Raw genomic sequence first — 114353 nt, forward strand, 5'->3', positions numbered from 1 at the left:
AGCTGATCGGAACCGGGCGGGCCGAGTAATTGCACGCCGATCGGTATGTCATCCGAATCGAAGCCGCCTGGAATCGAAATACTCGGCCAACCGAGTACGCTCCACGGCCACGTATATTGAAATGCGGTGATTACCGCCGTTCGCGTTGCGGGGTCGTCCAGCATATCGATGCAGTCGGCCGGAAGTGCGGGAATCGGAACGGTCGGGGCCAGCACGATATCGCAGGTCTCGAAGACCGCGCCGATCTTCCGCGCGGATCGCGATTCGGTTCGCCCGGCGAGTGCGGCCAGCGGACCGATGATCGAACCGAATCGGGTGTATGCCCGCGTGCGCTCGTCCAGTTCCGCTTCGGCGAGCGCACTGGCGACCCGGCCCGCCTGGTTGGCCGCCCTTGTGAAGAAGTTCAGGCCGACCAGCCAATCCTGCGGCGACTCGGCGTCGGATACCTCGTGCCCCAGCCCGCGCAGCGCCGCCGCGGTGCGCAGCAGACCGGCCTCGATGTCGGCGTGCAGCGGTGCCGGACCCGGCGGGAAAATCGCTCGGCGAGCCACGGCGATTCGGCAGGGCCGCACCGCGATTTCCGCCGCCCGTTCCGGATGAATGATGTCGAGCAGTAGCGCCGCATCCGATACCGTCCTGGCCAATGGGCCGACGATATTCAGCTCGCTGGGAAATGCGGCGGACAGCATTTCCGGCCGGGCGGGCCTGGTGGGCCTGATACCGACCAAATTCGTCCAGGCCGCGGGGATTCGAATCGACCCGCCGACATCGGAACCGAGCGCGGCGGGCACCAGCCGGGCCGCCACCGCCGCCGCGCTGCCACCGGAGGATCCGCCGGGCGTGCGGTCGAGATTCCATGGATTCCTGGTGACCCCGAATGCCGGACCGCTGGTGAACGGCCAGCGCCCGAGCTCGCACATATTCGTTTTGCCGACCACGATGGCGCCCGCGTCCCGCAGTCGCCGCACGACCGCCGAATCCGCCGATTGCTTCGGGAACGTACCGGCACATCCGTAGGCCGTCGGCTCGCCGGCAATGTGCAGATTGTCCTTGACCGCGATCGGGACGCCGAGCAGCGGCGGCCGCTCGCCCGCGGACACCAGCGCATCCGCCTCGGCGGCCTCCGTCAGCGCCCGCTCCCGGACAATGCGGAAGGCATTCAGATCGCGCTGGCTCTCCTGTATCCGTTCGAGCGAACGAGATACCGCGTCACGCGAACTCAATTCGCGTCGCGCTATCGCGGCTGCCATTTCCCGCAGCCCGAGACACGCCGCATCTCCGGTATCGTCGGCCACGAATACTCCTTCAACGTCCGTCGGTCATATTTATTCGGACGCGTCGCGGTCCGGCGATCGTCTTTGATGGATTTCGCACATTTTCCGGATGCAGCCGTTCGACTTGTCGATGAATAAATTCGAACAGGTCCCCACCGCACAGGTCTTCACCCGGCGCCAGCCATCGGCGTGCACCAGATATGCGAGCCAGAACAGACCCTCCGCCAGCGTGGGTTCGGTCCCGTCGGCGACAAGCGTCCACTGCGATCCGGGATCGACGCGCTGAATGCGAACGGTCACACCGGTGTCCCGCAGCGCCGAATTCAGTCGCTCGGATGCCTCGTCCACCTTCCCGGCGCGCAAAGCGGCGCTCAGATCCCGGATCCTCGGATCGGAGTTCAGCATGGACTCCACCGCGGGCAGGTTGGGCAGATACATCAATCCGGCGTGCAGGGGTATCTTTTTCATTGCCGAAACCGAAATTCATCGACCATCGCGTCCCACATACCCCCGGGTATGAAATTCCGTTCAATACCTCTATTAATAGCAAGACACTAACAGCATGATCTGCATGACGCAAGGGTCGACACAAATTCCGGACCACCGTCCAGCGGAAGATCGGAACGATACAGCGAAAACCCTTCCTTCAAGATCGAGCCGGTGGCAGAAAATATTGGGTATTGACAGTTCGGAATAAATCGATAAAACGCGCTACCGGAGTGACATTGACGTTGCGTCAATGTCACTCCGGCAATTCATTTACGCCAATACACCCCGCATTGATCGATGGTGACCAACTCCGGCTCCTGCTCGCCCGCGCTCTTCAGGTAGTCGTGCACCGCGAGCCGGCATTCGTCCAGGAAGTGATAGTCGTCCACCACCACATATCCACCCGGCGAGACCTTCGGATACAGGTGTTCCAGGGTGGCCCTGGTCGATTCGTAAAGGTCGTTGTCCACCCGCAGGATCGCCAGCCGCTCGACCGGTGCGCTCGGCAGCGTATCCGCCAGCCAACCGGGTAGGAAACGCACCTGTTCGTCGAGCAGGTCGTATGCCCGGAAATTATCCCGTACATCCGCTTCCGAACCACCGTTCAGAAATTCGTCTTTCATCCGCGCGGCCGCCTGCTCGTACTGTTCGGCGGTTAATTTCGCGTCGCCGTAAACATCGCTCATCCGATATCCGGTATCGGATGGCGGCTCCGGGAAACCCTGGAACGAATCGGCAAGCCATACCGTTCGGTCCGTGACGCCGTAAGCCCGGAGCACGCCGCGCAGGAAGATCATCGCGCCGCCACGGCCGACCCCGGCCTCCAGGAAATCGCCGGGCACGCCATCGCGCAGCACCGATTCCGTCAGCTCCCGGAGGTTGTCGAGCCGGGCGAAGCCGACCATCGTATGCGCCCGGCTCGGGCAGTCCAGGCCCGCCATCCGCGCGGCCGCGTCGAACGGCACGGCGGGCCCCCATGCCGGGCTGATCGGCGGGTCGCGGTAGATCATGCCGGTCACCGCGCGTTTCAACAGGTCCAGGTACAGGTCCTGGTGCGCCATTGGGTACGTCCTTCCTCAGGCCGCGCGGGTGAGCCCGTGCGGGGCCTTCCAGTGCTCGCCCTCGGTCTTGATGAACCAGTCGATCGTCTCGGCGAGCCCGTCGGCCAACCCGCGCAGCGAGTCGGGTTCGATGCCGACCTCACGCAGCGTCCGGGTGTCCGCGGAGACCGGGGTGGTCGGATCCTCGCCGGGGCGCATCGGCAGGTCGACGATCGGCACCCTGGCGAAGCCGCGTTCCACGATGAGATCGATGGCCAGTTCGGCCATATGCCGGATGGTGGTCGATTCGACCGGCCCGACCTCGACCACGTCGAGCACCCGCCCGGCCGCGGCCGTCTCCAGCGCCGATACCAGCGCCCGCGCGACATCGCCGACGTACACCATGTCCGACACCTGACGCCCGCCGCCGTACAACTCGACCGGCATGCCGGACAACCCGCGGCACACCACCGCCGGGGTGATCTTGCGGACCTTGCTGGACCCGAACGGCGCGGCCGCCAATTGCCTTGGGCCGTAGGCATTTACCACCCGCACACAGTTGACCTTGGTACCCCGGTCCCGGTTGTACATCCGGACGAATCGCTCGACGGTCGTCTTGGAGATCGAGTAGGCGTTGTTCATCCAGTGGTTGCCCACGCAGATGTACACGCCGGGCAGGTCGTACTGCGCGATCGACTCGAGGAAGTTCAACCCGCCGAAGAGGTTGGTCTCCGCCGCCGGGCGCGGATTGTTCAGCGTCTCCTGCGTGCCGAGCACCGCGGCCAGATGGATGACGGCGTCGCAGTGCGCGGCGAACTCCACCATCGCGCTCGCGTCGCGGATATCGCCGAGCATCACCTCCCAGCGCGCGTGCGGGCGGCGCTGATGGTCGAACACCACGGGCTCGTGCCCGCGCTGTGTCAGTTCCTCGCACACATATGTGCCGATGAACCCGTTTCCTCCGGTTACTCCAACCCTCATGGCTCCTCCGTTGCCTCAGGTAACTGCACGTCACTTGCCGATGACCGGCGCCGCCCCGGCGACGAGCGCGCGCAGGTCGTCGGGCATCCGGTCCATGCGCGGCAACAGGCCCATCCGCTGCCGCAGCCGTGCGGCGCGGTCGCGGAAGCCCGGATCGTCGAGCACCCGGCCGATCGCCGCGCGCATCGCATCCGCGGTCGCCGCCGCCGGATCGACGACGGTGGCCACGCCGAGCTCGCCGAGCCGGCGCGCGCTGGCCGGGTGGTCGCCGAAAAGCGGTACCGCGACCATCGGGACGCCCGCGCCGAATGCCTCACGGACACCGTTGAATCCGGCGTGCGTGATGAACAGGCCGCAGTGCCGCAGCAGCGCGCGCTGCGGCACGAACGACTCCAGCCGGACGTTGCCCGGGCGCGCGCCCGCCCAACCGTCCGGATCCATCCCGAGCGCGACGACACCGGTCACCGGCAGCTCGCCGAGCGCGGTGATGATCGCGTTCAGCAGCGCGGTCGCCCGTTGATCGAAGACGGGTGCGTTCATCCCCAGGCTGGCCAATACCAGCGGCCCGTCGCCCGCCGGCAGCGGGCACGGCTCGGCATCCGCCGCTTCGTCCGCGACGGACGGTTGGTAGTAGTTCGCATCCGGCCACCGCAGCTCGGGCGGGTAGTAGTCGGCGGGTACCAGCCCGATCCGGAACGAGCGCACCGGATGCCACGGATCGTCCACCGCGGGCAGGCCGAACGCCGCGCGCAACTGATTGAGCTCGGCCAACGCGCCGGGTGCCGCGCACGGCGAAAGCGGTGCGATATCGACGGTTCCGTGCGGCACGCCGAGGCATTGCGCGGCGATATACCCGCCGAGTTCGGTGGAATCGCGCAGTACGCAATCCGGCGCCAGCGGCCGCAGCGCATCGGTGATATCGGTGGCCTGCCGGTGGGTCCATGGCGTGATGAACGGATGCGCGGGCGGCCGGTCCGGCGGACCGGATCGCGGCCACGGCGTGCCATTCGTGAGCGCGGCGATGATTTCGTCGGTGGACATCAGGCTCGGCACCGGCACCATCGGGAAACCCGCGCGCTCGATCTGCTCGGCCACGCTCGGACCCGATACGACGACGACATCGTGACCGGCGGCCCGGATCGCGCGGGCCGCGGCGAGCACACCGACCAGGTGACTCGGATTCGCATGACTGGACAGTGCGACGCGCATCAGAAACCCACCATCTGCTCCGGCGCACCACTGCCGGAATAGAGCTTCGAATATTTCTCCCGCTGGCTTGCGGCATAGGCCCGCCAGGCATCCGGCGCCATCGTCACGCCGAGCGCCCGGTGCGGGCCGAGCGGCACGGTGTCGCCGGTGGCCAGCGCGGCCCGGTCGGCGACCGCCGCGGCGACCTGCTCGACGGTCACGCCGCCGGGATCCCAGGTGGCGTAGAACTTGCCCTTCGTGAACGCCAGCGGCAGCAGCCGTCCGGTCAGATACTCCGACCAGAATGCCATGGCGACACCCGGAATATGTGCGCTGGACCAGTCGTCGACGGCCAGCACCCCGCCGGGGCCGAGCAGCCGCCGAGCGGTCTGGATATCGGCATGCGCGACATCGTAGGTGTGCCCGCCGTCCACGTGCACCAGACGACACGACCCGGCGGCCACCAGCGTGCCGAGTTCGGCAGACGGCCGCGCGTGCACGATCGGCAGCCGCGGATGGAAACGCAGATAGTTCCGCTCGAAGTCGGCCTGCCGCAATCCGGGATAGAACGCCGCGTTCTCACTCTGGTTGTCCGCGTCCTGTGCCGCGGAATCGAACAGGTCGCAGACGATCAGCGATTCGCCCCGTCGCGCGAAGTAGCCGAGCAGAATCGCGCTTTTGCCGTGGTAGGCACCGATTTCCAGGATGTCGCCGGTAATTCCGGCGCGCGCCTGGATATCGTCGATGGCGCCGAGCAGTTCCGCGTCGGTCGGGTAGAGCCATCCCGCCACGTCGTCATCGGCCGGTGCGGCGATCAGCTCGAGATATTCGGTCACACTCATATCAGTCGTCCTGTCGTGGTGAATGGGAGCGATCGCACCGATTGGGAGAACCCGTCGTCATCGATCCGCACCGCGGCGGGATCCACCATCGGGTCCAGCTCCAGCAGGCCGCGCAAGGCCGCGGCGACCTGGATCCGCGCGCTGGTGGCGCCGAGGCAGTAGTGCGTGCCCTTGCCGAACGTGATGTTGTCCGCACGGCCGCGCGCCGGGCAGAAATCCAGCGGCCGCTCGACCCGGGCGGGATCGGTGTTCACAGCCGGAATATCAACCAGCACAGGCGTTCTCGGATCCAGATGGACACCGAGGCAGTCGCAGGGCTCGGTCACCCAACCGGCGACGACGAGGAACGGCGGCACCAGGCGCATCGCCTCCTCGGCGACCTGCTCGATATCGAATTCACCGGCCCGCACCCGAGCGAGCAATTCCCGGTCGCCGAACAGCGCACGCACCGAAACGCCTATGCCGGTGCCGATTTGGGGCACACCCGCCGCGAGCAGTTGGGCGATCGTCGCGACATCGGCCCAGGCCGAGGTGTCGTGCGTCTCGGCATAGCGGCGCAGCGCTGCCATCAGCGGAGTCGGTCGCGATTCGGCCAGCGCGTCACGCAGGCACCGCAGGGCCGCCGCGAAGGCCGCCAGATGCTTCTCGGGCAGCTCCAATACTCCCCGAAACCGTTGCCGCAGAATGAACATCAGCACGTGGTAGGCCTTGGTCAGCGCGGGCCAACTCGGCTCGGTGAACCCCATCAGGTCGAAGGTGCTGTGCAGGCCGTACGGCGTGATGAACGCGGGCACCAGATCGCCGAAGGCGGGCAGCCCGCGACGCAGGTCGGCGGCGATGGCATCGAAGCGGGATGCGAAGGGGCGCAGGGCCGTCGCGGTGTAGGCGCGGCGCAGCTCCGGCCCGAATTCCGGATGATTGGCGCCGCGCCGGTACCACAGCTCGAAGAACTGCTCGACGGTCGGAATGTCGTTGACGCCGGGCAGCGGCACGGAACTCCGATCCGGATCGAGCGACATGCCGATATGCGGATCGCGCAGCGCGATATCGGCGAGCTCGTGGGTGCGCACCACCCACTGGCCGGTATCCGGCCGCCACTCCAATCCGGCTGGCAGCGTTGTCTTTTCGGTCATATCCCACTCCTGAACGGCAAGGTCAGGTAGCCCCGGGTCATGAATTCGCCGTATGGCCGCGCACCGGCGAGCGACGCCGGAGCCGCGACATGTTCGACGAGCGCGCCGAGCAGATGGCCGAGCGCCCGCCGGGAGATCAACGCACCCAGACACGAGGTGGCGCCGACACCGAAGCCGAGATGGCGGGCGGCCGCTCGCGGATCTCGGTGGATGTCGAACCGCCCCGCGTCCGCCCACTGCCGCTCGTCCCGATTGGCCGATCCGGTCAGGCACACCACGAGCGCGCCCGCCGGAATCGTCACCCCGCCGATCTCGGCGTCGGTCCTGGCCAGCCTCCCGAGTGCCTGGGTCGAGGTGTCGTAGCGCAGCCCCTCCTCGACCGCACCGGCGATCAACGAGCGGTCCGCGCGCACCGCACGATACGAATCCGGTTCGCGCAGCAGGGCATTCATCAGCGTGCCGAAGCTGAACACCAGACCCTGATGGGTGACCAGCGAGATCATCAATCCCGTGCCGAGCACGAATTCGAGGTGCGCGCCGACACCGCCGCGGCCCGGAATTTCGCCGGGGTGCGCGGCGAGGTATCCGACGAAATCGTCGGCCGGCGAGGTCATCCGGTCCACCGCCTGTCGCGCGAACAGGCGGCGGATCTCGCGCGCCAGGCGCACCTGCCCGTCCTGCTCGCCGGTCGCGTATCCGGATTCCGTCCACGCCTGGAACAGCGGAAAGTCGGCGGCCGATACGGCGAGCAGACCGGCGAGCAGCCGAGTCGTCAACGGCGCCGCATAATCTCGGATGAGATCCACCGGGTCGGCCGTCTTTCCGAGTTCCGCTGCGGCGGCGGCACATTCGCGTTCGAAATCCGGCCAAAGCGTATCGACGAAGCCGGAGGCCAGCGCCCGTCCGGTGGTACGGCGACCCGCCGAACGCCGCGCCGCGTCCGCCGGATTCACCTGCGGCGCATGCGGAACCCGCCACGACACCGCGCCGCCGCGCACCGCCGCCTGCAGCATACGCAGGAACGGCTGCCCGACCGCATCGAAAGTCGCTGTGTTGTTGAATATTTCGAGGCACAGGTCATATCTGCTGACGAACCAGCAGTCCCATCGCCGCGAATAATGCACCCCGCCATCGGCGCGCAGCCGGGCGTATTCGGGATACGGATCGGCGATGAGCGCGGGCCCGGTGAGCTCCAGCGGCTCGCTGCTGGTGGAAATCTGCGGCGCGACCACGTCAAGACCTGCGAATCATCCGGTACCACATGGGTCCGGCGTCCGGTGTGCGCCGAATGCTGCCGGGTGTCGCCGACACCAGCTCCCAGAACGGCGCGAAACCGGTGTCTATTTCCTCCGGACGCACGCTGAGCGGCCCCTTGGTGAACGCGTACAGGTACAGCGTCGCGCCGGGCTCGGCGAATCGCGCGATGCCCTCGGCGTAACGCGGTTTCGCCTCGTCGCGCAGGCTGTGCGAACAGCCGAAATCGAGTAGGAAGTCGTATCGGCCGCGCAGCGCGTCCGGCGGAATGTCCACCAGGTCGCACTGGACGAATTCGATATCCACACCGTTGTCCGCCGCTTTGCGCCGAGCCTGTTTGAGCGCCTCCTCCGCGATATCCACACCGGTCACCGACCAGCCGTGCTGGGCGAGATAGACCGATTTCGATCCGGCGCCACATCCGAGATCCAGCGCCCGGCCGGGCCGCAGCGCATCCGGCCCCTCGATCAAATCGACCAGTTCGGGCATGGGCGGACCGAGATCCCACGGCGAAAAGCCGACCTTGTACGCGAAGTTGTAGGCGCGGTTCACCAACTTCGATGATTTCGCTGGCGGGTTCATCGGTCGATCCGAACCGGCTGATCGCCCGCGGCGACCTGATCCTTGAGCTCGGCCCAGCTGCGGGCCCTGTCGGCAACAGTGGTGAGCACGACGATATATCCGTCCGGATCGGTTGCCTCGACATCGACGGTATTCCAGGGCGTCAATAGCGGGCCGTTCACGGTGCCCTGCGGCAGTTTCGCCAATCGCTCGGCGATTTCCCGCATCGACTGCTCGGTCTCGGCATTCACCGTGAAGCTGAGCCGCATGCCGCGGCCGAGTGGGCCCGACAGCGGTTCACGCGCCGGGCGCAGCAGCATATCCCGGTATTGCGCGCGCCGCAGATGCAAAACGGCGAGTTGGCCGTCCGGACCAGTCAATTGCTTCTCCACCCAGAAGCCGAGCCCGTCCACATACCATTCCAGTGATTTATCGATATCGCTCACCAGCAGAATTCCGAAATTCGGCATATCGGGGATGTCGTCGAAACCGACACCCTCCGGCGCCCGCTCGTGGCTGGCGTGGTTCACATAATTCATAATGATTCCTATCCGCCGCTACGGCTGCGAGGTGTAGGGCAGGGCCCGGACTTCCTTGAGATTGTTGAATGTGTCTATCCGCGCCGCCGCCGGGTCGACGCATAATTCCGGTCGCCGCGTGAGCAGTTCGCGAAGTCCGGTACTTATCTGCAACCGCGCGCTATTCGCGCCGAGGCAGTAATGCATGCCCTTGCCGAAGGTCAGCACGGCATTCGGGCGCACCGGACACCCGCGGACCGGCTGCGCCGCCGGTTGCTGCGCGAGGTGCACGGCCGAAATGTCGATCGCCACTACGGTGCCCGGCTCCAGCACCATACCGAGGCATTCGCAGCGCTCGACGACGAAGCGGAATATATTGCCGAAAGGCGGCTGCACCCGCATCGCCTCCTCGGCGATCTCGCCGATATCGAATATATCGGAACGCGCATTCGCCAGCAATTGCTTATCGGACCATATTTCACGACAGGTTATGCTCGCACCGACGATCATCGGTTCTATACCGGCCATCAGCAATTGCCCGATCAACGCCGCGATCGGCCAGGTGCCCGCCGAGTCTTCGGCCAAGGCGCGCGCCGCATCGAGAAAAGGGCTGGACCGATCGCCGCGGAGCAAGCGGTCGGTCAACGACTTCAAATAGCGCATCACCGTTTCGTGCGCGCGAACTATTTCCGGTGAATGCTCGGTCTCCCCCAGCAGCTGCTGTTTGAACAGGTGGATGACCAGCTTGGACACCTTGCTCAGATTCGGCCAGTCCGATTCGGGCACACCGATCATGGCGAACGTACTGTGCATCAGATACGGGGACAGGAATTCGGTCACCAGATCGCCCTCCGCGGGCATCTTCGCGGCTTGGGCGGCCGCGAGCTCTGTGAACATATCCGCGAACTCCGCCGTGGTCCGCACGGTGAACACCTTGCGCAACTCCGTGTTGAACCGCGTGTAGTTCGAATTGACGGTGTACCAGAGCTGGAAGAATCCGGAGATCGATGGCACCTCGTCCTCGCCCGGATACCGGGTCGGCGAGGTGGCTCCCTCGCGTTCGATACCGGCGACGATATGCCGATCGCGCAATACCGCGTCGGCCAGATCCGGTCGCAATACCTTCAGCCGGTTTCGCGTGCTGTCCCACCGCAGGCCGTCAATTGTCGCCGTGACTTCCACGGTCGCCTCCAAATATCATCAGTTGCTCAATCGACTCGCTCGGTGCTCGCGCACCGCCCGCAGCAATTCCGGTTCCGCGGTCACGCCGGCCACCTCGCTCAGCACGTGATGACCGAGGAATCCGAGGAAGGATTCGTGTTCGGGAATCAGTCCGAGCCGGTTGTTGTGGGTGTGCAGAAAGGCCGCGAGCAGAACCTGCTCGCGCCTGGCGCGGGTAGCCGCCGGACCGGCCAGCTCGATCGCCGCGCGGATATCGTCGTCGAGCCCGCGCCACGCGGTGCCGATGGCGCGGTGGAACGGATCGTCGTCCAGGCGTTCCGGCGCGGCCAGCACCGCGGCCACATGGGTCGCCAACGCGCAGCGGCGCTGCTGCAACAGCTGCGGCCAGACGCCGAGGAATTGTTCGAAGGTGTACGGCGACCAGAGCAGGCAGTAGTGCCTGAAGAATTCCGCCATCTCGGCGGTGCTCAGCCCGGCCGCGCACATGCCGCGCAGCATTGTCGAGAATCCGATGCCGAGCCGCTTGGCCGAATCACCGGAAATCGTTGCCAGCGCGGCCAATACGATATCGCTGCTGCTGGTGAAGTACTCCTCCGCCAAGGCGACGCCGCGACGGCCGCCGTATTTCTCGTACTCCGGCGTGTATTCGGCGTACCGGACGGTGTCGGGTGGCTGCACCTCCGCGACATCCTCGTTCTCGAGTGCCGCCATCGTCGGCTGTGCGGCGCGGAACTCGTCCACATCGAAGCTCGTGCTGTCCGGAAACTCCGCGAGATACGCCGCCAGCTTCGTCGCCGCCTCCGCCGTCACCGCGTCCGCATCCGCCGCGGCGACCCGGAAACGCACCCGGACATGGTGGCCGCCCTGCCAGTAGCGCAGAAAGAAGGATTGCGAAATCCCACCGGACGAGCGCAGACCGGCGAGCACCGGAGCCAGGCCGTCGACCAGAAATTCGTCCTGCCCGCTGTATCGGTGCACGTGCAGGCTGCGCCACACCTGATCAGTTGTCATTGCCGCCTCCGGATAGGGTGAACTCGACGAAGAATTCCTCGGCGCTGTCGGGATTCCCGGATTCGGCATACCGTTCGGCGCCGGGCAGACATTCCTGGAACAGCACCGTGCCGCCATCGTTCGCGCGGGCCTGCTTGGCCAGCACGTACATCAGGAATGGGTTGTGCGTATCCAGGTAGTGCGGCTTGTGCAGCCGCGCGCTGCGCGCCTCGATCGCCCACTGCCGGGTTTCCTCGAGCAGGTTGCGTTCCGAATCGGGTGTCCGGCGGGGCGCGAGCACGCGGAAAAAGGTCGTTCGCGGCAGCCCGGCCGCCTGCCGCCACGCGTCGAATTCCACCAGCGCCGACAGATCCTGCCGCTCCAGCCCGGCGAGTGCGGGCAATTCGCTTACCGGGAAACGCCAGGACCGTCGATCGAGCACCAGATCACCCAGCATCAAGCGCGGCCTGAACGGCTGACCCACCGACTGGTGACGGTCGATCTGATCCCACAGCCCACCCCGATAGGTCCGGGTCGGCGCGAATACGCACAGGAACCGGTACAGCATCGGCGCGGCGGCCGGATACAGAAAGTTCAACGGGGCCAGGTCGATTCGAGCGCCATCCACGGCGGATATCAATTCGAGCCTGCGCGTACGCGGGTCGGCGCGCACCAGGAGATCGGCGATGGTCAACGGCCGCGGCCCATCCGGGTCGGCCACCGAACCCGGATACACCAGCTCCAGCGGGCAAAGCCGCGGATGCATATTGAAATTGAGGCCGAGCACCGCGGTGATATCGGTCTGCCGCGGTGTCGTCGCGGCGATGTGCGTACGGAGTTCGTCGGCCAGATTCCATTGCTCCGCACCGGATTCGAGCAGACCGCAGTACCGCGAGAAGAACACTCCGTGTCCGGTGGTGACACCGTTCACCACCAGCAGGTCGTCGTCCAGCTGTATCCGGTAGGCCGTCGAACGCCAGGCGGGCACCGTATCGGGCAGCGCGCGCACGAATTCACGCAGCCGCTCCGGGTCCAGGCGCACCGCATCGGCGGCGCCCGCCTCCGCGACCCGATCTCGCAGCAGCGCGAAGAATTCCGAACGCAATTCGATGACCCGCGCTGCGGCCGGGTCGCCGAGTCCGCACATCACCGCGCTCGCCTCCTGCGGCGACAGTTCGTCGAATGCCCGGAAAAGCTCCGCGACCGGAACGGGTGGGCCGTCCTCGCCATAACGTCGCACATAGAACGCGTACAGCCCCATTTTCTCGATCGTCGCGTCGTCGAGGACCGGAACCAGCCGCTGGTACAACTCCAGATAATCGGCGTTCGCGCCGACCAGTTCGCCCCGCCAGCCCGCGGCCGTCGCACGGGTGCCGACATCCTCGTATACCGCCGCGCGCATCGCCTCCTTGGCGGGCGGACTGCACTGGCAGATATCGACGAATCGCCCCACGCAAGCCCGCAGCCCGCCGAGCAGTTCGGTGCGGGCCTGCGGCGAGGATTGCGCGAATCGGTCCTCGATTCCCTGTAGTTCCTCGAATATTTCGGCGCACGCGACGGCCTGTGCGGTACCGGCCTCGCGCAGCCGCGCGGCGAGCTGTTCCGCGGTTCGAGTGGCCTGATCAGGCAATCCGATACCGCGGTAGCAGAGGCCGACTTTCACCAATCCGTCGATGGTCTGCCGGGCCTGTTCCGCCGACAATCCGCCCTCGACCAACGTCTCGCGCAATTCGCGTTCCGGCACTTGACCGTCACCGAGCACCTTGCGCAGCAGCGTAATCAGATCGGTGTTCCGCGCGCTGATCACCTTGTCCGGCGTGAAACCGTCATCGGCGCCCTCCAGCGGACGCCTGATGAATACGGCCCGGTCGCCCGCGCAGGACAGCGAGTTGTTGAGCCGCACCCGCAGCACCCGGTCCGCACCGTCGATCAGGCGCAGCTGATGCGCCATCCAGGCCAGCAGGCCGACGCTGAGCCGGACTTGCGAGAGACGTTGTCCCGACGCCGATTTCGCCGTCCAATCGTGCGCCCCGATTTCGGTGAACGAGCCGAACGGGGACGGTTTGAACACCACCCGGTAGGCGAAGCTGGTGATGGTGCTTTCCATGCGCCGCGTCCGGCTCGGTTTGCGTCCGGTATCGAACGGGTCGGCGGCGAAGGCCATCACCTCGCGATACACATCCTCACCCGACAGCTGCAGACCGCGCTGGAAGTCCTCGTGCAGCGCCACTTTCGCCAACGTCGTGCGTGCCTGCTCCAGCTCCGATCGGTAGGTGGCATCGGCCTGCGCCAGCAGTGCCCGCCGTTGTTCCGCCGCGCGATTCCACTCGATCAGCAGATCCCGGCAGGCGGTGGGCAGCGGCTCGAGCGGCGCGGCCGCCGATATAGGCCTGCCGTTGTGCACATCGCGGCGCAGCTTCAGCACCGCGCGCCGGTGTTCCGGCGAAAGTGTCGGAATCGCTTGGTGCAACTCATCTTCCAGCTGTGCGGTACTGGCGTCGATATCGATTTCATCCGCCCGCCGGAGCAGGTCCCATGCGCGCGCCGGAACCAGATCCGCGAGTTCGGACAGGCCGAGCGTGCCGCGCCGGAACAGCACATACGGGCTGAATCGTGGGTCTGGCGTTGTCATTCGAGCATCACCGCTATCTCCCAGTTCGGGTCGACACCGACAGCGCCGACCGATACCTGCGCATGCGTTCCGAAAGCCGTGCCGGACAGGCCATATGTCCGATCGACCAGGTCCGCGTCGAACCCGAGCACCGGATGACTGCCGTTCCCGACCGCGGCCGCCGCGACCGTGAGCGCCTCCACCGCCGCCCCGATACCGAACTGCTGCTCCCGATATCCGCACATGCCACGGCCCGCGGCTCGAAAGTCGGTGGGCGCGACGGGATGTACGGTGAACGCCGCCAATTCGATATTGACCGTGTCGGCGAACAGCGCCCGCTGCAGGTCGGCGGCCGTAGCGCCGCCGTCTCCGACAGCGACCAGGCGGCCGTCCTCGTAGCGGTACCACCCCGCGGGCACCTCGGCGACCCGATGTACCGCGCAGAACAGGTGAATATCCGTGCCGAGCACACCATCCGCGCAGGCCCGCAGTTGACCCACCGCGCCGGCCGCCGACGCGAGCACGGTGGCCAGATCCACGGCGGTGACGGTGGCGCCGGTGAAGAGCCGTCCATTGGATCGCCTGTGGCGCAATACATCCGGATCCAGCAGATCGACGGGCATCGGTTCCGGTAGCGCGATTTCCCGACCCGAAATCGCAGACATCATCGGGCCGGGTATATACCGTCCACCGGATACCGTCGGCTTGGCGGCCGCGTTCCAGGCATCGAACAGCGCCGATCGTTTCATCACCCGGGAGCGTTCGATAACTGTTGGTACACACGCTGATTCGGATGGCGCATGCGAATCGCCAACGGAACCAGGGCGTCCCAGACCGAGCACCGCGACGCACAACTCCTCGGCCGGGTCCAGCCCCAGCATCGCGCCGACCAGGTCCGCGGAAAAGTCCGCCCGCACCTCGACCCGCCCGAAGACGGCGCTCGCCGATCGCACCAGGCGACCGAGCACGATACCGGTATCGACCGAACCCAGGCGGGCGGCGAAGTTGCCGTACTTGTAGAAGTTCTTCCAGAACCTGTTGCACAGCAACAACATCAGGGGTGGCAGGTCCGTGGGTTCGCCGATGGCCTTGCGGATTCCGTCGGCCCGCCCCAGGTGCACGAGCTCGTTCCGATACGCGTCGTAGTGGCTCACCTGACTCGCACCCGGCCACAGCACATACAGCTCCGTCGGATACATCGCCCCGCCGGAGGGTATCGATCGCCGCATCAGGTATCGAGATCCGTGATATTCCAAGGCCGCTCGGCCCGGTGCGGATGGCAACCCGCCCGTGGCGTCCACGCGGATCCGATTCACCGCGAGGCTGCCCGCGAGCACCCTCGCCAGCCCGGACGCCGGATCCAGCCGAATGCGCCGGGCGCCCGAGTAAACCTTGACCGGCCACGGTCCGTCGGCCCAATCCACTTGCCAGTCAGCCGGATTCGCCGATTGCGGATCGGTTCGCAGCCGCGAGACATAGTCGAACAATTCGTCCTGCCCGGTCACGGGAATGGATGGGGAACGCACCCGATCTCCTCTCCCTCGCCGCACTGACCGCGATAGGGAATGGCGGTCTCACCGGTGAGCCGGGGCAGCCCGCACACCCGGCGATTCAGGTAACCGAATGTCATCGGCACGGTCCCGGGGACGAGCACCCGCACACAGGACAACCCGTTGCGCCGCAACTCCGGCATGGTCTGATCCACCGCGAGCACGTCCAACCCGGCGGCCAGCATGCCCGAGAGCGCGGTATCCAGATCCGCGCACAGATCGGATTCGCCGGTCTGCAGCGTGCTCGCGATATCGCCGAGCGCGACCCGTTCCGCATCGCGGTCGAGCAGGAAGCCGTAGCGCGGGCGCGCCTCGGGCAGCGCGCCGACCAGCGGATGGTCGGCCATGGTGCGAATCAGCGTCGGATCGGCCAACATTCGAAGTCCATCGGCGCGCCGCCGCGGATAGCTGTGCGTCGTGGCCTGCACGCTGCCGATCAGCTCGTGTAAACCGCCGATGATCGCTTGAATCGGATCCGGATGCGCGCCCGAACCCGCGAGCACACGCGGACCATCCTGGTGGCTGTTCTCGGCAACCAGCCAGAAGCTCGGCATCCCGTACTCCATGGTGGATTGGAATGCGCGGAACCGGAATCCGGTGAACAGCTTGGCCTTTCGCAACAATTGCCCGAGCGTCCCGCCGACACCGTCGAGGTCGACTTCGGGCAGCGCCAGCCTGCGGTACCAGGTGAGCAGGAACGAATCCCGTTCCGCCACCTCACGCAGCCCGTGCAGGATCGCCTCCTCCGGTGAATTGCCGAGGGCACAGCCGTTGGAGGTGTCGTACATGAAGGAGATTTCCCCGTCATGCCGCGGACCCCAGAATGCCGCCCGCTCCGGAATCAGCACCGCCTGCTGTTTGCGGAACGAATAAGCCCAGACCCAGTCGACAACGGTGTCCGGACTGAATTCCTGGTAGCGAAACCCTTGTGCGGCATAGCTTTCCGCGGGGTGGGTGCCGAGTTCGGGCGGGTAGATCGCCTCGTCCGCGATATCGGCGTACGCGGCGCGCACCGGCGCCGTTCTGCCGCCGCGGAACATCCCGGCATAGCGCTCCAGCCCCTCCAGCACGGCGATCGTGCGGCTCGACCCGAAGGAATCGCCCCGGCCGATGGCGGGCTCACGGCGGCCCCATCGAGTAACCAATTCGACCGAACACGCGCCGATCGGGCTCTGCAGATCCTGCCGGAGTTCCTTGAACAAACCCAGTCCGCCGAACAGATATTCGCGCTCGATTACCCGCGCATCCAACTCCCTGGTGCGCAGCGCGCCCGGCGCGAGCTTCGGCAGCGGTGCGCCATGGAATTCCGGAATGGTGCCGGTGCCCGATTCACCGCAATTGGCACAGGTCGAATCGGGCAGCAGCAATTGCCGCTCCACCGTGCCCGTCAGACCGTCGATGACGATTACCTGGCCATCGACGAGATCCGGGTCGGCCAGGCACGCCCGCACCTGGAGTTCGACTATCCGCAGCAGGCCGGGCCCGAGCGTGCTCACGGTGAGGTCGCGCGCCGCGACCTCGGCGAAGGTGTCGCCGAGCAGATCCGGCCCGAACGACGAATTCGCCGTCCGCGTGACCAGACAGTGCGGGCATCCGGTATGGCCCGCCCGCCACACCGGTCCGACGTAAACGAATGAGCGCCAGGTCCCGACGAACAGCAGCGAGTGTTGCGCGGCAACGCATTCGAGAATGATGTCCTGATAGTCACCGATCCGGTTCAATTCGGCGACCAGCACTACGGATGAGCCGACCGACTCTTCGGAAAGCAGTTCGGCGAGGAATTCCGCGACGAAACCCTCCCCCACCACGGTCATCGTCCGGGCGGCGGTCACGGGGTCACCCCCGACACCGGAGCGGCGAACAGGTATCCATCGGCGCCGAGGAAGGGCAGTAGTTCCGACACATCCAGCACACCGGGATGACCGGTCAGCATGACGGCCGCTTCCTGCCAGTCGGCGACCGGTGGAGCGAGATGGGCGACCGTAGCACCGTTTTCCGCCACCGCGCGCAGTAAAGCGTTGTGCAGGGCGTGATCCGGATCCATCCCGACCCCCGCGGTGGCCTCGGAATCCGTGCCGCGCACCCACGCGCGCACCAGCCCATTCGAAACCTGCTCGTACGCGGCCGAATTCGGCGGCGTGCCGATATCGGCGAGGGTTTCGAGCAGATAGTCACGCACCGGGTGCTGCTCACCGGAAACCGGTTGCCAATCGAGCGAGCCGGGTGGCTCGGCATAGGCGGACGCGACACCCATCCGGTACCACGCCTCGGCCGCGGACCAACCGGCCCCGAAGACCCACCCCCGCGCCGGATGATCGGTGAGCTCGGCGATCCGGGATGCCTGCCATTCCAATGCGTACAGCACGGCCTGATTTCGCGCCTCACGCGCCGAAATAGCCTGGCAGTGAATCTCTTTCGTACGCGGATAGGCGGCCGTGGAGTCCGGATCGGCGACCGTGCAGCTGCTCGCCGAAAGCGGCAACTGACCCGCGTCCGCCTCGCCGACCGAATACAGCGGCCCGGTGATCGAATCGGTCCACCGGGTGGTGACCTCGACGATCCGGTCCGAAACCCCGATCAGCTCCACCGGATCGTCGGCCGCCGGAATGTCGAGGCGCACCGGTTCACCGCGCAGCGCGGCGACGTTCACCGGCCGCGCTGCCGTCATCCGGATATGGCGGCCGCACAGCGGATGCCTGCGGCCGGTATGCGTACGCACTACGGGCGCAAAGGGTTCCGCCGTGACAACGCTCCCGGCGCCGGTCGCGAGTTCGGCCAATTCCGCGAACAGCTGCTGAACCAGATGGAGTGCGCCGATGGTCGCGGGCGCGGGTGCGAGTGCGGCCGGACCGGAATCACCGACCGCCCGCGCGGCGATATTGCGGTGCAAGCATTCCCAACACCAGGAGTCGTCCGGGCTCGCGGGTGTGGCCGCCACGAAATCACCGCACCCCCCGAGCACGCCGACAGACTTTCCCGCGGCCCGCAGACCGGCCTGTAATGCCGCGATCTCCGCCGCATCGCCACGGTCCGTCGCCAGCAGCACCCACCGCGCGTCGCGAAATTTCGTCACCCGACTCAGCTCATCGAGTTGGAACGCGGATTCGATGGTCTCCCACTGGAATTGCGGATCCCTGGCAACCGCGTCACGCACGGTCTGCGCTATCTCCCGATCCGGCGTGAGGACGGCCACCTTCGCGATCCCGAAATCGGCCAGCGCACCGACCACACCGCGCAGCGCGACACCATCGCCCGCCACCGCGACGAGCTGTGATCGCACGCGCAACAAACGGCTCACCGGACGATCGCCGTGATGTTCGAGAAATGCGAGATGGGTGGCGTATCGCGTGCGCATCCAACCGGGTACCAGCTCCGGCTCGGCCTCGACCGCGCGGACGAAACCATTGCCCGCCAAGGTTTCCACCAGCTTCGTCACCGAACCGGCCGCACCATCGGAAAGTCCCGCACACAGATCGCCGACCGTGCAGGTGCCGTCCAGCCTGGCGAAAACCGCGGCCACCAGGTCATAGGCACCGCCGCCGCGAATCGTGAACGACCCGATGTTATTTCGCAGCCATACGCCGTCTTCGTGTCGTACGTAGAACGCGTCGGCCTTCACCTTGAACCGACGAGTATCGGTATTGATCATCAAAGTTTCCCGTTGTCGCTGTAGGCAGCACCGGCCGCGATCTCATCGATGCATTCGATCCGGGTCGGCCGCTGCGCCTCGGCCAATGCCGCACAATGCGCGTACACGTCTTCGTCGCTCACTCGACCGACCACCTTGGCGACCAAGCGTTCCAATCCGGCCGGGGTCCGCTCGACCAGCACCCTGGCGTCCACCACCCCGCGCAGCTCGAGCAGATGCCGTTCGATATCCCGCGGATACACCAGGACGCCCATGAATTTCTCGCCGCCATCGGCCCGCCCCTGTAAGCAGAGGTTTCCGTCACCGTCGAAGTGGCCGTAGTCGGTACCGCCGTTACCGGCGGTGAATTCCGCACCCGGGCGCCAGATGTATTCGCAGCAGTCCGGTCCGGCGACCCGGATCATGCCGATGCCATTCGGATCCGGATCGCTGATCCACACCGCCTTACCGGCGAGCGGCCGACCGACATGTTTGTTGTGGCCGGGTGCCCGATCCACCGAGATCGCGCCGGTTTCCGCCGTACCGTAGATATTGGCCACCGCGACACCGGAAAAGCGCTCGCGAATCAGCTCGACCCGCGACTCGCTGAGGTGTCCGCCGCCCAGGAACAGCGTCACGCCGCGCATATCGACCTTTTCGCGCAGGCCCAGACAGGCCGCGGCGGCCAGTGACGGAACGGCCAGGACGAACGCCTCGCCCGCTCGCCGGACCGCGGACCAATCATGCGACGGAAATACGATCAAGTCCCGGCGGCGCATCAGACTCGGCAGCACCGTCATGAAGAATGCGGCGGAGAACTGCAGCGGCAGGCAGGTGGCCAGGCTGGCGGGCAGTTCGCCGCCGAATATCGCCTGTTCGTAGTGCAGCGCGATCAGCTCCCACATATCGGCGTGCCCGATCGCGATTTTGGGAACACCGGAGCTGCCCGAGGTCGCCACACCCCACAGCGGCCGGTCGACCGATTCGAGAAATGGTTGTTCCAACTCGGACAGCGCGGGGGCCAGCTCGCGCACCCCGACACCGATTGTCGCGGGCGAGGTCCACAGCAGCACGGTGTCCGGCACGGTCGCCACCGCGAAAAGCGAACAGAAAGCCTCGAGACCCCCGGCCGGATCGACCACGTAGGTGCGCCCCGGTGCGATAACGCCCGACCGCTCGATGCCGCGGCCGAGCAGCGAGTCCCAGCCGGCGAAATCGGCGCCGAAGTGCACGCCCGTCTCGGCGGCCTTTTCGGGCGCGGTCAGGAAACCAGTAAACGCTGGACGGCCCATGCGCCCCATCCTTCGATAGTTTGCGGACGCTCCTCCGGAACGTCCCCGCAAACCCCGTTGTCTCGCAGATACGCCAGCACGGCCACCGTCTCCAGCGAGTCGAGTCGACGCGTTGATTCGTTCTCCTGCAACAAATTCCGCAATTCGCCGCACAGCCAGAACTCCTCCAGCGCCGCGGTGAAGTCCGCGGGTTTGTCGTGGCTGGGAATATGTCCCGCTCCGTCGATCACCCGGCCGAACACCCGGGGACCCAACTGCCGCGCGTTCATCGCGGCGGTGTGCTCGACCGACTTCACCGTGCCATTCGCCAGCAGCACATCGGCGGAAAGGTTTTCGACGTGCAGATATTCGAAAACCCGCCCGGCATCCGCACTGAAGGCTCGCAGGGTGGCGCGCCACCGATCGCCGTGCAGGCGGGTATAGGTGGCGGCGAGTTCGGGATTGTCCTCGGCCAATTGCCAGAAGCCGCCGAGCTGGGCGAGCAGCGCATCGCGATGGATACCCGGCGCGAAACCCGAGAGGGCAAGGGAATTCACCAGATCCGGTCGCTCCACAGCGCACCGGACCGCGATCGGTCCCCCCGCATAGGATGCCGCGACAACCCGCGCCGGACCGAAACGTTCCAGCAGGGACACCACATATCCGAATGCGTGATCCATGTAATTCTCGGCGGCATCCATCGGGCACCGGCCATGGCCGGGCAGATCGACGGGTACTACGTCGTAACGCCCGCGCCAGGCCTCGATCTGCGAACCGAAATGCCCATATGCCGTGCCGAGCAGTCCGTGCAACAAGAGCACTCGCGGTCGGCCGCTGCCAGTCATGCGGCTACTCCTCTATCTCGGACAATTGCCGGTCAGCCGACCGCGATACGCGCTTTTCCCTTCGCCGGATCGACGAAGTGACCGACCTCGGTGCCCCGTGCCTCGATCCGGCCGAGAATGTGGCGCGGCCGACGCAGGTCCGCGACCAGGAATTGGGAGGTCTTCTCGTCGTTGCGGGCCGCGGAATCCGCGCGGTACGGCGCGACATCCGGGCTGCCGGGGCTGATCACGCCGGCCAAGCCGATGGCCTGGTCCTGGAATTCCTCCGGCTCCCTGGTGGTCAGCACCAATCGCTGATCCGGGCAGGTGAACGCGAGCACCGCCATCATCCGCAGATAATCCTTGTCGTTGATGCGGGTGGTATCGCGCGAGCTCATCGCGGGACGCATCCGCGGCACGGACAAATCCACCACCGCGCCGCGCTCGCGCAAATGCGCGGCATGCGCTACCAGGTGCACCAATTCGACGGTGACATCCTCGTGCAACCCGACGAGCACGCCCGGATTGACATAGCGGAAACCGGCGTCCAGCCAACGGTCGAACGAAACGACCCGCCGGTCGAAATCGGCCTTCGGCACGCCCATGGACGTTTTCCCCATGAACTTCCGGTAGGAATCGCGATCGTAGGTCTCCTGGAAGACGCACATGGTGACCGCTTCCTCATGGCCGACCCAATCGGCGAGTACGTCGATCTCGTCCGGCTCCATGCTGCCGATATTGAAGTAGATCCGCTCGAATCCCATATCGAGCGCGGTGCGCATGGCCCAGCCGATCCGGAAGGCGGTGCTGAGGCGCACATATTTGTCCTCGTACTCACCGGTCAGGAAACCGATGCCCCGGACGCCCTCGTGCTGGTACAGGATCTCGAGCTGCTGGATGATCTCGTTCCGCCCCGAGAAACGCCGGTCCAACCGCGCGTTGCCCTTGCGCATCGAGCACATCTTGCATTCCGAATCGCAATGATTGGTCGTATAGAGCGGCACAAAGGTGTGCAGGCGTGGGGTGCGCTGGGCGCAGCGGGCCTCGGCCGCGATGCGGAGTTCTTCGGTGGTGATCGTTTCGTCCTGCCACAGCGCCAGCGCAACGGCGGCCCTGGACGCCGGAAGTTCGGCATCCATGCCCTGCTCGAAAATTTTCCGCGTATCGACGGCATTCGCCTCTGCGCGCACCGCTTCGATATCCGGCATCACGAAGTCGGCTGCGCCGGCTGAATTGATATTCATTGCGGCCCTTTCTGACAACGGGGCCTCACCGGCATTTACGGAACTGCCGATCGCGTTCCCCGATTTCTTTTCCAGCAGAGCCGACCATAGCATCACCCGATTCACACTCCGCCGAATCAACAGCCCACCCACCTGCGGAAATGACCAATTCTGGAGATATCCGATGACACTGATTTATGCCCGCTGGAGCGCGGCTATAGCGACCGTATAGCGCAATTAAAGGCACCGGCAGCAGTATTGACACGAAACAATGCCCTACCTACGATTTCCAATTGGGGCCGGACCTTCACATATTTACGAAGAGAATTGAGGTACTCCGTCATGGAGAACAACCTGCCCGCGCTGGATATCAACGCGCTCGAGATTTCCGAATTCCTGGACGACAGCCGCATGGACGACCGCGATGTGGTCGCCAAGGTGATGTCCGCATCCTGCACCACTTGTGAGTGCAGCTGCAGCTGCTCGTCGTAAATCGTCCGCTAGGGCCGATCTCCTCGGATTCCGACTTAAAGCGGTTGAGCAGACCGAGCCTGATGCCTTGACGGCGGCTCCGCGCCCGGCCCCCTTCGACCGCGCGGGGCCGCCCTCATGGATTCCACGATGGATCGACCATCCTGGAAGTCGAAAGGAATTCCGATGACGTCCTCCCTGCCCGCGGTCGTGCCGGATCTACCGTCCAGCACCGCGGATCAGCGCATGCTGATGATCTACGTACACATTCCGTTCTGTCATTCCAAATGCACGTTCTGCGACTGGGTCCAGGCGATTCCGACAAAAGATCTGCTGCGCAAACCCGGCGATTCCGTCCGGCAGAACTACATAAAAGCGCTGTGCCGGGAGATCACCGAGCGCGGCGCCGCACTGACCGCCGCCGGGAATATCCCCTGCGTCATGTACTGGGGCGGTGGCACGGCCAGCAGCCTCGAGCCCGAGGAATCCACCGCGATCATGGACGCGATCCGATCGGCGTTCGATCTGAGTTCGGTGCTGGAGGCGACCATCGAGTGCAGTCCGGACACCGTCGACGAGGCCAAGCTGCGCTTCTACCGCGAGCTGGGATTCAATCGGGTATCCAGCGGCGTGCAATCCTTCGATAACGAACGCCTGCGCAAACTCGGCCGCAGGCACTCCGCCGAACAGGCGGACAGAATCGTCTACGCGGCTCGCGAAGCCGGCTTCGATGACGTGACGATCGATATCATGTCGGGCTTTCCCGACCAAGATATTCCGGAACTGGTCGCGACCGTCGACCGCGCGCTCGAGCTGCCGCTGAGCCACCTTTCGCTGTACTCCTTCCGGCCCACCCCGGGAACCTTCATGCGGCGCACCGTGAGCGCCGATGGCAAGCGCGATTACCTGCGCAAGCAGCAGGTGCTGTTCACCGAGGCGCGCAATCGCATCGGCGCCCGGCTGGAGGAATACGCATCGGGATACTTCGGCAAGGTTTCCCCGTTCGCCGCCATGTATTTTCAGCTCCGGGCCGATACCGTCGGCCTCGGCTCCGGTGCGATCTCGCTGGTCGATCAGCAGTTCATGATGCACCGTAAAGGGCTGATCCATCAGTACATCGCGGATCCGCTCGGCTTCGATCTGGCGGTGCCCGCCGGTCAGGACCGGGTACTGATCTCGTTCATCCAGGCCGGGCTCGCGATGTTCGACGGCATTCTGCGCCAGGAATGGCAGATTTCCACCGGCACCGAATTGGATGAGGTCCTCACCCGCCCGACCATCGCTCCGCTCATCGAACTGTTGCGCCGCCGCGGGCTGACCGAGGACGACCGGGGAATTCGGCTCGACCCGAAGGTCGCCGGGCTCACCCTGATCGAGCTCGCCTTCGAAATGGCCATGTCCCAACCGGAAATGGGTTGAGCGATGCCTGCGGCTACAGCGGGGTGGACCGAGATCTCGCTCCTTTCGGTACCGGAATCCGCGCAGTACACGGTGCTGCGCGAGGTGCTCGTACCCTTTCTCGACAGCGCCGTTGGTGATGGCCTTGCCACGCGTGCGCTCTATCTCCGTGAATCCGAAGGCCGCGCCACCACCAGATTGGTTGCGCAGCTGGATGTTTCACCGGACGCGGCGGCCGAGATCGAGGCGCGCGCACTCGCGTTGGCGCATCCCGGGGTAGCGGTCGCCCCGGCCGCGATCGTCCCGCTGGCAGACGGATCGGTCTTCGGCGGGAACGAGCTGCCCGAGATAACCCGCGGCTTCCTGGCGGACGTACGGCCGACGGTGACGGATGTGCTGCGGCTCGGCGCGGACCGGCGCGACGATCTGGTCACCGCCGCACTCGATCTCATGGTCGCGCATCTGCCCGCGGTCGCGAATTCGCATGGGCCGGGCGGAGTTCCGCTCAGCTACCTCAGCTTCCGCTCGCATGCGGAGGCCTTCATCGCGACGAGCAGGAATCCCGATGGCCTCCGTGCAACGCTCGATGACCGATACCGCCAGTCGCACAGCGAGATCGAACAGCGGGTGCTCGAGATCTTCGGACAGCTGGACGGATCCGTATCGCCGCTGGCCGCGGCCTGGAGCGCCCGCGTGCGCGCCGCGAAGCCGGATATCATCGCCCGGCTCGAGGCCGGATCCGTTGTGGTGCATACCGAATACGCACAGGCGCATCGGCGGGAGCGAACGGACTTCGCCGGCAACGCATTCCACCGGGTGGTCGGCGCATCGGACGGATTGCAGGACTACCTGAGCAACGACCCCCGCTTCCTCGCGGCCCGGATCCTCACCAGCCTGCTGTATTTGAGCCTGCACACCGTCGGCTTGACGCTGGTGGAGCGGTATTACCTGTGCTACGTGGTCAGCCGCGCCTGCGAGGCCATATATCGAGTCGATGGCGTCTCGCTCGTCTCCCGGATGACGACCAGCGATTAGCGCCGATACCTATCCCGGAAGGTTCACATGCCGTCAGATCAGCCCGTTCGCGTCGCGTTGAGCGGCGTATCGTCGACGGCGCTCTGGACACTCCGAAACCGCGCGGCGGCGTCGATGAGCGCGAACTCACCGTTCCACGACTACTGGGCGGAGAAACTGTATCGGTCCATCGATTTTCCGTTCGAGGAATTCGGCGCCGTGAGCGAATCGCATGCGGTGCGCGCCCAGGTCTTCGACGCGGCACTGCTGAAATTGCTGCGGCAGGACCGGAAAACGACGGTGGTCGCGCTGGGCGAGGGTTTGCAGACGACGTTCTGGCGTCTCGGATCGCCGGATGTGCAATGGCTGTCGGTCGACCTTCCCGAGGTGATCGAGATACGGCGGCAACTGCTTCCGGCGGATGGCCATATCACCGACGCGGCCATGTCCGCCCTCGACAGATCCTGGTTCGATTATGTCGAGGGCACCAACGTGATAATCACGGCCGAAGGACTCCTCATGTATTTGGCACCCGACGAGGTCACCGGGCTGCTCGCCGATCTGGCGACCAGATTTCCCGGCGGAAATCTCATCTTCGATACCGTGCCGCCGTGGTTCGTCGAGCTCAGCGCCAAGGGTGTGCCGATCGCCCGCAATGCATCGCACCCGATGCCCGCATACACCTTCGGTTGCGGTCCGCAGGACGCGTTCGCGATGGTGGGCCGGGTGCCGGGGCTCGCACGCCTCGAGGAGCTCACCCCCGAAGGGCCACAGCGTCTTTCGGCTTCCAAGATCATGGTCGATGTGCTGCGGCACGTACCCTTCCTGCGCAACAACGGCTATTTCACCGGGCGTTTCACGTTCACCGACTGAGCATTCAAAGATGCTACGCGGCACTATTTTTCGTTTCCTGCCGGTCCATCTACCGTCTTGCGCGCTCTGGATTCGGCGGGTAATCGCCGCATCCTCGTGTTCCGCTCAGTGAACCATGTTGGGGCGCTGGTTGTTCCACGCCCTACCATCGGACTGGCCGACCGCCCGTACCACCCGACAGGCACGGCGTGGTGATCGAGGTTGAACCGCGGTGAGCGTGGAAATCGCCTGCCGTACCGACCGTTTCGGTCCCGTCAACGGGACGAAACGGTCATGATTACTCAGAGCACGCAAGGCCGCGTGCCCGGCGCGTACGGATCGCGACCTCTCGCATGCCGCGGGCAACGCAGCCCTCGAAGCGACGACCAGCACGGAAACATGTTGGCCCAGTAGGGCTTTGACAGTCCAGAGGCGGCCAGGCATCCTGGGCGGAAGCCGGGCAGGCGGCATGATTCGGTTTGACCAAGGGGGTCAAGTATGACGAAGATCTCTACACTACTGGCGCAGGTCGATTCCGGCACGTTGGTCCTGCCAGAATTTCAGCGCGGATTCGTTTGGACTCGCGATCAGGTAAAGAGCCTTTTCCGATCGCTTTATCTGAACTATCCGGTAGGGGGTGTTCTGCTCTGGGAAGCAGATGTTTCGGTGACTCCCATCCGTAAACAAGTAGATCAGGGCGTGCGCCTACTTCTTCTCGATGGCCAACAGCGTATCACATCTCTCTACAGTGTGCTGCGCGGACATCCGCCGGAGTTCTTCGACGGTGATCCGGAAATGTTCAATCGATTATGCTTCGATGTCGCCGCCGAGGAATTCCGGTTCATCGCGCCGCGGCACAATTTGGACAAAAATCTGTTCAGCGTGAGCGAGGTCATCGAGCGGGGAGTCGGCGACCACCTGGAGCGACTGGAATGCAACCGCGAGCAGCTGACGCTGTACGTCAATCGATTGAATCGGCTGGCGCAGATACAGGAACGCGACATGCCGGAACAGCGAATCACCGACGAGCACAAGACGCTCGATGCCGTTGTGGAAATTTTCAACAAGGTGAATTCGTCGGGGACCAGACTGTCCAAGGCCGATCTCTCGCTGGCGCGGATATGTTCGCGACTGCCTCAGGCGCGGCAGGATATTCGCCGGGAAACGAAACGCTGGGCCTCGATGGGCTACAAGTTCAGCACCGATTGGTTCCTGCGCAATGTTACGGCGGTCGCCGCGGGCCGCGTCGATTTCGCCTCGCTGGAAAATATCCGGCCGGACCGGTTCGCCGATGCGTTGAACGATACTCCCGGCTATATCGACTACTTTCTTCGCATTCTGGCGGACCAACTCGGCCTCGACCACGACCGGATATTGCCGGGGCGAACCAGCATGCCGCTGATGTCCGCATTTCTGCACCAGCTCGGCGGCAGTTTTCCGAATGCCGCCGAACGCGACAAGGCGCTCTACTGGTTCATGGTCGCCGCGATAAGTGGGCGACATCGCTCCTCCACCGAAACCACCCTCAACCAGGACATCGCCACCCTGGAGCGCGACGGGATCGACCGGCTGCTGACCTCGCTGATGGGCGAGAACGAAACCTACGTGCTCACCCCGTCGGATTTCGATGAATCGAATATCAACGCGCGAACCCTGCCGCTCACCTATCTGCTCGCGGCGCGCAGCGAAGGAACGCCGATCGACACCCCGGCCGAGCACGCCGATCTGGTGATACGCCCGATATTTCCGCGATCCACACTCCGCGTCATCGGCTTCCCGGCCCGATATATCAACGCGGTGGCGAATTACGTGTGGATCGACCGAGAGTGTCCGTGGGACAACTCCGCCGACAGTATCGAGGCGAATTTGGAGTATCTAGCGGAAATGTCGCCCGGCGCGATTTCCCGGCAGTGCATCCCGGAGGATCGGCGACTGTGGCGCGTCGAGCACTATCCGGAATTCCTCGAACAGCGCCGGAAACTGCTCGCGGGCGCGTCGCAAAAGGTGTTGGAAGGACTGCGGCCCTGACTACACCTGCAGCACTTCCCTACCCAGATAGCCGAGCAGCCGCCGATGCGCCGGTTCCTCGGCGGCCACCAGGACCTCCGGGCCGAAGGCGCCCATCTTCCGGAAACGGTCGATGCCGCCCAGCGCCCGCATGCTATCGAGCACCTGCGCGCAGAGTTCCTCGTCCACCAGGTCGGTGCGGTCGATGGCGACGGCGATATCGACGCCGTGCACCAGCACCTCGGTGAGATGGATGCGGGCGGCGGCCGATCCGGGAAGCGCGGCGAAGGACAGCTGCACCGTCGCGTCGAGCGCGTCCGGCCGATGCCATGCCGCGCGGTCCACCTCGGCGGCCGCGGCGTACGCGCCCTGCGAATCCCCACCGAGCCAATCGGATTCGTGATCCGCACCGGTGTTCATCCCGCTCACCCCGGCGGCGAAGACATGCATGTTGCGCACAATGTGATTGAGCACGGCCCGCACGTCCCACTCCGCGCACAGGGTGGGCGCGGACAGGTGGTCGTTGTCGACGGCGGCGACGATCGCCGCGGTCGAATCGATGGCACGGTCGATCTGTTCGATCACATTGTCCATGTGTCTTCCTTCGGTCGAGCGGGGATTGCTGCATTGGAACACATCGGGCCGACAGATTGGGCCACTTGGGAATTGCCTGTTCAACTACCCCAAATATGTTGTCCAAGTAGCGTTTTGACGCTACAATCGCTTGCCGCGTGGACAATTACCAATCCATCTCGCTACAGTCTTCCCCGCCCCAGATGCGAAGACAACGGTCACTTCGAACTCGGTTGCGCCACAACTTCATTGCGCCCGGGCGATGGCGGCTCCCCGAACGGATCCGGCGAGGCGCCCGCCCACCCCGCCGAATCGCCGCGAAATTCACCCCAGCACAGGGAAATTCGACCGGAACACGCCCCGCGGGTCACGCGCCCGCTTGATCTCACGCAACCTGGCCAGCGTCACGTCATCGAACGCGGCGGTGGCCGACTCCTCCGAGCTGAGGAAGGTCAGCGGCTTCTTCCCACTGATATGCGCGCCGATCGCGCCGACGAGCTCCGCCCGCCGAGCGGTTACCGCGTCGGCCAGATGCGGCAGCCCCAGCCCGAGCACATACAACAGATACTGCTCGTCGATCGGACCACGCGCACCGGCCTCGGGACGGGTGGCCAACGCACCGCCGAGATGCCGGATCTGAATATTCACCAGCGGCGCGACCGGCTCGTCCAACAGCGTTTTCAACACCGCGTCACCGAGGTCGACGAGCAGTTCCGTCCGGCCGAGCGCGGGAGCGGGATCGGTCGGCTCGGCGGTGATCGCACCGATGTCGGCGGTGCTCATGATGCCGCGCTTGTCGACGACCGCCCCACCGATCCGGTCCAGTTCGGGCAGCAGCGCCTGGCCGTCCGCATCCGCGCCGAGATAGGCGATATCGAGTGCGACCATGGGCGGCGCATCCGGGAACTGCAAGCGGTGGAACCAGATCGACAGCTCGTCCGGCGCGTCCTCGGTGATCTCCCGGAACGACTCGAACACCGCCCTGGTCCGATCACCGGGCCACACGATTCGGCCGCCATACATCGAAGACGCTGGGAACAAATCGAATTCGAGTGCGGTGAGCACCGCGAAATCGCCGCCACCACCGCGCAGCGCCCAGAACAGGTCCGGATCGGAATCCGCGGTGACCCGCGCCGCCGCGCCGTCGGCATCGACGATTTCGAAGGCGCGCACCGCATCCGACGCCCAGCCGTACTTGCGGCTGAACCAGCTCATCCCGCCGCCAAGCGTGTACCCGGTGACGCCGACCGCCGGATTGCTGCCCGCCAACCCGGTGAGCCCGTGTGCGGCCGCCGCGACCTGCACCTCACCCCACCGCGCCCCGGCTCCGACGCGCGCGACCCGCCGCTCGGCGTCGATCTCGACACCGTCGAGGCCGCCGGTGCGCAACAGGATCGCATCGTCCGCACCGCCCGCCGCCCCGTGCCCGGTCGGCTGCGCGAGGACGGGAACTCCGGCCCGCCGCGCGTAATTCACCACGGCCGCAACGTCTTCCGCATTGTCGGCGAGCACGACCGCGGATACCGGCTGATCGACCGTCAAAAGCCACGGCCGGGCCGCGGCGGCGAATCCCTCGTCGCCCGGCAGCAGTACCCGGCCGGGTAGCACCGCCCGTAGGTCTTCGAATGTCATTGCTATGTCCTGATTCTCGATGGAAAACATGTTCTCTTCCATGACGAGGCAGGACGAGCAAAGGTAACCGCCCGCTGACGTGACATCGGTCACCCGTCATCTCCCCTGAACACCGCGACCCCGCGCGCGAGCACCCATAGGCTGGTTCCCATGCCAGACGCCACCGAGGAACTGCGTGAGGTGCTGCGCCGCAGCCCGTTCCGGCACCGCCTGCGCACCGTGCTACACCGCTGGTACGCCGGCTACGACGCGCCGGCCATGCCCCGGGAATACCAGGGCGAGTTGGTGACCGACGATTTCACCATCGTTCGTCCCCCGCAGTTCCCGGTGCGCACCGTCACCGGCCGCGCGGCCTACCTCGACAGCCTGACCACCGCGTACATCGGTCAACGCAACGCACACCACCTGCGCGGGCTCGAACTCGCACCGGATATGTCGCACGCGACCGTCACCCACGATTTCGAGACCATCGGCCCACAGCTGACCGGAACGATCCGGATGCGCTACGAAATCGATCTGGTTCAGGATCCGGCCGAACGACTCCCCCGCTTCCACCGGCTCACCGAGACGATCCTCGGCACCGACGACACGCCGTTCGTCGACGGGTACGGCGAAAACCGCGTCCGCTCCTTCGTCCACTACTGGTTGTCGCTGCTCGAGGAACCCGCCGCGTCCGCGGCGCCGCTGCGCGAGCTGATCGCGGACGAGCTCACACCGCGCCTCGACGAGATCGCCACGCGCACAACGGCGGAACTCGGCGCCCACCATCCGGCCGACCTGCGGATCGACCTCGCGGATCCGGAAAACTACCGCGTCACCATGGATTTCGAGTGGGTGGGCATCGATGCGAGCGACCGGCCGAGCACCGCGCGCACCCGGCACGACTGGACGCTGCGGGAATCCGGCGAGCGCTATCCGCGGCTGCACCGGTACGAGGCCGAGGTGATCGAACCGTCCACCCCGATCCCGGCCGAGGACGCACTGGCCCGCGCGCTGCGGAACTAACCCGTTCCGGCGGGGTGATCGGAGTCGGCCCCGTTCTCCGATTCGCGCCGGGCGACCCCGTGTTCGGTGCCCTCGTCGGCCTCCTGATCCGGCTCGGGATGCTCCGGCTCGAAGGTCGCGGGCAGCTTCTTGATATGCCGGTTCATCGACCGGATCAGCAGTACGGTGCCCGCGAGCAGGATCAGGATGATCACCAGCGCGATCGGCGATGCCTTGCCGAACTCCGGGCCGGTCGGGTTGGCGGGCGTCTGCGCCAGCACCACCATGATCATTTGATGTCGTCCTCTATGCCGGCGAAGAGGTCGGTCTCCGGGAGGGACGTCTCGACCCGGGATTTGGCGAGCTCGAATTCCTCGGTGGGCCACAGCCGCTGCTGCATCTCCATCGGAATCGCGAAGAACACGCCGTTCGGGTCGATTTGGGTGGCGTGCGCGCGCAGGGCGTCGTCACGCTGCGGGAAGTACTTGGCGCATTCGATCCGGGTGGTCACCCGGCTCATCCCGTCCGGGCGCCCTGAGCGGAACTGGCGCATCCGGTCCAGCCACTCCTGCAGCGGGTACGGCTCGCCGATCCGCTCGTACTCGGCGGCGAAGGTGTCGAGCCTGGCCAGCGTGAACCCGTGGTCGTAGTAGAGCTTCAGCGGCGTCCACGGCTCGCCGGCGTCGGGGAAGCGGGTGGGATCGCCCGCCGCCTCGAATGCCGCCATCGACACCTCGTGGCACCTGATGTGGTCCGGGTGCGGATAGCCGCCGTTCTCGTCGTAGGTGGTGATCACATGCGGCTTGAACTCGCGCACGACGCGGACCAGCGCCTCGGTGGCCTCCTCCAGCGGAACCAGCGCGAAGCAGCCCTCGGGTAGTGGCGGCGGCGGATCCCCCTCCGGCAGACCGGAATCGACGAAGCCGAGCCAGTGCTGGCGCACCCCGAGCGCGCGGGCCGCCTCGGCCATCTCCTCACGCCGGATCTCCTGGATGCGCTCCAGCACGCCGGGCGTGTCCATGGCCGGGTTCAGGATGCTGCCGCGCTCGCCGCCGGTCAGCGTGACAATCAGGACCTCGTGTCCCTCGTCGGCATAACGGGCGGTGGTCGCGGCACCCTTACTGGATTCGTCGTCTGGGTGGGCATGCACCGCCATGAGGCGAAGGCCACTCACGTCTCGTTCACCATCGCTCTCGGTCGCGGGTGTCTGGTCTTCGTTCCCTATAGTTCCATTCGACCTGTTTTTGTTCCGACGTACCCCCCGGGAGCGAGCCGTCATGACCGAATCCGCCGGCGGTACCGATCTGCGCGCCGACCGGTACGGGATCAAACCCCGGGCGCGGCGCCGTTGGATTCCGCTGGTACTCGGCGTAATCGTGCTCCTGGGGGGTTTCGGCGTCGCCTATGCGTACTACCAGAACTTCGGTCCGTCGGATATCGATCCGGAACAGCTCGGCTACGTCGTCGACGACGATTCGACGATCACCGTCCACCTCAAGGTGACGCGCAAGAATCCGGAGCAGCCCGTCGTGTGCTGGGTGCGCGCGATGTCTCGCGACGGTTCGGAGGTTGGCAGGCGCGAGGTGCTGATCGAGCCGTCGAGCAGTGGCACGGTCGAACTGACCACCGTCGTGAAGGCCTCGGCGCGGCCGTCGGCGGGCAATATCTACGGCTGTTCCAGCCATGTCCCGGGCTACCTCCGGGCCGGGTGATTCGCACCTTTTGCCGTAGCGAACATCGGGAAAACAAACCCCGACCTGCATGTTTCCAATTCATGCTAAAATGGCGTCACACACGGTTCCGAAGTTCGGAGCCGTGTTTGCTGCATTGACGGCCAGCGCTGTCAGTTCCGGGAGTGCGCGTCAGCCCGGAGCACAGGCCTGTCGGGGTTCGACGAACTTCCCAGGATCGCTCTAGCCGTCGACTGGTGCGTGCCTGCGCTCCTGGTGGGTACTGCAGCGGTTATCAGGGAACCCGGCACTGCCGGGAACAACTACTAGGGAGTGATCGAGATGACTGAGACGCAAGTGACCTGGCTGACCCCGGAGTCGCACGACAGGCTCAAGAGCGAACTCGACGCGCTCATCGCCAATCGTCCGGTCATCGCCGCGGAAATCAACGAGCGCCGGGAAGAGGGCGACCTCAAGGAGAACGGCGGCTACCACGCCGCGCGCGAGGAGCAGGGCCAGCAGGAGGCGCGCATTCGCCAGCTGCAGGAACTGCTGAACAACGCGAAGGTCGGCGTCGCCCCGACCAAGTCCGGTGTCGCACTCCCCGGCTCCGTCGTGAAGGTCTACTACGACGGCGACGAATCCGATACCGAAACCTTCCTCATCGCCACCCGCGAAGAGGGCCTGAGCGACTCCAAGCTGGAGACCTACTCGCCCGCCTCGCCGCTCGGTGGCGCGCTCATCGATGCCAAGGTCGGCGAGACCCGCGAATACACCCTGCCCAGCGGTAAGACCATGAAGGTCACGCTGATCAGCGCCGAGCCCTACCACAGCTGATCCCCGCGGCCGAGCGCTTCTCCTCGGCCGGCAACTCCCCGGACGATACGAGCGGCCGCGCCCAATACCCAGGTGCGGCCGCTTCGTCATGTTCTCAGCCCAGCGCCTGCTCGATATCGGCGAGCAGATCGGACCCGTCCTCGATGCCGACCGAGAGGCGCACCAGATCCACCGGCACCTCCAGCTGCGAACCCGCGGTGGACGCATGCGTCATCGCGGCCGGATGCTCGATCAGCGATTCGATGCCGCCGAGCGATTCGGCCAGCGTGAAAATCCTGGTGCGCGAGCAGAAGTCGTGCGCGGCGTCGCGGCCGCCGTGCAGGCGCACCGAGATCATCCCGCCGTAGCGACGCATCTGCTTATCCGCGAGCAGGTGCCCGGGATGTTCCGGCAGGCCCGGGTAGATCACCTGGCTGATCTTCGGATGACTGCTCAGGAATTCGGCCAGCTTCTCGGCGTTGTCGCAGTGCCGTTCCATGCGCAGGGCCAGGGTCTTCGCGCCGCGCATGGTCAGGTAGGCGTCGAACGGTCCCGGCACCGCGCCCGCGCCGTTCTGCAGGAAGGCGAATGCGGCGTCCAGATCCTTGTCGTTGGTGATCAGCGCGCCGCCGACCACATCGGAATGCCCGCCGAGGTATTTGGTGGTCGAGTGGACGACGATATCGGCGCCGAGCAGCAGCGGCTGCTGCAGGTAGGGGGTGGCGAAGGTGTTGTCGACCACCAGCTTCGCACCGCCCGCGTGCGCGATCTCGGCGAGCGCCGGAATGTCACCGATGCTGAGCAGCGGGTTGGTCGGGGTCTCGATCCAGATCAGCTTGGTGTTCGGGCGGATCGCGGCGCGCACCTCGTCGGTGTTGAAGATGTGCGCGGGCGAATGTTCGATGCCCCACTGGCTGAACACCTTGTCGATCAGCCGGAAGGTGCCGCCGTACGCGTCGTCCGGGATGACGATGTGATCGCCGGGGCGCAGGATGGCGCGCAGCGCACAGTCGGTGGCGGCCATACCGGATGCGAAAGCCCTTCCGTAGCTGCCCGATTCGAGCGCCGCGAGGTTCGCCTCCAGCGCCGCCCTCGTCGGGTTTCCGGTCCTGGCGTACTCGAATCCGCCGCGCAGCCCGCCGACTCCGTCCTGGGCGAATGTCGAGCTCGCGTAGATGGGCACGTTCACGGCGCCGGTCTGCGGATCGGGATCGAATCCGGCGTGCACGGCCCGTGTGGAGAATCCCAGCTCACTCATGTGCCCAGCGTAGTTGTAAGCCACTTCTGGGCAACCGGTCACCCGGCTGTGATTGATCCCAGCATTCGCCAGGGCCGCGGGAGAACCCCGAATAGGCTGGGCCCATGGTGACTGTGGAAGAACTGTTCGCGATCGATTCCCTGCTGTCCGACGACGAACGCGAGATCCGTGACACCGTCGCGGCCTTCGCGGCGCAGCGGTTGCGCCCGCATATCGCGGAGTGGTTCGAGGCGGGCACCTTCCCGGCCCGTGAACTCGCGCCCGAACTCGGCAGGCTCGGCCTGCTCGGCATGCACCTGGACGGTTACGGATGCGCCGGAATGTCGGCGACCATGTACGGCCTGGCCTGCCAGGAGCTCGAGGCGGTCGATTCCGGTGTGCGCAGCATGGTTTCGGTGCAGGGTTCGCTGGCCATGACCGCGATCCACAAATTCGGTTCCGAGGAGCAGAAGCAGCGGTGGCTGCCGGAGATGGCGGCCGGGCGGGCGATCGGCTGTTTCGGGCTGACCGAGCCGGATTTCGGTTCCAACCCGGGCGGCATGCGGACCAGGGCCAAGCGCGACGGTGCCGACTGGGTGCTCAACGGATCGAAGATGTGGATCACCAACGGGTCGGTGGCCGATGTCGCGGTGGTGTGGGCGCAGACCGAGGACGAGGGCAAACAGGTGATCCGCGGCTTCCTGGTGCCCGCGGGCACGCCCGGCTTCGCCGCCCGCGAGATGCATCACAAGCTGTCGCTGCGCGCCTCCATCACGGCGGAGCTGGACCTGGACGACGTCCGGCTGCCCGCCGATGCCGTGCTGCCCGAATCGCGCGGGCTCAACGCCCCGCTGTCCTGCCTGAGCGAGGCGCGGTTCGGCATCATCTTCGGCGCGCTCGGCGCGGCCCGCGACTGCCTGGCCGCCACCATCGAATACGCCCGCACCCGTGAGGTTTTCGACAAGCCGCTGGCGGCCTACCAGCTGACCCAGGCCAAGCTGGCCGATATGGCGCTGGAATTCGGCAAGGGTCAGCTGCTGGCGGTGCATCTGGGCCGGTTGAAGGACGCGCACCGGATCCGGCCGGAGCAGGTGAGCGCGGGCAAGCTGAACAGCACCAGGGAGGCCATCGCGATCGCCAGGGAATGCCGCACCATCCTGGGCGCGAACGGCATCACGCTGGACTATCCGGTGCTGCGGCACGCGAACAACCTCGAGTCGGTGCTCACCTACGAGGGCACCGCGGAGGTGCATCAACTGGTGCTCGGAAAGGCGCTCACCGATGCGAACGCCTTCCGCTGACCGGTAATTTGCCAAGAGGTGCCCGACTGGGCGCGATTAGCGGTGGCGGGGTCGGCTAAACGTCACAGTTTCATAAATTCTGTGCGATTGCTAGCATGGGCGGATGTTTTTGCTCGGCCCCGCGTTGCTCGAAGTGTCGGCGCATCGCATTTTGACCCGCCTGCACCGCACGCACGGGGTGCCCGCGCTGGCCGCCGCCGCGCAAATGCCCGCACTGCTCGCCCGGCTCGACCAGCACGCCGCCGCGGTGCGCGACATCCTCGACGTCGGCGTTCCGGATTCGGCGAAGGTTCCGGCGGGCGTGCTGCTGGCCGGTTACGTCCGCGGCCTGCTCGACGAGGCCCGCACCGGCACCGGAATGGGCCGCGCGCCAAGCGATCTCGACGAGTGGGCGGAGGCCGACTGGTTGCAGTTGCGGCTGGCGGGCGTCTGCCTGCACGCCGCCCGGCAGGCCGCCTGATATCGAAAAAGCGCCCGCCGCACCGTAATTCGCGGTGCGGCGGGCATTTTACGTATTACCTTGGCGCTCAGCGCCTTTCCTGCGGGTTACCGTACTGCTGATACCCGCCCTGCGCATACTGCTGGCCCTGGCCGTACTGCCCGCCCTGCGCGAAACCGCTGCTGGTCATCGGCTCCTGCCACTGCTGGCCGCGGGTCGCCTGCTGATCCATCCACAGCTGCTCGCGCGCGACATCCTCGCGGCCCCGCCGATACGCCTCGGCGTGCCCCTTCACCTCGGGCATCTCCTGCTCCAAGCCGCTCAGCCAGCTCTCCCAGCGCTGCTGCATCGGGCTGATCATGCCGCCGCCGATGCCGACGATCAGGATGCCGCCGATCGTCGCGAGCACCGTGATCAGGATCGGCATGGTCACCGAGGTCGCGACACCGACCTGGTTCAGCGCGGCGACGATGCCGACGCCCCAGATGAACACCGAGGCGATCCGCCCGAGCATCGCACCGTAGGACAGGCCGCCGAGCATATTGGTGACCATCTCGCGCACCGCGTGCGCGATGGCGCCCGCGATCACCACGACGACGATCGCGACCGCGGCCCGCGGCAGCCAGGCGACGATGCCGTTGAGCATCGAACTCACCGGGTTCGGCCCGAAGACGCCGAAGCCGAGCTGCAGCGCGATCAGCAGAATCGCGTAGTACGCCAGCTTCGCCAGCAGATCGGAGGCGTCGTACCGGCTGCGCGAGAGCAGCTGCCGTATCCCGCCCCGCTCCACCAACCGGTCGAAGCCGACCCGGTCGAGCACTCGGCGCACGACGGCCGCGACCACCCTGGCGATGATCCAACCGGCGAGCATGATGACCAGGAATCCGGCCAGCTTGGGGACGAACGTGGCCACCGAGCTCCACGCGTCCGACATCCCCCGCTGGAAATCGATAGCCAAACTGGAGGTGTGCATATCCCTTCCCTTCGCTATCCGATTACGCCATGGCATTTGCCGAGGCGAGCTCACGGAACCGTTCGCGGAGCGATATTGCTCATGGTTCGCTCATAAGCTCACTCACTCGGCGGTTATACCCCTATGCAAGCACTTATATGACAAAGTTGCGCAGCATTTGCCAAATTGCTGATAGTGCTCGGAAGCGAATGCGGGACGGTCAGCCGAGAATGCGGTAGCCGGTGGTCAGTCCGCGCGGGCGCGCGACCGTCAGCTCGTCCTCGGCGTAGCCGAAGGGCGGCCAGTGGTATCCGCGGGGCCAGGTTTTCTCGGAGCCGGCCAGGATCAGATCGCACAGTTCGGTGACGGCGCGCCGGGCGGGCCAGATGTGCTCGCGGTCCGGCGCGATGACGGCGTCCGCCGCGGCGGCGCGAATGTGCTCGATCAGCAGCAGCGTCGGGGCGAGCTCGGTGTCGTCGACGATGAGCAGCGCGGGCAGTTCGTAGCCCCACCGCTGCGCGAGCCATTCGACGATGCGCTCGTCCCGTCGCCGGTGCCTGCCCGAAATGTCTTGGCGCAGAATGCCGATTGCTGTTGGTGTTCCGGCCGTCCGCTCGGCGGGCGATACTGGCGCTGGTGGCACGCAGTCAAGGTTCGTCGTCATCGCGGCCGAGTGCGATGGCGTGCGGCGGGGAAAATACTGGGCAAATGGTGGTCGGACCGGTCCAGCGCAACCGGCGAGCATCTATTCTGGCGATGGGTCCAGAAGAGAGGCCCGCACTCGTGACCGAGCGCGGCGAGCGAATCATAGGCATAGCGCAACCGGTCACGGCGCGGCCGAGCCCAGCGAGGACGCGACGTGACCGAGCGCAGCGAGGGCACCAATAGGCGCAGCACCAGCGGTCACGGCGCGGCCGAGCCCAGCGAGGACGCGTCGTGACCGGTCGGAATGAGCTGCTCATCGAGGCTAGATCGCGAGTGGAGTCGCCCGGATCGCCGGGCCGTCCGATGACTCGCCGAGAATTGGCCGACGCCGTCAACGACCACGTTTTCCGGGTGACCAACAAACCTGGTGCCGTCGACGAGCGGCATGTCGGCAAATGGGAGCGAGGCGAGACGACGTGGCCGAGGAAGCACTATCGCGCCGCATTGCGTGCGGTCCTGAATGTCGCGACGGATGCCGAGCTGGGCTTCGTCCGGCACCGGCAGTCCACGGATGACGAGGACGTGAACCGCAAACAATTCATCCAGGGTGCGCTCGTGATCGGTACGGGCGCAGCGCTTTCCAACGCGGCCCCGACCGAGGCCGAGTTGATCGAAACCCTGGGCGGGCCCACGACGCACTTCCGCAGGATGGAGTCCTCGGTGGCGTCGGACCGGCTGGCGCCCGCGGTGGAGGCGCACCTGAATCTGGTGGCGGGTGTGGTCCGCGATCGGCTGCGCACCTCCAACGGCTTCCGCACCCTATCCGAAATCGCCGGTCTGGCAGCGTGGTTGGCGGCCGACCGGGGCGATGACGCGATGGCGCGCCGCCACTACATCGAGGCCATCCGCTACGCCGAGCGCACCCATCATCCGCTGCTGGTCTCCTATATGACCGCCAGCCTCGGTCACTACGCGGTGGAAACCGGTGACGGGCGCGCCGGGCTGACGCTATTGCACAGGGCCGCAGCACAACTCGGCGCCGATGCGCCGGACAGCGCGAGCGCGTGGTTGGCCTCGCTGCTCGCCGTCGCCCACGCGTCCACCGGGGATCGCAACGGCGCGCTGGCCGCGCTGCAGCGGGCCGAGCGACTCGCGGAACGCCAGCACGGCGAACCGCAGTGGCCGTGGGTATTCGCCTTCGACGGGACGAAAGCCGCACGGTATCAAGCCAGTACGCTCGCCAGGCTCGGCGACCATCGGGCCGCGAAGGTCGCGTTCGCCGCCGCGGCGCCCGCCCTGCTCGCCGAGAAACCGCGGGCGCTGGTCCAGGTGGAGCACGCCTATGTGCTGGCACGCAGCGGCGATATCGAGGCGGGCTGCGCGCTGGCCGCACAGTCGCTGACCATCGGCCTCGCCTTCCACAGCGAGCGAATCACCAGGCTGGCCAGGGATTTCCGGGCCAGCCTGCCCGGTAAGACCGCGGAGGCACGTCCGCTGGACGAGGCGCTGGCGACGCTGTACCGGCCCGACGAACCGTGAGCTCCGCGGTGACCATCGATATGGTTTCCGCCCGCGGATCGGCGGCACGGCCGTGACGCGCGTCGCCATCACCGGGCATAGAGGTCTGCCCGCGGACACCACCGCGCTGGTCGACCGCATGCTGCGCGGTGCGGTGCTGCGGCGGGCCGCCGACCTCGTCGGCGTGAGTTGTCTTGCGGACGGCCCGGATTCGCTGTTCGCCAGGGCGGTGCTCGACTACGGCGGCAGGCTGATCGCGGTGGTGCCCGCCCGGACCTACCGCGCCGCCCTACCCGTCGAGCATCATCGGGTATACGACGAATTACTCTCGGCGGCAATAAAAGTCATCGAGCTGGACCGCGACGAGTCGAATGCCGAGGCGCACCTGGCCGCCGGTCTGCGGATGCTCGACGAGGCCGATGAGCTGCTCGCGGTCTGGGACGGCGCACCGGCGCGCGGTGTCGGCGGCACGGCCGACGTGGTCGCCGCGGCCCGGCGGCGCGGGCTGCCCGTCACCGTGATCTGGCCCGGCGGCGCGACCCGCGACTGATTGGGCCTGTCTCATAAGTCACGGTGGATGCATTCGGGGTTCAGATCGTCGCCTGGCAAGGCGGAGGAGGAGCCGATACCGGGGTTGTATCGGCGACGACGACAACGCGGCCAGGCGGCGATCTGGACCCCGAAGGCGCCGCCAGGGACTTATGAGATAGGCCCTTAGTGCGCGACGAGTTCGCGCGGGCGCTCCCGGACCGCGCGCCGATCGCTCAGATAGCGGAACAGCCGCAGCAGCACCGGCAGCGCGAACACCATGAGCAGCAGCCGCAGACTCTGCACGCTGGTGATCAGCGGCAGGTTCGCGTTCATCGATTCGGCGGTCGCGAGTACGGCATTGATACCGCCCGGCGTGGTGGCCAGGTAGATATCGGACAGCTCCAGATCGACGAACAGCGCGACGGTGAAGGCCAGCGCGGCCACCGCGCCGGAGAGCGCGACGATGGTCAGCGTCATCCCCGGGATCATCCGTGCCATCTCGATGACGACACCCCTGGTGAACCGGGTGCCGACCTCGAATCCGATGATGACGAACAGCAGATCCTTCAGCAGGTTGGTCGGGGCGTAGCCGTGGGTGACGCCGAGCGCGGTCAGCAGCGCGGTGATCAGCATCGGTCCGATCAGCGCCGGGCTGGGCATATTGAGCCGACGGCCGAGCCAGATGCCCGCCACGCACAGCATCACCGCGATCGATAGACCCGCCACCTGGTCGCCGCGGCCGAAGAGCATCCAGTGCGGCAGATCGGGATTGGTGACCGATGCGGTGACCGATCGGGCGTTCGCGGCGAGACCATCGCCGTGCGAGAGCATCGATGCCAGCGCGGGCGCACTCAGCGCGACCATGGCCACGCGCAGGTACTGCATGAAGGCGACCCGCCGCGGGTCGGCGTCCATTTCGTCGGCGCAGGCCACCACCGCGGCGGAGCCGCCCGCGAGCAGGCCGAGGGTCGCGGTCGGCAGGTCGACGCCGCTCACCCGCGCGAAAACCCAAGCGACGAGCACACTTACCACCAGGGTCGCCAAGGTGACGGCCAAAACCGGGAAGACCGCCAGACCGATCGATGACAGCAGCGAGATCTCCAGGTAGCTGCCCATCAGCACGCCGAGCATCGCCTGAGCCCCCACCGAAATCTGCCGAGGCATCGGCGCGGGCAGCCGCCCGGACAGCGCGAGCACGGCGCCGACCACCATGGCCAGGATCATCTGCGGGGCCGGAAAGTGCACCCGGTCGAGCAATTCCGCGGCGGCGAGCACGCCGATCAGGAGTGCCATCCAGCCGAATATTTGCCACCGGTTCATGCTTACAAAGCTTTGCAGAGTTCAGTGAACATCCCGTAACGAGGTCGTTATCTCAGCTAACAGTAGGTGTGATTCTGCGCATTTTCCGGCCTGAGGGCGACAAACGGTGCGCGCGAGTGCGGCCTTACACACCGACAGCTAATTCCACATGGAAGGTGTTGTAGTGGTAGCCAGATTCATCTAGGACCGCATTAGTGTCAATTGTTTTCAGCGCTGGTACTGCCCGGCAAACTATGCGCGGACGGCAATATCGGATTGTTTCCGGTTCAGCCGCCGATGCCGGGACCCGGCGTCGGGACAACGTCGCGCGCGGTGATTTCCGTTGCGCAGCAATCACATTCGAGTCGCACACGCGCCTCGCCAGAGCAATCGCGATGGGCGTAGTGCACCGGCGGGCCATCCGGAGCCATATATCTGTCGCCCCAGTCCTTGATGGCCATCAGCACGGGGTAGATGTCGTGCCCCTTGCGCGTGAGCCGGTATTCCTCGTACGCGCCACCATCGATCCGCCGTTTCTCCAGGATGCCGTGCTCGACCAGCCGATCGAGCCGGTCCTGCAGGCGGCCGCGGGAAATGCCGAGCGCGGTCTGGAAGCCGTTGAACCGGCGCACACCCGCGAAAGCGAATTTCAAAATCAGCAGCGTCCAACGGTCACCGAAGATCACCAGCGGCCGGGTGATCGAGCACGGAAAGTCGGCGAGTTCCGCGTAGCGCATCCGGTCATCCTATGCCCGAAACCGGCATCGGCGTGTGGCGAACCGGACCCCTGTCGTTCATGGTCGGCGAATGACAGATATCTGTTAGTGCCCACGCGGCAAAACATCTGAGGCGGTACGCATTTCGTGCCTATATTGCGTTGATGGGGACGATGATCCATCGAGTGGCGACCGGTCTCGGCATCGCGGTTCTGCTGACGGGCTGCCAATCGGCGGATCACGCATCCGTATCGCCGAGCCCGACCACCGTCGCGAGCCACCCGGTCGACACCACCCCGGTCGGCGCGACCTGGAATGTGCCGAAAGCCTTTCTGGGCCAATGGAAGGGCGATGCCGTGAACGGTCCGGCCATCACCATGTCCATCGGCGCGGGCAAGAACTCCGAGGAGATCGCGACGACATCGACCGTCGACAGGCAGTCCGGCAATCGCTGCGAGCACGCCCAGCGGGTCATCCTGGTCACCGAAACCGAACTCACCTTCTCGGCCCGTCTACTCGGCGGCGCCGGCTGCGCCGCGGACGGCGCGACGACAATCGTCGACCTGCGCCCCGACGGCGCACTCGACTACACCGCACCGGCCGGACCGACCGGAACGATCACCGCGGTCCTGCGCCGGACCCCCTGAGTCACACCAATCAGCTTCTCGCACAGGCTATTACCTGCGCGGGAGTGGCGATTCAGGTGAGGTGGTCGAAATCGCCTCGCACCCAAGCGATGTGGCGATCGGCCGAGCGGCGGACGGCGGCGCGGGCATCGGTATCGATGGTCATGCCGAAGTTGTCGTAGAGGCGGTCGAATTCGAATTCCTCCACCGATTTCGTGATGCGGTCGACCACCGCGGCCGACAGCGGGATCCGGTTCGGATAACTGCGCAGGAAGCTGACCGTCACGCGGTCCGGATTGGCCTTGATGGTGTCGGCGCTGAACAGCACGCCGCGCCCGCCCGCCCCGGCACTCCAGTGCACGACCGCGCTGCCGGGAAAATGACCACCCACCTGACGCAGGATCACACCGGGCAGCAGATCGACCTGTCCGGACCACGGCCGGATCACCGGATCGGGCCGCGCGACCCACTCCATATCCGGCGCGGCCACCAGCACCGGAACGCCGCCGAGCGCATGACTCCACGCCACCTGCACGCCGTACATATGCGGATGACTCGCCACGATGGCGACGGCATCGCCGAGCTCGCGCACCCGGCGCACCGCCTCGTCATCGACGTAGGCGGTCGGATCCCACAGCAGATTTCCTTCGGGTGTGCGCACCAGCAGGGCCTGCTGCCCGATGCCGATATTCGGCGCGGTCGTCAACCCGAACAGATCGGGCTCCAACTCCCGCACCTCGACCCGATGTTCGGTGGCGGCCAGCTCCGCCAACGTGGTCCACTGCTGCCCCTCGGCGGGCACCCACTGCCGCTCATCCGCACAGATCCGGCAGACCTCCGCCGCCGCGTCGTGCTCCACCCCACAGGTCGTGCAGATCTTCCACATGGCTCCCCGCTTCCTCGTACACCCAAGACCCGTTCTACGCCTGAATGCCTTTGCTGGACAAGGCGCTTGCCGGTAGCCGAATTCGAGAGGCGTGACAGTTGACCTGAACCATACTCGAGGTTGCAGGATGGCGGGCATGACATCCGCAACCGCCGAACTGGACGCCATCCACGCCGTTGTCGCCGCCGTCGACAGGGCACAGCGCGCCGAGGACGCCGACGCGTTCATCGAACTGTTTCACCCCGACGCCATATGGACCACCGGCGCGGGCAAATTCCTCGACGGGCGAGACGAGATCGCCGCGTTCACCCGCACCGTCCTCCCTGGTGCGACGAAGGACGGCTACGCCACCTATGAGCCGTTCCTGGTGCGCTTCATCCGCACCGACGTGGCCGTTGTCAAAGTGCGCCAACGTTATTGGAGCAACGACGGCGAACTCCAATCGGAAGGATCCCCGCTGTACGGCATGACCAAGGAAAACGGCCGCTGGCTACTCACCTTCTGCCAGAACACCCCGGTCGCGGATCACTGATCCGGCTAGCCGATGGAGCCCGTGCTCAGGAAGCCGAGCAGATCGTGCCTGGTGATCACGCCGACCGGCTTGCCGTCCTCGACGACCATCAGCGCGTCGGTATCCGACAGCGCCTTGGTCGCGGCGGAAATCGGCTCGCCGGCGCCGATCAGCGGGAACGACGGGCTCATATGCTGGGCGACCGAATCCGTCAGGTGTGCGCGCCCCTCGAATACGGCCGAAAGCAGGTCGCGCTCGGAGACGCTGCCCGCGACCTCACCGGCCATCACCGGCGGTTCGGCGCCGACCACCGGCATCTGCGAAACGCCGTACTCGCGCAGGATTTCGATGGCGTCGCGCAGCGTCTCCTGCGGATGGGTGTGCACCAGATCCGGCAGCGCGCCCGACTTACCGCGCAGCACGTCACCGACCAGCGGTTCGGCGATGCTGCCGTCGAGGCGGGTGCGCAGGAAGCCGTACGAGCTCATCCACTGGTCGTTGAAGATCTTGGACAGGTAGCCGCGGCCGCTGTCCGGCAGCAGCACCACGATCACCGCGTCCGGCTCGCGCCGCGCCACCTCGATGGCCGCGACGACGGCCATCCCGCACGAACCGCCGACCAGCAGGCCCTCCTCGCGGGCCAGGCGGCGGGTCATATCGAAGGAATCGGCATCGGAGACCGCGATGATCTCGTCCGGGATCGACGGATCGTAGGCGGACGGCCAGAAATCCTCGCCGACACCCTCGACCAGGTAGGGGCGGCCGGTGCCGCCGGAGTACACCGAACCCTCCGGATCCGCGCCGATGATCTTCACCTTGCCGCCGGAAACCTCCTTGAGGTAGCGGCCGGTGCCGGTGATGGTGCCACCGGTGCCGACGCCCGCGACGAAATGGGTGACCTTGCCCTCGGTATCGCGCCAGATCTCCGGGCCGGTGGTCTCGTAATGCGAATCCGGGCCGTTCGGGTTCGAGTACTGGTCCGGCTTCCACGCGCCGGGAATCTCGCGGACCAGTCGATCCGAGACGCTGTAGTAGCTGTCCGGGTGGTCCGGCGGCACGGCGGTCGGGCAGACGACGACCTCGGCGCCGTACGCGCGCAGCACGTTGCGCTTGTCCTCGGAAACCTTGTCGGGGCAGACGAATACGCATTTGTAGCCGCGCCGCTGAGCGACGAGCGCCAGCCCCACACCGGTATTGCCGGAGGTGGGTTCGACGATGGTGCCGCCGGGCCGCAGCTGCCCGGATTTCTCGGCCGCGTCGACCATCTTCACCGCGATCCGGTCCTTGGACGACCCGCCCGGGTTCAGGTATTCGATCTTGGCCGCCACCAGCCCGGCCTCGGGCTCCACCACCGAATTCAACCGAACCAGGGGCGTATTACCGACAAGGTCGACGACGTGATCCGCGATGCGCATGCCCCCATCGTTGCAGAAGATATCGATGTGAGTTGGCGCACGCCACACCATCCCCTGCTATCGATCGCCGACAAACCTCGACACGCCGCTTAGGATCACCGGACATGAGGCTGCCGAATCTGGTTTGCGCCGCCACTGTCCTGGCCGGATCCGCGGTCGCCGCCGCGGTCGGCTCCGGGGCCGATGCCGCAGCGGCGACCGTCCAATTGCCCCAGGTCCCGACCCTCGCGCACGGTGGACTGTGCTGGACCACCATTCGCACCTGGGCCGACACCAGCCCCGCGTGGCCCGGCCGCGCCATCATCAACGTCCGCGCGGATCCGGTTTCCGGAATCGGGCCCGGCGACTATCCACTCGCGCCCCTCTGCGAGATTCCCACCAGGGTCTCCTGGCGCAACACCAGTACCGGCGCGACGGGCGTCTACGAAAACGACGTCGTCACCGGCATTTACGGCAGCCTCCAGTACGCGTTGTTCCAGGACACCGGTCCCGGGCACGTCGAACTCACCGTCACGACGGACGCGCCGAGCATCCCGGCGAACGGTTCCATCGAGGTACCCGGCCCGCCGCCCGCACCCCCTGCCCCGCGATAGGGGTGACCGAGTTCATAGTCCGGCCGCTCCGGTTGGTCCGCGCCGAGTAGCGGCACGCCGCAGCGGTTTTCCGTAAAATTCCTGGCCATGGGTGCACCTCGCATTGGTTGGCGCACGGCTGCGGTGACGAGTGCCGCGACCGTGCTCGCCGGATCCGGCGCAGGCACCGGTGCGTGGGCCGCCTATCGACTGCTCATGTCACAAGCCGGTGTCGCACGCGGCGTTATCGGACAGGACACGTCGAAACCACCGGAGGCCGACGGTATTTATACGGCGGGCTGCCTCGCCCCGCAGCGGTGGCGGATCGGCCTGCACGCCGATCTGCACATGATGATCTTCGGCGATTCGACTGCGGCGGGCGTCGGCTGCCTGACCGCCGAGGAGGTGCCGGGCGTGCGCCTGGCGCGCGGGCTCGCCGAGGCCACCGGGCAGCGAATTCGCTTGAGCACCAAGGCGATTTCCGGTGCCACGTCGAAGGGACTGTCCGGGCAGGTCGACGCGATGTTCGTCGCGGGCCCGCCGCCGGATGTGGCGGTGATCCTGATCGGCGCAAACGACATCACCAAGAAGCATTCCGTCCTGCAATCGGCGCGCCGGTTGCGCAGCGCGGTCGCACGACTGCGCCAGGCAGGCGCGGTGGTGGTCGTCGGCACCTGCCCGGATCTCGGTACCGTCACCGCGATTCCGCAGCCGCTGCGCACGGTGGTGCACAGCTGGAGCGTGCGGCTGGCCAGGGCGCAGACCGCGGCGACGCTCGCGGCGGGCGGACAGCCGGTGAAGATGGGGCGCCTCATCGGCCGCGAATTCCTGGCCGAACCCGATCGGCTCTTCGCCGCCGACGGCTTCCACCCGTCCGCCGCCGGCTACGAGCTCGCGGCGGCGCATCTGCTCCCGGTGCTGGTCGGCGCGCTCGCACAGTGGGATTCGCGGGCCGCCGCTGTTCCGTCGCAGCCTGCCGCGACGTAGATTCGATGGTGAGTTCAATACCCACGAGTAACTAGCATTCGCGAGTTACGGCGGCCCGCACCCGCGCGGCCACCCACCGTCGACAAAGGAGTCCTCATGCCAGAGGCCGTCATCGTTTCGACCGCGCGTTCCCCGATCGGCCGTGCCGCAAAAGGTTCCCTGGTGAGCATTCGGCCCGACGATCTCACGGTGCAGATGGTGCGCGCCGCGCTGGACAAGGTGCCCGCCCTCGACCCCACCCAGATCGATGACCTGATCCTCGGCTGCGGTTCGCCCGCGGGCGAATCCGGCTTCAATATCGGCCGCGTGGTCGCGGTCCAGTTGGGTTACGACTTCGTGCCCGGCACCACCGTGCACCGCTACTGCGCCTCCTCGCTGCAGTCCACCAGGATGGCGTTCCACGCGATCAAGGCGGGCGAGGGCGACGTATTCATCTCGGCCGGTGTGGAAACCGTGTCCCGCTACCAGTTCGGCAGCGCCGACAGCTGGCCCAACACCAAGAACCCGCTGTTCGCCGACGCCGAGGCGCGCACCGCGACCGCGGCGCAGGGCGGCGGCCCGCAGTGGCACGACCCGCGCGAGGACGGGATCGTTCCCGATATCTACATCGCCATGGGCCAGACCGCCGAGAACGTCGCCCAGTTCACCGGCATCAGCCGCAAGGAACAGGACGAGTGGGGTGTGCGCTCGCAGAACCGCGCCGAGGAGGCGATCAAGGCCGGCTTCTTCGAGCGCGAGATCACCCCGGTGACGCTGCCCGACGGCACCGTCGTCTCGACCGACGACGGCCCGCGCCCCGGCACCACCTACGAGAAGGTCGCGCAGCTCAAGCCGGTGTTCCGGCCCGACGGCACGGTCACCGCGGGCAATGCGTGTCCGCTGAACGACGGCGCCGCCGCGCTCGTCATCATGAGCGACACCAAGGCCAAGGAACTCGGCCTCACCCCGCTGGCCCGCATCATCTCCACCGGCGTCTCCGGGCTGTCCCCGGAGATCATGGGTCTCGGCCCGATCGAGGCGTCGCGGCGCGCGCTCGCGTTGGCGGGCAAGACGATCGACGATATCGACCTCTACGAGATCAACGAGGCCTTCGCGGTGCAGGTGCTCGGCTCGGCCCGTGAGCTGAAGATGGATCTGGACAAGCTGAACGTCTCGGGCGGCGCCATCGCGCTCGGCCACCCGTTCGGCATGACCGGCGCCCGCATCACCACCACCCTGATCAACAACCTGCAGACCCACGACAAGCAGTTCGGTCTGGAGACCATGTGCGTCGGCGGCGGCCAGGGCATGGCGATGGTCATCGAGCGGCTCAGCTGAGTCGTTCCGAGTCGCGTTGGCGGCACCATGGCCGCCAACGCATTTCGGCCCCGGTCAACCGAAATCCTCGGCAGTACTGAACTTTTGGTTATACGTCGGCGCGGTTGAGCATCCGGAACACGAATCCGGCCGCGGCCGCGCCCAGTAGCTCGACGATCAGGTACAGCAGCGTCGACGGGCCGAAGATCCCCATCGCCATACCGCCCAGAAGTACCGCGGGATTGAAAGCGGCCCCAGAGATTCCGCCGACGGCAATCGCGCCCGCGGCCACGGTGAAGCCGATGGCCAGCCCGTAGAACGAGTTGTTCGGGTGGGCGGCGCTGGTGGCCACATTCAGCACGACGTAGGCGAGGGCGAAGGTGAACAGGAGCTCGGCGACCAACGCGTCGGCCAGCTGTCCACCCGACGGGCTCAGCGAATGACTTTGCGCGGCACCGATGATCATGCGGACGACGGCCGCCGCGACCAGCCCGGCCACCACCTGCACGATCCAATAGCCAACTGCCACAAGGGGTCCGATCCGGCCGCGAACCAGGGCCGCCAGGGTCACCGCCGGGTTGTAGTGTGCGCCGGAGATGTGACCGCCCGCGTAGACCATCACCATCAGCACCGCGCCGATCGCCAACGGCGCCAACGAATTCCCGCTGTGCACCGCCGATCCGACGGTGAAGACGAGAAAGAACGTTCCGATCCCTTCGACGATCAGCTTGCGCGCCGTATCCCGATCGAGTGCGTCGATGGCCTTACGCGGAGCCGTCGAGGTCGAGGTAGTCATTGTTCGGTCTCCAATTTCCAACTGTTCTTCCGGAGCTGGGCGCCGGATTCGGTCCGGCGGTGCCTACGCGCAGTTCCCATTCGCGCCGGGACGCGGCGACGCCGTCGTGCCTGCGCAGCCGGGCGTCCGGATCGAGGCAGATCTCCTCGCAGTAGTCCGAAACGTCGCGGGTGAGGTTCGGCAGGGTATGCCCGCACACCCAGAACGCCCCGGAGGCGGTGTCGTACGCGATCGGGAATCGGCAAGTGCCCACCTGAGAATCGAGCGGTCGATCATTCATATGCTGACTCCTCGTTTCCCCGCCCGACCGGACCGCCGAGCGAGCTCCGGGCCGAAACACAACGAATCCCGATGCCGCATAACCGAATCAGCCAGGCATGCGGAATTCCAACCAGCCCGATAGGGGCAGGTAACACGTCGCGATGAACGCCCCGCCGGATGGGCGACCGTGTCCGCCATCATCACTGATCCATCCACCGATAATGATCCGCGCACAGGTTCGGCCGCGTAGGTCGATGAACCCCTGCTGCCATTTGAAACGTATTGCCCGCCAGCTCGGTTCAACCTGGGATCGGGCCGCGAAGGCGCAGTGACCGCCGACCGCGCATGACGCGTCCACAGCCTTCGGCCAGCATCTCGATGCGCAGGCACTTCACCGAAAATCGCTACAGCAGTGAACTTTTCGCTACCATCATGCCCGCAGAACAGTGGCCGTCACCCGGATGGCGTTACCACGCTGGAGAATTCGATCCGCTCGGCAATCGAAGCGGTCCGACGGTCGAACAGCACCAGCACGCTCGAGATATTCACTGCCCCTCGGCGTCGTTGGCGGCCAACCGCTCGCGCCATTGGTCCATGGCGTTTTGGAAGGCTTGGCTGACGAGGTCGAGGAGTTCGGCGGAGGTTTGGAAGCGGGTGCCCGCGGGGGTGGTGGCGCCGAGAATGCCTGCGGCGCGGCGGGATGCGGCGGCCAGGGCGTTGTTCATCTGCATGCCGGCGAGCAGGCTGCGCAGCCAGATCTCGTCGTCGATGACGTAGCGTTCGCGGCGTTGACCGGGGGGTCGTTCGCGGTTCAGCATTCCCTGTTGTTCGAGGAAGGCGATGGCGTTGGAGACCGAGGCGGGGCTCACGCGCAGGCGTTCGACCAGTTCGGCGGCGGTGAGCGCGCCGGAGTCGGTGAGGTAGAGGCAGGTCAGCACCCGGGCCTCCATGCGGGGCAACCCCTGTTGCACCAGTAGGTCGGTGAAGGATTCGGCGAACTCCCGCACCGCGTGCGGGTCACGACCGTAGTTGTCCTCGGCGATCGGCGGCGCGGGCGGGCGGGGTTGTTTCTGCCTGCGGGCGCGGTCGCGGGTGGCGCGGTGCGCACCGTCTGCGCCGTAGTTATCGGGTCCGCCGTTGCGGGTGACCTCCCGCATGATCGTCGAGGCCGGGCGCTCGAGGCGTCGCCCGATTTCCGCGTACCCGAGCCCCTCGGCCAACCCGGCCGCGATATCCCGGCGATCCTGCTCGGTGAGCCTGCCTCCGGGCATCGGCACCCGCCTCCTCTCCAACCAGCCCTTATGGCCGCCATCCGCAGCCAAGTATGCATTCAGCGTGAGCTCATTGCAAAGCAGAGAGCCTGCACGCACTTTGCGTTCACTGTCATGATCATTGCAAAGTCGTCGTTTCAGCATGTTCTAGCTGGCTCATTGCACAAACTCATATGTTGACGATTCTTTAAACGCAATGTACTTTCGTAGACGTTCAGCGATTGCCGAACGACCAGAGACAAGGAGAGATCAGATGAGGAATGCAGCGACTTCGAACTCGGCGGCCGCGGTGTGGACCGGCATGGTGCCGGTCGAGGACACGGCGCTCGCGGTGACCGACACCGGTGGCACGGGCCGTCCCGTCATCTACCTGAACGGTTCCTACGCCGATCAAAAACATTGGCGGCCCGTGGTCGCCGAACTCGGCCCCGAATACCGGCACATCACCTACGACGAGCGCGCCCGCGGCAAGTCGAAGCGGTCGGCGGACTACTCGTTCGCGGGCTGCCTGCGCGATATCGACGCCGTCCTCGCGGCCCGGGGCGTCGAGCGACCGATCCTGGTCGGCTGGTCGTACGGCGCGACGCTCGCGGCGCACTGGGCCCAACAGAATCCGGACCGCGCCGCGGGCGTTGTGGCCGTCGACGGCGCCATGCCCTACGGCCTGACCGGCGAGGAGGGTCAGGAGCGAATCCGGAAACTGTTCCACCGCATGCGTTTTGTGCTGCCGGTGGCGCGCCCGCTCGGCTTGGCCGCGGGGATGAGCGCCGCCGAGCACGCCGAAATCAATATCGAGATCAACGAACTCGCCGCCGCGATGACACCGATCCTCCAGCAGGTGACCTGCCCCATGCGCTACGTCCTCGCCACCGGCTCCAACCTCGGCGGCGGCGAGGAGGAGATGGAAGCGGCGCGGGCCTCACTCGATCCGGTGCTCGCGGCCAATCCGAAGCTGAAGGTCAGCGCGAAGGTCGCGAGCAACCATTCGCACATCCTGCGCAAGGACTTCCGCGCCGTCGCGGCGGCCGTGCGCGAGACAGCGGCGGCATCGAGCCGGTAAATCACCCAATCCAACTGCACTACAACAGTTTTCGAGGAGAACAGCCATGACCATCAATCTCACCGACCAGGACAAGCGCACCCTGCGCACCGCCGCATACGGCGCCATCTCACTGCTGGCCGCCGCCAGCGCCAAACCCCACCGGATCGCCACCAACGGCACCATCGCCCTGACCTCCGCCACCGGCCTGGTCGGGCGGGTACTCGCCGAGAAGTCGACGGGCGTCGACCTGAAGGGCAAGTCGGTAGCCGAACTCGCCGACCAGGTGCTACCAGCCCTGACGGCGGCGATGAGCCTGCTCGGGAAGCAGGCTCCGGCAGAGGCCGAGAACTTCCGCGGCACCGTCGCGGTCGCCATCGAGGCCGCCCAGCTACACCAGGGCGCGCCGAGTCCGACCATGGCCGAGATGGCCAGGAAGATCACCGCGGCCATCAATGCCGCGTGACCGCATGCCGACGCCCGAATACCGCAGGTTACGGGGTCCACACCGGACCCCGTAACACGGTAATGCGCTCTGCCCCAAGGGAAACCCTTCAGCTATTAAGCGTTGCTACTTACTAGTAGTCAGTGTTACATTATACCAGTAGTAAGCATCACTTACTAGCAGCGTAAATGCGAACGGGCGGAACACATGACGAAGTACAACACCTCCTCGACCAATCCGAAATGGACCGGCATGGTGCCGGTCGACGACACGGCCCTGGCCGTCACCGACGCCGGCGGTCCCGGCATCCCGGTGCTATACCTCAACGGCCACATGGCTTCTCAGCGAAACTGGCGGCGGGTCATCGCCGAGTTGGGGCCGCAGTGGCGACACATCACCTACGACATGCGGGCCCGCGGTAAGTCGAAGACTTCGGCGGACTACTCGTTCGAGACGAACGTCGCAGACGTCGACACCGTGCTGGCGGCCCGGGGTGTGCGGCGGGCACTGGTGGTCGGCTGGTCCTACGGTGCGTTCGTCGCGGCACACTGGGCCAGCCGCAATCCCGACCGCGCCATCGGCGCGGTCCTGGTCGAGGGCGCGCAGCCATACGACTGGATCGATCAGATCGATATCGAGCAGATGCGAAAGCTGTGGCGGCGGTTGAGCTTTCTCATGGTGCTGCTGCGCCCGACGGGACTGACCGCGCGGATGACCGCCGAGCAGATGGCCGAAAGCAATATCGAGGTCGGCATGATCGCCCGCGAGCGCGAGTTGGGCCCCGTACTGGACAACATCACCGTCCCGGCCCGGTACGTGAACGCTTCGAGGAGTTGGCTCGGATTCAAAGATGATGGGCGGGAAGCGATTCGCGCCAGCCTCGGCGCGGTGGCCGCCCGTAACTCGAATATCCGGATCAGCGCGACGGTCGCCAGCACCCACGGTTCGATCCTGCGCAAGGATTTCCGCGCTGTCGCCGACGCCGTACGCGAAGTCGGCGCCCTCGATCACTGAGTAACCCGCGCCGACCATGACACCTGCACTCCCCCACGACATCTCATGCAATTCAGAGGAAGTATCACCGTGTCCAGATTCGCCCCGGCCACCGCGATCGCCGCCGCCTTGATCACCGCCGCCGTCGGTTTCGGCGCGGGCACCGCACCGGCCGCATCCGCCGAACCGGCACCGGTCGGCTACACCGCGACCACCGGCGCCGAATCCACCACCATCACCGTCGATTCCGGCACGCTATCCGTCGCGGACGGCGCGTTCACCATCAAGGCGCCGGACGGCACCGTGCTGGCCGGAACCGAATTATCTTTCCGCATAGACGATTTCGTCTTCCCGATCGCGGCCGAAATATCCGGCGACACCGCCGTCCTCACTCCGCAACTCGATCCGGCGAAGGCACTGTACGAGCCGGTCGCCCTGCCGTACGAGGATCAGGCCGGATGGCGCACCCCGTACGACCGGGAGCAGGCGGCCTGGGCCCGAATGGCCGGCACCATCGGCCTCGGCGTGAGCGTCGGCGCCATCGTCGGCGGTATCGGCGGCGCGGCGGTCGGCTGCGCGCTCGGCGCGATCACGGCGGGCACCGTCGCCGCCGCCACCCTCGTCGGACTGTTCGGCCCATTCCTCCCGGCCGCGGCCGTCGGCTGCCTCGGCGGCGTCGCCGCGCTCGGCGCACTGGGCACGGTAGCGGGCCAGCTGTTCATCGCCGCGCCGATAGCCATCGCCGCCGCCGCACAGTACTTCATCACCATCAACCAGCCATTCGATCCCGCGAAGTAGCTCGATGCCGACGAACATCGTCGGCTCTCGACGGGTGTCAAGATGCCGCAAGGAACCCAGGGGTCCAGCGGTATGCCGAAGCTAAGGTGAACGTTGCGGACGTTACGTGGGGTGTAATGGCCTCGGGCGGTCCGGGACCCGCACTACTGGAAGCTTTCGGCAACGAGGGACCATCCCTAGGAGACCTGAGCGATGAGCGCGGCATATGCCGGGGTACCGAGCTACACCCACACCGCCATCTGGATCGGCAGCGGCATCTTCCTGATAGTCCTGGTGGCCCTGGTGATCTGGGTGGTGATCACCGGTCGCCGCGGGCGGTAAACCGGATTCAGCCGCGGCCGAGCTGAATCGCCTTGACCACCAACAGGATCGCGCCGATGACCAGGTAGCCGCGCAAGGCCAGCATGCCGAGTTTCGTTCCGGCCGACCAGGTCACGGGTTCCAGCAGGGTCAGCGGCGGCATTCGCCAGCGGTTCTTCTCGGCCTCGTCGACCTTCGGGGCCGGTGGCGGCGCGGGTGAACGACGTTGCAGGTAACGCAGTATCGCGACGGTCACCGCCGCGAGCGCCACCAGCGCCACCGCCAGATATTCGGCGGTGCGCACCACGTCCAGATCCGGGAAAAGCGTGGTGGCCATGAGAATTCCGGACAGCAGGAGCAGCACGCCGACGATCACCCCGGCCACCACGTTCAGCCAGGTCCGGTTCACCCACGGCCCGAGGACCTGCGGGTCGTTGCAGAGCAGCAGCAGGAAGACGCTCGCGCTCGGCAGCAGCAGCCCGGCCAGCGCCTGCACGGCCGTGGTGATCAAACCGAGTGGTGCGCCCGGAATCAGCACGATCACCGCGGCGACGATCACCATGGCGGTATAGGACAGGTAGAACTGCTTGGCGTCGCGGAAGCCGCGATGCAGCGAATGTTTGATGCCGAAGACGTCACCGAAGGCATAGCTGGTGGCCAGGGTGACGGCGGCGGCGCCGATGATCGACGCGTCCAGCAGCACGATGGCGAATATCGAGCCGAGCGCCCGGTGCGCATCGCCGAGCAGATGCGCGATATCGCCCGCGTCCACGTATTTCCCGACCGTGCCGGTGGCGTTGGCCGCGTAGTCGGCGGTCATCAGGATCGCGGCGGCGCCGATCACGACGACGAAGGCGCCCAGCGTGGTGTCGGCTCGCTCGTAGCCGATGAACCGCGGAGTGATGCGCTTGTCGACGATATTGGACTGTTGGAAGAACAGCTGCCACGGCGCGACGGTGGTGCCGACCATGGCGATGATCAGCAGCACGGCATCGGAGGTGACGTCGCCCGAAATGCCCGGCACCACGAAATCCTTTGCGGCACGGCCCCAGTCGGGATGCGACAGCAGCAGCATCGGGATCTGCAGCAGGGTGACGGCGATGAAGACGAACATCGCCCGCTCCCAGCGCCGGAAGCTGCCGGTGGCCATGATGACGACCAGAACCACCGCGGCGATAGGCACCACGACGTACCGTGAAATACCGAAATACGCTGCGGCCAGGCTGATTCCGATGAATTCGGTGACGATGGTGAGGAAGTTCAGCACGAACAGATCGCCCACGGAGAACCAGCCCCAACCGCGCCCGAAGCGTTCGTTGATGAGCCGGGCATGTCCGACGCCGGTGACCGCGCCGAGCCGCACCACCATTTCCTGATTCACGATCAGCACCGGAATCAGCAACAGCAGCACCCACAGCAGGCTGTAACCGTAGTTCTGCCCGGCTTGGGCGTAGATGGCGACGCCACCGGCGTCGTTGTCGCCGACCATGACGATGAGGCCCGGGCCCACGATGGCCAGCAATGTGAGCAGCCGGGTGCGGAAGGTGCGCGGATGATCGGTGTCGGTGAGCCTGATCTTGCCGAGAGCGCCTTCGATATCGCCCAGATGCGCCGAATCCAACACCGCGGAACCATGTTTCGCCAAGGTCACGCGAATCGGCCGCTCGCCGTGACCTTCCGGCCGCTTCTGAGCCGATGGCGCGGACCCGGCGGACTTCTCGGCGACCCGCGGTCCGATCGCCGATTCCATTGCCGCGGAGCGGTTTCCGGCTTTCCGCAGGTCGATAGCGGATTCCGGTGCCGTGGAACGACTTTCGGGTGTGTTCGTCACGGTTGGGTCACGCCGTCCTGCTCGGGCCCTTCGCGCACCGGCCGAGGCGCGGGCTCACGCCGCCGCCAGTCCTCGGGAATGACCTCCTCCAGCACGTCGTCGACGGTGACGACGCCGAGCACCAGATCCGCCTCGTCGACGACGGGCACCAGGTAGAGGTTGTAATCGGCCATCAGCAGCGCGATATCGGTGATATCGGCCTCCGCCGCGACGCGCACCGGATCGCGATCCATGATGTCGGCGACCCGGCCCGCCGGGTCCGCCTGCAAGAGCGTGATCGCCGAGACCACACCCGCCAACCGGCCCCCGTCGAGCACATGCATCTTCAGCAACGCCTCCGGTTGCAGGCCACGCGCCGCCGAGATCACCGATAAAGCCTGTGCCACAGTGGAATCCAATGGGCACGAGACGAAATCGACGTTCATCAGCCCACCGGCGCTCTCGGGGTTGAAACCCATCAGCGTGATGACCTTGGTCCGCTGCCCGGCCGGCATCAGCTCCAGCACCCGGCGGCGGCGCGACTGCCGCAGCTCCATGATCGAATCGGCCGCATCGTCGGCGCGCATGCGCCCGAGCAGGGCCGCGACCTCGTCATCGGGCATATCGTTCAGCAACCGGCTCGACTCGTCGGAATCCAGTTCCTCGAAGACATCGGCCTCCAGTTCCGGATCGCCGTGCACCTGATCGAGAATTTCGCCGCGCTCATGCTTGTCGGCATCCTCCAGCAGATCGGCGATTTGGGCGGGTTTGAGCCCACGCAACCGGGCGCTGATACCGCGCGCGGTCAGCGATTGGCTGTGGCCGATGAGCGGTTCGAACGACTTCCAATCCCGGGACGCATGCCCGCCCGCGGATTTGAGCAGCCCGAACAGGCGGGCCGGACGGCGGGTGTCCAGGCGGGCCACCACCCAGCCGCCGGCGGTCTCGTCGAGCTCGACATCGTAGGCGCGCACCAGTTCCGCGGCCGCGACATCGATGAGCCGGTGGCCGAGGATATCCGCCTTCAGCAGCACCTCACCCTCCCGGCGTTCGAACGAACGTAGGTCGATCTTGTTGACCGACAACACGATTCGATCGACGCAGAACTCGCCGATATGCTTTGCCGAGACGAAGACGTCGCGCCCGCCGACGCCGACGACCACACCGGTGATCGGCGGATAGGCGCCGCCGCCGGACAGTCGCACGATCAAATCGTCGACGCGCCCGATGGATTCCCCGGAACCGGCCACCACCGGAGTCTTGAGCACCTGCGAAAGATGAATTGTCGCAGCCGATTCCGGCAACAACCGCGATGCCGACTCACTCATGCGCGCTCCTGTCTCGGCGTCACCGGCAAACGGCGGCAACGGCCACCATGCACCCTGACCAGTGCTATCACACGAACGATGTCTCAACAGCGGATTTCGGACAGGAGAACGGGAACCGCGAGCCGTCAACCGGATCGCGTCGACACCCGGCGGGCGATGCCGCTGATCGCGCACACCACGACTCGATAGACGAGTACCGCGGGCACGATCACCAGCACCACCATCCGCAACGTCACCAGCACGACGGTGACGGTCAGGTAGGCGAAACCCAGACCGTCCGGCGAACCGAACCCGTGCCGCTCCGACAACACCGTCAAGGCCGGATGCAGGGCGAGGTACAACGCGACCGGGATCAGCGGGACGCGGACGAGCCGCCATCCGGCGAGCAGCCACGGTTTCATCGCGCCAGCTCCGGTCCCGAGGTGAGGAATGCGAGCAGTAGCGCATTGCCGATCGCTCCCCCGGTCGCGAAGCGCAGGCGGGTCCCGCTCCGCAGTGGCAGACCGGCGAGGTCGACGGTGCGAAACAGGCGGGTGAACACGTCGCGGTGACCGAAGGCGCGGGCCGGCGCGAGCGCGAAACCGGTTGCCGAGACCGATATTCCGAGTATCACGGGACCGCTGTCGATATCCCCCGCACCATCGGAACCTGGCCCGTACTCGTGTATCGCGCTGAAGCCGAGGATATTTCGCTCCTGACCGAACAGCCCGTTCGCCAACTCCTCGGCGAGCGCCCGATCCGCGAAACCGGCGAAGTAGGCCGCCAGCCCGGTGCCGGAGGCGCGCGGGGCGTCGTGCGTCCGCCCGTCGACACCCATGCGCTGCAACACCAGCCCGGTGTCCCGATCGATCTGTACCGCACGCACCTGCCGTGCCCAGTGCGCGAGCACCGCGGTGTGGTCGACGCCGGTCGCGCGGCCGTGCACCGCGATCGCGGCGGCCACGGCCGCCACATCGGTGGGATAGGCCTCGCCGGGGAAGGTGTCGATCAGCGCGGTCGGCGAGGCGAGCAGCCGCCGCTGAAAGGCGGCGATCAGCGCATCGTGCCGGACCGCGAGATCGGGCGGGAACGCCGGATCGACCAGGCGCGCCATCCCGAGCGCGAGCGCGGGATAGGAGAGGTAGGCGTGTCCGTGCGGACTGTCCGGATCCGCCAACCCGTCCTCGCCGTGCCAGGCCGCCGTGAACTCGGCACGCATTTGCGGCAGCAGACTCTTGGCCGCCGCGCGAGTCACCATGGGGGCGTAGCGTTCTCGCCATTCGGGGTGGGCGAGACACACTTGGGCCAGTCCGAGCGCCGTCATCTGGTGTGCGAGCAGGCCCCACATGCCCGCGACCGCATCGCCCGAGCCGCTGGCACGCCGATCGTCGTCGGCGGCCTCGAAGGCCACCAACTCCTCGGCGAGCCCGTGCACCCGCGCCGGATCCCCGCGAAACCACGCGTCCGCGTCGCGACCGCACCACCAGCTCGGCAGTAATGCCGCGACCGACGCCGCGACCACGATGCCGAGCACGACCGCGAGACGAAACCTGCGACGCACCGGACCGGTCGAACTCCCCATGATCCGAACGTACCGTTCGCGGCGGTACGGCGAGTTCCGTGGCGGCGCAACACGCTTCAACAGAGACCGAGCGGTCCGGATATCCCTTGCGTCGCCATCGACTCACGACAAGGCTGGGACCATGTCATCCTATGAATCCATCCGTCGGGTCGTCACCGGCCACGACAGCACCGGTAAAGCCGTCGTGGTCGCCGACGAGCGGGTGCCATCCGTCGCACCACCGGAATTCGGTGGGCGATGGGCGGTTTGGGCGGCCGACGCCCTCGTGTCCCTGCCGAACAACGGCGCCGCACCGAAGGTGAGCGAGGCACAGGTCCCGCCGCCGGGCGGCATCAAAGTGCTGAAGCTGGCCTTCCCGCCGAAATACAATCCGGACGCATTGCTCGAAACGACCGACCTCCTCGAACCGGAAACCCTGACCCGGGCCGGCTTCCTCGCCGACCCCAACCCGCCCGGCAGCTACGGCTCACTGCCCGGCGTCGCGGGCATGCATGCCACCGCGACCGTCGACTGTGTGCTGCAGCTATCCGGCGAATCCGTATTCATATTGGAAGACAACGAGATTCGGCTGAAGCCTGGCGACTGGCTGGTGATCAACGGCGTTGTGCACAGCTGGCGCAACGACGGCGACGAACCCGCGGTGCTCATGGGCATCATGATCGGTGCGGAGCACAGCGGTATCCCTGAGCGTTAGCTTGGACCGAACCCGTTGGCGGACAAGGAATTCAGCCGACGGTGCCGCCATACCAGGTGGGCAGCGGGCGCGCCCCGATGGCGACCTGGTGGGCGGCCGCGGCGAGCAGGCGAGTGGAATCCAGTGTGGGCAAAGGCGATACGTCCGGCGTCACCAACAGCGGGATCTCGGTACAGACCAGCGCGACGGCGTCGCAGCCGATACCGCGCAGGCGGTTGATGATATCGAGGTAGCGCTGCCGGGATTCGTCCGTGAACACCCCCTCGCACAGTTCGCCGAAGATGATGTCGTCGATGATGCGGCGCTCGTCGGCGTCCGGGATCTCGGCATCGATTCCCTTGGCCGCCAAGACCCGCGGGTAGATCGGACCGGTCATCGTGTACTTCGTCCCCAACACCCCGACTCGCCGATATCCTTGCGCCGCAGCCTTTTCCGCGACGATCTCGGCGATGTGCAGACCCGGCAGGGCAAGGTCTTCGCCATCGGATTCCAGCGCCATATGCGCGGTATTGTCGGGGCAGACGAAGAATTCGGCGCCCGCGTGGGCGAGGCGATCCGCACTGGTGGCCAAGATCTTTCGGATCACGCCGTACTCGCCCTCCTCCCATGCGGGCATGCTGCGGCCCATCGCGATGCAATCCAAGGTCACATCGGCGTGCTCGTGGGCGCCGAGATCGCGGGCGCCCTCCTGCGCCAGCGTCCGCAGGCAGAGCGACGCGCCTTCGACACTGTGCGCCAAAATCCCGACATGCCTCATCGTCTGATGTCGATCCATGCCGTCCATTTTCGGTGAAGACGATCCATCCCGAATCATTTCGACGAGACCGGTCCGTATCTTCGCTCAGACCGGATCCGGCAGGTGGATCGCGGCCAGTTCGGCCGGGTCGATAACGATGCGGATGGCGGTGATCCGGCTTTCGGCGACGGTGAATGCGATGACGGAGCGGGGAGTTCCGTCGGGACGCCACGACATGTAGCCGGGCAGACCGTTGACCAGCACCGGCCGGTAGCTGGCGACCTCGCCGGAGAATGTCCGAGCGCCCGCGGCGACCTCGGTGGCGCCGAGCACGACCACCACGCCGTCGGGCGTGTCGACGGTCAGCTTCACATTCGGGTCGAGGACGCGCAGCAGCGCTTCGAAATCGCCGCCGAGGGCGGCGGTGTGGAAGGCCCGCACCACCTCTCGGCGCGCACGGCCCACCGGCCGGTCCGTGGCTCGGACCTTGCCGCGCGCCCGGCTGGCGATCATCTTGGCGGCATCGGCGGATTTGCCCAGGATCTGGCCGATTTCCCGGAACGACACCGCGAATATGTCGTGCAGGACGAACGCCAGGCGCTCGCTCGGAGTGAGCGAATCGAGCACGACGAGCAGGGCGATGCCGACCGAATCGGCCAGCCCCACTTGCTCTTCCGGCGTCGGATCGTCATCGGGTACCACCGAAAGCCCTTGCTCGTGTGGCGTTTCGGGGTGGGCCTGGCGGGATCGCAACAGGTCCAGGCTGATTCGGCCGACCACGGTGGTCAGCCAGCCCGTCAGGTTGTCGATGGCCGCCGTGTCCTGACCGATCAGGCGCATCCATGCCTCCTGAACCACGTCCTCGGCGTCGGCGTGCGAGCCCAGCACGCGGTACGCGACGGCGCACAGCCGGGCGCGCTGGGCTTCGAACGCCGCGGTGACGCGGTCCGATGGGTCGGCGGTCAGCATTCCGTATCTCCAATCGTCGGCGCGACGATGCACTCGGTCGCCACACCTATGACGAATGCCGACGGAGAAAGGTAACAAGACCACCGCGGCCGATCCCGGAAAACCGGCCCGCCGAACCACTTCCGGCTGCCACCATCTGGAATCGACCGCCTACCATCGGGAGCTCACCATGCCTGTAGACCCCACCGATCCGGACACCTTCGAAGACGAACCGGAACTCGACATCGAGACGCCCGAAGCCGATGCCGCCGAACAACACGCGGACCTCGCACCGCACGGGGACGACGCACTGACGTCGGCCGATCCCGAGGCCGCCGACGAGGCGGATCTTGCGGAGCAGGCACGGGTCGTCGACATCGACGAGGACGACTACCGCTGACCCGCTTGTCGAGTTCGCCCCTCCCACGGCCTATTCCGCCTTCAGCCTTGACGTCTGATTCCGAGGTTGAGGCTGGAGTTCGACTCAGGAGGGGTTGAAGATCCCGAAACCGCTGATGGTGTCACCGAACCAGCAAGTCTCGCTTTGCGTGTAGATGGTTCCGGGCCCCGATCCCGAGGCGATTGGGGTAGTGCCACCGCCGCCGCGTGGGCAGTCGATCTCAACCTGGTACTTGACGTACTCGCCGGCGGCTGCGGTGCACCAGCCCCAGTAGGTGCTGCCGCTGCCGCCATTCGAATAGCCGGCATTGACTCCCTCGTTGCAGAACACCCTTGTCTCCGCGTGGGCCACACTGGCGGGGATTACCGCCGTCCCCGCCGCCAGAGCCGCGGAAAGGGCTGCGATCAGGACGGGACGTGTCAGGAAACTGTGCATCGAAGTAATCCTCCGATCGATATGAAGATATCCGGACCACAACTGGCCGGTTACCCATTGTCTATTACATAGTCAGTTATCACTTGTGATGGGCAATCGAATGCGTTGGTATAGACGGCTCCGTTACCGCTTCCGCTGGCCCAGTTGCTCCACCAGCCCTGATCGCCGTATGCGCAGTCCATGGAAATCCGGTAATTGACATAGCCGCCGTTGGGATGGCACCAGCCCCAGAACCACTCTCCGCTGCCGCCGTTGGAGAACCCGGCATTCTGACCCTTTACACATTGGGTGTTGGCGTACGCGGGGGGTGCGGGAACCGCGATGATCCCGGCCGCCGCCAGGAGTGCGAATACTACCGCATTCGCTTTACGTCGGTGCATTCGCATTACTTCGCTACTTCGGTGTATTTGCATTATTTTCTCCAGGCGCTGGATTATCGGGAACATGTCCCTGGTCAACCGGGCCGGGCTGCCGCGGGTTTGTCGGCAGCGCCCGCCGGTGGCGGCGACGTCGTCACAGCCGGGGCAGGCCTATTTGTGTTGCGATTGGACAGTGCGCTGCCAGGAATTGATCTGCAAGCCGGTGCGCGGCAATCCGACCAACCCCACGGATACGAAAGGTGACATTGCAGCCCACGCGACTGTCATCCAATTGATCAGCATTTGATCGATGACGCCACCGATCAATTGGACAAAAGGGGGATTTACAAGACTATTATGGGTGAACCCGTGGGAGGTATCGCCTTATGGGCGCCGTGGGGCGACCGGAACGACCTCTTGATCCATCCGAAGGGCCAAGAGAGAACTTTGCCTACCAGCTTCGCCAGTTACGAAAATCGGCAGGCGAGCCAAAATATCGTGCAATGGCCCAGCTCGGTCATTATTCGGCAAACACTCTCTCGGAGGCCGCAGGTGGCAAAAAGTTCCCATCTTGGGAAGTAACCAGAGCATTCGTCGTCGCTTGCCACGGCGATGAACGGGAATGGCGCGAACGTTGGAATGCGTGCAGGCAAGCACTCCAGCAGCGCGGTGCGGGTCCGCGCAGTGACGCACGACCAGCAATGTCACGCGGCGAGCAAGTGTCCGGCGCCGGGCGCTGGTCATGGCTACGGTGGCCGGCATTCGGATTTGCCGCGATCGCGATGGCAATCCTCCTCGTGTACGACCACAGACCGAGCGCCGTGTCGCACTCGACCTTCATCGGTCAGGCGGATTTCGGCGCCTACTGTCAGGCGCAGAGCTACACGACAGCATCCCTGACCGGGCACACCGCGTACGACTGGAAATGCACCGGACCGCAAGAGCGCAGTGAGCCGATCAGCGCGGTGCGCGCCTGTCGCTGGCAGTACCACAGCGCTACCGCCACCGGCCGGTACGACGACATCAACATCCCCAGTTCGTGGCAGTGCTGGGATCACGTCGATATCCTCGGCCGGGTTGACCTGGATGCGTATTGCCGCGCGCAAGGCTTCGTCCGAGCCACCCTGGATGGGCAGACTGTGGACACCTGGAGTTGCTTGGCCCCGGACAGCTCGCACAGCCGGATCGACCCCGACTCAGCCTGTCGTTGGCGATACGGCGCCAAAGTGCTGATTGCGAATCCGGGGGTATACGACGAACCCTGGGATCGCTGGGATTGCTGGGCCTGACGAGTTCCGAATTATAATTGATAAGATGTAGTTTCAATTATGAATGGTCGACGTATCGTTTCGATCATGACGAAACAGAGTTCGGTAATCCGGGCGATGATGCGGACTTCTACGGCAGTCCATCGGTTCGTCTTCTCGGCGAGCAAGGGCAAATTCCTGGGCCCGAATCGCTTCGGCGGTATGCCGGTGCTGATGCTGACCACGACCGGGCGAAAAAGCGGTAAGCAACGAACGACGATGCTCACCTCACCCGTTCACGAAAACGGAACGTTCGTCGTCGTCGCCTCCGGAGGCGGCAGCGACAGCGCCCCCGCCTGGTTGCTGAACCTGCGAGACAACCCGATGGTCGAGGTCAGCGAGGGCGGCGACGCCCGGCCCATGCGAGCTCGCATCGTCTCCGCGCAGGAGCGAACGGAGCTGTGGCCCAAGGTGGTTGCCGGCTATCAGGGATACGAGGAATACCAGAAGAAGACCAACCGCGAAATCCCGCTGGTACTCCTCGAACCCGTGTGACACCCGCCTAGGATTATCGCGTGGGGCAGGGTGATCTCAGTTCGTCGTTCGGCACCGCGGCCGCCGCGTATGCCGAGAACCGCCCGGACTACGCGCGTTCCGCGGTGTCGTGGGCACTGGAGCACGCACCCGGTCCGCGAGTGCTCGACCTCGGCGCTGGAACCGGCAAGCTGACCGCGACACTGCTCGCGTTGGGCGCGAATGCCATTGCGGTCGAACCTGATTCGGCAATGCTGAGCGAGCTGCGCCGCGCACTGCCCGAGGTGCGTGCCACGCGGGGTAGCGCCGAGGCGATCCCCCTACCGGACGCATCGGTCGATGCCGTGCTGGCGGGCAACGCCATGCACTGGTTCGACATGGATGTGGCCGGACCCGAAATCGCCAGAGTCCTCACACCCGGCGGCATCCTCGCCGGCCTGTGGAACGTCATGGACGACAGCGTCGACTGGGTCGCCGAGCTCGCGCGGGTCGGCGGAACCGCGGCCATCGGCCCACGCGACCTGCCCGCCGGCTGGCGCATCGCAACCGCCGACATGCACCTCCCGAGCACCGGCACACCACCCCGATTCCACTCCCCGGAGCAGGCCGAATTCCCACACGGCCAGCGCCGCACCGCCGATTCCCTCGTCGCAACCCTCGCGACAAGAGCCGGAATCCTGGTCATGCCCCCACCCGAACAACAAGCAACCCTGACCCGAATCCGCACCTTCCTCACCAGCCGCCCAGAAACCGCCACCGGCGAATTCACCCTCCCCATGCTGACGGCCGTGCTACGCGTCCGGCGATTACCGGACGCGTAAATCCGTTTGCGCGCAATAGGATACGAACAGTATCCGAAATCCTGGGTTAGGGCCCGATAACCTCTCCCCGGTCAGATCGGTAGTGCGCCACGGCGTGGGCGGTGTCGTAGGTGGGCCGGTATGGCCAGCGCTCCTGCGCCATGCACGCGGGTGTGCGGGCCCAGCGTTTCCAGATTCACCGACAAGCGCCGCGCCGCCGCCCGCGTACCGAATACCTTGTCCTGCAAGGGGCTTGCCGAGTCGAGGTCGACGCCATCGTCACCGCTCGGCAGGTAATGCTCGTCGAAGTGCTCCCGCAGCATGGTCAGATAGGCTTCGACATGGTCGGGTTCCGCTCTCGACGGGCTGGGCTCGCGTCGATTGTCGTTGGCTTCCAACCAGGCATACAACCGATCCGGCGGCGCGGTCGGATCGACCTCGTCGGACCGGCGGATCCGCACCTCTCCCGAGGATACGCAATGCATGCGTATCGCACCGTCCTGAGCGATGCACCATTGGCTCCAGCACCCCGACGCGTAATCATCGGGGAATTGCTCGTACCAGTGCGCGGTTCCGAACTGCACGCTCAATTCCTGTATGCGCCGGTACATTTCGAAATGCTTCTCGTCGGCGGATGCTTCCGGTTTCGCTACCAACGTATCGTCCTTGCAGAACACCAGGGTCCAGCCGTCCAGCGCCGGAGTGACGAACACCTCAGGGTAGAGATCCCAGAAACCGTTGATGCCCAACGCCTTCCAGTAATCCGGGTACATGGTCATCGGCCGTATCCCCTGCCATGGCGCGAATCCTATCCGCATTGTCGCGGGAACCGGGTCGCGGAGATCGAACGCGTCCAGGACCGCGGCTTGATCGGTGGTCGGCAACGCATACCACGATCCGGCCAACCGCTCGAAATCCAACGGTTCGGGTGTCTCTACCCGCTGTTTCATCCCGATCAACCGCTGCAGCACTGCCAGATGGCCCGGCGGGAGGTGGTTCCACCCGAACTGGGCAAGCATTGTCATCGCCCCGTGTCGCGCCAGCCGGTCCAACCCCGACACCGACCGCAACGCGGCCACCACACCTGTTCCGTATACGCATAGAGCCGAAACTGCTTGCTCCCGAACGTTTTCGAGCGCGCTGCCCAGTAGCGCCAAGACGATGGGCAGATGTCTGCATTCGTGCGTTGCGACGAGATCACTGTCCTCGGAAAGGCAATCCCAAGAGAACTGACAGGACACGAGAGCGGCAGGGGAATGCTCGGGCAGAAAATCGGGCACGCGAGTCTCGCCCGGAAGTCCAAGCGTAACCCAAAGCCGCTCGCCCACACCATCTTTCGGCGCCTGCGCCAGCGCATCGACCAAAGCGTCGAAATTCATCTGCCGACGTAACACGCGGATACAGTCCGGCCAGGCATGGTCGAAACGGTTGTCGGCCAGCAGATCCAACATCATCGTGACGAAGGCTTCTTCCCGAAGCCCGCGGGTATCCAGCCACCGCGCTCGACTTCGGACCCGCGGATCGGTGTCGGTCAGCAGCCTCCGGAGTTGCTCGATGTCGAGACCACCGACCAGCAGAGCGAAGAAGTTGTCGCGATTCCCATCGTCGACAACGCGATCCAGCACCTCCCAGATCTGACGCCGGATCCCCGGGTCCGCATTGCCGATCAGCTGCCGCACATCATTCAGCAGCGATCCCGTCTCCCCGTCCCTGAGCAGCCACCAGCGATCGGGCTTCACAGAGTGTTCGGCCAACAACACCCGCAACCGATTCGGGTCGATCCTCACCACATCCAGAACGTACCCAACACATCCGACACCGTGTTTCCAGCGCCGAACCCGGCAACAGACGAGAGCACGCGTCGGCCGAGCCCACAGATACTCATCACCCGGAGACGACCGAACCTGCCGCCGAACCCCGGCAAGCATCCGCCCGTCGGAATTACCGTGCGATGTAATGTCATGTCACCCAACCATTTTGGACTGTTGGTCAACGCGTGATATGCGGCATGTGCGGATGTTGGCGGACCGGCGTTCGCTCTATGTGCCGGTCTGGCCGTCGATCCGTTCCCGGATGAGGTCGGCGTGCCCGTTGTGACGGGCGTATTCCTGGATCATGTGCGTGAGGATCCACCGCAGGCTGTAGCGGTTGCCGGTCCGCTGGTATACACCGACGGTGTCGAGCGAGTCGCAGGCAGCGACGATCTCGCGGGATCGAGCACATGCGCTGTGCCACAAGCGGAGTGATTCGTCTACGTCAGCGTCGTCGACGTCGACGTCGCTGCCGTCCGGGGTGTCGGCCTGCCAATACGCGAACGGGGTATCCGCGCCGGACATGATGCGTGCGAACCAGCCTAGTTCGACATCGGTCAGATGGCGGACGAGCCCGAGCAGTGACAACGCCGACGGCTCCACGGCCCGCAGGCGAAGCTGGTCGGCGGTGAGTCCGGAACACTTCCGGGCCAGTGTTTCTCGATGGAATTCCAGGACGCCGGTGAGCGTCTCGCGTTCTCCGGCAAGGTGTTGCGATACCGACTGAGACCACAGGCATTTGTGCGTGCTGGAAGACCATGCCACCCAACCAATCTGAACGATCGACCGACGCGCGCCATGCGGCAAAAGAGTGTGTTGTCAGCCGTGGCAATAGACCCGGACGAGCACTTGTCAACTCCGACCCAAGGGTGACCCGTCCTTTCCGGCTCGATCCTAACCCAAGTGCTTGATAGCCGCTTGAACCCGCACCGAACGCAGCGCATGGATCAACATGCACGGTTGTTGCAGGTGTTGTAATGAGGAAGGCTGGGTCCGGCGAGTAGACCCTCTGTTCCACTTGATGAGCAGCAGCCGATGGACAAGAGCATTGGTGGACATGTCCTGCGGCATCTGTACGCAGATGAGAGCCACGCCGAATTGTCGATAACAATGCAGGACAGGCGGATTCAGTATGGCCTGACCTCCGAGGCTCAGTCGCTCGTCATCCCGGACGAGGAGCTTGTCCAAGCAATCTGCGATCTGGTCGGACTGCACGAACGGTTCGAGTCCGGGCTCTGCGCGGCGACATACCGGTTCAGCAAGGACTCGAACGGGAAGTGGAAGATGGTGGGCCACTTCTCCTACGCGGAGGACGAGGGTCACGACTGAGACCAGAGAACGCCTTGTCGAGCCGCAGACCGGGTGCGTCGGATCAGCCGTTCGTCTTGGCGGCGGGGACGCGCCCGAGGTCGCGGTCCTCGAGTCGACAGCTGTCTCCTTTGAGGGAGATGACTTCGGCGTGGTGGCCGAATGAGCCTCGGCCAGCCGCGCCACCCATTCCGCGGCGGTCGCGAACGCGACTCGATGCCCGGCCTGGCAAGCCCGGATCGACAGCCCGATCGACAGATGTGCCTTGCCGGTCCCGGGCGGGCCCAGGAAGACGACGTTCTCCTTGGCGGTGATGAAGTCCAGGGTTCCCAGATGGGTGATGGTGTCGCGTTTCAACGAGCGTTGATGGTCGAAATCGAACTCCTCCAACGACTTCCGCGACGGGAGCCGCGCGGCGCGGATGCGACCCTCGCCGCCGTGAGCCTCGCGGGCGGCAACCTCGCGCTGCAGGCAGGCGGCCAGGAATTCTTCGTGACTCCAGTTCTCGGAGCGGGCGCGTTCGGCGAGCCGGTCGACCGGGCCGGCCAGCGTCGGGGCCTTCAGAGCCCTTGCCAGATAGGCGATTTCGGAGCCGATGTTGCGGGCACCGTTGGTGGAAGCCTTGGTAGCCATCAGGCGATCCCTTCGCTATCGAGGTCGAACATCCGGTCGTAATCGGCGAGATCGCGGTGCTCGACGGAGGTGTCAAGCACGGGCACCACAGCCAGGCGGCGAGAGCGCCGCATCTCGGCGGCGGGCCGGCACCGTCGAGGCAGCGGACCCGGCAACCCAAGTCCGCCACATGCTGGTACTGGAGCTGATCGAGGAACTGGAAACCATCGACCGCAAAACCAAGACCGTGGACAAACAGCTGCGAAACAGAGTCCTCGACCACGGATCCACCCTGATGGACCTCAACGGTCTCGGGCCTTCCAGCGCCGCCCGGCTGCTCGCCGATACCGGCGATATCCATCGCTTCGCCACCCGCGACCGCTTCGCCTCCTGGAACGGCACCGCCCCCTTGGACGCCTCCTCCGGCGAGCAGAAACGGCACCGGCTCTCCCGCGCCGCCAACCGCAAGATCAACCGGGTACTGCACATTATGGCCGTGGTCCAGCTCCGTCATCCGACCGCGGGCCGGGTCTATTACGACGGCCGCAAGGCCAGCGGGAAGACCTCGATGGAAGCGATGCGCGCATTGAAACGGCACCTGTCGAACGTCGTCTACCAACAGATGCTCGCCGACCAGCGACGACGAGGAAGGTAAGTCCGGGAGGGCATTCGGGAACGACTACTGACTCCAACGTGACCGGCTTCAACCCGCACGCCGATCCTTCGGACAAGCCACAACCCGGACCTACCATCATCGAGCCTAGTCCCGAACTGCGCCTTGACTAAAGGGGCGCCATGTGGGGGTGATCGGCCGTGGACCGAGTTGCATTGTCGGACAGTCGATCAGATGCACCCGGCCGGACACCCGGAACGCCGCTACATAGAGCGGTCGCAGTCGGCTCGATCGGGGTGTTCGAGTCGTTCGGTCCGGTCGTGGTGACTCGTAGCGATAGATGACCAGTTTCGGAGATAGTTCAACACACGGTGCGCCGTCGAACTCGGCAGGCCGTGCGGTGCACAGTCCGGGTGGATTCGGAACTCATCGACCGTTTATCACCCCCAACAAAGTATTTTATGGCCCCCAACAAAGCGTGAACTCGGCGTGGCAGTCGACGAATAGGTGCACCATTACTGCCGCCGATATCCGGCCGACCTGAGAAACGCCGAGCATCAGCGGCATTTCCGTAATGAAAGGATCCTTCATGTTCCACCCCAGTATGCGCGAGCCCACACAGTCACCGCGGCGGGTCGGTGTGCTCGCGGCAGCAGGTTTGCTCTGTGCCCTCCCGCTCGCGCTGGCCGCCAACGGTACAGCTCTGGCCTCCAACACCGCCAGCCTCACCGTTGGGCCGACCTCGGTGCCGGGTGTGACGGTTCAGGTGTGCGTCAACGCCATCTGCGTCGCCACCCCGGTCGTGACCAGCGTGACCCTCACCGTGACCGCGACGGCTGACACGCCCGCCGACCAGGTGACGCTCAACCGCTCAACCTGCCCGGACGGGCGGGCCGGTGATGCCGTCGACGTCGAGACCAGCATCACCGACACGGTGGTCATCACCGGCACAGTCGATGCCACGACAGCGAACGGACAGACGATCACCGTGCCCATCTCCCAGACGGTGACCGTCAACCCCGGTCCCCACGGCGCCACGGTTTCGGCCTGCGCCTCCTAACAGCCCCGACGACATGCCCTGGCCAGTGCTGCCCAGTGCATCTCGACCGCACGTCGGCATTTCAGGATGTTCGCAAATTCGCGTGCGGAGTAGTTCGCCAGTGGTCGATCGGCCTGACCGGTGGTCGTGATCGAGCGCCGGTCCACGATCAAATCCGTTGCGGTGGCGAGTATTTCATAGCACTGGCGGACCTTGACCTCAACCGCAGTTGAGGCCGGACTCTGATGGCATGATCTACACAGAGTCCGAGTATCGGTATCTGATCGACCAGGCGTTGGGCCGGTTGGCGACAATTGGCCCTGTAGGGGCACCCCAAGTACACCCGGTCGCATTCTGGGTGGACAAGCACAACGGAACGATCGACATCGGCGGTCCTGACCTCGCCAATTCCCAGAAGTATCGCGACATCCAGGCCGATGCCAGGGTATCTCTGGTCGTCGACGACGCCGCGCCACATCCGGTCGGGCCCGGAGGCCAACGGGGACGCGGCCTCGAGATCCGCGCGGTATCGTCGAAATCCTGTGGAGCGATAGACCGTTGCTGGAAGAATTCAGCAACGACGTCCTTCGGCTACATCCTTGTCGAGTTGTGGCCTGGAACATCGACTGGCCAGGGCGTAACAACCGAAATGTCTCCTCTCTCAGCCGCGCTTGACGCTCGCTCATCGGCGTGATGTCCACTGCCGGGGCTGTCCGGCTGCCCGAGATGATCTCGGCCCGTTGATCTTCCGGCGAGCATTGCGGCCGCGTCGAACCGCGCGCCATGCGGCTACTTACCGGACCTTCGCAATGATCGACCCGGGGTCGTGCCAGTGCGAGTCGACGTCATCGAGTCCGCGCTGGCCCACAGGCGGCGGAAGCGCTCGCTGCCCATCGCCAAATCGCCGACAAGCGAGGCCAGCCGGGAGTCCTCGGGTATTTGCCGGCCGCGAGACGCACTTCCTCCGGCGCGTCGTTTTAGTTCAGCTCGATGATTTCGCGGACTGCGGCGGTTGTGATCTCACCGCGTGCCGAGTTGCCGAATCAGGCGGGTGCGTCGGTGGCGGGCGTACCCGATGCCGAGGCCTTTACCGACCAAGCCGCCCGACAGGACTGCTGTGACACCGCCGACGATAATGCCGAGGATGGAGCCGGATCCGGGCGGGTGGAGCCCGGCCAGCAGCGTGAGCGGATAACCCAGGCCCGCGAGCGCGGCTACGACAGTGCCGGTGCCGCAACCGCATTCGCGTCCCAGCCGATCGATCTCGGCGTGCATGTCCTTGTTCGGCGTGGCCTCACTCAATGGGAGAGTCCGTCGACTCGGCGCCCAGGCAGTCGGGCGGGAAGTTGGCGACGATGTAGTCCCAGGCGGCCTTGGCCTCGTCGAAGACGAAGCTGGGTTCGCCGGTGAGATAGATATCCGGGACCAGCCACCAGCTCCACCAACTGTTCTGCCTGGAGGAGTACATGATTCGGTTGACGCCGTCGGTATGGCAGAGCCCGAAGTAATGGCCGAGTTCGTGGATCGGCACGTACTTCCAGATCTGGTTGGGCCGGTTGTCGATGAATGTCGCACCGGAGGTGATGCTTCCCGGCAGTCCGCAAGCCGTGCGCTCCAGCGTGGCCGTCAAACCGCGCAGGCCATCGGTGTAGCGGAAGATGCCGACCACCACCGGATGACACAGTTGATGATCCGCCCCGGGGCGATCCACCGTCTTATCGATGCGCCCGATTTTATCGATCAGGAATCTGGCCAGCGCGCTGTTGGCGTCCGCGGTGTCGAAGCCGTGCTGGACGATGTGGCCCGCCGAGGTGACCGGTACCCGGTCGGTGTTGAAGCTCATCATCAATCCGAGTTCACGGCCCTTCTCCTCGGCGGTGCTCACCCGTTCATCGAGGGCGCCGTCACGCATCGGCAGCACGATGAACGGCGGTCCCTGCTGTCCACGCGAGGAAAGGTAGGTGTCGAGTTCATCTTCGGAGATCGGATTATCGAATTCCCCTCCGCCACCGCCACCGACGACGACTTCTTTCTTCAACGTTTTGTAGCTCTTGCGATTCCAGAAGCCTTCGTCGAATTCGAAGCCGCACAGTGCACGCAGATTGATGGCGCCGGTTTCATGCAGCACAACCAGATTTGGCGCCGCGGGATCTGTTGGCGAGGGCGCCTCGGAGTCGAGCACCGTGCGGTATGCCGTTGCGTCCATGCGCAGGCCGAACGCGCCGTGGTCGAGCCGAATGGCTTCCTCGATCTGCTCGAGCGTCGTGCCCGAGTACTTCTTCTCCAGCAGTCCGCGGACATAGTTCCGCAGTCGCCAGCGGTTGATCTCCTCGATGATGTAGGCGATGGTGTCGCCGAGGAATATGATGCGGCCCAACCCGATCGCTCCGAGAACGATCCCGATCCCGATTTGGAGCAGCCCGTCGAGGATGCGCCGCCAGTCGAGGGTGAATATCCCCGCGACGACGTCCCACAGACCGCTCGCGAGGTCTGTGATGATGCCCCAGACGACCGTGACCAGCTTGCATACGGTCCGGGTGACCCACTTGCCGACCTTCACGATCACCCACCGGATCACCTTCACGAAATACGTGACGAACCAGCATACCCAGCCGCGCGGGTCATACCACGGATAGTCCTTACATTTCTTTTCCTGTCTTTCTTCCCATTCCTCGACGGGCTTGGAAACCTTTTCCTCGATCCACTCGGTGATCTCGGTACAGACGAGAGCCATGACTACACCTCTACCCACCCGCGAGCCGGGGAGCACTCGCGCCATTGCGAGCGGACGACTCCCGGCCCGCGGAAAACCGTGGGTATGGCTATATACGGTCGGCACTGTTTCCGCGTTACTCCGAAAAAAGAAACAGTCCTGATTCGTAATGTTCGGAAAGTGACGCGCTGATCCTCGAACCATCGAGGGCACGGATTTGTCGCGCTGATCGGCCGGGTGCCCGAGGATGCGGGCCTGACCCTGGCGCATCTCCCGGGCCACCACCTTCACCGCGTGCCCGGACCGCCATCGCCGCCATACCTCGTCGACTTCGTTCTCCGACAACCGTGCTGCTGTCGCACCTGCGTCCCCTCGTGGAAGACGACATTATTACGTTCGTGTCCCCGGACGTGTGGTGGGAATAATGCGACAAGATAGTTTCCCCCTTCGAGCAAGGCGAGTTTTCTGAGCTGGATTTCGCTGAGTTGCGGGCTTTGACTCCCGACTCGCCCGACCCGCTCGCGGCCTTGAACCGACTGCTCTCCGAGCTGGAGCGGCTGCACCTGCTGTCGGGCGGTGCTGATCTCGACTTCGTGCAGCGGTCCGATCAACAATTATTGGCCTGGTTATGCTTGCCCAAGCACAGAGATCTCCTGGACTGCAGGAGTCGCCATATTGTCAACCCGACGCAGATCGCAGTCGACGAGGCTTCGGTTGCCCGCACACTGCTGGATCTGGCGCTTCCTGGCCTGTCAAGGCTGGAAGCGTGCGACCTCGTTGCGATACGCCACGGCGATGAGTTCGAGCGCTGGCGTTATGCGCTGAAATACGGCGTGGCAACTGCCCACGCGATACCGTCACTGCTGAATCCAAGTCAAGGAACGCTACGAAACATCCGGCAAGCAGTAGAGCACGAAGCCCACCTGTTGCGTCACGACTTCGGCCGCTCCAAATTCCTATCGGACCGCAAAGCGAGCATGCGCAACCTTGGCGTGAACGCCGCCTTGGGCACAGTCTCGGGAATCCAATATCAGCACTCGGCATCTCGGCGTTCAACAGCGCAACTGATATCGGCCTGTCTGCGATCCGGAACCGCTCGACAGCCGGACAGACGGCCTTTGACAGACACGTTGATGCCCTCTTAACCGATGAACCTGGAATGTAGAGTTCCCAGGGCGCTGCAACGCTCGCACGTGTCATGGCCAGAAGCATGATCAGCTGCCCGCCTTGCGCTTAAGACCAACCAGACTACGGGCGTGGCACACAGTTCGTCGGATCGGCAAGCAGCCAGGCGTCCGCTCGTCGGCTACTTTCCGTGCATTGCTGATGCCGAGATGATCTCGGTGCGTGGATCTTTCGGGTGTACCGCGTGACCGCCCGGCGCCGACGGTCGGGTGTAAGGTCACCCCGGCGTGCGGCTTCGCGAACGCAGCCGTACCGATCCGCTCTGTCGGCGCTGGCGCGTCACCGTTGTCGTCGGTGATCCGCGCGGCCGCGTACATGCCGTGCCGTGACAGGTCGCGCGTGGCGAACGCACCGTTCGCGTAGCCGATGTCGTGCTGTGGGGGAATGGTTAGCCTGGAGCGAGTGGTATTGGCATATTTCGGGGAGTCGGCCGGGCAGGGGCCGGTGCAGGTGGTGGAGTTGGGGTTGGCGCTGGTGTTGTCCTCGGCGATCGGGTTCGAGCGGGAGGTGCGCCAGAAGAGCGCCGGGGGTTGCGGACGCATACGTTGGTCGGGGTCGCCGCGGCGTTGATCATGCTGGTGTCCAAGTACGGGTTCACCGACACCCTTGGTGAGCATGTGACCCTCGATCCCTCACGCGTGGCCGCGCAGATCGTGTCCGGGATCGGATTCATCGGTGGTGGTTTGATTTTCGTGCGGCGTGATGCGGTGCGCGGACTCACCACCGCGGCCACGATCTGGCTGACCGCGGCGGTCGGGATGGCGGCGGGGGCGGGGCTGTGGCTGCTGGCGGTCCTGGTCACCGCGGCGCATTTCCTGGTGGTGTTCGCCTTCACTCCGCTCGCGGCGCGCCTGCCGCGCTCGAAATACGCGCCGGCCCGGCTGCGGCTGTGCTATCTCGACGGGCGCGGGGTGCTGCGCCGAGCACTGGCCGAATGCAGTGCGCGCGATTTCACCGTCGGCGAGGTGTCGATCGAACATCCCGACGCCGATCGCGAGGTGTCGGTGCGGCTTTCGGTGCACGGCGGCGGATCGGTGAGCGAACTCGCCGCGTCGCTGGCCGATATCGACGGCGTCGTCGAGGTCATCGGCGGCGAGCCGGACGCCGCCGCGGCGTGAACCCGCGCGGCGGTTCGGATCGGATCGAGCGCGATACTCGCCGAATCCGGCCGCGGTTCCTACCGTGCGAAGTCACTTCGCCCACCCCCTTTCCGACTGGAGGGAATCGCTGCCGGGCTACCGTGGCGGTCGTGCACACCGACGACGACTGGTTGACCGACACTCGAACCTCTTACGACACAGTCGCGGTCGACTATGCCGACCGAGTACGCGATGCCATCACCAGACATCGGTACCTGTGCGGGGCGCTTGCGCTGTTCGCCGAGAGCGTGCATGCTGCGGGCCGAGGTCCGGTTGCCGATATCGGTTGCGGCCCAGGGCAAGTCACCGCCCACCTGCACAAGCTGGGTGTCGATGCCTTCGGCGTCGACCTGTCTCCCGGGATGATCACGACGGCGCGGCGTGACCACCCCGGCCCGCGGTTCGAAGTGGGCTCCATGACCGAACTCGATCTCCCGGCCGCCTCGCTGGCCGGCCTGCTCTGCTGGCAGTCGTTGATCCATATCCCCGACGACGCGGTGCCGAAGGTGTTCGGTCACTTTCATCGAGTACTGCGTCCGGGCGGACCGTTGCAGCTCCTGTTCCATGTCGGCACCGGATCAGAATTGAAGAAACAGGGCTACGGCGGTCACCCGATGAAGGTCCATGTACACCGCCGCCAGCCGGACCAAGTGACCACCTGGCTACATGACGCCGGATTCGAGGTCGAGGCCCAAATGCTGCTGGATCCGGGTGAAAAATCCTCGCAGGCATTCCTTTTCGCACACCGCGAGCCATCCCTATAGGTCGGGCGACCTACATCCGCCGCCATGACAGGGCGTTCGATTCCTTCCCAAAATCGGCATTACCAGATATCCCGAGCCCCAACACATTTCGGCTCGTCATCCGCACGCAGTGCCATCGCACACGTCTGATCAACCGGGTGCCGGTTCTGTATCGGTCTTCGGATTCGCAGCGATTCATGCCTATCCGATATCGGTTCGGCTGATACTCGGCGAGGCGTCTGCGGGAAGCGGATGGTGGTGGTCGGCGGGCGGGCCGTCGAGGGAGATGCGCGGCAGTCGGCGCCACATGTGCGGGCGGCGCTCGTCAGTGATCTGGGCGGAACATCCGAGCACGACGCTTCTCGAAATCGATTGTCGTGGGCCGCGAACGGAGTGCAAGTCAGTTGGCGCGCAAGAGGACTCGGGTAGCGGTACCGGTCACCGGGGAGGTGCTTGTCACAACCTCCGGCACCCGTAATGCCGGGTCGTCGAATGCGGCCCGGATCTGGTCCACCGCGACGTCGACCGGGCTCAGGAGGGCGGCGAGCGCGTCGAGTTTCGGGGTGAGTTCGTCGGTGGTGGGCTCGTTGAGCAGGCCCCACTCGTCCCAGAGGATCATTTCGTGCTTGTTCAAGGCCGCGAGGTCCTGTAGCAGGTTGTATCTCAGCTGCGGCCAGCTTCGGGTGGACGGCTCCGCCAAATCCGATGCCACCACGAATCTTTCGGGGTCGAGTGCGCCGGAACGGCACTGCGTCCATGCCAGCGGGCCGGTGAGGAACCTGTCCCTCGGCACGTCCATCCTGTCGAATTCGTCGTGCTCGTCGAGTTCGGGATCGACCAGCCGCCAACGAGATTCGCCATGATCCCAGATCTCGGCGATCGCGTGGTCCACCGCCCAATCCGGCGTGAAGTACGTCGCGAACCCGACCCGGGACCGAGCCGGTATCCCGTGGTGGCGAGCGATGGCGACGAACAGGAGCGCGAAGTCGCGGCAGCAGCCGACGACGCGATCGGTTGTCGCGCGAGCACGGGCCGGCGGTGCGGGATCCAATTCGTGTAGCCGCGTGAGGATTTCATCGGCGTAGCGCAGATCAATCTCGTGCACACGCTCGGCGGGGAAGCCGTGCCCGGTGATGTCACCATTGGCCCGGTAGTGGAACACCAGCCCATGCGCCGCCGCATGAATGTCGGGTAGCGCCGAACCGACACCGTCCAGCCACCACGACATCGCACCGGGATCGGTGAACGGGCTCTGGGATGCGTAGAACATTTGTTCGTTCACCCTGTCGTTCTACAAAATTGAATTCCGAATGTCCAGATATCCGCGCCGTCCAATGAACGTCTCAGCCGTCACCAACCCGAATCCAACCGTGCCGGAAGATAATTGGCAAATATCCCGTTGCCGTACCGGCAATCCTGGGCCGAGACGCAGGCCGACGGCGGAACCATCTCGGCCACAGTAGTTTCCGTCGACATCTGCGCATCGTTGTCAGCTTTCCGCGTCGGTTTAGATGATGCTGAACCAGTTTCGAAGCGGGAGCCCGCGCGACAGTGTGTCTGCACGGTGGCACTGGTGACACCCCATATAGACATGCTTGTGTGGTGGCCTTCCACATCGGCATCCTTCTACCGTGGACATATGCCGATGATGTTGCGTGTCAGTGCGGGCATGCGGCGGTTGTTCGGGATCACGAACCGGCAGGCCGCGTCCGCGGGTGTCGGCGCACTGATCCAGACCGGGGTGATGATGGTTCTGATCCTGCCGTGGCGATGGATTCCGACCGCACTGCCGCCGGTGACAATCGTCCTGATGACCGGACCGGTCGCGGCGGTGGTACTCGCTACGCCACTGCTGACCATCTTGCAGCGCAACCGATTCCGCCTGGCTGACAACGAAATTCCCGCATCCCGTGACGAACGGGTCCTCTGGTCGGCAACCCGGGCGCGGCAACTGGTGTATCACCTGATCGTCGGACCGCTGCAGCTCTGCTTCGGCATCGTGCTGGCGCTGTCGTGGCTCGTCATGGCGGTGGCGGGCACGGTGCTGATATGGATGTGGCTGACGCCGAGTGGCTGGCGACCCGTCATCACCCACGCCGTGGCCTGGACGATCGCGGCGGCCGTCATGGCTTTCGCCCTGGCGCGGGCGACCCCCGCCCTGCTGCGCGTCGACCGGTGGACCGCCCGAAAACTGTTGGGCCCGAGCCGCGAAGAACTCCTCGCGCGCCGGGTCGACGACCTGACCGAGAGCCGGGCGGGCGCGGTGAATGCGGCCGATGCCGAACGCCGCCGCATCGAACGCGACCTCCATGACGGTGTCCAGCAACGGCTGGTATCGCTCGCGGTCAACCTCGGCATCGCCCGGGCCACGCTCACCGATCTCCCCGACGCCGCGCGCAAGGTGCTCGAGGACGCGCACGACCAGGCCAAACAGACCATCACCGAACTCCGTCACCTGATCCGCGGCCTGCACCCTCCGGTGCTGGAGGATCGCGGCCTGGACGCGGCGCTGTCCGGAATCGCCGGCGAGGTCCCGGTGCCGGTGCGGCTCGTGGTGCGGCTGCCGGTACGCCCGCCCGCTACCGTCGAGGCCATCGCCTACTTCGTCGTCTCGGAGGCGCTCACGAACGTGATCAAACATGCCCGCGCGACCGAGGCCGAGGTGACCGTCGACGGCACGGGCGATCGACTTCGGATAACGGTGTCCGACAACGGTATCGGCGGTGCCGACGCGGACGTCGGCACCGGGCTGACGGGGTTGGCCCGCCGCGTCGCCTCGGTCGACGGTCGTTTCGAGGTGACCAGCCCGCCCGGCGGTCCGACCCGGCTCGCGGCGGAGATGCCATGCGGGCAGTGATCGCCGAGGATTCGGTGCTGCTGCGGGTCGGCGTGGTACAGGTGTTGCGGCTCGCCGGATTCGAGGTCGTGGCCGAGGTGGCCGACGCGCAGGCGTTACTCGCCGCCGTCGACCAGCATCGGCCCGACTTGGCCGTCATCGATGTCCGGATGCCACCGGATTTCCGGGACGAAGGGGTGCGTGCCGCGCTCACCATCCGGCGCGACCAGCCGGGCACGGCCGTGATGCTGCTCTCGCAGTACGTCGAAGAACGTTATGCCGCAGAGCTTCTCGCGACACAGACCAGCGGCGTCGGCTACCTGCTCAAGCAACGCGTCGCCGATGTCGAGGAGTTCGGCGAGGCGCTGCGCCGCGTCGCCACCGGCGGCACGGCCCTCGATCCCGAGGTGGTGGCGCAGCTACTGGTGCGCCGCGACCGCGGCCCGCTCGACCGGCTCACCCCGCGCGAACGCCAGGTGCTGGAACTGATGGCCAACGGTCGCTCCAACGCCGGTATCGCCGCCCATCTCGTCGTGAGCGAGCGCGCGGTGGCCAAGCACATCAACAGCATCCTCACCAAACTCGATCTGCCGCAAGATGGTTCCGACCACCGTCGGGTACTCGCGGTGCTCCGCTACCTCGGCGCGCGGTGAGTGCGCACCGACCAGGAACCGGTCGATGCGCAAGAAGCGCACGGTTCACGCGCTGGCGATCGGCCGATCGGGTGCGAAAGACGACAGGCCGACGCTCTGATAGGTGGAGATCAGGCGACGATAGCGGCGACGGTTGCGCGCCAAGGGCGTATCCGTCGCCCACGCGGGCAGGCCGCGGTACGCCACCCGGAAAAGGGTTGTGAGAGCGACGAATTCGAGGTCGTGGCGGCGGGTCCAGCGGATGGGGAGCACCCTGCGGGCACCGGGATGCATTGTGCCGTAACCGAGTACGGCGGCTACATGTCCGGCCGCCGGGCGGGCCAGCCGCCACAGTGGTTCGGTCGCGGCGGGAAGGAAGGGTGGGCGTGGGGCGCGGCGCACGGTTTCCATAGCGGCGATGAGAGTCGGTGTGACCGTTAGCTTTTCGGCGGCCATCTGGTCGTAGTAGGCGCACAGCTCGGCATAGTCCTCGATCAGGCGGGAACGGCCGGGTAGTTGCAGCGGCTCGGTCTTGGTCCGGACATGATCCCAGAGCGCCTGATTGTCTGCGGCACTGAGCTTTTCGCCGGTCAGGGCGGCGAACGCGCCGCGGTACATGAAGAAGGTGCTGATCAGGATCCAGTTCCAGTTCTCCGGGTTGAGCGCACTGTAGCGGGTGCCGTCGGGGGCAACGCCCTTGACGTCGCGGTGCAACAGTTTGAGGCGTTCCATTTCGGCGGTGCTGTCGGCGTCTTCGCCGAGGAACACGATCTGATCGGAGGCCGCGGAGCGCGTCGCCCGCTCCCACGGAGTGTTGCGGATGCGGCCGGTGCGCTCGAGTGCGGCCGATATCGCGGGCAACATCGTCTGATCGAACAGCGCGGCGGCGAACAGCCCGACGAAGACCGAACCGGCCACCTCCTCGAATCGCTCGACGACGCCGGTGGCCGTGCCACTCGCGGGCAGGGTCATGACATTGCTATGTACAGGGCACGTCATGGGGACTCCTTCGTCCGAGCACTACCGATCATTCTGGTGCAGAATGGCACCAAATTCATCTGGTGCCAGAGTGCACCAGAACTGACCGGAGAGTCAAGGGCATGCGCGATAATCCCTGGATGGCAGCCACACGCAGTTACGGCGGCGAATCCGCGGCCGAGCGCCGCGCCCGGCGCCGCGCCGCGCTCATCGAGGCCGCACTCGACCTGATGGCGGAGGGCGGGCCGAACGCGGTCACCAAACGGGCCGTCTGCGGGCGTGCCCGGCTCAACGACCGCTACTTCTACGAACATTTCGCCGACCGCGACGCCATTCTCGAGGCACTCGCGCAGGAGGTGACGGGGCAGGGACTGGAGGCCGTCGTCACCGCGGCGCTCGCGCCCGCGCCCGATACCCGCGCCCAGGTGCACGCCTCCGTCGTGGCGGCCGTCGATTTCATGCTGGCGGATCCGCGACGCGGAAAGCTACTGCTGCAAGCCAACTCGTCCGAGGTCTTGCAGCGATCCCGGGTGACCAACACACGCACCATCGCCAATGTGATGGCCGCGATGACGCGCGATCTGCTCGACGACCGGGCCCCGAGCCAACTCGATACCGATATGGCCGCCTTCGCCGCCGTCAGCGGCGTCATGGAGCTGTTCGCCGCCTGGCTGCGCGGTGAATATCCCACCGGCCGTGCGCATCTCGTCGAGCTGATCACCGCGATGCTGCTCGCGGGCATCGACCTGTCCGCCCAGCTCCCTGCCGAGAGCTGAAATACGAACGGGCGGCCGCCGAAATTCGGCGACCGCCCGCTCTATGCTCGAAAGCCGTTCGCTACTAGTCGTTCTGGAAGTAGCTCAGCAGACGCAGGATCTCGACGTACAGCCACACCAGCGTGACGGTGAGGCCGAGCGCGACGCCCCAGGCCGCCTTCTCCGGCGCCTGCGCCCGGATCAGCTGATCGGCGGCGTCGAAGTCGAGCAGGAAGCTGAACGCCGCGATACCGATCACGACCAGGCTGAAGATGATGGCCAGCGGGCCACCGTCGCGCAGGCCGAGACCGCCGGAGATGAAGAAGCCGGCGATCAGGTTGCCCAGCGCGAGCACCAGGACACCGATCATGGCGCCGACGATGATCCGAGTGAATCGCGGTGTGACCCGGACCGCACCGGTCTTGTATACGACGAGCATGCCCGCGAATACGCCGAAGGTGCCGAGCACCGCCTGCACGATGAGCGCGCTACCGCCGACACCACCGAACTTGATGTTGGTGAACATGAACGAGAGCGCACCGAGGAAAAGACCTTCGAACACCGCGTAGGACAGCACGATCGCCGGGCTGTTCTGCTTGTTCGCGAAGCTCGCGACCAGCACGAGCACCAGGCCGATCAGGCCGCCGCCGACCACGAACAGTGGCGCGAGCGCGGTATTGGCGTGGGTGAGGGTGTAGGAGATGATCGCCGACAGCGCCAACACGCCCAGCGTGATGCCGGTCTTGATGACGACGTCGTCGATCGTCATCGCCCGGGTGGCCGGGACCGGCTGATACGGCTGGGTGTACTGGTCGTATTGCTGCTGGCCGTAGGGGTTGCCGTACTGGCCGAACTGGCCGGCATTCGGCATACCCGTTCCGAAGTTGGCGTAGCCACCGCCCTGCTGCCTCGGCAAGTTTCTGAAGACCGGGTTGCTCGTGGTACGCACCTGCGTCCCTTTCTGGTGTCGTTTGCTGCTGTCCGTCGAGCCTTCGCTCGATATCCAACTGCTCGGTCCAACGTCCGACATTCGCGTCGAGTTCCCAGGAACCCGGATAGCCGGACAATTCGGACTCTACCGCTGGGGCTCGTGCAAGCCCCGTACAGAACGTGTAACCGTGAATTTCCGATTGCGGCCGACCACTTCGGTCTGGCCGACCATGCGCTGGATCACACCACGGTAGTTGAGATGTGAGTTGAAGACTGTCCACAGCTCGCCGCCCGGTCGGAGCACCCGACCCGTCTCGGCGAACATCTTGATCGCCGAACCGGTGTGCACCGCGGCGCCGACGTGGAACGGCGGATTGCACAGCACCAGATCGGCACTGTTGGCGGCCGCGGTGGACATGGCGTCGTCGCGGACCACCGTCACCCGGTCGTCGACGTGGTTGACCGCGGCGGTGGCGCGCGCCGAGGCGACCGCCGCGGCCGACTGGTCGGTGCCGACCACTTTGATGCGCGGACGCGCTTTGGCCAGCGATACGGCGAGAATGCCGGTGCCGCACCCCAGATCGATCGCATCGCGGGCATCGGGCTTCATCTGCTTCAGATGCTGCAGCAGGAATCGGGTGCCGATGTCGAGGCGGGCGCCGGAAAAGGCGGCGCCGTGCGCGATCACGTCGATGCCGAGATCGGCGATTCGCTCGCGCACCGGAAACGGCGGCTCCCCAACCGGTTTGGGACCCGCGACCAGGAGGGTGCGCGATTTCTGCCTGCCGCGGCTGGCGCGCACCTCGGAAAATGATTGGGCCAGAACGTCGTTCATGGAATGGGTCAGATATTTGTCGCGGCCGCCCGCGAACACCGTCACCTCGGGTGCGGCGTACCTGGCGATGGCATCGGCGACCTCGGCCAGCCCGCCGAGCATGCGCGGCAGGCGAAGCAGCACCACCCGGACATCTTCTAGCAACTGCTGGCCGAGCAGGTGCGCGGTGTAGCGATCGGATAGGCCGACCGCGCGGGCGTTATTGGCCAGCGCCAGCTCGCCGGTCAGCAGGTCTTGATGCACCCGGACCGCACGTAGGTCATGTCCGGCGATCGCGCCGATGGTCAGCGCGCCGTAGCTGTCGCCGATAACCGCAACTTCTCCGCTACCCGCAGCGGCGAGAGCTTCATCGGCGACGTCGAGGAGCAGCCGATCGGCGGCATCCACCGCGTAGAGGTTCACCGCCTCCACGTCCGGATACCGCCGCAATCGGCCGAGCACCTCCTCGACATCGCACACGGGTCAAGTGTGCTAGATCGTTGCCCATCGGTCACGCGCACCCCCGGATCCGCTTGTGCCCGGCGGCCGGTCCGGGTCGCAGACCTGCTGCGAGACAAGGCATTACCGGCCCGCGCCGCGACCGCCGGATCGGGCCCGCTCAACCCGCCCGACGACGACTCGCCGCCGCCATTTCCTGTTCACTGCGAGATCGGCTGCCGCTCAGTACGATCTGGCCCCATGCGTTACAGGATGGTGTTGACCCTCGCCGCTACCGCGGCGCTGCTCGCCGGTTGCGGCGGTGGGTCGAACACGGATGCCCCGAAATCCACGACGGCCGCGGCGGCGGCAGGTGCGGCGACGCCGGTCGCACCGCTGAAGGACGCGCAATCGAAGGAAACGAAACCGGCCAACGGGGCGGCGCTGACCGTCACCGATATCGGCATCGAACACCATGAGGGCTTCGACCGGGTGGTGTTCGCGCTCGGCGGCGACGGCACGCCGGGGTGGCGAATCGGCTACGCCGACAAGGCGGTTCAGGACGGCAGCGGTAAGACCGTCGATGTGCCGGGCAAATCGGTACTGGAGGTGCGGATTCTCGGTTCGGCCAATCCGCCGGACAGTAAGGTCGCCGCGTACACGGGCCCCAACCCGACCTCGGATGCGAGCGCACCGGGCATCACCGGCGTCTACGAATCCGCCGTCTTCGAAGGCACCACGCAATTGTTCATCGGGCTCAACGGCGCGAAGCCGAATTTCTCGGCGGGCCCCCAGAGCAACCCATCCCGGCTGGTCGTCGACATCGCCGCATGAGCCGGAATACACCCGTACGGCCTAGGGGTATATCGAACCGGTAGAATGACCGCCGTGATTGAGCAGCGCAAGCGGCGAGCGTCCGGGGCGGCCCGGATGCTCGGCCTGCTCGCGCTGCTCGCCGGGATCGTCGCGATGCACGCGGGAGTATTCGCATTTCCCGCGCACGGCGAATCCGGCGGTCATACCGGCGCCGCGATGACACACCACGCCGCATCCGCCACCGTCGAATCGGCGAAAATGCCGGTGCACCAACAAGATTGCGGATCCGACGGCTGCGCCGCCGCGCACGGTGGCATACACGCGTGCGTCTTCGTGCTCGCGGCCTTCGCCCTCGCCATCGGCCTGGTGGTGCTGGCCAGGCTGGCCGTCGACCGACCCGGGACCGGTATCGCGCTCCCCCGGCACTGGCGACCGCGCCGCGAGCGTCCACCACCCTGGACGGTGCTCTCCCGCGCCGAATTGTCGATTCTGCGGATCTGACAGGTCCGCCGCGCCCGCACACCCATTGCGCGAGCGCGGATTCCACCTGACTTCGATCCGACCATCGGCAATTCCCCAGGAGATCAATCATGTTCACCACCCGTACCCGAATCGCGTTCGCCGCCACCGCGATCGCCACCGCACTGCTGGCCGCAGCATGCTCCGGCAACTCCGATAAATCCGACAGCGGCATGTCCGGTATGCAGCACTCGGCGACGAGCGCCGCGGCGCCTACCCGCACCGATTTCAACGATGCCGACGTCACCTTCCTGCAGATGATGTACCCGCATCACGCGCAGGCCGTCGAGATGGCCCAACTGGTGCCGAGCCGCAGCCAGAATCCGGACCTGCTCGCGCTCGCCGCTGCGGTGGAGAAGGCGCAGAGCCCCGAAATGCAGCGGTTCGCCGACCTGCTGCGGAGCTTCGGCAAGCCCGCGCCATCGGCCTCGGGCCACATGATGTCCGGCATGATGACGCCCGAGCAGATGTCGGCGCTGCGGGCCGCCTCCGGCGCCGATTTCGACCGGCAGTGGCTGACCATGATGATCGAGCACCACAGTGGCGCGATCACCATGGCGCGGACCGAACTTTCCAGCGGAATCAACAATGACGCGAAACAGCTGGCCACCGGCATCGCGGCCGATCAGCAACGCGAGATCGACACCATGCGGGGCATGCTCGCCAAAAGCTGACGCTCGCGGGCATAGCGAATCCGTCATCGTGCGGTCAGCGAGCCGTCATCACCTGCGAAAACGCTGGCCGCCACGGATTTCCGGGCCCGGCGGCGCGGACTAGATTCGAGGCGTGTCGAGTTGGTAGTGGTCCCGGGCCGGTGCCCGCGGATCGGTCCGCACCTCCCTGAGTGCGCACGGCCGGTCGGGTATCCGGTCCACGGAGTTCCTACGGAGATGGGAACGCCGGGACGGAGGCGGAAAGTTCGTACGCACCGGGCTTTCCGCTTCTCGTTTCCGCCGCGCGCCGCCGAAGTCCTTGCGAAGCCCATTCACCCGGCTGACCGGTATGTCAATCCTGTTGTGCGACCTAATCTTTGATCGGCCGACGCGCCCGAGATCGGGCAACCCGCCCGCATCGCGAATAAGCAACGGCCGCGCCCGCGAATGCCGCCTACCATCGGATCATGGACTTCATTTTGTCGGGGATCGTCGTGGTCGTCGGGGTCGCCATCGCGGGCGCGGCGTATGTGGCCTTCCTGGTACTGCGCGGCCGGAAGTGATTTCGCCGGGGCCTTAGCGGCCGTGTGCCCTGCAGACGGTGGTCGCCCTGTCCTTGGTGGCATTGAACTTGTCGATCACGCCGTTGAGCGTGTCGGTGTCCGGATTCCTCTCCAGCGTGCCTGCGAGATTATTCGCGTCGTCGCGGTAGTTCTTCAGCGCGGTGGCCACATCGTCGGGCACCTCTTTGGTGATTTTCTGGTCGATCTTGTTCGCGGTGTCGCGCAGCGATCCCACTGCGGCGGCGGCCTTGTCCTTCTCGTCCGGCGCATGGTTGTTGCTGGCGTCGATATAGGCGTTGAACGACGCGACCGACGCCTCGTGCGCGTCCCGGTAGGTGCTGCATGCCGTGACGGCGGCGGTCTCGGCCGCGGCGGCCTTGGACGACGACGCCGCGATCGAGGAGGCGGTGACCTCGGAGGTGTATGCCGCCAGATCCGACTGGTTCACCTGGGCATTACCCGCCACCTGCTTGCCGCAGGCGCCGATCAGCAGGATGCCGGCGGCGGTGGCCGCCGCGGCCGCGGCTAGTCCGGCTCGTTCCAGTCCTCGCATGATTATCCCTATCTCCCCGCAGGTGTTCCGGCCGCACACCCGGACATGAGCCGGACATTCCGACCGTACTTGCCCAGGTGCGTGTCGTCAGCACGGCATGCCGATATCGATTGTCAATCGGTACGCCACGGACCGGAACCCATCCGGCCCGAGGTGAATACTGTCAGGCTCGGACGATATCGGAGAACCCGAGTGCGCTCCGGCCGCGTCAAGCCAGGCCGTAATCGCGGACGAAATCCTCCGTCAGATCGATGACCCGGAAGTCTTGGTCCTGGCGGCCACCCGCGTCCGCACGAGGCAGCGGGTGGGCCGCGGCTAGCGGGTCCATCTCGAAATTCGCTGCCGGAACGTCATTTCCGGATCCGGCCCGCGCGACCGGGTCCGGGTGCTGGTCCGCCGACATATTGTCCCCTTCCATTGACCACCGGTGGTATTCAGTCATCGCACCGCCGGCCCCCCGCGTTCACAGGTTCGCCGAAAGTCAGCTCGAAGACCGCGCCGCCGTCCGGATGTGACGCCGCGGTGACGGTCGCGTCGTGCAGCGCCGCGACCTGAGCGACGATGGCCAGCCCCAGCCCGTGCCCGGGTGCGGTGCGAGCGGCGGCCGAACGGTAGAACCGGTCGAAGACGTGCGGCAGATCGGCGGCGGGAATGCCGGGACCGTGGTCGCGCACCGTCAATCGGCGCTCGCGCAGCACCACCTCGACGGTCGCGCCGGTCGGGCTGAATTTCGCGGCGTTGTCGAGCAGGTTGGTGATCGCGCGGGCCAGCCGGGCGGGTACACCGCGCAGCGTGACCGGTTCCAGTTCGGCGTCGAAAGCGATTGTCGGCCAATGCCTGCGGGCCACCGCCAACCGCTCCGCGACCAGCAGATCGAGTCGGAGATCCTCCCCGGATTCCGCGGCGGCCTCCGGATCCTCGGCGCGGGCCAGATCGATGAGATCGGTGACCAGACCGGAAAGCTCCTCGGATTGGGTGCGCAGCGCGGCGGCCGTTTCGTCGAGTTGCCTCGGCGCGCGGCGGAGCAGATCGATGTTGGCGCGCAGTGCCGTCAGCGGGGTGCGCAGTTCGTGCGAGGCGTCGGCCACCAGACGGCGTTGCGCCGCACGAGATTCGCGCTCGGCGCTCAGCGCCTGATCGAGTTCGCCGAGCATGGTGTTGAAACTCGTTGCCAGACGGCCGAGTTCGGTCGAATCCGGGACGACGATGGGCTGGCGCGGATCGCGGGTCGTCGCGACCCGCTCCGCGGCCGCGGTGAGCGCGGTGACCGGCGCGAAGGCGCGGCGGCCCACCACATATCCGATCCCGATGGCCAACGCCGTACCGCCCAGCGCCGCGACGAACAGCGCCGCCGCGACCCGCCGCAGGCCGGTATCGACGGTATCCGAGCGCCGTGCGACCTGTACCGCGACGCCGGGGCGCAACTGGGCGGTGTACATCCGCATCGGATAGCCGCCGAAGGTGAAATCGCTGAAGTAGTCCGGCCGGGAGCCCGTTGCGACGGCGCGGGTTTCGGCATCCACCGGCAGCAGGTCGGCGGAGTGATCGGATTCGATCCGGCCGTCGGCCGCCACCACCTGCACACAGCTCGGCGCGGCCAGGTACCGGCACGGCCCGGAGATCGCCGCGACATCGGGATCGACCGCGAACTGCCTGGTGATCCTGGTGGCCTGACTGCGCAACCCGATATCGAGCGAACTGTTCAGCTCATGTGCCACAACGAAATACGCGGCGACCGCCATGGCGGCCAGCGAAAGCGCGATCGCCACCGCGAAATACGCGGCGATCCGGCCACGCAGCGAACGAATCCTGATGCGCGGCAACATTATCGCGGCCCGAGCCGATAGCCGACGCCGCGCACCGTGTGGATCAACCGCGCCCGCCCCGCATCCTCCAGCTTGCGCCGCAGATACCGCACGTACACCTCGAGCGAATTGGATGACGGCCCGCCCCAGATCCGTTCGATCAGCAGCTCGCGCGGCAGCGCCTGCCCGGAATTGCGCAGCAGCACCTCCAGCAGCGCGAATTCCGTTCTGGTCAGCTCGATTACCGCGTCGCCGCGCCGCACCTGGTGGGCCGCGGTATCCATCACCAGATCCGCGCAGCTCAGCACCACACCGTCGGCGGGCGAGCTGCGCCGCACCAGCGCACGCACCCGGGCCAGCATCTCATCCAGGTCGAAGGGCTTCACCAGATAGTCGTCGGCGCCCGCGTCCAGGCCGTCGATCCGGTCGGCGACCGCGTCGCGAGCGGTCAGCATGAGGATCGGGGTGCGGTCGCCGCGGGCCCGCAGCCGTCGACAGGTCTCCAACCCGTCCAGAAACGGCATCAGCACATCGAGCAGCACCACCTCGGGCCGCCAGCGTTCGATTTCGGCGAGCGCCGCGGCGCCGTCCGCCGCACCGCGCGTCTGGTAACCCTCGCTGTCCAGCACCCGCACGAGCGCATCCCGCACCGCGGATTCGTCGTCGACCACCAGCACACGCATGTCCGCCGATACTACGGCCCGCAACTTCTCATCCAGTTCTCATCCGGCGCCGGAATCGTGCGACGGGTGCGATGGACAACCTTGAACCGAGCCGAGAAATCCGTGCTCGCGGCCCTGATCCTGGCGCTGTGCGTGGCAGTGACGCTGGGCGTTGTCGCCCTGGTGCGAACCGAGCGCTCGCGTGACGCGGCCCGGGTGCGACTGGATGGCAACACCGTGGTTATCCCGATCGATGGCGGCTCCGCCCTGGTGGACACCACCTCCCTGGCGATCGCCGCCGACCATGGGCCGCAACTGTCGGCACCGGCGCAGGCGGCGCTGGGGCGGCCCGGACCGGTTCGCATCGATGTGGACGCCGCCACCTGGACCTATCCCGACCATGGACTCACCGTTACCGCCGCGGCCGAGCGCGGACGGTTGCGGATGACCGTGCACAGCGACCGCGACGGCCGCCTGGTGTGGCCGGTGACCGGAGCCGATCCGGCCGCGAGCGCGCTACAGCTGCCACGCGGTGAGGGCCTGTCGCTGCCCGTCGCGGATCCGTTCTGGAACTCCGCCGCGGCCGCGCTCGTCGATCACTCGCTCGACCTGACCTCCGGGCTGACCATGCCCTTCTGGAGTTACCGGCTCGGCGACCGCGGCGTGAGCTATCTGGTGCCGACCGATATCGGCAGCACGCTGACGGTGTCCTCGGTGGACGGCAGGCTGCGCGCCCGCGCCGAACACGCCTTCGACACCCGCGCCGAAACACTCGACTACACGGTCACATTCGCCATAACCGATGCGAATCCCGTTGCGGCAGCTCAAGATTACCGGCGCTGGCTGATCGACCACGGACAGCTGACCACACTGCGGGACAAGATAGGGCGCAATCCGTCGATCGCCCGGCTGCTCGGCGCCTTCCACGCCTACGTCTGGGGCGATGGGCGCACACCCGATTCCGTGCGTCAGCTGCACGACCTCGGCGTGAGCCGGATGTGGCTCGGCTACGACTCCGGCGCGGACCCGATGTCCACGGCCGCCGTCGACGCCGCGAAGCAGGCGGGATACCTTGCCGGACCGTACGATTCGTACGCCAACGCACAGGATCCGGCCACCGCCGACAACCCGTCCTCCAGTTGGCCCGGCCGGCTGTGGCCGCAGGGCTGTGTGCGGAAGGCGGACGGCACACCGGAGTCCGGTTTCGGTAATCGCGGCTGCTACCTGAGTTCGCAAGCACTGGCCCAGGATTCGGCGGTATTGGCGGACCGCTATGCGCGGATGACGGCCAACGGCGCGAACACCTACTTCCTCGATGTCGACGCGGCGGGCGAATTCTTCGACGACTACAGCCCGGACCACCCGATGAACCAGCGCCGGGACCGGGAGAACCGGCTGGCCCGCATGCGGACGCTCGCCGAGGACCGGCGCCAGGTGCTCGGCTCGGAAGCCGCGGGAGCCTGGGCGGCACCGGAATTGGCATTCGACCACGGCGCGCAGACCCCGGTCACCGATAAGCTGTGGCCGCTACAGCGCGACCGGCGGGTGTGGGGTGCGTGGGCGCCCGAGCGCGCACCGAAGGCGTTCTTCCAGCCGGTGGATCTCCCCGCCGATATCGCGAAGGCGATGTTCGACCCCGCTTATCGAATTCCGCTGTACGAGACGGCATTACATGATTCGATCGTCAACGTCGACCGCTGGGAGCTCTCCTATTACAAGCTGCCGCGACAGCGGACGATGCGGGCGCTCACCGCGATGCTGAACAACACCCCGCTCAACCTCGTGCTCGACCGCGCGACCATCACCGAGCACGGCCCCGAGATCGCCCGGCTGCAAGGCTTTTTCGCGCCGCTGCACGAGGCGGCGGGCACCCTGCCGATGACGAAATTCGATTGGCTCACCGACGACCGCCTGGTCCAGCGCACCGTTTTCGGCGACAATGCCCTCACGGTCACCGCGAACTTCGGCGCACAGCCCTACGGTGGGCTGCCCGCGGGATGCGTCGACGCGAAATTGTCCGGTGACGCCGCGCCGCGCAGGCTCTGCCCGGGACAGTAGATGATCGCCGCCCTGCTTCGTCCGCGCCGGATGGATATCGTATTCACCTGTGGTGCGGCACTTCTCACCGTCGCACTGATCGGCCACCGCGAGGTGCCCGACCTCATGGGCCTCGGCATCGTGCTCGATACCGTCGCCCCGTGGCTCGGACTCCTGATCCCGGTGCTCGCGGTTGCGGCGCTCGGGCTGCGCGCTCCGTTCGGCGTCGCCGCGACGCTGGTTCCACTGCTGGTGTGGGCACACCTCTTCGGAGCATGGTGGGCGTCGCATCCGATGACAGTGGGCGACAAGCGGTTACGGGTTGTCACCCAGAATCTGTACGCGGGCAACCGGCAACCGGCGGACACCGCCCGCGCATTGGTCGCGACCGGCGCGGATCTCGTTGCCTTGCAGGAGGTTACGTCAGCAGATCGGGCGGGCATCGCCATTCTGGCCGACGCGTACCCCTACCACCACGCCGAGGGCACGGTCGAACTGTGGAGCCGCTATCCGCTGGGACGATCGGGCCCGGCGGATGTCGGCGCGGGTTGGCGGCGCGGATTGCGGGCGCTGGTGCAAACCCCATTCGGCACGATCGCGGTATACGTCGTCCACCTGCCGTCGGCGCGGCCCGGCGCCACCGCCGACCGGGATCGCGGCCTGCACACCCTCTCTGCCGAGCTGACCGCCGACCGTGCCGAAAATGTCGTCGTGCTGGGCGATTTCAATACCACAGACACCGACCGCAACTGGCCTGGTTTCGCGCCGGGCTATTTCGATGTCCAACGTCGGGCGGGCACCGGACCCGGTTTCACCTGGCCCGCTGGATTTCCGATCGCCCGCCCGGATCACATCCTGGTCCGCGGTCTACAGGCCACCGCCGCAAGCACATTCGAGACGCCCGGCCCCGATCATCGGGCCGTGACAGCGGTCATCTGCCGTTGAAGCAGTGGCTATTTCGGCAGATCGAGCCCGCCCACATCGGTGACCTTCCAGCCGAGCGCGCGATCGAGGGTGACCGTGTAGGTGACGGTCGATTCGTTGCCGCCGGGGCTCTGGGCATTGGTCGTGTGGACGTTCAGGAAGACGTTGACCTTATATGTCCCGCCCACTACCGAGATCACCTTCGACGAGATCGCGGTGGCGGTGGATTTCCACCGCAGCGGCACGACGATGTCGCGCAGTTGTATTGCGGTGGTATCGAATTTGCTCGCCAGCTGCGCGGTGGTGTTCGCCTTCAGCCGGGCGACCCACCCGTCGATGTCCTGGTAGTCGACGGCCGCCGCGCCCACCGCGTAGCCGGTGGCGAGCTGTTCGACCTTCTCGAATTCTGCTGTCCCGGCGTCCCTCCCGGCGCGATCGGATTTCAGGGTGATGAGTTCGGCTTCCAGCCGATCCCGTTCGGCGGAGAGGTGGTTTCGATCCTGCTGTACCGAAAACAGCAGTGTCACAGCGGAAATCAGCGCGATGGTGAGAACGACGACGATTGCGGCGAGGAGCCCGACACCCAATGCCCGGCCGCCTCGGGCTCGCTCGTTACCCGGCGGCTCCAGCGACAGCGCGGGCATCGGCTTGGTCGCCGGCGTAATGTCCGCGGAATGGGTTCCCGGCTCAACACGGTCGGCCACGGGCCCTCCCCTCGATCACGGCGGGCATCCGACTCGCCGCCGCGGCGAACCGTATCACGAACGGATATGCGGCGGCCCGGATCACCGGGTAATAACCAGCCCGCGCGCACCGATGTATCGGGTATCGAACGTCGACTCGGTCCATGCCGCGGCGGAGGGCAGCCGCACGCGGCACCCGATTGCGGCGGTGTGGTCCGAATCCCACACCGCCGCAATCATTCTCAGCCTGCGATGGACTGCACGACCTTGACCGCGACCAGCACCACCGCGACGGCGAGGTACCCGCGCAGCGCGATCATGCCCGCCATGCGCAGCGAGGAGAACGCCGGACGCGTCAGCGTGTCCAGTGCCGGGGTGCGCCAGGCATCGCGGTCGGCCTCCAGGATGGCCTTGCGCTCGGCCCGGCTCAGCCGCACATCCTCGAGTTCCTCGACCTGATCGGGATCGAGGTTGCCGAGTTCCTTCGCCGTTCGCTCGGCATCCCTGCGGTCTGCCCGGTTTTTGGCCAGCGCGATCACCCCGCCGCCGAGCAGGCCGATCAGCGCGCCGACGCCGAATCCGATCTCCAGGGTGGCCGTCGACAGATCGGGGAAGAAGGTGGCCGCGGTCAGCGCGAGCGAAAGCAGCACCAGCGACCACACGATGATGCCCGCGACGATGTTCTGCCGCGTGGTGTTCACCCACGGACCGAGCACCGCCTTGTCGTTGCACAGCAGCACCAGGAATACCGTCGCCGACGGCAGCAGCACACCGGCCAGCGCCTGCACGCCCTGGGTGAGCAGGCCCAGCACATTGTCCGGGCTGAACGAGACGGCGGCGGCGACGGCGAGCAGCAGGGCGTATCCGGCGTAGAACACCGGGGCCTCACTGATCTTCCAGTGCAGCGAATGCCGCCTGCCGAGGGTGTCGCCCAGCGTGTACGTGGTGGCGAGGCCGACCGCGTTCGCACCGATCAGCGAGGCGTCCAGCAGCAGGATCGCGAACAGCGCGCCGACGGTCTGGCCCTTGTGGTCGTGCAGCGCCTGCGCCACCGCGCCCGCATCAGTGAAGTTGCCGATCGCGTCGGTGCCCGCCAGCCCGAAGGCCGCGGCGGCCATGATCGCGACCGCGCCCATCATCACGACGACGATGCCGACCCACAGGTCGATGCGCTCGTACTTGATCCAGCGCGGGGTGATCCGCTTGTCGACGATGTTGGACTGCTGGAAGAACAGCTGCCACGGCGCGACGGTGGTGCCGACGATGGCGACGATCAACAGCAGCAGCGTCGAGTTCAACCCGCCGGGGAACGACGGCACAACGCCTTTCGCGGTCTCCGAGACGCTCGGATGCACCATGAACGCCAGCGGGAACATCACGATGTTGATCGCGATGAGCGCGAAAAGGAAACGCTCCCAACGCCGGAACGAACCACCGGCCACCACGGCGAACAGCAGCACCGCCGCCAGCGGAACCGAAATCGCCTTGGGCAGACCGAAGTAGTTCAATGCCATGGAGACGCCGATGAATTCGGTGACGATGGTCAGCGCGTTGACGATGAACAGATCGCCGACGCTGAACGCACCCCAGAACTTGCCGAACCGGGCGAAGATCAATCGGGCGTGGCCGACACCCGCGACCGCGCCGAGCCGGACCACCATTTCCTGGTTGACGTACAGCACCGGAATCAACAGCGCCAGTGTCCAAATCAGCGCCATACCGTAGTTCTGCCCGGCCTGCGCGTAGGTCGCGACGCCACCGGCGTCGTTGTCGCCGACCATGACGATGAGGCCGGGGCCGATGACGGCGAGCAGCATGCGGAACCGCTGCCAGCGGCTGCGGCCCTCCGCCGTATCGTGCTGTTTGATGGTGCCGAGGGCGCCGACGATATCGCCGACATGTGCCGAATCCAGTGCTGCCGGAGCGCCGTTGGCGGGGGCAACGGCTACCGTCGCGGTGTTGTCGCGGCGGCTGCCGCCATTCGAGAAGAAGGCCATCGCCATTCCCTCGCTTCCTGAAAATCATTGCTGCACAACAGCAGTGGTGAGACTTCAGTGATCCGTTCGACGCCGTCGTCGAAATGCGTATCAGTAGGTGGTGTGGCCGCCGAGCGAGGCGGTGAAGATCGCATTGCGGCCCCGGCTGACGCGCAGGTTCGCCTGCTCCTGCGGGGTGAGGGTGCGCCGGGCACGCTGCTTGCGGGCCGACTCACCCAGTACCGAAAGCACGGTCAGGCCGGGCCGGGCGCGGTTCTTGCGAACCGACTCGCCCAGCATCGAGAACAGGGAAATGTGACGCGGAAAAACAAGGATCGCCATGGCGAACTCCTGACAGGAAAGTCAGTCACCACAACCTTTTTCGGGCACCGCAAAATAACCCGGACACCAAAGCACCGACCCCCTCACCAAAGCGGAATTCGCTTCGTAGGTCGATGGGTGGTTTCAGGTTTCAGGCGGTAATCAGGCCGCGGCGAGCTGGTATCGATAGGGGTTTTCGAACCGGACTCGGATACGGACTATCGCCGGACTTCATAACGTCCCCCACCTCCTTGCTGCCGAGACGCACGCGAGCGTCGCTTACTCATGGCATCAGACCACGCGGTAAGGGATACCCACGCCTGAAACGACGAGGTAGGCACCCCTCTCGTCAGAGCTTCGGCACTGTACGACGTATCCCCCTGGCAGGGAAGCCACTTTGGATCGCGCCTTAATCCGGGACGATCTGTCCTAGCCCTGGGCGTCTCTCGACGTCGTGGGACCAGTGGCCTTTGTTCGTACAGGAGCCTCGCCTAGCGAGGTGCTGACCTGAAAATGTTGCACCCAGACTGATCGAAAGTCAAATCAGTGCCGGTCGGTTCTTCGGTTATGGCTAGGTCGTTGCGACACAATCTTTTTCGGTCCGGTTGCGCAACTGGGGACGCAACCGGACCGAATTGCTCAGGATTGCGCCGGCGCCGCGGGCGGGGTGTTGAGCCGCTGGAAGAATTGGATCGCCGACGCGATGCCGACCGGAACGCCGAGCACGATCGTGCCCGCCGCCGCGCCGAGCGCGACACCGGCGACGATGCCCGCGAGGCAGCCGCCGACCGCGCCGGGCAGGAAGATCGGCGGCATCAGCACCGCGCCGACCACCGCGCCCGCGACACAGCCGACGCCGCCGCCGATGATGGTGCCGACCAGGCTGCCGACGCCGGTGGCCAGGCCGAATTGCGTTCCGGCCGCGCTCAGCGCGGCATCGAAATCGGCCTGCGCATCGATCGGCTTCAGCGCCGGGCTCGGGGCCTGGGTCGCGGTTGCCGGATCGGTGCCGGGGGTCAGGATCGCGGTGTGGCCGTCGATCTCGGCGGCGATCGGGAAGACCTTGTCGTCCAGCCGGTAGCTCAGCGGCATACCCGCGGCCACGTGGCCGTCGGCGTCGAGCACGTCGAACTGGCCGTCCTTGGCGAACAGGGTGCCCGCGTCGGTCTTGACCACGATGGATTTGTCGACGACGTTCGCGGTCCAGTGGATGCCGGGCGCCTCGGTGGACGAATTCTGTTGCGGCGGAACCGCTGTCGACTCGGGAGTGGTGATGTTGAGCGCGCCGAGCGCGACCGCGGCGCCTGCCGCGTAGCTGCTGAACTTCCTCATCGAAAAACCTTTGGAGCTCGGGTGGTATTCATACCGTTTTCGGGCATGACAAAACCATGGCGGGCGGATTTTTGAATCCGATTTCTGCCCGAATAATTCGGGCAGCACGAATTACGCGGTCGCGATATGGCGCGGGCCGCGGATTACGAAAGCGTTCATGGTCGTGTGACGAGAATCGAGACACGACGAGGCCCGGAAAGACCGGGACTCGGATACGGATGGTCGCCTATGGGCATCGGGCCTTTCCTCACCTCCTCGAGGCCGGGCGCACGGGGGCGCGAGCAGGGCGCACGCGAGGAAGCCACCACGGCAGAATCCGCTGGTGGGCACCCCTCTCGTCAGAGTTTCGGCACTGCACGACGTATCCCGCTGCGCGGAAAGCCACTTGGGATCGCCCCTTAATCCGGGACGACCTGTCCTGATCTTGGGCGTCTCTCGACGTCGTCAGATCAGTGGCCTGTGTTCGTACAGGAGCCTCACCTAGCGAGGTGCTGTTTACGGCGAAATCCTGTCATTCCGGAAATCGGAAGTCAATCCGGACATTATTCGGTTGCCGCGCGCCGATCGAGTTCCAGAATCATGGCGGCCATCGCGGCGCTGTACGCGGCGCTCGCCGCCGACGGGCGATCGGCCGGATAATTCGAACGATGGGTGACGATCACCCCGTTCGGCAGGGTGACGGTGCGGTCCGGCACGGTGGCCACGCAGTTGCCACCGGATTTGCCTACCAGATCGACGATTACGGTCCCGGCGGCCATCGTGTCGAGCGTCGCGGCGTCGAGGAGGACGGGTCCCCTCGAACCCCGGTGCACCGCGGCGCAGAAGACAAGGTCGGGCGGCTCGGCCGCGAGTTGGCGCCGCAGCACCTCCGGATCGCCGTCCGGGTTGGCGAGAAAACGCTTCGCGCCCAGGCGGATCGCCGCGTCGGCCTGCTCCGGCCGGTTGCCGACGGCGACCGCGGCATCGCCGGAGCGCACCGCCGTGCCGATCGCGGACAGCCCGGCCTGCCCGCAGCCGATGATCAGCGCGCGTATCGGCCCCGATACCGAAACCAATTGTCGCGCTTGCCCGTACGCGATTTCCCCGGCAATTCGGCTCATCGCCGAGAGCGCGTCGATATCGGGGCGGTCGTGCGCCACGGCCTCGAAACCGACGGATGTGACACCGCGAGCGCGCAATTCGTCGATCCGCGCCGCGCGGTGGATCGGATCCTGGAATCCGACCAGCGTCATATGCGGACGGACCAGCGAATCCAGTTGATATGCGGGCGGTTTCACCCACGCCACCAGATCGGACACGCCGTACAGCTCGGCCCGGTCGACGAGATCCGCACCGGCGGCGCGATATTCGGCATCGGCTATTTCCACACCGTGGCCCGCATCGTGTTCGACCATGAGCCGATGGCCCGCCGCCACCAGCCGCCGCACGCCGTCCGGGGTGAGCGCCACCCGCCGCTCCGCCTTCGCGGTTTCCCGTACTACCCCGGCAATCATTGCGCGACAACGGTTTCGAGCAGACCCAGGCGCAGCAGCACATCGCGGTAGGTGTCGCCCGCGCGGATGTCCAGGATCAGCCGCGTCAACCGGTCGAACAGTTCGTCGAGCAGGTCCGGCGACTCCTGGCCCGGCGCCTTGCGCGGTGCGAGCACATTGAGCCGGACACCGAGCCGCGCCGATCCGGTGCGGTCCAGCGCGACACTGTCCACGCCCGCCGCGGCCAGCAGCAGATCCTCCAGTTGCGCACTGGATTCGACGCCCGCCGCGGCGAGCAGGTCGTCGGTGAACGCGATGGTGCGGAACATCCCCTGCGAACTTCCCAGCGGCCGCAAGACCTTCGCGCCGACGCGGACATTGATCGCATCGATATGCCTACGCGCACGGTCGAGCTGGCGGCGCATCAGCGTGCGATTGTGCGCGAAATACGCCTCCGGCGTGTGCTCGACGATCGCCCGCGCCAGGTGGATCGACTCACGCTGGAACGAGATGGTGAGCCGGTCGCGGATCCTGGCCAGCCATTCGGCGTCACCGGAGCAGGCGGCGCCCAGCTTACATGGACCGAATGCGTTGTAGCCCTTGGAATTTCCGGTGACCGTCAAGACCCGGTCGTACAGTCTACCGCCCGGCAGCGCCAGCGCGGCGATGGGGATGTGCCGTGCCACCATGGCATCGAAGGCCATATCGCAGATGATCGGCGCACCGCTGTCGAGCAGCACCTGGGCGATCCGGGCCAACTCATCCGCCGAATAGTCCACCACCACTGGATTTCCCGGCAACGTCAGCAGCACACCGCACAGCTCGCCGCGGCTCGCGAAGTCGCCCAGGCAGCGCGCCAGCAGCTCCGGATCGATCTTGAACGCATGATCCGGCGCGACCGGACAGGAAACGACGCGCAGCCCGAACTTCTCGACGTGAATGCTGGAACTCTTGTAAAACCCCTCCGGGCAGACGATTACGCCGCCGGGCCGGGCCAGCGTCGCCACCGCCTCCTCGAGCAGCATGGTGCTCGAGTACGGGCAGACGATGACCTCATCCGGATGCACCGCGATACCGGGAACCGTGATATCCGGCGCGGCCAACCTACCGAACAGCCTGCGCGCGGCCAACTCTCGCAGAATCAGCGGTTGCCGCTTGTCGTAGAGCGCGCCATCGCGATATTCGTCCGCGTACTCGGGCGTGACGCCCGGATCCCGCATGGACATCAGCTCTCGCCAGGCCCGGTCGAGCGCGGCGGCGGCGTCCGGGTGCAGCGGCAGCCCGGTTTCGCCGTGGTAGGCGTCGAGCACGCCCGAGTACCAGCGGCCCTCAGTTCCGGCGAACTGCGCATCAGCACCTAATTGCTTGCGCACCAGACGTTTTCGCGCCTCGGAACGTTTCGCGACGGTCGCGAGACCCACCTCGCGCCGCCACGGCTCGATATCGGTCAGCGCGCTCGTCACGACCTATTGCCTTCGACGGGAGACTCCCCCGGCGCGGGCATATCCAGCCAGCGCCGTTCCAATGCCGCGCGGAACCGGTCACGGCAGTCGGCGAGCCGCTCGTATCCGGCCAGTTCCGGATCGGCGACCACATCGTTGACCACGATGGCCGATCCGGCCAGCTTCAGCGCGTAGAGCTTCTCGAAGCGGCGCACCGCGAACGCGACATCGTGCTTCAGCGCCGAGAAGCGGGTCGCCACCCGGGCCTGCCGCGAATAGTCGTACTCACCGACCGCGACATACTGTTCGTCGACGACGAGCATGCTCTGCGCGTTGCGCGCGTGCTCCCGCTTGACCAGCACGCTCTCCACCCCGGATCTGGTTTGCCGCCATAGTCTTTCGTCATAGGGCCAGACGTCGTCGATGGTGTCGAGCACGTACATCCGACGCACATCGATCTTGGGCGGATGCGATTTGTCGGCCAGGCGCAGAATCGCCTCGTGATAGTCGTCGCCGACATCGCCACCGATGGTGCCGAGGTCCGCGGTGTGGATCGCGCGGACCGAGCGCCTCGCCTGCTCGAGGATGATCAACCAGTCGCTCACCGTATTCCACTCCCATACGGTGGCGCTGCGCGACGGAATCTGGGTGATGATCTCCTCCGCCCGCTCCAGCTGCCGAGCCGCGATCATGCGCAGCGGCTCGATCTCCTCCTTGACGCTCGCGGCATCGATCAGGCTCTGTGCGATGCCGAGCGCCCGATCGACGAGTTCAGGGTCCTTGCCGAGCAATACGTTGAAACGCATCCGGAGGTCGTGGTACCCGCCGGTGCCGCCGCTCGAATTCGAATCGTCGAGCGCGGGCAACTCCGCGCCGAGCGCCAGGCTCAACCGTTCACGCAGCGGTAGCGGGGGTATCCGGGTACCGTTCTCGATCTGCTGGATCAGGCTGCGCGAACAATCGGACTTCTTCGCGAGCGCCGCCTGGGTGAGCCCGCGTTCCGTGCGGAGCCTGCGGACCAGTTCACCGACCTCCTCGCGGCCCGCGCTCGAACCAGCCATTCCACGTCTCCCGTCCTGCGCATGGGGTTGCCGTGCTCATCGTGTGTCATCCGGTCGTCATCATAGTCACGATGTGTCAAGGGTTGCCGTTCGGAGCACTGTGGGTTTCCCGAATGATGGCTGAGATCCGGATAGTTCGCGCCCCTCGGGAGCCGACCCGATGATCCCGGCGGCTCGTTCCCGTCTCGGCTCGGCCTGTGCGTGGCCAATCCTGCTGTTTCCGAGCGATTTTGCCGACATCGAGCCCGAATCTTGCTTAAACAATATCTTTTTGGATTTTTTCATATCCTGAGATATCACTAAGGCTTAATTGACACGCCGAAGTGGCGATCAATAGCATTGGTGTCAGCGCCACCCCGGCACCGGACCGGCTTACCCGCCGCACCCCGCGTTCGGACGGTGGCCGGATACGAGGAGGTGTCATGGCACTAGCGTTGACCGACTGGTTGATCACCAGCGACATCACCCCGGAAAGCGCGCGCTTCGTGCCGACCGCCGACGGTGGCCACTGGATCCTCAGCTGGCTCCCGGACATCCCGCTTTCCCGCGAGCGCGCGATCAGCGGCATGGTCCTCGACGAGACGCTGAGCGATCCCGATCCCGAAGATCCGCTGCTCGCAATGGAACTCGCCGCGATCAGGGCCGCAGACCTCGGCATGGAACTCGCCGAGGCCCTGCTGCGGCTCTACGCCCGCATCCTCGAGCGCGACCGGCAGCAGCCGCTGTCCGGCGCCCCCCGGCTATTCACCGCCGCGTGAAGCCGGGTGGCGCCGCTGCGGGGTCGGCGTCGCCCGGCTCCGCACTCAGCGACCGGAGACCACGTTCACCAGCTTCGGTGCGCGCACGATCACATTGGAAACCGCCCGTCCCGCAAGGGCATTGGTGACGCCCGGCGCGGAAAGAGCGAGCCTGCGCAGCGATTCGTCGTCGATGCCGGTCGGCACCTCCACCCGGCCGCGAACCTTGCCGTCGACCTGAAAGACGCAGACCGTGGTTTCGGCGGTGATCAAGGCGAAATCCGTGACCGGCCAACCGGAATCGGAAACCGATGGCCGATGGCCGAGCCGCTGCCACGCCTCCTCGGCGGTGAAGGGCGCGAAGCACGAGGTCATCCGGACCAGCGCCTCCGCGCCCTCGCGGATGGCCGGATCGCCCGCGCCCGGACCGCTGTCGACGGCCTTGCGCAGCAGGTTCGTCAGCTGCATCAGTTGCGCGATGGTGACGTTGAGCCGCTTGGCCGCCATCAGCTCGGTGGCCTTGGCGATCACCTCGTGCACCGATCTGCGCACCGCCGACGAGCCCACCGTTTCCACGGAAGTGCCTGCGGCACGGCCGATTTCGTCGGCCAGCCGATACACCCGGGCCAGCCATTTGACCGCGCCCTGCGGTGCCAGGTCGGCCCAGTCGATATCGTCCTCGGGCGGTCCGGCGAAGATCATGGTGACCCGCACCGCGTCGGGGCCGTACAGCTCGATCTGCTCCTGCAGGTTCACCAGATTGCCGAGGCTCTTGCTCATCGCCTTACCGTCCATCAGCACCTGGCCCTGATTGGTCAACCTGGTGAACGGCTCGGTGAACGGCAGCATTCCGGCGTCGTGCAGCACCTTGGTCAGGAACCGGGCATACAGCAGGTGACCGGTCGCATGCTCCTTGCCGCCGATGTATTCGTCCACCGGCAGCCAGCGCGCGATGCCGGCCGGATCGAACGGTCCATCGGCGTAATCCGGATTCGGATAGCGCAGGAAATACCAGGAGGAGTCGACGAAGGTGTCCATCGTGTCGGTATCGCGACGGGCCGGGGCGCCGCAGCGTGGGCAGGCCACCTCGGCCCAGTCCGTCGCGCTGGCCAGCGGTGAGCGCCCGCCCTCCGGCCGCAGCTGATAGCCGGTCTCCGGCAGCCGGACGGGCAGCTGCTCGTCCGGCACCGCGACCTCGCCGCAGGTATCGCAGTGGATGATGGGAATGGGTGTGCCCCAATATCTTTGGCGGGACAGCAGCCAGTCGTGCAGCCGGTAGGTGACTGTTGGGGCGCCGCGGCCACGCTCGGCCAGTTCGGCGACGATCTCGGCCTGCGCGGCGACGCTGTGCGCACCGGTGAACCGGCCCGAATCGACCAGCACACCGACGCCGTCGGCCGCGACGCCGGTCCTGGCCGGATCCGCCGCGCCCGTTTCGATCACGGTGCGCACCGGAAGTCCCAGTGCCAGCGCGAAATCGAGGTCGCGCTGATCGTGCGCGGGCACGGCCATGATCGCCCCGGTGCCGTATCCGGCCAGCACGTAATCGGCTGCGTATACCGGAATGCGTTCGCCGCTCAGCGGATTCACCGCATAGGTGCCGAGGAACACACCGGTCTTCGGCCGGTCGGTGGACAGTCGCTCGATCTCCGTCGCGGCGGCGACGGAGTCCCGATAGATGATCAGGTCTGTCGACCGGTCGGGCGCGCACAGTTCGGCCGCCAGCGGCGCATCGCAGGCGACGACGAAAACCGTTGCACCGTAAATGGTATCGGGCCTGGTGGTGAAGACACGGACCGGAGCGGAGCGGCCATCGATGGCGAAATCGATATGCGCGCCCTCGGATCTGCCGATCCAATTGCGCTGCATGGTCAGGACTTCCGACGGCCATGCCCCCTCCAGCTGGGCCATATCGTCGAGCAGTCGCTGCGCGTATTCGGTGATCCGGAAGAACCACTGGGTGAGCGCGCGCTTGCGCACCTGCGCCCCGCACCGCTCGCACCGGCCCTGGATCACCTGCTCATTGGCCAGGACGGTCTGATCGGTGGGACACCAGTTCACCGTCGCGTCGGCGCGGTAGGCCAGCCCGCGCTCGTACATGCGCAGGAACAGCCACTGATTCCAGCGGTAGTACTCCGGATCGCTCGTATGCAGCCGGGTCCGCCAATCGAACGAAATGCCGAGCCGCCGAAAGGATTCCGCCTGTGTCGCGATATTCCGGTAGGTCCAATCCCGCGGATCGAGTTCGCGTTTGAACGCCGCGTTCTCGGCGGGCAGGCCGAACGAGTCCCAGCCGACCGGGAAAAGCGTATCCGCACCGGACATCCGGGCGAATCGGGCCATCGCGTCGCTGATCGCGTAGACCTCCGCGTGACCCATGTGCAGGTCGCCCGACGGGTAGGGAAACATGCTGACGATATACCGGCGCTCGGCGGGCGCGCCGTCGCCGAGTAACCGTGAGACCTCGAAGGATCCGAGTAGATCCCACGACCGGAGCCACCGGTCTACGGTGGTTGTCGGGTCGAAGGTCTCGTCGCTCGAATCGTCAACGGAAGAGGTCATCGTCAGGCTTCACTCGCTGTGGTCGAAATCGAATAGGGGTAAATGGGTGCGGTGACACACCCGCAAACCGCCGTCGACCCCAGAATGCCAGGGTCGACGGCCGATTGCGATCGTATATTGGCCACCGCGGCCCACCCGCTCTAGCCCGACCACACGGGAAAGCTGGTGCAGAACAACACATCTGATTCCGAATGCGACACCAGATGCGTATCGTGCCCGGTTCGGTTCAGCAGTTACTGGGCGCCGGTCTGCCGTCGAACCGGTCGGCCAGGTAGGCAATGCCCTTGGGCGCGTTGAGCATCGCGGTGCCGTGATCGGCGCCGGGCAGCATCTCGAACAGCACCGGGGTCCCGGCGCGGCAGTACCGCTGCGCCACCTCCCTCGCCAATTGCGGACTCACCACATCCGCGGAGCCGTGCCACTGGTATAGCGGCACCCGCGGCACACCGTTGAAGGTTTCCAGGCTGTTCTCGTGCAGTATCCGGATCTGGGCGGTGTTGACGTCGTCGGGAGTGCCGCTGAAGTAATCACTGAACCGCTTGTTCGCCGCCGACGCGACGATTTCCTCGGTGCAGGCGTTGGCGATCCGGCCGCGCAGCTGTTCACCGGCCGGATTCAACCAACCGTCCAGCGCCATTTCCTTCGGATACTCCCGTTCCAGCCCGACCGCCCCGGCGAAACCCAGACCGAACAGCACGTTCGGCTGCCCGCTCAGCTCCAGCGCGAGCTTGCCGATATTCACCGGAACCCCGCCCTCGGCGACACCGACGATGGGCAGTTCCGGCGCGTACTCCGGGGCGAGCGCGGCGGCGAAACCGGTCGCCATGCCGCCGCCGGAATAGCCGGCCAACCCGACCGGGCTGTCCGTCAATCCCGCGGGTGCGAACCGCTTCGACGCGCGCACGCCGTCGAGCACGATCCGGCCGCTCATCTTGGCGGCGCCGTAGGCGCTGTCCGGCCCGAGGTGGTCGGCGACGGACACCGCCCAACCACGCGCCAGCAGCAGGTTCAGCGCAGGCGCCTCCTTCACCTCGCCGGTGAACAGTCCGTGCGACGGCGCACACTGCAGGCCGAGCGAATTGATGAACGGCTGATACGCCACCAGCGGCCGGTTGCCGCCCCCGCCGAGCGGCAACAGCAGCGTGGTGACGGCGCCGATCGGCTCGCCCGCGGAATTCGTCGACCGGTACAGCAGTTGCCATGCGGTAGCGCCGAGGAATCCGGGAGCCGGAATCTGCCTGCTGCGCACCACATCTCCGGCCCGGTAATTTCCGATATCGGCCGGGGCCGCATAGAACGGATCCGGATCCGCGGCCGGGTATATCGTCGCGGCCTGGGCCGGACTCGCCGACGACAGGCCGATCGAGAGGGCGGCAAGTACACTGCTGACTTGCCAGTAGAGCCGCCTCAATCGTTGTCCTGCAAGGTATTTCATTATCGTTGCTCCGTTGCCGGTCGGGGGCTGCATCGATCTACTTGCGGTACTGCAACTTTCGGTGGAATCACGCCGCGGTACGGAGCTCGTCGTCGAGCCCGTGCGCGGCGAGGATCCTGGCTCGCTTGCGCGGCTGGATATTCGCCTTGGTCACATCGCCGCCGAGGTGTGCCATCAGGCGCCGATCCATGACGTACCGCCACACCGGCGGGACCATGGCGAAGAGGATCATGGTCGCGTAACCCGCCGGAAGTTGCGGGGACTCTTGGGAACTGCGCAGCGTCTGATAGCGACGGCCCGGATTGGCGTGATGATCGCTGTGCCGCTGCAGATGGAACAGGAAGATATTGGTGACCAGCCGGTCGCTGTTCCAGCTGTCCCGCGGCGAGCACCTCGCCCACTTGCCGTTGCGTTTGCGCCGACGCAACAGCCCGTAGTGCTCGACGTAATTCACCGTCTCCAGCAGACCGGCGCCGAGCACGGCCTGCAGCAACAGATACGGCAAGATACGCCAACCGAATACCGCGATCAGCCCGCCGAACAACACCAGTGTCATCGACCACGCCTGCAGGATGTGGTTCTGGATGCTCCACCAACCGAGGTCCTTCCGGCGCAGGCGCGTCCGCTCCAGCTCGATCGCGGAACGGAAGCCGCCGATCACGCTGCGCGGCAAGAACTCCCACAGCGATTCACCCAACCGTGCACTCGCCGGATCGTCCGGCGTCGCCACTCGCACATGATGACCGCGATTGTGCTCGACGAAGAAATGACCGTAACCCGACTGCGCCAGCGCGATTTTCGCCAGCCATCGCTCCAAATGCTCTACCCGATGCCCCAATTCGTGCGCGGCGTTGATCCCGATACCGCTCACGAAACCCAGCGTCGCCGCCAGCCCCAGCTTGTCGATCAACCGCAGATCGTCACCGGCCCACATGGCGCAGGCGATGAGCAGCCCGATCACCTGGACCGGCAAGAACATATAGGTGCACCACCGGTAATACCGGTCGTTGGACAGCAACTCGTAATCCTCGTCGCGCGGATTGTTACCGTCCTCACCCACCACCCAGTCCAGCACCGGAATGATGACGAAAATGATGATCGGGCCGATCCACCAGAACACCGTAAGGCCCGTCCGCAACACCAACTGCGACGGCAGCAGCGCGCTCATCGGCGCGATGAGACCCAAAACCCACAGGTAACGCTTGGGATCGCGTACCTTCTTACGTACTCCGAACGTCCACATGTGTTATCCGGCCGCCACACTTCCGGGATTCAGATTCAGCGCGGATATCAGCTGACCGAATATGACACCGAGCGGACCTGGTAATAACGGTTTCGGCGCGGGCGGCGGATTGTCGTCCTGCTGGGCCACCTGCTGCACGATGACGCGGGCATGCCGATGCCGCAGCGTTCCCATCGGATCGTCGGCCGGCGGCGGTGGTTCCGGCGCCACGGTATCGGGCAATGCCTGCGTGACACCCGGCTGGTCAGCGGTCCGCGGCAACGCCGACGACAGACTGCTGGCATGTGGTCGATCGATTCCGGAAACCGGCGGCGCCGCAACCCTATTGGTCTGGATGGCCCGATCGCCGATACCGATGGCGGCAGCGAGCAGGGCGGCCGTGGACACCACGACCATGCCCACCGGCGCGGCCGGCCGGCGAATTGTGTTGTGTTTACCCATGAGCTGCGTTCCTTCGAGACTGTCGATGATTCGCCGCATAGGCCGAATTTTCGAAAGCGAAGGTAACGGTTCGATATACCCGATGACCAGCAGAATAAGGGCAACTTCAAGCTTGTTAAGCGGCTTTCGCGCGGCATTACGCTACCGTAGGTTCGGGTTAATTCAGTTGAGGCTACAATATGACCCAGGTCACAGTGCCTCGATTACTTTCAGATTGACGTAACTGTGATCAAACGGATATCATCGGCGCACAAACAGAGCGGCATCTCGAAAAGCTTTATTGAAAAGGCTCGCGAGAGCCGATTCGCGGATGAACGCAACATAAACCCAGTGAATCCCAGTATTTTGCACGGTCCGCGCCGCTCGACGCTTGCCACGACCCATCCTACCGAGTATTCACTGAATTTTCAGTGCGCCGACTGAATATTCAGTGACGGTAGTTCAGGCGCGGCCACCCGAGCCGTCGGCTCGCATCAAAGGTTACCGATGTCTGAATATTCTATGTCGACCACCAATGCCATAACACTACGCCAATTCGACTATTTCGTTAACACCGTGCAGCTCGGTTCCCTTTCCGCCGCTGCCAGGAAATTCGGGGTTACTCCGTCAGCGATGTCGCAGCAACTCGACGCCCTGGAAGGGTTATTGGGCAGAAAGCTGTTCGATCCGCAGTCGCGGCGCTCGACGCTGACCAAATTCGGCACCGAGTTCTTCGCGCAGGCCACCGATGTCGTCGCCACCGTCGACCGCGCCCTGACCATAGGGCAAACGTTCAGCGATGGCGTGATGACCATCGGGACGACGCCGACCATCGCCAACAAGTTGCTGCCGCCGCTGATCTACCGCATGCGCGCCGACCGCAGCACCGAGAATATCGAGGTCCGCTCGTACACCAATATCCGCGAGCTCTACTCGTCGCTGGACAACGGCGCCCTCGATATCGCCGTCGGACCACTCGGGCGCTCCGCCGCGCGGTTCGTCTACTCGTTCGGCGAGGAGGAACTGGTCGTCGCCTGCCACCACAGTCAGGAAAGCAAATTCGACGGTTCGTGGGATCGGCTGGCCGAGGCGCCCTGGATCCGCTGCGGTTCGGATTCCGATCTCACCGGCATCATCGCCCGGGAATCCGAGCGGGCCGGAGTGAATATTCGCTATGCGGTGACGGCGCCGGATGTCACCGCCGCGCTGAGCATGGTCGAACACGGCGTCGGCGTCGCGCTGGTACCGAAGATGTCGCTGCACGGATCGTCCCGGCTGCTGTCGACGGTGCGCCTGCCGCGGACGATCAAACGAGAATTGATCGTGCACGCCCGTGATATGTCGCTGCACGTCGAGAAATTCCTGGAAATCATTACCAATTCGGATGTGGTCCGGAAATTCGGCGCGGCCGGGCTGCTGGAAATCCGGCGCTCGGTCGCATTCCGGGTACCGCGTCGAAACCCGGTTCCGGCCCGGCCAGTATTACAGGATGCGGAATGAACACCGAAAAAGTCGCGGCAGGTGTCGGCCTGAGTATCGGGACGGTGAATTCGGTGGCGGCCGCGGTCCGCGGCGGGCGCCCATCGGTGTTCACCCGCCGCAGCGGCGTCACAATCGATCGCGCCGGTACGGTACACCCCGGTGGCGGCCGATCCGGTACGGCGGTAACGGATTTCGCCGATCTGTCGGGTGATCCCGAACCGGTGGTCGTCGGCGGGCGGATCTGGTCGGCCGCGAATCTCGTTGCGGCCGTGGTGCAAAACCTATCCGAATGCGTGCCGGGCAGACAAACCGTCCTGACCTATCCCGGCTGCTACTCGGACAAGCAGGTGGAGCTGCTGCGGCAGGCACTCGACCTGGCCGACGCGGGTGCGGTGCGACTGCTGCCGGAACCGATGGCCGCGGTCGCCTGGCTCGAACACGAAAATGGTTCCCTGACAAAGGGTTTCGTGCTGGTCTATGACCTCGGCGCGAACAGTCTCGATATCACCGTGGTGCGGATCGGTGCGGGCCCGGACGACCATGCGATCGTCGGTGAAACGTTGCGCTCCTACGGTTTCGGCGGCAGGCCGCTCGGTTCGGCCATCGCGCGACGCACCTTCGCCGACGCCTCCGATACCCGGCTGCCGTCGACGCTCGTCGACTTCGGCGAGCTGCGGGCCCGCCACATCCGCGACAGCATCGACCTGGTTCGCGATCAGGTGCGCGCCGCCGGTCTGTCCATGGCCGATATCGATCGAATCCTGTTGGCGGGTGGTGCGGTTCGGCCGCCGGAGGTCGCGGCGGTGATGGCCGAACTCGGCCGGCCCGTGGTGCAGGCGGCCGATCCCGGCCAATGCGTCGCGACGGGGGCCGCCTGGTACGCCACCCGCATCGGCCGATCCGACACCTCCGCGCCGCGGCAACGACCGTGGCCCGCCCTGGTATCCGGCGCCGCATCGCTGTCGGTGGCGGCACTGATGCTGGCCGCGCTGCCTGCCCCGCCCGGCGACTATCCATGGTCACCGGCCCCGACCATCGATCGTCTTCCCGACCTGCCCAGCGCATTCGTCGAACATCCCAAGCACCTCGCATCGACCCCGAATATGCCGCTCCCGCAGGCTTTTACACCCCCGGAGACAGCTGATTCGGCGCCCGTCGCGACACCGCGATCGCCCGACCCCACACAGTCCGACGATCCGCCGTCCGACGACAGCCCGAAACCGTCGCGGCATTCGGTCGCGGTGCCATACCAGCCCGTGAACCCGGGACAGTTCGTCCCCGGCTATTCGTGGCCGGATGCCACTGCGGGCCAAGACAACTCGCAGCCGACCGGTACCGCGGTCCCGCCCACCGGCACACCGGAACCATCGGCCAGCGAAACTCCAACGGCCACAAACCAATCCGGCCAGCCACAGCCATTCACCCTCCCCGCGACGCCGGGCGACGCGGTCGCTTCCGGCTCCCCCGCGCCCGCCCCGTCGAACGGCCCCGCGGCCACCGGAACATCCGGCGGCCCCGCCAGCTCATCGGGTGGCGACACCCCAAGCGGCACTTCGAGTGGCAGGACAACACCCGGTGGCGCAACCGCGGATCCCGGACCGGCGAGCGGCCCGGCGCATCCGGCGGCACCGAACCATCCGGAGAGCCCGTCGCACCCCGGCAGTCCATCCCACCCTTCGATCCGCTGAGATCGAAGACGCCCTACCGGAGGGCTCGCTCGCGGGGCACCAGGAGTGATAGCAGAGCCAACACCAGCCCACCGCCGAGCACATAGAGTCCCCATGTTCCGGAGAGCAGATGGCGATAGTCGCTGCGGAGTTGGTGGTCGAACCGCTCATCCAACCGCCAGGCGAGCACACCCAGCGCCGCCAGTCCGACGAGCACGCCGAGCCAGCCCGCGATGCGTGAGCCGAACAGCGCCGCGATGAGCACGACGGCGGCGACGCCGAGCAGCACGATGATCAGCGAGGTCTGGAAGGATGCCGACTGGCCGCCGATCTGGTCGAGCGAGCCGCCGGAGGCGAACCCGTCGCGCAGGTCGGTCAGCCGGACATGGCGCGACTCGACGGTGCCGATGAGCGGACCGAAGGCCCCGACCGCGATGGCGATCGCGCAGGCGAACAGCACCAGGTGTACGAAAGTACGCATACCTCCACGGTATTGGGAGATCACCCGATCACGCCGTAACGTCAAGGCCAGTGGACACGTGTCCCGCATACGGTTCGGCCGGGGCGACATCCACCACCCCGGCCGAATTCCTTGCGCCGCAACCTAATAGGCGCTGCCGACGAAGTCGCCCGTAGACCCGCGCACGGCCGGAGCGAATGCGGAGGTACGCCTAACTCGAGATGGTCGAATTCATCCAGTTGATCACCGCGACCTGGTAGTCGTGGGTGTCCAGCGCCAGGTTGATCGCGTGCCCGCTACCCGGCACCACGAAGGTTTGCAGCCGCGCCTTCGGGCTGAAGTACGGCGCCTCCTCGGCCAGCAGCGACTGTGGCGACGCACAGACCACATAGCCCGCACCGCAGGCCAGCCGGTCGCGGCCACCGTTGACGATCATGACCGGCACGTCCATCAGGCTCGACTCGCCGGGCAGCGTCGTCAGCAGACCGTCCGGATACTCGCTGATCGAGAACATCTCCTTATTCGCCTCGTCGATCTTCAGCACCTCGGGATCGACATCGGCGGGGTCGAAGAAATCGTGTAAGCGGGTGCCGGGCCTGCTGACCAGATAATTCGGATCGACACCGCTGTTGGCGAATTTCGGATCCTGTACCGCCGGATAGTAGCCGGCGATCACGCTGAACGTCCCTGGCAGGTCCAGCGCATGGGAATACCCGGTGAGCAGCACGCCGTCGACATCATGATTGGCGATCTGCTCCATGATCGAGGTGGACGAGGTCAGCGAATGGCCGACCGTGACGACCTTCTCGAACGGCTGGGCGCCGGCGAGCCCGCGACGCAGGGACTGCACCATATCGTGCAGTGCCGTCGCGGTGGTGTTCGCGGACAGCGACAGCGCGGGCGGATGCGTGCTGTCGCCATTGCCGAGCCGGTCCACGATGAGCGTCGCGAAACCCGCGGCATTCATCGCCCGGCGGAAACTGTATTTCTCTGGCTGATAGGGGAAGTCCCAATATGTTCCGTTGTAATTGGACCCCGACATCAGCACCATGACGGCCTTTGCCGATCGCGAAGGCACACACAGCGTTCCGACCAGCGTGCCCTGCGGCTGCTGGAAGGAAACCGGTTGGCAGCCATCCGATGACGCTTGATCGGCTTGGGCAATACCGGGCACGAAGCACAGTAGTGTTGTCACTGCGGATGCGGCCATGGCCCGTAATGAGGTTCGCACGCGACGCGCTCCCTTTGGTGAATACGCGAAACCATTTATGTGCAGCTATCAGTGAGGGAGGCTATAACCCGCGCCGGTCGGTTCGCAAGGTTACTCGCCGAAAATCGGCAAGTGACCTTGTGGTCCTTCAATTCTGTTGCGGCAGCGGGCGTAAGGACACCGGCCGGCCGAACCCTACTGTGCGCCAGCCGAACTCGAATCGGGCCCGATCACATTTCAGATTTGCTGGCCCTCAGTCCTTCTCGATCGGAATGAGCTTCGCGAAGTCGACCTCGGGTGCGTCGGGAGCCACCGCGCCCGCCACCACCTCGAACTCCCGCGCGTCCAATGCGGTGCAGCCCAGCTTGGCCAGGCTCTCGAATCGGTACTCGCTCTTGGCTTCTCGCATCGCGTTGTGCAGATCTTCCTCGGTGTCGTACATCGTGATCGAGAAGACCGTGTTGTCCTGGCGATCGACGAAGAAGAAAACCTGGCGAACGCCCTTGTCGCTCATGGCGTGCGGGATGGTCTCGTGCTGGAGGACAGGCAGCATTTTAGCCATGGATTCGGTATCTATGGGGCAGGATGCCTTCATCATGCGGGCGTAAAGCTTCTTCGTCACCGAGCTTCCTCCACGACAGGAGCGCCTTCAACCGACGAATCACAATACCGCACACAAACTCCCGCGCTTATCGCATAGTTGGTAGGCACACGAAGTGCACCCGGGCCGAGGACGATGGCGTGTCGGCAGAACGGACACACCCGGACAACCTGGGCAGGTGAGAAGTACGGGAGGGTTCGTTCTACGATGCACGACATGGGCGCGCGAGCTGTGCATTTCGTAGGCAGTTTTCCGGCCGAGAGCACAGACGACGCGATGCGAGCCATGCTGAACGGCGCGGCTACCCGGCTGCGCACGCTGGCCACCGGCGAGACGAATCGCTATGAGTGGTATATCCAGCCGATCGTCGAGGATCTGGCCCGGCAGGGTCTGCTCGAGGTGAAGCGGCAGGGCAGCTGGCGCACCAGCTCGGACCGGACCCTGTACCAGGTACCCCGCGGCGTCGAATTGACCGGCGAAATGATGAATCTCGGCATTCCCGCCGAGGCCGAGGAGGCGCTACCGGTCTTCCATCGGCTGCGCGAGGCCTACGAACTTCCCGACCTTTCGCTGCAGATCGGCATGCCGAGCGATTTCACGCTGTCCTTCATTTCCATGGGGGTGAACGGCGTTCGGAAACACAAGAAGGCGTTCACCGATGCCCTGGTCCGCGACATCGCCGCCGTGCAGAAATTGGTCGAAAACGATGTCCTCATCCAGATAGAGGCCACCGCGGAATTGGTACTGCTTGCCAAAACTCAGCCTTTTCACCGGTTCGTGGAGGCGAAATTGCGCCTGGGCGAGGGAATCGCCGCGATGGCCGCCGCCGCGCCCGCGGGCACCCGCTTCGGCGTGCACCTGTGCCTCGGCAGCATGCGCAACAAGGCACGCACCACCATGCGCGACGCCCGCCCGCTGGTGGCGCTGGCGAATTCCGTTGCGCGACACTGGCCTGCGGGCCGGCCGCTGGAATACATTCACGGCCCGCTCGCGGCGGGCGACAAGCCGCCGTCGACGAATCCGAAATGGTACGCACCGCTGGCCGACCTGGCCATCGGCGAAAACACCGGTTTCTACGCGGGATTCGTGCACGAAACGCCCGCCGAGGCCGAGCAGGTGCGGACCCTGCGCATGATCGAGGCGGCCCTAGGACGATCGGTGGACGGTGTCGCGAGCGCCTGCGGGCTCGGCCGACGGCCCCGCGACATAGCCGACCGGATGGTAGTGCGCGCCGCCGCGCTGGCCGCGGCAGATTGATTCAGCATCGCGTAGCGATTCGATGGGGGGTGGTGGTCGGGTGACGGGTGGGCTTCAGGGCTTACGGCAGACGCCTGCCAGAATCGCCAGCCGGGTCACCGGCAGGTCGTCGTCGAGCCACTCCTGCACGGATACCAGCCCGGGGTCGACGATTTCGAAACCCTCGCAGAACGCGGCGACCTGCGCCCTGGAACGGAACCTCGCCTGCGACGAACTGCCGTCGAGATCCGTGGCGGACTGGTCGATGAATTC

Annotated in this window: 112 protein-coding genes, 2 pseudogenes and 2 riboswitches (2 of these 116 cut by a window edge); of the genes and pseudogenes, 46 read left to right on the top strand and 68 right to left on the bottom strand. The window is 65.8% G+C overall.

Annotated features, from left to right (window positions below):
• The 19 genes from F5544_RS38985 to nocL all read right to left on the bottom strand — a co-directional run.
• Positions 1-1295, bottom strand: partial view of an amidase family protein gene (locus tag F5544_RS38985; RefSeq protein ID WP_238846891.1) — the 5' portion only. It extends 88 nt beyond the left edge of the window; the window shows 1295 of its 1383 coding nt (coding positions 1-1295); the start codon lies at positions 1293-1295; the stop codon falls past the left edge of the window.
• Positions 1296-1325: 30 nt separating this feature from the next.
• Entirely contained in the window at positions 1326-1742 is a 417-nt protein-coding gene (locus F5544_RS38990; protein WP_167477788.1) for a hypothetical protein, read from the bottom strand.
• Positions 1743-2029: 287 nt separating this feature from the next.
• Positions 2030-2824 carry a TylF/MycF/NovP-related O-methyltransferase gene (locus tag F5544_RS38995; RefSeq protein ID WP_167477789.1) on the bottom strand — a complete coding sequence of 265 codons (795 nt, stop codon included), beginning with the start codon at positions 2822-2824 and terminating at the stop codon, positions 2030-2032.
• A gap of 15 nt (positions 2825-2839) precedes the next feature.
• A complete protein-coding gene (locus tag F5544_RS39000; RefSeq protein WP_167477790.1) occupies positions 2840-3784 on the bottom strand; it encodes an NAD-dependent epimerase/dehydratase family protein in 945 nt (314 codons plus the stop codon).
• 30 nt (positions 3785-3814) lie between these two features.
• The gene (locus tag F5544_RS39005; RefSeq protein WP_167477791.1) at positions 3815-4993 is read right to left on the bottom strand and encodes a glycosyltransferase; all 1179 of its coding nucleotides are present in this window, start codon (positions 4991-4993) and stop codon (positions 3815-3817) included.
• Positions 4993-5814 carry a class I SAM-dependent methyltransferase gene (locus F5544_RS39010; RefSeq protein ID WP_167477792.1) on the bottom strand — a complete coding sequence of 274 codons (822 nt, stop codon included), beginning with the start codon at positions 5812-5814 and terminating at the stop codon, positions 4993-4995. The genes F5544_RS39005 and F5544_RS39010 overlap by 1 nt, the downstream gene beginning before the upstream one ends.
• Positions 5811-6947 (bottom strand): cytochrome P450, encoded by a 1137-nt coding sequence (locus tag F5544_RS39015; RefSeq protein ID WP_167477793.1) that lies wholly within the window; start codon positions 6945-6947, stop codon positions 5811-5813. The genes F5544_RS39010 and F5544_RS39015 overlap by 4 nt, the downstream gene beginning before the upstream one ends.
• Positions 6944-8179, bottom strand: a complete 1236-nt coding sequence (locus F5544_RS39020) for a cytochrome P450 (RefSeq protein WP_167477794.1) — start codon at positions 8177-8179, stop codon at positions 6944-6946. Before F5544_RS39020 ends, F5544_RS39015 begins: the two co-directional genes overlap by 4 nt.
• Before the next feature lies 1 nt (position 8180).
• Complete coding sequence (locus tag F5544_RS39025) at positions 8181-8783, bottom strand: class I SAM-dependent methyltransferase (protein ID WP_167477795.1); 603 nt, start codon at positions 8781-8783, stop codon at positions 8181-8183.
• Complete coding sequence (locus tag F5544_RS39030; RefSeq protein ID WP_167477796.1) at positions 8780-9301, bottom strand: VOC family protein; 522 nt, start codon at positions 9299-9301, stop codon at positions 8780-8782. The genes F5544_RS39025 and F5544_RS39030 overlap by 4 nt, the downstream gene beginning before the upstream one ends.
• 18 nt (positions 9302-9319) lie before the next feature.
• A complete protein-coding gene (locus F5544_RS39035) occupies positions 9320-10462 on the bottom strand; it encodes a cytochrome P450 (RefSeq protein ID WP_167477797.1) in 1143 nt (380 codons plus the stop codon).
• Between the two features lie 18 nt (positions 10463-10480).
• Positions 10481-11473 carry a thiopeptide-type bacteriocin biosynthesis protein gene (locus F5544_RS39040; protein WP_167477798.1) on the bottom strand — a complete coding sequence of 331 codons (993 nt, stop codon included), beginning with the start codon at positions 11471-11473 and terminating at the stop codon, positions 10481-10483.
• A complete protein-coding gene (locus F5544_RS39045; RefSeq protein ID WP_167477799.1) occupies positions 11463-14084 on the bottom strand; it encodes a lantibiotic dehydratase in 2622 nt (873 codons plus the stop codon). The genes F5544_RS39040 and F5544_RS39045 overlap by 11 nt, the downstream gene beginning before the upstream one ends.
• Positions 14081-15589, bottom strand: coding sequence for a hypothetical protein (locus tag F5544_RS39050; RefSeq protein ID WP_167477800.1), 1509 nt, complete (start codon positions 15587-15589; stop codon positions 14081-14083). Before F5544_RS39050 ends, F5544_RS39045 begins: the two co-directional genes overlap by 4 nt.
• Positions 15565-17445, bottom strand: a complete 1881-nt coding sequence (locus tag F5544_RS39055; protein ID WP_167477801.1) for a TOMM precursor leader peptide-binding protein — start codon at positions 17443-17445, stop codon at positions 15565-15567. The genes F5544_RS39050 and F5544_RS39055 overlap by 25 nt, the downstream gene beginning before the upstream one ends.
• Positions 17442-19262, bottom strand: coding sequence for a hypothetical protein (locus tag F5544_RS39060; protein WP_167477802.1), 1821 nt, complete (start codon positions 19260-19262; stop codon positions 17442-17444). Before F5544_RS39060 ends, F5544_RS39055 begins: the two co-directional genes overlap by 4 nt.
• Positions 19262-20533, bottom strand: coding sequence for an AMP-binding protein (locus tag F5544_RS39065; protein ID WP_167477803.1), 1272 nt, complete (start codon positions 20531-20533; stop codon positions 19262-19264). The genes F5544_RS39060 and F5544_RS39065 overlap by 1 nt, the downstream gene beginning before the upstream one ends.
• The gene (locus F5544_RS39070; protein ID WP_167477804.1) at positions 20503-21357 is read right to left on the bottom strand and encodes an alpha/beta fold hydrolase; all 855 of its coding nucleotides are present in this window, start codon (positions 21355-21357) and stop codon (positions 20503-20505) included. The genes F5544_RS39065 and F5544_RS39070 overlap by 31 nt, the downstream gene beginning before the upstream one ends.
• 32 nt (positions 21358-21389) lie before the next feature.
• Complete coding sequence (gene nocL / locus F5544_RS39075) at positions 21390-22580, bottom strand: 3-methyl-2-indolic acid synthase (protein WP_167477805.1); 1191 nt, start codon at positions 22578-22580, stop codon at positions 21390-21392.
• Between the two features lie 321 nt (positions 22581-22901).
• Between nocL and F5544_RS39080 the strand changes: the two genes are divergently transcribed.
• The 5 genes from F5544_RS39080 (at position 22902) to F5544_RS39100 (ending at position 28322) form a co-directional block, all read left to right on the top strand.
• On the top strand, positions 22902-23051 hold the full coding sequence (locus tag F5544_RS39080) for a thiocillin/thiostrepton family thiazolyl peptide (protein WP_167477806.1): 150 nt from the start codon (positions 22902-22904) through the stop codon (positions 23049-23051).
• A gap of 165 nt (positions 23052-23216) precedes the next feature.
• Complete coding sequence (locus F5544_RS39085; protein ID WP_167477807.1) at positions 23217-24449, top strand: coproporphyrinogen-III oxidase family protein; 1233 nt, start codon at positions 23217-23219, stop codon at positions 24447-24449.
• 3 nt (positions 24450-24452) lie between these two features.
• Complete coding sequence (locus F5544_RS39090) at positions 24453-25463, top strand: lantibiotic dehydratase C-terminal domain-containing protein (protein WP_167477808.1); 1011 nt, start codon at positions 24453-24455, stop codon at positions 25461-25463.
• Between the two features lie 27 nt (positions 25464-25490).
• Positions 25491-26315 carry a class I SAM-dependent methyltransferase gene (locus tag F5544_RS39095; protein WP_275106995.1) on the top strand — a complete coding sequence of 275 codons (825 nt, stop codon included), beginning with the start codon at positions 25491-25493 and terminating at the stop codon, positions 26313-26315.
• 477 nt (positions 26316-26792) lie between these two features.
• Positions 26793-28322 carry a GmrSD restriction endonuclease domain-containing protein gene (locus F5544_RS39100; protein ID WP_167477810.1) on the top strand — a complete coding sequence of 510 codons (1530 nt, stop codon included), beginning with the start codon at positions 26793-26795 and terminating at the stop codon, positions 28320-28322.
• Here the strand turns inward: F5544_RS39100 and F5544_RS39105 are convergent, their stop codons facing one another.
• Together F5544_RS39105 and F5544_RS39110 are read right to left on the bottom strand one after the other, a co-directional pair.
• Positions 28323-28895, bottom strand: coding sequence for a TIGR03086 family metal-binding protein (locus tag F5544_RS39105; protein WP_167477811.1), 573 nt, complete (start codon positions 28893-28895; stop codon positions 28323-28325).
• Positions 28896-29198: 303 nt separating this feature from the next.
• Entirely contained in the window at positions 29199-30506 is a 1308-nt protein-coding gene (locus tag F5544_RS39110) for an FAD-binding oxidoreductase (protein ID WP_167477812.1), read from the bottom strand.
• A gap of 150 nt (positions 30507-30656) precedes the next feature.
• Here F5544_RS39110 and F5544_RS39115 point away from each other — a divergent pair, with 150 nt between their 5' ends.
• The gene (locus tag F5544_RS39115; protein ID WP_167477813.1) at positions 30657-31511 is read left to right on the top strand and encodes a hypothetical protein; all 855 of its coding nucleotides are present in this window, start codon (positions 30657-30659) and stop codon (positions 31509-31511) included.
• Here the strand turns inward: F5544_RS39115 and F5544_RS39120 are convergent.
• Positions 31508-31783 (bottom strand): hypothetical protein, encoded by a 276-nt coding sequence (locus tag F5544_RS39120; RefSeq protein ID WP_167477814.1) that lies wholly within the window; start codon positions 31781-31783, stop codon positions 31508-31510. The genes F5544_RS39115 and F5544_RS39120 overlap by 4 nt on opposite strands.
• Positions 31780-32664 (bottom strand): mycothiol conjugate amidase Mca, encoded by an 885-nt coding sequence (gene mca / locus F5544_RS39125; protein WP_238846892.1) that lies wholly within the window; start codon positions 32662-32664, stop codon positions 31780-31782. Before mca ends, F5544_RS39120 begins: the two co-directional genes overlap by 4 nt.
• Before the next feature lie 103 nt (positions 32665-32767).
• Between mca and F5544_RS39130 the strand changes: the two genes are divergently transcribed.
• The gene (locus F5544_RS39130) at positions 32768-33202 is read left to right on the top strand and encodes a DUF4307 domain-containing protein (RefSeq protein WP_167477815.1); all 435 of its coding nucleotides are present in this window, start codon (positions 32768-32770) and stop codon (positions 33200-33202) included.
• Positions 33203-33502: 300 nt separating this feature from the next.
• Complete coding sequence (gene greA / locus F5544_RS39135) at positions 33503-33997, top strand: transcription elongation factor GreA (RefSeq protein ID WP_167477816.1); 495 nt, start codon at positions 33503-33505, stop codon at positions 33995-33997.
• 94 nt (positions 33998-34091) lie between these two features.
• Here greA and F5544_RS39140 read toward each other — a convergent pair whose 3' ends face one another.
• Positions 34092-35234 (bottom strand): cystathionine gamma-synthase, encoded by a 1143-nt coding sequence (locus F5544_RS39140; protein ID WP_167477817.1) that lies wholly within the window; start codon positions 35232-35234, stop codon positions 34092-34094.
• Between the two features lie 104 nt (positions 35235-35338).
• Between F5544_RS39140 and F5544_RS39145 the strand changes: the two genes are divergently transcribed.
• Complete coding sequence (locus F5544_RS39145) at positions 35339-36514, top strand: acyl-CoA dehydrogenase family protein (protein WP_167477818.1); 1176 nt, start codon at positions 35339-35341, stop codon at positions 36512-36514.
• 103 nt (positions 36515-36617) lie between these two features.
• A complete protein-coding gene (locus F5544_RS39150) occupies positions 36618-36974 on the top strand; it encodes a DUF6401 family natural product biosynthesis protein (protein WP_167477819.1) in 357 nt (118 codons plus the stop codon).
• A 67-nt stretch (positions 36975-37041) separates the two neighbouring features.
• On the opposite strand, the gene F5544_RS39155 is transcribed toward F5544_RS39150, so the two are convergent.
• Together F5544_RS39155 and F5544_RS39160 are read right to left on the bottom strand one after the other, a co-directional pair.
• Entirely contained in the window at positions 37042-37926 is an 885-nt protein-coding gene (locus tag F5544_RS39155) for a mechanosensitive ion channel family protein (protein ID WP_167477820.1), read from the bottom strand.
• Positions 37927-38125: 199 nt separating this feature from the next.
• Entirely contained in the window at positions 38126-38548 is a 423-nt protein-coding gene (locus tag F5544_RS39160) for a hypothetical protein (RefSeq protein WP_167477821.1), read from the bottom strand.
• Between the two features lie 293 nt (positions 38549-38841).
• Here F5544_RS39160 and F5544_RS39165 point away from each other — a divergent pair, with 293 nt between their 5' ends.
• The gene (locus F5544_RS39165; protein ID WP_203217447.1) at positions 38842-40089 is read left to right on the top strand and encodes a hypothetical protein; all 1248 of its coding nucleotides are present in this window, start codon (positions 38842-38844) and stop codon (positions 40087-40089) included.
• 52 nt (positions 40090-40141) lie between these two features.
• Complete coding sequence (locus tag F5544_RS39170) at positions 40142-40618, top strand: hypothetical protein (RefSeq protein ID WP_167477822.1); 477 nt, start codon at positions 40142-40144, stop codon at positions 40616-40618.
• A 164-nt stretch (positions 40619-40782) separates the two neighbouring features.
• Here the strand turns inward: F5544_RS39170 and F5544_RS39175 are convergent, their stop codons facing one another.
• Both F5544_RS39175 and F5544_RS39180 read right to left on the bottom strand, forming a co-directional pair.
• Positions 40783-41892 (bottom strand): AbrB family transcriptional regulator, encoded by a 1110-nt coding sequence (locus F5544_RS39175; protein ID WP_238846893.1) that lies wholly within the window; start codon positions 41890-41892, stop codon positions 40783-40785.
• Between the two features lie 293 nt (positions 41893-42185).
• Positions 42186-42635, bottom strand: a complete 450-nt coding sequence (locus tag F5544_RS39180) for a winged helix-turn-helix transcriptional regulator (RefSeq protein ID WP_167477824.1) — start codon at positions 42633-42635, stop codon at positions 42186-42188.
• Positions 42636-42778: 143 nt separating this feature from the next.
• Here F5544_RS39180 and F5544_RS39185 point away from each other — a divergent pair, with 143 nt between their 5' ends.
• A complete protein-coding gene (locus tag F5544_RS39185) occupies positions 42779-43261 on the top strand; it encodes a hypothetical protein (protein ID WP_167477825.1) in 483 nt (160 codons plus the stop codon).
• 52 nt (positions 43262-43313) lie between these two features.
• On the opposite strand, the gene F5544_RS39190 is transcribed toward F5544_RS39185, so the two are convergent.
• Positions 43314-44126 carry an MBL fold metallo-hydrolase gene (locus tag F5544_RS39190; RefSeq protein WP_167477826.1) on the bottom strand — a complete coding sequence of 271 codons (813 nt, stop codon included), beginning with the start codon at positions 44124-44126 and terminating at the stop codon, positions 43314-43316.
• A 136-nt stretch (positions 44127-44262) separates the two neighbouring features.
• Here F5544_RS39190 and F5544_RS39195 point away from each other — a divergent pair, with 136 nt between their 5' ends.
• Positions 44263-44658 (top strand): SgcJ/EcaC family oxidoreductase, encoded by a 396-nt coding sequence (locus tag F5544_RS39195; protein ID WP_203217448.1) that lies wholly within the window; start codon positions 44263-44265, stop codon positions 44656-44658.
• 5 nt (positions 44659-44663) lie between these two features.
• Here F5544_RS39195 and F5544_RS39200 read toward each other — a convergent pair whose 3' ends face one another.
• Positions 44664-46052, bottom strand: a complete 1389-nt coding sequence (locus F5544_RS39200; RefSeq protein ID WP_167477828.1) for a cystathionine beta-synthase — start codon at positions 46050-46052, stop codon at positions 44664-44666.
• 104 nt (positions 46053-46156) lie between these two features.
• On the opposite strand from F5544_RS39200, the gene F5544_RS39205 reads away from it, so the two are divergent.
• From F5544_RS39205 to F5544_RS39215, 3 genes are all read left to right on the top strand, one after another.
• Entirely contained in the window at positions 46157-46645 is a 489-nt protein-coding gene (locus F5544_RS39205; RefSeq protein WP_167477829.1) for a hypothetical protein, read from the top strand.
• Positions 46646-46732: 87 nt separating this feature from the next.
• On the top strand, positions 46733-47611 hold the full coding sequence (locus F5544_RS39210) for an SGNH/GDSL hydrolase family protein (protein WP_167477830.1): 879 nt from the start codon (positions 46733-46735) through the stop codon (positions 47609-47611).
• A 96-nt stretch (positions 47612-47707) separates the two neighbouring features.
• The gene (locus tag F5544_RS39215) at positions 47708-48928 is read left to right on the top strand and encodes an acetyl-CoA C-acetyltransferase (RefSeq protein ID WP_167477831.1); all 1221 of its coding nucleotides are present in this window, start codon (positions 47708-47710) and stop codon (positions 48926-48928) included.
• Positions 48929-49016: 88 nt separating this feature from the next.
• On the opposite strand, the gene F5544_RS39220 is transcribed toward F5544_RS39215, so the two are convergent.
• From F5544_RS39220 to F5544_RS39230, 3 genes are all read right to left on the bottom strand, one after another.
• Positions 49017-49703: an aquaporin gene (locus F5544_RS39220; RefSeq protein WP_167477832.1), complete on the bottom strand. Its 687-nt coding sequence runs from the start codon at positions 49701-49703 to the stop codon at positions 49017-49019.
• The gene (locus F5544_RS39225; protein WP_167477833.1) at positions 49672-49983 is read right to left on the bottom strand and encodes a hypothetical protein; all 312 of its coding nucleotides are present in this window, start codon (positions 49981-49983) and stop codon (positions 49672-49674) included. Before F5544_RS39225 ends, F5544_RS39220 begins: the two co-directional genes overlap by 32 nt.
• A 526-nt stretch (positions 49984-50509) precedes the next feature.
• Positions 50510-51235, bottom strand: a complete 726-nt coding sequence (locus F5544_RS39230; protein ID WP_167479793.1) for a GbsR/MarR family transcriptional regulator — start codon at positions 51233-51235, stop codon at positions 50510-50512.
• Between the two features lie 253 nt (positions 51236-51488).
• On the opposite strand from F5544_RS39230, the gene F5544_RS39235 reads away from it, so the two are divergent.
• The 5 genes from F5544_RS39235 (at position 51489) to F5544_RS47230 (ending at position 54831) form a co-directional block, all read left to right on the top strand.
• Positions 51489-52295 carry an alpha/beta fold hydrolase gene (locus F5544_RS39235; RefSeq protein ID WP_238846894.1) on the top strand — a complete coding sequence of 269 codons (807 nt, stop codon included), beginning with the start codon at positions 51489-51491 and terminating at the stop codon, positions 52293-52295.
• Positions 52296-52341: 46 nt separating this feature from the next.
• Positions 52342-52740: a hypothetical protein gene (locus F5544_RS39240; protein WP_167477834.1), complete on the top strand. Its 399-nt coding sequence runs from the start codon at positions 52342-52344 to the stop codon at positions 52738-52740.
• Between the two features lie 186 nt (positions 52741-52926).
• On the top strand, positions 52927-53733 hold the full coding sequence (locus tag F5544_RS39245; RefSeq protein ID WP_167477835.1) for an alpha/beta fold hydrolase: 807 nt from the start codon (positions 52927-52929) through the stop codon (positions 53731-53733).
• 45 nt (positions 53734-53778) lie between these two features.
• Positions 53779-54510 (top strand): hypothetical protein, encoded by a 732-nt coding sequence (locus F5544_RS39250; protein WP_167477836.1) that lies wholly within the window; start codon positions 53779-53781, stop codon positions 54508-54510.
• Positions 54511-54702: 192 nt separating this feature from the next.
• Positions 54703-54831 carry a hypothetical protein gene (locus F5544_RS47230; RefSeq protein ID WP_255663521.1) on the top strand — a complete coding sequence of 43 codons (129 nt, stop codon included), beginning with the start codon at positions 54703-54705 and terminating at the stop codon, positions 54829-54831.
• 7 nt (positions 54832-54838) lie between these two features.
• On the opposite strand, the gene F5544_RS39255 is transcribed toward F5544_RS47230, so the two are convergent.
• The 4 genes from F5544_RS39255 to F5544_RS39270 form a co-directional block, all read right to left on the bottom strand.
• The gene (locus F5544_RS39255; RefSeq protein WP_238846895.1) at positions 54839-56434 is read right to left on the bottom strand and encodes an Nramp family divalent metal transporter; all 1596 of its coding nucleotides are present in this window, start codon (positions 56432-56434) and stop codon (positions 54839-54841) included.
• 203 nt (positions 56435-56637) lie between these two features.
• Positions 56638-57948, bottom strand: coding sequence for a magnesium transporter MgtE N-terminal domain-containing protein (locus F5544_RS39260; protein ID WP_167477837.1), 1311 nt, complete (start codon positions 57946-57948; stop codon positions 56638-56640).
• Positions 57949-58073: 125 nt separating this feature from the next.
• The gene (locus tag F5544_RS39265; RefSeq protein ID WP_167477838.1) at positions 58074-58349 is read right to left on the bottom strand and encodes a hypothetical protein; all 276 of its coding nucleotides are present in this window, start codon (positions 58347-58349) and stop codon (positions 58074-58076) included.
• Positions 58346-59509, bottom strand: a complete 1164-nt coding sequence (locus tag F5544_RS39270; RefSeq protein WP_167477839.1) for a hypothetical protein — start codon at positions 59507-59509, stop codon at positions 58346-58348. Before F5544_RS39270 ends, F5544_RS39265 begins: the two co-directional genes overlap by 4 nt.
• 121 nt (positions 59510-59630) lie before the next feature.
• On the opposite strand from F5544_RS39270, the gene F5544_RS39275 reads away from it, so the two are divergent.
• On the top strand, positions 59631-60203 hold the full coding sequence (locus F5544_RS39275; protein ID WP_167477840.1) for a cupin domain-containing protein: 573 nt from the start codon (positions 59631-59633) through the stop codon (positions 60201-60203).
• A gap of 31 nt (positions 60204-60234) precedes the next feature.
• On the opposite strand, the gene F5544_RS39280 is transcribed toward F5544_RS39275, so the two are convergent.
• Together F5544_RS39280 and F5544_RS39285 are read right to left on the bottom strand one after the other, a co-directional pair.
• Positions 60235-60978 carry an aspartate/glutamate racemase family protein gene (locus tag F5544_RS39280; protein ID WP_238846896.1) on the bottom strand — a complete coding sequence of 248 codons (744 nt, stop codon included), beginning with the start codon at positions 60976-60978 and terminating at the stop codon, positions 60235-60237.
• Between the two features lie 66 nt (positions 60979-61044).
• Entirely contained in the window at positions 61045-61908 is an 864-nt protein-coding gene (locus F5544_RS39285) for a sigma-70 family RNA polymerase sigma factor (RefSeq protein ID WP_167477841.1), read from the bottom strand.
• Between the two features lie 55 nt (positions 61909-61963).
• Here F5544_RS39285 and F5544_RS46850 point away from each other — a divergent pair, with 55 nt between their 5' ends.
• Positions 61964-62287, top strand: coding sequence for a hypothetical protein (locus F5544_RS46850; protein WP_238846897.1), 324 nt, complete (start codon positions 61964-61966; stop codon positions 62285-62287).
• A gap of 84 nt (positions 62288-62371) precedes the next feature.
• Here the strand turns inward: F5544_RS46850 and F5544_RS39295 are convergent, their stop codons facing one another.
• Positions 62372-62722 carry a hypothetical protein gene (locus F5544_RS39295; RefSeq protein ID WP_167477842.1) on the bottom strand — a complete coding sequence of 117 codons (351 nt, stop codon included), beginning with the start codon at positions 62720-62722 and terminating at the stop codon, positions 62372-62374.
• Positions 62723-63166: 444 nt separating this feature from the next.
• Here F5544_RS39295 and F5544_RS39300 point away from each other — a divergent pair, with 444 nt between their 5' ends.
• From F5544_RS39300 to F5544_RS39315, 4 genes are all read left to right on the top strand, one after another.
• Positions 63167-63388, top strand: a complete 222-nt coding sequence (locus F5544_RS39300) for a hypothetical protein (RefSeq protein ID WP_167477843.1) — start codon at positions 63167-63169, stop codon at positions 63386-63388.
• Between the two features lie 79 nt (positions 63389-63467).
• Complete coding sequence (locus F5544_RS39305; RefSeq protein WP_167477844.1) at positions 63468-64370, top strand: helix-turn-helix domain-containing protein; 903 nt, start codon at positions 63468-63470, stop codon at positions 64368-64370.
• 66 nt (positions 64371-64436) lie between these two features.
• Positions 64437-64883: a nitroreductase/quinone reductase family protein gene (locus tag F5544_RS39310; protein WP_238846898.1), complete on the top strand. Its 447-nt coding sequence runs from the start codon at positions 64437-64439 to the stop codon at positions 64881-64883.
• Positions 64884-64903: 20 nt separating this feature from the next.
• Positions 64904-65683 (top strand): class I SAM-dependent methyltransferase, encoded by a 780-nt coding sequence (locus F5544_RS39315; protein ID WP_167477845.1) that lies wholly within the window; start codon positions 64904-64906, stop codon positions 65681-65683.
• Positions 65684-65754: 71 nt separating this feature from the next.
• Here F5544_RS39315 and F5544_RS39320 read toward each other — a convergent pair whose 3' ends face one another.
• The 3 genes and pseudogenes from F5544_RS39320 to F5544_RS39330 all read right to left on the bottom strand — a co-directional run.
• Positions 65755-67422 carry a hypothetical protein gene (locus F5544_RS39320; protein WP_167477846.1) on the bottom strand — a complete coding sequence of 556 codons (1668 nt, stop codon included), beginning with the start codon at positions 67420-67422 and terminating at the stop codon, positions 65755-65757.
• 279 nt (positions 67423-67701) lie between these two features.
• Positions 67702-68238 (bottom strand): DinB family protein, encoded by a 537-nt coding sequence (locus tag F5544_RS39325; protein WP_238846899.1) that lies wholly within the window; start codon positions 68236-68238, stop codon positions 67702-67704.
• 684 nt (positions 68239-68922) lie between these two features.
• Positions 68923-69414 (bottom strand): annotated as a pseudogene (locus tag F5544_RS39330) (ATP-binding protein); the annotation flags it as partial.
• A gap of 169 nt (positions 69415-69583) precedes the next feature.
• On the opposite strand from F5544_RS39330, the gene F5544_RS39335 reads away from it, so the two are divergent.
• From F5544_RS39335 to F5544_RS39345, 3 genes are all read left to right on the top strand, one after another.
• Positions 69584-70048 carry a transposase gene (locus F5544_RS39335; protein ID WP_203217449.1) on the top strand — a complete coding sequence of 155 codons (465 nt, stop codon included), beginning with the start codon at positions 69584-69586 and terminating at the stop codon, positions 70046-70048.
• 547 nt (positions 70049-70595) lie between these two features.
• A complete protein-coding gene (locus tag F5544_RS39340; RefSeq protein ID WP_167477847.1) occupies positions 70596-71066 on the top strand; it encodes a hypothetical protein in 471 nt (156 codons plus the stop codon).
• Positions 71067-71295: 229 nt separating this feature from the next.
• Positions 71296-71739: a pyridoxamine 5'-phosphate oxidase family protein gene (locus F5544_RS39345; RefSeq protein ID WP_203217450.1), complete on the top strand. Its 444-nt coding sequence runs from the start codon at positions 71296-71298 to the stop codon at positions 71737-71739.
• A 326-nt stretch (positions 71740-72065) separates the two neighbouring features.
• Here the strand turns inward: F5544_RS39345 and F5544_RS39350 are convergent, their stop codons facing one another.
• Together F5544_RS39350 and F5544_RS39355 are read right to left on the bottom strand one after the other, a co-directional pair.
• A complete protein-coding gene (locus tag F5544_RS39350) occupies positions 72066-72347 on the bottom strand; it encodes a hypothetical protein (RefSeq protein ID WP_167475595.1) in 282 nt (93 codons plus the stop codon).
• The gene (locus tag F5544_RS39355) at positions 72340-73779 is read right to left on the bottom strand and encodes a hypothetical protein (protein WP_167477848.1); all 1440 of its coding nucleotides are present in this window, start codon (positions 73777-73779) and stop codon (positions 72340-72342) included. The genes F5544_RS39350 and F5544_RS39355 overlap by 8 nt, the downstream gene beginning before the upstream one ends.
• A 506-nt stretch (positions 73780-74285) precedes the next feature.
• Here F5544_RS39355 and F5544_RS39360 point away from each other — a divergent pair.
• The 3 genes and pseudogenes from F5544_RS39360 (at position 74286) to F5544_RS39370 (ending at position 76846) form a co-directional block, all read left to right on the top strand.
• Positions 74286-74903 carry a hypothetical protein gene (locus F5544_RS39360; protein ID WP_167477849.1) on the top strand — a complete coding sequence of 206 codons (618 nt, stop codon included), beginning with the start codon at positions 74286-74288 and terminating at the stop codon, positions 74901-74903.
• Positions 74904-75327: 424 nt separating this feature from the next.
• A pseudogene (locus F5544_RS39365) lies at positions 75328-76061 on the top strand (MgtC/SapB family protein).
• Positions 76062-76192: 131 nt separating this feature from the next.
• Positions 76193-76846, top strand: coding sequence for a class I SAM-dependent methyltransferase (locus tag F5544_RS39370; RefSeq protein WP_167477850.1), 654 nt, complete (start codon positions 76193-76195; stop codon positions 76844-76846).
• Between the two features lie 379 nt (positions 76847-77225).
• On the opposite strand, the gene F5544_RS39375 is transcribed toward F5544_RS39370, so the two are convergent.
• Positions 77226-78107, bottom strand: coding sequence for a transglutaminase-like domain-containing protein (locus F5544_RS39375; RefSeq protein ID WP_203217451.1), 882 nt, complete (start codon positions 78105-78107; stop codon positions 77226-77228).
• Positions 78108-78464: 357 nt separating this feature from the next.
• Here F5544_RS39375 and F5544_RS39380 point away from each other — a divergent pair, with 357 nt between their 5' ends.
• Positions 78465-79682, top strand: coding sequence for a sensor histidine kinase (locus F5544_RS39380; RefSeq protein WP_203217452.1), 1218 nt, complete (start codon positions 78465-78467; stop codon positions 79680-79682).
• Positions 79670-80314 carry a response regulator transcription factor gene (locus F5544_RS39385; protein ID WP_167477851.1) on the top strand — a complete coding sequence of 215 codons (645 nt, stop codon included), beginning with the start codon at positions 79670-79672 and terminating at the stop codon, positions 80312-80314. Before F5544_RS39380 ends, F5544_RS39385 begins: the two co-directional genes overlap by 13 nt.
• Positions 80315-80359: 45 nt before the next feature.
• Here F5544_RS39385 and F5544_RS39390 read toward each other — a convergent pair whose 3' ends face one another.
• A complete protein-coding gene (locus F5544_RS39390) occupies positions 80360-81292 on the bottom strand; it encodes an oxygenase MpaB family protein (protein WP_167477852.1) in 933 nt (310 codons plus the stop codon).
• Between the two features lie 119 nt (positions 81293-81411).
• Here F5544_RS39390 and F5544_RS39395 point away from each other — a divergent pair, with 119 nt between their 5' ends.
• A complete protein-coding gene (locus F5544_RS39395; protein ID WP_167477853.1) occupies positions 81412-82047 on the top strand; it encodes a TetR/AcrR family transcriptional regulator in 636 nt (211 codons plus the stop codon).
• A gap of 64 nt (positions 82048-82111) precedes the next feature.
• On the opposite strand, the gene F5544_RS39400 is transcribed toward F5544_RS39395, so the two are convergent.
• The gene (locus F5544_RS39400; RefSeq protein WP_167477854.1) at positions 82112-82975 is read right to left on the bottom strand and encodes a Bax inhibitor-1/YccA family protein; all 864 of its coding nucleotides are present in this window, start codon (positions 82973-82975) and stop codon (positions 82112-82114) included.
• Between the two features lie 126 nt (positions 82976-83101).
• Entirely contained in the window at positions 83102-84250 is a 1149-nt protein-coding gene (locus tag F5544_RS39405) for a class I SAM-dependent methyltransferase (RefSeq protein ID WP_167477855.1), read from the bottom strand.
• A gap of 219 nt (positions 84251-84469) precedes the next feature.
• On the opposite strand from F5544_RS39405, the gene F5544_RS39410 reads away from it, so the two are divergent.
• The 3 genes from F5544_RS39410 to F5544_RS39420 all read left to right on the top strand — a co-directional run bounded on the left by F5544_RS39410 (position 84470) and on the right by F5544_RS39420 (position 86217).
• Positions 84470-85042: an AMIN-like domain-containing (lipo)protein gene (locus F5544_RS39410; protein ID WP_167477856.1), complete on the top strand. Its 573-nt coding sequence runs from the start codon at positions 84470-84472 to the stop codon at positions 85040-85042.
• A 54-nt stretch (positions 85043-85096) separates the two neighbouring features.
• The gene (locus tag F5544_RS39415) at positions 85097-85525 is read left to right on the top strand and encodes a DUF6153 family protein (RefSeq protein WP_167477857.1); all 429 of its coding nucleotides are present in this window, start codon (positions 85097-85099) and stop codon (positions 85523-85525) included.
• An 89-nt stretch (positions 85526-85614) separates the two neighbouring features.
• Positions 85615-86217 (top strand): DUF305 domain-containing protein, encoded by a 603-nt coding sequence (locus F5544_RS39420; RefSeq protein ID WP_167477858.1) that lies wholly within the window; start codon positions 85615-85617, stop codon positions 86215-86217.
• Positions 86218-86772: 555 nt separating this feature from the next.
• Here F5544_RS39420 and F5544_RS39425 read toward each other — a convergent pair.
• The 4 genes from F5544_RS39425 to F5544_RS39440 form a co-directional block, all read right to left on the bottom strand.
• On the bottom strand, positions 86773-87312 hold the full coding sequence (locus F5544_RS39425; protein ID WP_167477859.1) for a hypothetical protein: 540 nt from the start codon (positions 87310-87312) through the stop codon (positions 86773-86775).
• A 208-nt stretch (positions 87313-87520) separates the two neighbouring features.
• Positions 87521-87715, bottom strand: coding sequence for a hypothetical protein (locus F5544_RS39430; RefSeq protein ID WP_167477860.1), 195 nt, complete (start codon positions 87713-87715; stop codon positions 87521-87523).
• Between the two features lie 31 nt (positions 87716-87746).
• A complete protein-coding gene (locus F5544_RS39435) occupies positions 87747-89138 on the bottom strand; it encodes a sensor histidine kinase (RefSeq protein WP_174867487.1) in 1392 nt (463 codons plus the stop codon).
• Entirely contained in the window at positions 89138-89800 is a 663-nt protein-coding gene (locus F5544_RS39440) for a response regulator transcription factor (RefSeq protein WP_167477861.1), read from the bottom strand. The genes F5544_RS39435 and F5544_RS39440 overlap by 1 nt, the downstream gene beginning before the upstream one ends.
• Positions 89801-89866: 66 nt before the next feature.
• Between F5544_RS39440 and F5544_RS39445 the strand changes: the two genes are divergently transcribed.
• Both F5544_RS39445 and F5544_RS39450 read left to right on the top strand, forming a co-directional pair.
• Positions 89867-91837: a glycoside hydrolase gene (locus F5544_RS39445; protein ID WP_238846900.1), complete on the top strand. Its 1971-nt coding sequence runs from the start codon at positions 89867-89869 to the stop codon at positions 91835-91837.
• Positions 91838-92761 (top strand): endonuclease/exonuclease/phosphatase family protein, encoded by a 924-nt coding sequence (locus F5544_RS39450; protein WP_167477862.1) that lies wholly within the window; start codon positions 91838-91840, stop codon positions 92759-92761.
• Between the two features lie 8 nt (positions 92762-92769).
• Here F5544_RS39450 and F5544_RS39455 read toward each other — a convergent pair whose 3' ends face one another.
• From F5544_RS39455 to F5544_RS39485, 7 genes are all read right to left on the bottom strand, one after another.
• Entirely contained in the window at positions 92770-93444 is a 675-nt protein-coding gene (locus F5544_RS39455; RefSeq protein WP_167477863.1) for a hypothetical protein, read from the bottom strand.
• Between the two features lie 221 nt (positions 93445-93665).
• Entirely contained in the window at positions 93666-95420 is a 1755-nt protein-coding gene (locus F5544_RS39460; RefSeq protein ID WP_167477864.1) for an NRAMP family divalent metal transporter, read from the bottom strand.
• 90 nt (positions 95421-95510) lie between these two features.
• Positions 95511-95741, bottom strand: a complete 231-nt coding sequence (locus F5544_RS39465; RefSeq protein ID WP_167471247.1) for a hypothetical protein — start codon at positions 95739-95741, stop codon at positions 95511-95513.
• A gap of 313 nt (positions 95742-96054) precedes the next feature.
• Positions 96055-96226, bottom strand: a riboswitch (M-box (ykoK) riboswitch).
• Positions 96227-96359: 133 nt separating this feature from the next.
• Complete coding sequence (locus F5544_RS39470; protein ID WP_174867488.1) at positions 96360-97052, bottom strand: hypothetical protein; 693 nt, start codon at positions 97050-97052, stop codon at positions 96360-96362.
• A gap of 323 nt (positions 97053-97375) precedes the next feature.
• Positions 97376-97547: riboswitch (M-box (ykoK) riboswitch) on the bottom strand.
• Positions 97548-97594: 47 nt separating this feature from the next.
• Positions 97595-98545: a hypothetical protein gene (locus F5544_RS39475; protein WP_167477865.1), complete on the bottom strand. Its 951-nt coding sequence runs from the start codon at positions 98543-98545 to the stop codon at positions 97595-97597.
• Positions 98542-99987 carry a pyridoxal phosphate-dependent aminotransferase gene (locus F5544_RS39480; protein ID WP_167477866.1) on the bottom strand — a complete coding sequence of 482 codons (1446 nt, stop codon included), beginning with the start codon at positions 99985-99987 and terminating at the stop codon, positions 98542-98544. Before F5544_RS39480 ends, F5544_RS39475 begins: the two co-directional genes overlap by 4 nt.
• Positions 99984-101027 carry a helix-turn-helix domain-containing protein gene (locus F5544_RS39485; RefSeq protein WP_167477867.1) on the bottom strand — a complete coding sequence of 348 codons (1044 nt, stop codon included), beginning with the start codon at positions 101025-101027 and terminating at the stop codon, positions 99984-99986. The genes F5544_RS39480 and F5544_RS39485 overlap by 4 nt, the downstream gene beginning before the upstream one ends.
• Before the next feature lie 422 nt (positions 101028-101449).
• Between F5544_RS39485 and F5544_RS39490 the strand changes: the two genes are divergently transcribed.
• Positions 101450-101785 carry a hypothetical protein gene (locus tag F5544_RS39490; protein ID WP_167477868.1) on the top strand — a complete coding sequence of 112 codons (336 nt, stop codon included), beginning with the start codon at positions 101450-101452 and terminating at the stop codon, positions 101783-101785.
• Between the two features lie 45 nt (positions 101786-101830).
• Here F5544_RS39490 and leuS read toward each other — a convergent pair whose 3' ends face one another.
• From leuS to F5544_RS39510, 4 genes are all read right to left on the bottom strand, one after another.
• Complete coding sequence (leuS, locus tag F5544_RS39495; protein ID WP_167477869.1) at positions 101831-104326, bottom strand: leucine--tRNA ligase; 2496 nt, start codon at positions 104324-104326, stop codon at positions 101831-101833.
• A gap of 226 nt (positions 104327-104552) precedes the next feature.
• The gene (locus F5544_RS39500) at positions 104553-105761 is read right to left on the bottom strand and encodes a lipase family protein (RefSeq protein ID WP_238846901.1); all 1209 of its coding nucleotides are present in this window, start codon (positions 105759-105761) and stop codon (positions 104553-104555) included.
• Between the two features lie 67 nt (positions 105762-105828).
• A complete protein-coding gene (locus F5544_RS39505; RefSeq protein ID WP_167477870.1) occupies positions 105829-107004 on the bottom strand; it encodes an alkane 1-monooxygenase in 1176 nt (391 codons plus the stop codon).
• A 3-nt stretch (positions 107005-107007) separates the two neighbouring features.
• Positions 107008-107445 carry a hypothetical protein gene (locus tag F5544_RS39510; protein ID WP_167477871.1) on the bottom strand — a complete coding sequence of 146 codons (438 nt, stop codon included), beginning with the start codon at positions 107443-107445 and terminating at the stop codon, positions 107008-107010.
• A gap of 501 nt (positions 107446-107946) precedes the next feature.
• Here F5544_RS39510 and F5544_RS39515 point away from each other — a divergent pair.
• Both F5544_RS39515 and F5544_RS39520 read left to right on the top strand, forming a co-directional pair.
• Complete coding sequence (locus F5544_RS39515) at positions 107947-108924, top strand: LysR family transcriptional regulator (RefSeq protein WP_238847536.1); 978 nt, start codon at positions 107947-107949, stop codon at positions 108922-108924.
• Positions 108921-110594 (top strand): Hsp70 family protein, encoded by a 1674-nt coding sequence (locus tag F5544_RS39520; RefSeq protein WP_167477873.1) that lies wholly within the window; start codon positions 108921-108923, stop codon positions 110592-110594. The genes F5544_RS39515 and F5544_RS39520 overlap by 4 nt, the downstream gene beginning before the upstream one ends.
• A 13-nt stretch (positions 110595-110607) precedes the next feature.
• Here F5544_RS39520 and F5544_RS39525 read toward each other — a convergent pair whose 3' ends face one another.
• The 3 genes from F5544_RS39525 to F5544_RS39535 form a co-directional block, all read right to left on the bottom strand.
• Positions 110608-111054 (bottom strand): hypothetical protein, encoded by a 447-nt coding sequence (locus tag F5544_RS39525; RefSeq protein WP_167477874.1) that lies wholly within the window; start codon positions 111052-111054, stop codon positions 110608-110610.
• Between the two features lie 190 nt (positions 111055-111244).
• The gene (locus tag F5544_RS39530) at positions 111245-112264 is read right to left on the bottom strand and encodes an alpha/beta hydrolase (RefSeq protein WP_238846902.1); all 1020 of its coding nucleotides are present in this window, start codon (positions 112262-112264) and stop codon (positions 111245-111247) included.
• 232 nt (positions 112265-112496) lie between these two features.
• Positions 112497-112865: a hypothetical protein gene (locus F5544_RS39535; protein WP_167477875.1), complete on the bottom strand. Its 369-nt coding sequence runs from the start codon at positions 112863-112865 to the stop codon at positions 112497-112499.
• A gap of 195 nt (positions 112866-113060) precedes the next feature.
• On the opposite strand from F5544_RS39535, the gene F5544_RS39540 reads away from it, so the two are divergent.
• Positions 113061-114101: a hypothetical protein gene (locus F5544_RS39540; RefSeq protein ID WP_167477876.1), complete on the top strand. Its 1041-nt coding sequence runs from the start codon at positions 113061-113063 to the stop codon at positions 114099-114101.
• Positions 114102-114155: 54 nt separating this feature from the next.
• On the opposite strand, the gene F5544_RS39545 is transcribed toward F5544_RS39540, so the two are convergent.
• Positions 114156-114353: the end of an SAM-dependent methyltransferase gene (locus tag F5544_RS39545; protein WP_238846903.1), read on the bottom strand. It continues 594 nt past the right edge of the window; only the last 198 of its 792 coding nucleotides appear in the window; its start codon lies off the right edge, out of view — the gene reads right to left on this strand; it ends in the stop codon at positions 114156-114158.

The organism is Nocardia arthritidis, from assembly GCF_011801145.1.
Lineage (GTDB): Bacteria > Actinomycetota > Actinomycetes > Mycobacteriales > Mycobacteriaceae > Nocardia > Nocardia arthritidis_A.

Excerpts from the sequence above, each read along its gene's own strand:
- F5544_RS39345 (WP_203217450.1), top strand. The coding sequence starts at position 71,296 with ATGATCTACACAGAGTCCGAGTATCGGTATCTGATCGACCAGGCGTTG.
- F5544_RS39240 (WP_167477834.1), top strand. The coding sequence starts at position 52,342 with ATGACCATCAATCTCACCGACCAGGACAAGCGCACCCTGCGCACCGCC.
- F5544_RS39395 (WP_167477853.1), top strand. The coding sequence starts at position 81,412 with ATGGCAGCCACACGCAGTTACGGCGGCGAATCCGCGGCCGAGCGCCGC.
- F5544_RS39460 (WP_167477864.1), bottom strand. The coding sequence starts at position 95,420 with ATGGCCTTCTTCTCGAATGGCGGCAGCCGCCGCGACAACACCGCGACG.
- F5544_RS39310 (WP_238846898.1), top strand. The coding sequence starts at position 64,437 with ATGACGAAACAGAGTTCGGTAATCCGGGCGATGATGCGGACTTCTACG.
- nocL (WP_167477805.1), bottom strand. The coding sequence starts at position 22,580 with ATGAATATCAATTCAGCCGGCGCAGCCGACTTCGTGATGCCGGATATC.
- F5544_RS39070 (WP_167477804.1), bottom strand. The coding sequence starts at position 21,357 with ATGACTGGCAGCGGCCGACCGCGAGTGCTCTTGTTGCACGGACTGCTC.
- F5544_RS39280 (WP_238846896.1), bottom strand. The coding sequence starts at position 60,978 with ATGGATCGACATCAGACGATGAGGCATGTCGGGATTTTGGCGCACAGT.
- F5544_RS39355 (WP_167477848.1), bottom strand. The coding sequence starts at position 73,779 with ATGGCTCTCGTCTGTACCGAGATCACCGAGTGGATCGAGGAAAAGGTT.
- F5544_RS47230 (WP_255663521.1), top strand. The coding sequence starts at position 54,703 with ATGAGCGCGGCATATGCCGGGGTACCGAGCTACACCCACACCGCCATC.
- F5544_RS39470 (WP_174867488.1), bottom strand. The coding sequence starts at position 97,052 with ATGAGGAAGTTCAGCAGCTACGCGGCAGGCGCCGCGGTCGCGCTCGGC.
- F5544_RS39140 (WP_167477817.1), bottom strand. The coding sequence starts at position 35,234 with ATGAGTGAGCTGGGATTCTCCACACGGGCCGTGCACGCCGGATTCGAT.
- F5544_RS39500 (WP_238846901.1), bottom strand. The coding sequence starts at position 105,761 with ATGAAATACCTTGCAGGACAACGATTGAGGCGGCTCTACTGGCAAGTC.
- F5544_RS39425 (WP_167477859.1), bottom strand. The coding sequence starts at position 87,312 with ATGCGAGGACTGGAACGAGCCGGACTAGCCGCGGCCGCGGCGGCCACC.
- leuS (WP_167477869.1), bottom strand. The coding sequence starts at position 104,326 with ATGACCTCTTCCGTTGACGATTCGAGCGACGAGACCTTCGACCCGACA.
- F5544_RS39490 (WP_167477868.1), top strand. The coding sequence starts at position 101,450 with ATGGCACTAGCGTTGACCGACTGGTTGATCACCAGCGACATCACCCCG.
- greA (WP_167477816.1), top strand. The coding sequence starts at position 33,503 with ATGACTGAGACGCAAGTGACCTGGCTGACCCCGGAGTCGCACGACAGG.
- F5544_RS39485 (WP_167477867.1), bottom strand. The coding sequence starts at position 101,027 with ATGGCTGGTTCGAGCGCGGGCCGCGAGGAGGTCGGTGAACTGGTCCGC.
- F5544_RS39275 (WP_167477840.1), top strand. The coding sequence starts at position 59,631 with ATGTCATCCTATGAATCCATCCGTCGGGTCGTCACCGGCCACGACAGC.
- F5544_RS39065 (WP_167477803.1), bottom strand. The coding sequence starts at position 20,533 with ATGGGCCGTCCAGCGTTTACTGGTTTCCTGACCGCGCCCGAAAAGGCC.
- F5544_RS39025 (WP_167477795.1), bottom strand. The coding sequence starts at position 8,783 with ATGAACCCGCCAGCGAAATCATCGAAGTTGGTGAACCGCGCCTACAAC.
- F5544_RS39505 (WP_167477870.1), bottom strand. The coding sequence starts at position 107,004 with ATGTGGACGTTCGGAGTACGTAAGAAGGTACGCGATCCCAAGCGTTAC.
- F5544_RS39270 (WP_167477839.1), bottom strand. The coding sequence starts at position 59,509 with ATGGGGAGTTCGACCGGTCCGGTGCGTCGCAGGTTTCGTCTCGCGGTC.
- F5544_RS39440 (WP_167477861.1), bottom strand. The coding sequence starts at position 89,800 with ATGCGTGTGCTGGTGGTCGACGACGAATCCGCGGTGCGGGATGCGCTC.
- F5544_RS39245 (WP_167477835.1), top strand. The coding sequence starts at position 52,927 with ATGACGAAGTACAACACCTCCTCGACCAATCCGAAATGGACCGGCATG.
- F5544_RS39520 (WP_167477873.1), top strand. The coding sequence starts at position 108,921 with ATGAACACCGAAAAAGTCGCGGCAGGTGTCGGCCTGAGTATCGGGACG.
- F5544_RS39110 (WP_167477812.1), bottom strand. The coding sequence starts at position 30,506 with ATGACATTCGAAGACCTACGGGCGGTGCTACCCGGCCGGGTACTGCTG.
- F5544_RS46850 (WP_238846897.1), top strand. The coding sequence starts at position 61,964 with ATGCCGACGGAGAAAGGTAACAAGACCACCGCGGCCGATCCCGGAAAA.
- F5544_RS39155 (WP_167477820.1), bottom strand. The coding sequence starts at position 37,926 with ATGCACACCTCCAGTTTGGCTATCGATTTCCAGCGGGGGATGTCGGAC.
- F5544_RS39235 (WP_238846894.1), top strand. The coding sequence starts at position 51,489 with ATGAGGAATGCAGCGACTTCGAACTCGGCGGCCGCGGTGTGGACCGGC.
- F5544_RS39100 (WP_167477810.1), top strand. The coding sequence starts at position 26,793 with ATGACGAAGATCTCTACACTACTGGCGCAGGTCGATTCCGGCACGTTG.
- F5544_RS39295 (WP_167477842.1), bottom strand. The coding sequence starts at position 62,722 with ATGCACAGTTTCCTGACACGTCCCGTCCTGATCGCAGCCCTTTCCGCG.
- F5544_RS39215 (WP_167477831.1), top strand. The coding sequence starts at position 47,708 with ATGCCAGAGGCCGTCATCGTTTCGACCGCGCGTTCCCCGATCGGCCGT.
- F5544_RS39060 (WP_167477802.1), bottom strand. The coding sequence starts at position 19,262 with ATGATCAATACCGATACTCGTCGGTTCAAGGTGAAGGCCGACGCGTTC.
- F5544_RS39475 (WP_167477865.1), bottom strand. The coding sequence starts at position 98,545 with ATGATTGCCGGGGTAGTACGGGAAACCGCGAAGGCGGAGCGGCGGGTG.
- F5544_RS39390 (WP_167477852.1), bottom strand. The coding sequence starts at position 81,292 with ATGACGTGCCCTGTACATAGCAATGTCATGACCCTGCCCGCGAGTGGC.
- F5544_RS39000 (WP_167477790.1), bottom strand. The coding sequence starts at position 3,784 with ATGAGGGTTGGAGTAACCGGAGGAAACGGGTTCATCGGCACATATGTG.
- F5544_RS39150 (WP_167477819.1), top strand. The coding sequence starts at position 36,618 with ATGTTTTTGCTCGGCCCCGCGTTGCTCGAAGTGTCGGCGCATCGCATT.
- F5544_RS39010 (WP_167477792.1), bottom strand. The coding sequence starts at position 5,814 with ATGAGTGTGACCGAATATCTCGAGCTGATCGCCGCACCGGCCGATGAC.
- F5544_RS39260 (WP_167477837.1), bottom strand. The coding sequence starts at position 57,948 with ATGAGTGAGTCGGCATCGCGGTTGTTGCCGGAATCGGCTGCGACAATT.
- F5544_RS39305 (WP_167477844.1), top strand. The coding sequence starts at position 63,468 with ATGGGCGCCGTGGGGCGACCGGAACGACCTCTTGATCCATCCGAAGGG.
- F5544_RS38995 (WP_167477789.1), bottom strand. The coding sequence starts at position 2,824 with ATGGCGCACCAGGACCTGTACCTGGACCTGTTGAAACGCGCGGTGACC.
- F5544_RS39145 (WP_167477818.1), top strand. The coding sequence starts at position 35,339 with ATGGTGACTGTGGAAGAACTGTTCGCGATCGATTCCCTGCTGTCCGAC.
- F5544_RS39300 (WP_167477843.1), top strand. The coding sequence starts at position 63,167 with ATGTCCCTGGTCAACCGGGCCGGGCTGCCGCGGGTTTGTCGGCAGCGC.
- F5544_RS39435 (WP_174867487.1), bottom strand. The coding sequence starts at position 89,138 with ATGTTGCCGCGCATCAGGATTCGTTCGCTGCGTGGCCGGATCGCCGCG.
- F5544_RS39180 (WP_167477824.1), bottom strand. The coding sequence starts at position 42,635 with ATGCGCTACGCGGAACTCGCCGACTTTCCGTGCTCGATCACCCGGCCG.
- F5544_RS39040 (WP_167477798.1), bottom strand. The coding sequence starts at position 11,473 with ATGACAACTGATCAGGTGTGGCGCAGCCTGCACGTGCACCGATACAGC.
- F5544_RS39030 (WP_167477796.1), bottom strand. The coding sequence starts at position 9,301 with ATGAATTATGTGAACCACGCCAGCCACGAGCGGGCGCCGGAGGGTGTC.
- F5544_RS39335 (WP_203217449.1), top strand. The coding sequence starts at position 69,584 with ATGCTGGTACTGGAGCTGATCGAGGAACTGGAAACCATCGACCGCAAA.
- F5544_RS39120 (WP_167477814.1), bottom strand. The coding sequence starts at position 31,783 with ATGATCATGGTGGTGCTGGCGCAGACGCCCGCCAACCCGACCGGCCCG.
- F5544_RS39085 (WP_167477807.1), top strand. The coding sequence starts at position 23,217 with ATGACGTCCTCCCTGCCCGCGGTCGTGCCGGATCTACCGTCCAGCACC.
- F5544_RS39205 (WP_167477829.1), top strand. The coding sequence starts at position 46,157 with ATGAGGCTGCCGAATCTGGTTTGCGCCGCCACTGTCCTGGCCGGATCC.
- F5544_RS39175 (WP_238846893.1), bottom strand. The coding sequence starts at position 41,892 with ATGGCACTCCTGATCGGCGTGCTCGCCGCCGCGGAATTGCTCGACCGG.
- F5544_RS39380 (WP_203217452.1), top strand. The coding sequence starts at position 78,465 with ATGCCGATGATGTTGCGTGTCAGTGCGGGCATGCGGCGGTTGTTCGGG.
- F5544_RS39285 (WP_167477841.1), bottom strand. The coding sequence starts at position 61,908 with ATGCTGACCGCCGACCCATCGGACCGCGTCACCGCGGCGTTCGAAGCC.
- F5544_RS39005 (WP_167477791.1), bottom strand. The coding sequence starts at position 4,993 with ATGCGCGTCGCACTGTCCAGTCATGCGAATCCGAGTCACCTGGTCGGT.
- F5544_RS39190 (WP_167477826.1), bottom strand. The coding sequence starts at position 44,126 with ATGTGGAAGATCTGCACGACCTGTGGGGTGGAGCACGACGCGGCGGCG.
- F5544_RS39200 (WP_167477828.1), bottom strand. The coding sequence starts at position 46,052 with ATGCGCATCGCGGATCACGTCGTCGACCTTGTCGGTAATACGCCCCTG.
- F5544_RS39210 (WP_167477830.1), top strand. The coding sequence starts at position 46,733 with ATGGGTGCACCTCGCATTGGTTGGCGCACGGCTGCGGTGACGAGTGCC.
- F5544_RS39420 (WP_167477858.1), top strand. The coding sequence starts at position 85,615 with ATGTTCACCACCCGTACCCGAATCGCGTTCGCCGCCACCGCGATCGCC.
- F5544_RS39525 (WP_167477874.1), bottom strand. The coding sequence starts at position 111,054 with ATGCGTACTTTCGTACACCTGGTGCTGTTCGCCTGCGCGATCGCCATC.
- F5544_RS39250 (WP_167477836.1), top strand. The coding sequence starts at position 53,779 with ATGCAATTCAGAGGAAGTATCACCGTGTCCAGATTCGCCCCGGCCACC.
- F5544_RS39130 (WP_167477815.1), top strand. The coding sequence starts at position 32,768 with ATGACCGAATCCGCCGGCGGTACCGATCTGCGCGCCGACCGGTACGGG.
- F5544_RS39220 (WP_167477832.1), bottom strand. The coding sequence starts at position 49,703 with ATGACTACCTCGACCTCGACGGCTCCGCGTAAGGCCATCGACGCACTC.
- F5544_RS39410 (WP_167477856.1), top strand. The coding sequence starts at position 84,470 with ATGCGTTACAGGATGGTGTTGACCCTCGCCGCTACCGCGGCGCTGCTC.
- F5544_RS39515 (WP_238847536.1), top strand. The coding sequence starts at position 107,947 with ATGTCGACCACCAATGCCATAACACTACGCCAATTCGACTATTTCGTT.
- F5544_RS39265 (WP_167477838.1), bottom strand. The coding sequence starts at position 58,349 with ATGAAACCGTGGCTGCTCGCCGGATGGCGGCTCGTCCGCGTCCCGCTG.
- F5544_RS39015 (WP_167477793.1), bottom strand. The coding sequence starts at position 6,947 with ATGACCGAAAAGACAACGCTGCCAGCCGGATTGGAGTGGCGGCCGGAT.
- F5544_RS39340 (WP_167477847.1), top strand. The coding sequence starts at position 70,596 with ATGTTCCACCCCAGTATGCGCGAGCCCACACAGTCACCGCGGCGGGTC.
- F5544_RS39105 (WP_167477811.1), bottom strand. The coding sequence starts at position 28,895 with ATGGACAATGTGATCGAACAGATCGACCGTGCCATCGATTCGACCGCG.
- F5544_RS39045 (WP_167477799.1), bottom strand. The coding sequence starts at position 14,084 with ATGACAACGCCAGACCCACGATTCAGCCCGTATGTGCTGTTCCGGCGC.
- F5544_RS39090 (WP_167477808.1), top strand. The coding sequence starts at position 24,453 with ATGCCTGCGGCTACAGCGGGGTGGACCGAGATCTCGCTCCTTTCGGTA.
- F5544_RS38990 (WP_167477788.1), bottom strand. The coding sequence starts at position 1,742 with ATGAAAAAGATACCCCTGCACGCCGGATTGATGTATCTGCCCAACCTG.
- F5544_RS39450 (WP_167477862.1), top strand. The coding sequence starts at position 91,838 with ATGATCGCCGCCCTGCTTCGTCCGCGCCGGATGGATATCGTATTCACC.
- F5544_RS39510 (WP_167477871.1), bottom strand. The coding sequence starts at position 107,445 with ATGGGTAAACACAACACAATTCGCCGGCCGGCCGCGCCGGTGGGCATG.
- F5544_RS39465 (WP_167471247.1), bottom strand. The coding sequence starts at position 95,741 with ATGGCGATCCTTGTTTTTCCGCGTCACATTTCCCTGTTCTCGATGCTG.
- F5544_RS39080 (WP_167477806.1), top strand. The coding sequence starts at position 22,902 with ATGGAGAACAACCTGCCCGCGCTGGATATCAACGCGCTCGAGATTTCC.
- F5544_RS39095 (WP_275106995.1), top strand. The coding sequence starts at position 25,491 with ATGCCGTCAGATCAGCCCGTTCGCGTCGCGTTGAGCGGCGTATCGTCG.
- F5544_RS39115 (WP_167477813.1), top strand. The coding sequence starts at position 30,657 with ATGCCAGACGCCACCGAGGAACTGCGTGAGGTGCTGCGCCGCAGCCCG.
- F5544_RS39185 (WP_167477825.1), top strand. The coding sequence starts at position 42,779 with ATGGGGACGATGATCCATCGAGTGGCGACCGGTCTCGGCATCGCGGTT.
- F5544_RS39385 (WP_167477851.1), top strand. The coding sequence starts at position 79,670 with ATGCGGGCAGTGATCGCCGAGGATTCGGTGCTGCTGCGGGTCGGCGTG.
- F5544_RS39430 (WP_167477860.1), bottom strand. The coding sequence starts at position 87,715 with ATGTCGGCGGACCAGCACCCGGACCCGGTCGCGCGGGCCGGATCCGGA.
- F5544_RS39195 (WP_203217448.1), top strand. The coding sequence starts at position 44,263 with ATGACATCCGCAACCGCCGAACTGGACGCCATCCACGCCGTTGTCGCC.
- F5544_RS39225 (WP_167477833.1), bottom strand. The coding sequence starts at position 49,983 with ATGAATGATCGACCGCTCGATTCTCAGGTGGGCACTTGCCGATTCCCG.
- F5544_RS39540 (WP_167477876.1), top strand. The coding sequence starts at position 113,061 with ATGGGCGCGCGAGCTGTGCATTTCGTAGGCAGTTTTCCGGCCGAGAGC.
- F5544_RS39230 (WP_167479793.1), bottom strand. The coding sequence starts at position 51,235 with ATGCCCGGAGGCAGGCTCACCGAGCAGGATCGCCGGGATATCGCGGCC.